Annotated in this window: 113 protein-coding genes and 1 riboswitch (1 of these 114 running past the window's edge); of the genes, 21 read left to right on the top strand and 92 right to left on the bottom strand. The window is 71.7% G+C overall.

The window, feature by feature from the left end; all coding sequences use genetic code 11:
• Positions 1 to 442: 442 nt before the first annotated feature.
• The 10 genes from ABEA34_RS17825 to argC are packed head-to-tail and all read right to left on the bottom strand — an operon-like array spanning position 443 to position 10,098.
• Positions 443 to 1,036, bottom strand: coding sequence for a DNA-3-methyladenine glycosylase (locus ABEA34_RS17825; protein ID WP_345522819.1), 594 nt, complete (start codon positions 1,034 to 1,036; stop codon positions 443 to 445).
• Positions 1,029 to 2,444, bottom strand: coding sequence for an argininosuccinate lyase (argH, locus tag ABEA34_RS17830; protein WP_345522820.1), 1,416 nt, complete (start codon positions 2,442 to 2,444; stop codon positions 1,029 to 1,031). The genes ABEA34_RS17825 and argH overlap by 8 nt, the downstream gene beginning before the upstream one ends.
• Complete coding sequence (locus ABEA34_RS17835) at positions 2,441 to 2,905, bottom strand: NUDIX hydrolase (protein WP_345522821.1); 465 nt, start codon at positions 2,903 to 2,905, stop codon at positions 2,441 to 2,443. The genes argH and ABEA34_RS17835 overlap by 4 nt, the downstream gene beginning before the upstream one ends.
• The gene (argG, locus tag ABEA34_RS17840; RefSeq protein ID WP_345522822.1) at positions 2,905 to 4,341 is read right to left on the bottom strand and encodes an argininosuccinate synthase; all 1,437 of its coding nucleotides are present in this window, start codon (positions 4,339 to 4,341) and stop codon (positions 2,905 to 2,907) included. Before argG ends, ABEA34_RS17835 begins: the two co-directional genes overlap by 1 nt.
• Positions 4,338 to 4,868, bottom strand: coding sequence for an arginine repressor (locus ABEA34_RS17845; protein ID WP_345522823.1), 531 nt, complete (start codon positions 4,866 to 4,868; stop codon positions 4,338 to 4,340). The genes argG and ABEA34_RS17845 overlap by 4 nt, the downstream gene beginning before the upstream one ends.
• Positions 4,865 to 5,803, bottom strand: coding sequence for an ornithine carbamoyltransferase (gene argF / locus ABEA34_RS17850; protein ID WP_345522824.1), 939 nt, complete (start codon positions 5,801 to 5,803; stop codon positions 4,865 to 4,867). The genes ABEA34_RS17845 and argF overlap by 4 nt, the downstream gene beginning before the upstream one ends.
• Positions 5,800 to 6,981, bottom strand: a complete 1,182-nt coding sequence (locus tag ABEA34_RS17855; RefSeq protein ID WP_345522826.1) for an acetylornithine transaminase — start codon at positions 6,979 to 6,981, stop codon at positions 5,800 to 5,802. The genes argF and ABEA34_RS17855 overlap by 4 nt, the downstream gene beginning before the upstream one ends.
• Positions 6,978 to 7,916: an acetylglutamate kinase gene (argB, locus tag ABEA34_RS17860; protein WP_345522827.1), complete on the bottom strand. Its 939-nt coding sequence runs from the start codon at positions 7,914 to 7,916 to the stop codon at positions 6,978 to 6,980. Before argB ends, ABEA34_RS17855 begins: the two co-directional genes overlap by 4 nt.
• Positions 7,913 to 9,064: a bifunctional glutamate N-acetyltransferase/amino-acid acetyltransferase ArgJ gene (argJ, locus tag ABEA34_RS17865; protein WP_345522828.1), complete on the bottom strand. Its 1,152-nt coding sequence runs from the start codon at positions 9,062 to 9,064 to the stop codon at positions 7,913 to 7,915. Before argJ ends, argB begins: the two co-directional genes overlap by 4 nt.
• A complete protein-coding gene (gene argC / locus ABEA34_RS17870) occupies positions 9,061 to 10,098 on the bottom strand; it encodes an N-acetyl-gamma-glutamyl-phosphate reductase (protein ID WP_425576889.1) in 1,038 nt (345 codons plus the stop codon). Before argC ends, argJ begins: the two co-directional genes overlap by 4 nt.
• A gap of 85 nt (positions 10,099 to 10,183) precedes the next feature.
• Here argC and ABEA34_RS17875 point away from each other — a divergent pair, with 85 nt between their 5' ends.
• From ABEA34_RS17875 to ABEA34_RS17890, 4 genes are all read left to right on the top strand, one after another.
• Positions 10,184 to 10,975, top strand: a complete 792-nt coding sequence (locus ABEA34_RS17875) for a maleylpyruvate isomerase family mycothiol-dependent enzyme (protein WP_345522830.1) — start codon at positions 10,184 to 10,186, stop codon at positions 10,973 to 10,975.
• A 94-nt stretch (positions 10,976 to 11,069) separates the two neighbouring features.
• Positions 11,070 to 12,413 (top strand): exonuclease/endonuclease/phosphatase family protein, encoded by a 1,344-nt coding sequence (locus ABEA34_RS17880; RefSeq protein WP_345522831.1) that lies wholly within the window; start codon positions 11,070 to 11,072, stop codon positions 12,411 to 12,413.
• Between the two features lie 56 nt (positions 12,414 to 12,469).
• Positions 12,470 to 13,462, top strand: a complete 993-nt coding sequence (locus ABEA34_RS17885; RefSeq protein ID WP_345522832.1) for an ATP-binding cassette domain-containing protein — start codon at positions 12,470 to 12,472, stop codon at positions 13,460 to 13,462.
• Entirely contained in the window at positions 13,459 to 14,289 is an 831-nt protein-coding gene (locus ABEA34_RS17890) for an ABC transporter permease (RefSeq protein ID WP_345522833.1), read from the top strand. The genes ABEA34_RS17885 and ABEA34_RS17890 overlap by 4 nt, the downstream gene beginning before the upstream one ends.
• 25 nt (positions 14,290 to 14,314) lie before the next feature.
• Here the strand turns inward: ABEA34_RS17890 and ABEA34_RS17895 are convergent, their stop codons facing one another.
• The 4 genes from ABEA34_RS17895 to ABEA34_RS17910 form a co-directional block, all read right to left on the bottom strand.
• Positions 14,315 to 17,299 carry an ATP-binding protein gene (locus ABEA34_RS17895; RefSeq protein WP_345522834.1) on the bottom strand — a complete coding sequence of 995 codons (2,985 nt, stop codon included), beginning with the start codon at positions 17,297 to 17,299 and terminating at the stop codon, positions 14,315 to 14,317.
• Positions 17,283 to 19,763, bottom strand: coding sequence for a phenylalanine--tRNA ligase subunit beta (gene pheT, locus ABEA34_RS17900; protein ID WP_345522835.1), 2,481 nt, complete (start codon positions 19,761 to 19,763; stop codon positions 17,283 to 17,285). The genes ABEA34_RS17895 and pheT overlap by 17 nt, the downstream gene beginning before the upstream one ends.
• Positions 19,763 to 20,869, bottom strand: a complete 1,107-nt coding sequence (gene pheS / locus ABEA34_RS17905; RefSeq protein WP_345522836.1) for a phenylalanine--tRNA ligase subunit alpha — start codon at positions 20,867 to 20,869, stop codon at positions 19,763 to 19,765. The genes pheT and pheS overlap by 1 nt, the downstream gene beginning before the upstream one ends.
• Positions 20,870 to 20,989: 120 nt before the next feature.
• The gene (locus ABEA34_RS17910; protein ID WP_345522837.1) at positions 20,990 to 22,024 is read right to left on the bottom strand and encodes a sensor histidine kinase; all 1,035 of its coding nucleotides are present in this window, start codon (positions 22,022 to 22,024) and stop codon (positions 20,990 to 20,992) included.
• 67 nt (positions 22,025 to 22,091) lie between these two features.
• Here ABEA34_RS17910 and ABEA34_RS17915 point away from each other — a divergent pair, with 67 nt between their 5' ends.
• Positions 22,092 to 23,711, top strand: a complete 1,620-nt coding sequence (locus tag ABEA34_RS17915) for a hypothetical protein (protein WP_345522838.1) — start codon at positions 22,092 to 22,094, stop codon at positions 23,709 to 23,711.
• Here ABEA34_RS17915 and ABEA34_RS17920 read toward each other — a convergent pair.
• From ABEA34_RS17920 to ABEA34_RS17940, 5 genes are all read right to left on the bottom strand, one after another.
• Positions 23,705 to 24,472 carry a TrmH family RNA methyltransferase gene (locus ABEA34_RS17920; protein WP_345522840.1) on the bottom strand — a complete coding sequence of 256 codons (768 nt, stop codon included), beginning with the start codon at positions 24,470 to 24,472 and terminating at the stop codon, positions 23,705 to 23,707. The genes ABEA34_RS17915 and ABEA34_RS17920 overlap by 7 nt on opposite strands.
• 20 nt (positions 24,473 to 24,492) lie before the next feature.
• Complete coding sequence (rplT, locus tag ABEA34_RS17925) at positions 24,493 to 24,879, bottom strand: 50S ribosomal protein L20 (RefSeq protein WP_345522841.1); 387 nt, start codon at positions 24,877 to 24,879, stop codon at positions 24,493 to 24,495.
• Positions 24,880 to 24,956: 77 nt separating this feature from the next.
• Entirely contained in the window at positions 24,957 to 25,151 is a 195-nt protein-coding gene (gene rpmI / locus ABEA34_RS17930; RefSeq protein WP_056159641.1) for a 50S ribosomal protein L35, read from the bottom strand.
• A gap of 86 nt (positions 25,152 to 25,237) precedes the next feature.
• A complete protein-coding gene (gene infC / locus ABEA34_RS17935) occupies positions 25,238 to 25,921 on the bottom strand; it encodes a translation initiation factor IF-3 (RefSeq protein WP_345523267.1) in 684 nt (227 codons plus the stop codon).
• A gap of 326 nt (positions 25,922 to 26,247) precedes the next feature.
• Positions 26,248 to 26,784, bottom strand: coding sequence for an SseB family protein (locus ABEA34_RS17940; RefSeq protein WP_345522843.1), 537 nt, complete (start codon positions 26,782 to 26,784; stop codon positions 26,248 to 26,250).
• Positions 26,785 to 26,914: 130 nt separating this feature from the next.
• Between ABEA34_RS17940 and ABEA34_RS17945 the strand changes: the two genes are divergently transcribed.
• The 7 genes from ABEA34_RS17945 to ABEA34_RS17975 are packed head-to-tail and all read left to right on the top strand — an operon-like array spanning position 26,915 to position 32,895.
• On the top strand, positions 26,915 to 27,736 hold the full coding sequence (locus ABEA34_RS17945) for an ABC transporter permease (RefSeq protein WP_345522844.1): 822 nt from the start codon (positions 26,915 to 26,917) through the stop codon (positions 27,734 to 27,736).
• Complete coding sequence (locus tag ABEA34_RS17950) at positions 27,724 to 28,512, top strand: ABC transporter ATP-binding protein (protein WP_345522845.1); 789 nt, start codon at positions 27,724 to 27,726, stop codon at positions 28,510 to 28,512. Before ABEA34_RS17945 ends, ABEA34_RS17950 begins: the two co-directional genes overlap by 13 nt.
• The gene (locus ABEA34_RS17955; RefSeq protein WP_345522846.1) at positions 28,509 to 29,522 is read left to right on the top strand and encodes an ABC transporter substrate-binding protein; all 1,014 of its coding nucleotides are present in this window, start codon (positions 28,509 to 28,511) and stop codon (positions 29,520 to 29,522) included. Before ABEA34_RS17950 ends, ABEA34_RS17955 begins: the two co-directional genes overlap by 4 nt.
• Entirely contained in the window at positions 29,522 to 30,682 is a 1,161-nt protein-coding gene (locus ABEA34_RS17960) for an LLM class flavin-dependent oxidoreductase (protein ID WP_345522848.1), read from the top strand. Before ABEA34_RS17955 ends, ABEA34_RS17960 begins: the two co-directional genes overlap by 1 nt.
• 35 nt (positions 30,683 to 30,717) lie before the next feature.
• Positions 30,718 to 31,143, top strand: a complete 426-nt coding sequence (locus ABEA34_RS17965) for a hypothetical protein (RefSeq protein ID WP_345522849.1) — start codon at positions 30,718 to 30,720, stop codon at positions 31,141 to 31,143.
• Positions 31,143 to 32,360, top strand: coding sequence for an amino acid deaminase/aldolase (locus ABEA34_RS17970; RefSeq protein WP_345522851.1), 1,218 nt, complete (start codon positions 31,143 to 31,145; stop codon positions 32,358 to 32,360). The genes ABEA34_RS17965 and ABEA34_RS17970 overlap by 1 nt, the downstream gene beginning before the upstream one ends.
• The gene (locus ABEA34_RS17975) at positions 32,344 to 32,895 is read left to right on the top strand and encodes a 4-amino-4-deoxy-L-arabinose transferase (RefSeq protein ID WP_345522852.1); all 552 of its coding nucleotides are present in this window, start codon (positions 32,344 to 32,346) and stop codon (positions 32,893 to 32,895) included. Before ABEA34_RS17970 ends, ABEA34_RS17975 begins: the two co-directional genes overlap by 17 nt.
• Here the strand turns inward: ABEA34_RS17975 and ABEA34_RS17980 are convergent.
• From ABEA34_RS17980 to ribD, 8 genes are read right to left on the bottom strand one after another with little or no spacing between them, the layout of a single operon-like run.
• Positions 32,888 to 33,355, bottom strand: a complete 468-nt coding sequence (locus ABEA34_RS17980; RefSeq protein ID WP_345522853.1) for a PH domain-containing protein — start codon at positions 33,353 to 33,355, stop codon at positions 32,888 to 32,890. The genes ABEA34_RS17975 and ABEA34_RS17980 overlap by 8 nt on opposite strands.
• Entirely contained in the window at positions 33,339 to 34,187 is an 849-nt protein-coding gene (gene hisG / locus ABEA34_RS17985) for an ATP phosphoribosyltransferase (protein ID WP_345522855.1), read from the bottom strand. The genes ABEA34_RS17980 and hisG overlap by 17 nt, the downstream gene beginning before the upstream one ends.
• A gap of 11 nt (positions 34,188 to 34,198) precedes the next feature.
• Positions 34,199 to 34,462 carry a phosphoribosyl-ATP diphosphatase gene (locus tag ABEA34_RS17990; RefSeq protein WP_345522857.1) on the bottom strand — a complete coding sequence of 88 codons (264 nt, stop codon included), beginning with the start codon at positions 34,460 to 34,462 and terminating at the stop codon, positions 34,199 to 34,201.
• An 11-nt stretch (positions 34,463 to 34,473) separates the two neighbouring features.
• Complete coding sequence (gene ribH, locus ABEA34_RS17995) at positions 34,474 to 34,959, bottom strand: 6,7-dimethyl-8-ribityllumazine synthase (RefSeq protein ID WP_345522859.1); 486 nt, start codon at positions 34,957 to 34,959, stop codon at positions 34,474 to 34,476.
• 1 nt (position 34,960) lies between these two features.
• Entirely contained in the window at positions 34,961 to 36,226 is a 1,266-nt protein-coding gene (locus ABEA34_RS18000) for a bifunctional 3,4-dihydroxy-2-butanone-4-phosphate synthase/GTP cyclohydrolase II (protein WP_345522860.1), read from the bottom strand.
• Positions 36,223 to 36,924, bottom strand: coding sequence for a nicotinamide mononucleotide transporter family protein (locus ABEA34_RS18005; protein ID WP_345522861.1), 702 nt, complete (start codon positions 36,922 to 36,924; stop codon positions 36,223 to 36,225). The genes ABEA34_RS18000 and ABEA34_RS18005 overlap by 4 nt, the downstream gene beginning before the upstream one ends.
• On the bottom strand, positions 36,921 to 37,526 hold the full coding sequence (locus ABEA34_RS18010) for a riboflavin synthase (RefSeq protein WP_345522863.1): 606 nt from the start codon (positions 37,524 to 37,526) through the stop codon (positions 36,921 to 36,923). The genes ABEA34_RS18005 and ABEA34_RS18010 overlap by 4 nt, the downstream gene beginning before the upstream one ends.
• A 1-nt stretch (position 37,527) precedes the next feature.
• On the bottom strand, positions 37,528 to 38,571 hold the full coding sequence (gene ribD, locus ABEA34_RS18015) for a bifunctional diaminohydroxyphosphoribosylaminopyrimidine deaminase/5-amino-6-(5-phosphoribosylamino)uracil reductase RibD (protein WP_345522864.1): 1,044 nt from the start codon (positions 38,569 to 38,571) through the stop codon (positions 37,528 to 37,530).
• A 71-nt stretch (positions 38,572 to 38,642) separates the two neighbouring features.
• A riboswitch (FMN riboswitch) is annotated at positions 38,643 to 38,784 on the bottom strand.
• Between the two features lie 224 nt (positions 38,785 to 39,008).
• Here ribD and ABEA34_RS18020 point away from each other — a divergent pair.
• A complete protein-coding gene (locus ABEA34_RS18020) occupies positions 39,009 to 39,704 on the top strand; it encodes a haloacid dehalogenase type II (protein WP_345522865.1) in 696 nt (231 codons plus the stop codon).
• On the opposite strand, the gene rpe is transcribed toward ABEA34_RS18020, so the two are convergent.
• From rpe to ligD, 3 genes are read right to left on the bottom strand one after another with little or no spacing between them, the layout of a single operon-like run.
• Complete coding sequence (gene rpe / locus ABEA34_RS18025) at positions 39,694 to 40,350, bottom strand: ribulose-phosphate 3-epimerase (RefSeq protein WP_345522866.1); 657 nt, start codon at positions 40,348 to 40,350, stop codon at positions 39,694 to 39,696. The two genes, ABEA34_RS18020 and rpe, sit on opposite strands and share 11 nt — an antisense overlap.
• 11 nt (positions 40,351 to 40,361) lie before the next feature.
• Entirely contained in the window at positions 40,362 to 40,658 is a 297-nt protein-coding gene (locus ABEA34_RS18030; RefSeq protein WP_345522867.1) for a hypothetical protein, read from the bottom strand.
• Complete coding sequence (ligD, locus tag ABEA34_RS18035) at positions 40,655 to 41,623, bottom strand: non-homologous end-joining DNA ligase (protein WP_345522868.1); 969 nt, start codon at positions 41,621 to 41,623, stop codon at positions 40,655 to 40,657. The genes ABEA34_RS18030 and ligD overlap by 4 nt, the downstream gene beginning before the upstream one ends.
• Before the next feature lie 39 nt (positions 41,624 to 41,662).
• Between ligD and ABEA34_RS18040 the strand changes: the two genes are divergently transcribed.
• Genes ABEA34_RS18040 through ABEA34_RS18050 form a run of 3 tightly spaced genes read left to right on the top strand, consistent with a single transcriptional unit; the run spans position 41,663 to position 43,554 of the window.
• Positions 41,663 to 42,400 (top strand): AAA family ATPase, encoded by a 738-nt coding sequence (locus tag ABEA34_RS18040; RefSeq protein ID WP_345522869.1) that lies wholly within the window; start codon positions 41,663 to 41,665, stop codon positions 42,398 to 42,400.
• 48 nt (positions 42,401 to 42,448) lie between these two features.
• Complete coding sequence (locus ABEA34_RS18045) at positions 42,449 to 42,958, top strand: SigE family RNA polymerase sigma factor (protein WP_345522870.1); 510 nt, start codon at positions 42,449 to 42,451, stop codon at positions 42,956 to 42,958.
• Positions 42,955 to 43,554 carry a hypothetical protein gene (locus ABEA34_RS18050; RefSeq protein ID WP_345522872.1) on the top strand — a complete coding sequence of 200 codons (600 nt, stop codon included), beginning with the start codon at positions 42,955 to 42,957 and terminating at the stop codon, positions 43,552 to 43,554. The genes ABEA34_RS18045 and ABEA34_RS18050 overlap by 4 nt, the downstream gene beginning before the upstream one ends.
• Here the strand turns inward: ABEA34_RS18050 and ABEA34_RS18055 are convergent, their stop codons facing one another.
• The 12 genes from ABEA34_RS18055 to pyrF form a co-directional block, all read right to left on the bottom strand.
• Positions 43,555 to 44,892: an RsmB/NOP family class I SAM-dependent RNA methyltransferase gene (locus tag ABEA34_RS18055; protein WP_345522873.1), complete on the bottom strand. Its 1,338-nt coding sequence runs from the start codon at positions 44,890 to 44,892 to the stop codon at positions 43,555 to 43,557.
• On the bottom strand, positions 44,882 to 45,808 hold the full coding sequence (gene fmt, locus ABEA34_RS18060; protein ID WP_345522874.1) for a methionyl-tRNA formyltransferase: 927 nt from the start codon (positions 45,806 to 45,808) through the stop codon (positions 44,882 to 44,884). Before fmt ends, ABEA34_RS18055 begins: the two co-directional genes overlap by 11 nt.
• Entirely contained in the window at positions 45,808 to 46,353 is a 546-nt protein-coding gene (gene def / locus ABEA34_RS18065) for a peptide deformylase (RefSeq protein ID WP_345522875.1), read from the bottom strand. Before def ends, fmt begins: the two co-directional genes overlap by 1 nt.
• Positions 46,354 to 46,380: 27 nt before the next feature.
• Complete coding sequence (locus tag ABEA34_RS18070) at positions 46,381 to 48,402, bottom strand: primosomal protein N' (protein ID WP_345522876.1); 2,022 nt, start codon at positions 48,400 to 48,402, stop codon at positions 46,381 to 46,383.
• Positions 48,403 to 48,440: 38 nt separating this feature from the next.
• Complete coding sequence (locus tag ABEA34_RS18075; RefSeq protein WP_345522877.1) at positions 48,441 to 49,370, bottom strand: hypothetical protein; 930 nt, start codon at positions 49,368 to 49,370, stop codon at positions 48,441 to 48,443.
• A 109-nt stretch (positions 49,371 to 49,479) separates the two neighbouring features.
• Positions 49,480 to 50,670, bottom strand: coding sequence for a methionine adenosyltransferase (gene metK, locus ABEA34_RS18080; protein ID WP_345522878.1), 1,191 nt, complete (start codon positions 50,668 to 50,670; stop codon positions 49,480 to 49,482).
• Positions 50,671 to 50,746: 76 nt separating this feature from the next.
• A complete protein-coding gene (gene coaBC / locus ABEA34_RS18085) occupies positions 50,747 to 51,994 on the bottom strand; it encodes a bifunctional phosphopantothenoylcysteine decarboxylase/phosphopantothenate--cysteine ligase CoaBC (protein WP_345522880.1) in 1,248 nt (415 codons plus the stop codon).
• Positions 51,995 to 52,006: 12 nt separating this feature from the next.
• Positions 52,007 to 52,336 carry a DNA-directed RNA polymerase subunit omega gene (gene rpoZ / locus ABEA34_RS18090; protein ID WP_345522881.1) on the bottom strand — a complete coding sequence of 110 codons (330 nt, stop codon included), beginning with the start codon at positions 52,334 to 52,336 and terminating at the stop codon, positions 52,007 to 52,009.
• A 9-nt stretch (positions 52,337 to 52,345) separates the two neighbouring features.
• Positions 52,346 to 52,927, bottom strand: a complete 582-nt coding sequence (gene gmk, locus ABEA34_RS18095) for a guanylate kinase (RefSeq protein WP_345522882.1) — start codon at positions 52,925 to 52,927, stop codon at positions 52,346 to 52,348.
• Positions 52,920 to 53,240 carry an integration host factor, actinobacterial type gene (mihF, locus tag ABEA34_RS18100; RefSeq protein WP_345522883.1) on the bottom strand — a complete coding sequence of 107 codons (321 nt, stop codon included), beginning with the start codon at positions 53,238 to 53,240 and terminating at the stop codon, positions 52,920 to 52,922. Before mihF ends, gmk begins: the two co-directional genes overlap by 8 nt.
• 200 nt (positions 53,241 to 53,440) lie before the next feature.
• Positions 53,441 to 53,872 carry a hypothetical protein gene (locus ABEA34_RS18105; RefSeq protein ID WP_345522884.1) on the bottom strand — a complete coding sequence of 144 codons (432 nt, stop codon included), beginning with the start codon at positions 53,870 to 53,872 and terminating at the stop codon, positions 53,441 to 53,443.
• Positions 53,869 to 54,678 carry an orotidine-5'-phosphate decarboxylase gene (gene pyrF, locus ABEA34_RS18110; RefSeq protein ID WP_345522885.1) on the bottom strand — a complete coding sequence of 270 codons (810 nt, stop codon included), beginning with the start codon at positions 54,676 to 54,678 and terminating at the stop codon, positions 53,869 to 53,871. The genes ABEA34_RS18105 and pyrF overlap by 4 nt, the downstream gene beginning before the upstream one ends.
• A 59-nt stretch (positions 54,679 to 54,737) precedes the next feature.
• Between pyrF and ABEA34_RS18115 the strand changes: the two genes are divergently transcribed.
• Positions 54,738 to 55,853, top strand: coding sequence for a M48 family metallopeptidase (locus ABEA34_RS18115; protein ID WP_345522886.1), 1,116 nt, complete (start codon positions 54,738 to 54,740; stop codon positions 55,851 to 55,853).
• Between the two features lie 14 nt (positions 55,854 to 55,867).
• On the opposite strand, the gene ABEA34_RS18120 is transcribed toward ABEA34_RS18115, so the two are convergent.
• The 10 genes from ABEA34_RS18120 to ABEA34_RS18165 form a co-directional block, all read right to left on the bottom strand.
• Entirely contained in the window at positions 55,868 to 56,890 is a 1,023-nt protein-coding gene (locus ABEA34_RS18120) for a quinone-dependent dihydroorotate dehydrogenase (protein WP_345522887.1), read from the bottom strand.
• Positions 56,890 to 60,195 carry a carbamoyl-phosphate synthase large subunit gene (gene carB, locus ABEA34_RS18125; RefSeq protein ID WP_345522888.1) on the bottom strand — a complete coding sequence of 1,102 codons (3,306 nt, stop codon included), beginning with the start codon at positions 60,193 to 60,195 and terminating at the stop codon, positions 56,890 to 56,892. The genes ABEA34_RS18120 and carB overlap by 1 nt, the downstream gene beginning before the upstream one ends.
• A 3-nt stretch (positions 60,196 to 60,198) precedes the next feature.
• Positions 60,199 to 61,317 carry a glutamine-hydrolyzing carbamoyl-phosphate synthase small subunit gene (gene carA / locus ABEA34_RS18130; protein WP_345522889.1) on the bottom strand — a complete coding sequence of 373 codons (1,119 nt, stop codon included), beginning with the start codon at positions 61,315 to 61,317 and terminating at the stop codon, positions 60,199 to 60,201.
• A 205-nt stretch (positions 61,318 to 61,522) separates the two neighbouring features.
• The gene (locus ABEA34_RS18135; protein WP_345522890.1) at positions 61,523 to 62,806 is read right to left on the bottom strand and encodes a dihydroorotase; all 1,284 of its coding nucleotides are present in this window, start codon (positions 62,804 to 62,806) and stop codon (positions 61,523 to 61,525) included.
• On the bottom strand, positions 62,803 to 63,759 hold the full coding sequence (locus tag ABEA34_RS18140) for an aspartate carbamoyltransferase catalytic subunit (RefSeq protein WP_345522891.1): 957 nt from the start codon (positions 63,757 to 63,759) through the stop codon (positions 62,803 to 62,805). Before ABEA34_RS18140 ends, ABEA34_RS18135 begins: the two co-directional genes overlap by 4 nt.
• Entirely contained in the window at positions 63,756 to 64,331 is a 576-nt protein-coding gene (pyrR, locus tag ABEA34_RS18145) for a bifunctional pyr operon transcriptional regulator/uracil phosphoribosyltransferase PyrR (RefSeq protein ID WP_425576890.1), read from the bottom strand. The genes ABEA34_RS18140 and pyrR overlap by 4 nt, the downstream gene beginning before the upstream one ends.
• Before the next feature lie 66 nt (positions 64,332 to 64,397).
• A complete protein-coding gene (locus ABEA34_RS18150) occupies positions 64,398 to 65,021 on the bottom strand; it encodes a cytochrome b/b6 domain-containing protein (protein ID WP_345522892.1) in 624 nt (207 codons plus the stop codon).
• The gene (locus tag ABEA34_RS18155; RefSeq protein ID WP_345522893.1) at positions 65,014 to 65,700 is read right to left on the bottom strand and encodes a molybdopterin-dependent oxidoreductase; all 687 of its coding nucleotides are present in this window, start codon (positions 65,698 to 65,700) and stop codon (positions 65,014 to 65,016) included. The genes ABEA34_RS18150 and ABEA34_RS18155 overlap by 8 nt, the downstream gene beginning before the upstream one ends.
• Positions 65,684 to 65,875 (bottom strand): hypothetical protein, encoded by a 192-nt coding sequence (locus ABEA34_RS18160; protein WP_345522894.1) that lies wholly within the window; start codon positions 65,873 to 65,875, stop codon positions 65,684 to 65,686. Before ABEA34_RS18160 ends, ABEA34_RS18155 begins: the two co-directional genes overlap by 17 nt.
• Before the next feature lie 45 nt (positions 65,876 to 65,920).
• Complete coding sequence (locus ABEA34_RS18165) at positions 65,921 to 66,937, bottom strand: NADPH:quinone reductase (RefSeq protein ID WP_345522895.1); 1,017 nt, start codon at positions 66,935 to 66,937, stop codon at positions 65,921 to 65,923.
• Between the two features lie 64 nt (positions 66,938 to 67,001).
• Here ABEA34_RS18165 and ABEA34_RS18170 point away from each other — a divergent pair, with 64 nt between their 5' ends.
• Positions 67,002 to 67,409 (top strand): PPOX class F420-dependent oxidoreductase, encoded by a 408-nt coding sequence (locus ABEA34_RS18170; RefSeq protein WP_345522896.1) that lies wholly within the window; start codon positions 67,002 to 67,004, stop codon positions 67,407 to 67,409.
• Positions 67,410 to 67,484: 75 nt separating this feature from the next.
• On the opposite strand, the gene ABEA34_RS18175 is transcribed toward ABEA34_RS18170, so the two are convergent.
• From ABEA34_RS18175 to ABEA34_RS18305, 27 genes are all read right to left on the bottom strand, one after another.
• Positions 67,485 to 68,867, bottom strand: a complete 1,383-nt coding sequence (locus ABEA34_RS18175; protein WP_345522897.1) for a MinD/ParA family ATP-binding protein — start codon at positions 68,865 to 68,867, stop codon at positions 67,485 to 67,487.
• A 75-nt stretch (positions 68,868 to 68,942) separates the two neighbouring features.
• Entirely contained in the window at positions 68,943 to 70,247 is a 1,305-nt protein-coding gene (locus ABEA34_RS18180; protein ID WP_345522898.1) for a dihydrolipoyl dehydrogenase family protein, read from the bottom strand.
• A gap of 22 nt (positions 70,248 to 70,269) precedes the next feature.
• Positions 70,270 to 71,100: a DUF1206 domain-containing protein gene (locus ABEA34_RS18185; protein WP_345522899.1), complete on the bottom strand. Its 831-nt coding sequence runs from the start codon at positions 71,098 to 71,100 to the stop codon at positions 70,270 to 70,272.
• Positions 71,045 to 72,421: a dihydrolipoyl dehydrogenase family protein gene (locus tag ABEA34_RS18190; protein ID WP_345522900.1), complete on the bottom strand. Its 1,377-nt coding sequence runs from the start codon at positions 72,419 to 72,421 to the stop codon at positions 71,045 to 71,047. The genes ABEA34_RS18185 and ABEA34_RS18190 overlap by 56 nt, the downstream gene beginning before the upstream one ends.
• Positions 72,422 to 72,550: 129 nt before the next feature.
• Positions 72,551 to 72,958, bottom strand: a complete 408-nt coding sequence (gene nusB, locus ABEA34_RS18195) for a transcription antitermination factor NusB (RefSeq protein WP_345522901.1) — start codon at positions 72,956 to 72,958, stop codon at positions 72,551 to 72,553.
• Entirely contained in the window at positions 72,958 to 73,521 is a 564-nt protein-coding gene (efp, locus tag ABEA34_RS18200) for an elongation factor P (protein WP_345522902.1), read from the bottom strand. Before efp ends, nusB begins: the two co-directional genes overlap by 1 nt.
• Positions 73,522 to 73,625: 104 nt before the next feature.
• A complete protein-coding gene (locus ABEA34_RS18205; protein ID WP_345522903.1) occupies positions 73,626 to 74,411 on the bottom strand; it encodes an SIMPL domain-containing protein in 786 nt (261 codons plus the stop codon).
• A gap of 38 nt (positions 74,412 to 74,449) precedes the next feature.
• Positions 74,450 to 74,881 (bottom strand): type II 3-dehydroquinate dehydratase, encoded by a 432-nt coding sequence (locus ABEA34_RS18210; protein WP_345522904.1) that lies wholly within the window; start codon positions 74,879 to 74,881, stop codon positions 74,450 to 74,452.
• Positions 74,878 to 75,981: a 3-dehydroquinate synthase gene (gene aroB, locus ABEA34_RS18215; RefSeq protein WP_345522905.1), complete on the bottom strand. Its 1,104-nt coding sequence runs from the start codon at positions 75,979 to 75,981 to the stop codon at positions 74,878 to 74,880. Before aroB ends, ABEA34_RS18210 begins: the two co-directional genes overlap by 4 nt.
• Positions 75,978 to 76,478, bottom strand: a complete 501-nt coding sequence (locus ABEA34_RS18220) for a shikimate kinase (protein WP_345522906.1) — start codon at positions 76,476 to 76,478, stop codon at positions 75,978 to 75,980. The genes aroB and ABEA34_RS18220 overlap by 4 nt, the downstream gene beginning before the upstream one ends.
• The gene (gene aroC, locus ABEA34_RS18225; protein WP_345522907.1) at positions 76,475 to 77,653 is read right to left on the bottom strand and encodes a chorismate synthase; all 1,179 of its coding nucleotides are present in this window, start codon (positions 77,651 to 77,653) and stop codon (positions 76,475 to 76,477) included. The genes ABEA34_RS18220 and aroC overlap by 4 nt, the downstream gene beginning before the upstream one ends.
• 40 nt (positions 77,654 to 77,693) lie before the next feature.
• Positions 77,694 to 78,377, bottom strand: a complete 684-nt coding sequence (locus ABEA34_RS18230) for a prepilin peptidase (RefSeq protein ID WP_345522908.1) — start codon at positions 78,375 to 78,377, stop codon at positions 77,694 to 77,696.
• Positions 78,374 to 79,195, bottom strand: coding sequence for a shikimate dehydrogenase (locus ABEA34_RS18235; protein WP_345522909.1), 822 nt, complete (start codon positions 79,193 to 79,195; stop codon positions 78,374 to 78,376). The genes ABEA34_RS18230 and ABEA34_RS18235 overlap by 4 nt, the downstream gene beginning before the upstream one ends.
• 28 nt (positions 79,196 to 79,223) lie before the next feature.
• On the bottom strand, positions 79,224 to 80,426 hold the full coding sequence (mltG, locus tag ABEA34_RS18240) for an endolytic transglycosylase MltG (RefSeq protein ID WP_345522910.1): 1,203 nt from the start codon (positions 80,424 to 80,426) through the stop codon (positions 79,224 to 79,226).
• Positions 80,423 to 80,893 carry a Holliday junction resolvase RuvX gene (gene ruvX / locus ABEA34_RS18245; RefSeq protein WP_345522911.1) on the bottom strand — a complete coding sequence of 157 codons (471 nt, stop codon included), beginning with the start codon at positions 80,891 to 80,893 and terminating at the stop codon, positions 80,423 to 80,425. The genes mltG and ruvX overlap by 4 nt, the downstream gene beginning before the upstream one ends.
• A 16-nt stretch (positions 80,894 to 80,909) precedes the next feature.
• A complete protein-coding gene (alaS, locus tag ABEA34_RS18250) occupies positions 80,910 to 83,585 on the bottom strand; it encodes an alanine--tRNA ligase (RefSeq protein WP_345522912.1) in 2,676 nt (891 codons plus the stop codon).
• Entirely contained in the window at positions 83,585 to 83,890 is a 306-nt protein-coding gene (locus ABEA34_RS18255) for a DUF6167 family protein (RefSeq protein ID WP_345522913.1), read from the bottom strand. Before ABEA34_RS18255 ends, alaS begins: the two co-directional genes overlap by 1 nt.
• Positions 83,887 to 84,387: a hypothetical protein gene (locus tag ABEA34_RS18260; protein WP_345522914.1), complete on the bottom strand. Its 501-nt coding sequence runs from the start codon at positions 84,385 to 84,387 to the stop codon at positions 83,887 to 83,889. The genes ABEA34_RS18255 and ABEA34_RS18260 overlap by 4 nt, the downstream gene beginning before the upstream one ends.
• Positions 84,388 to 84,398: 11 nt before the next feature.
• The gene (locus tag ABEA34_RS18265; protein ID WP_345522915.1) at positions 84,399 to 85,763 is read right to left on the bottom strand and encodes a replication-associated recombination protein A; all 1,365 of its coding nucleotides are present in this window, start codon (positions 85,761 to 85,763) and stop codon (positions 84,399 to 84,401) included.
• Positions 85,764 to 85,787: 24 nt separating this feature from the next.
• A complete protein-coding gene (locus tag ABEA34_RS18270) occupies positions 85,788 to 87,092 on the bottom strand; it encodes an ABC transporter ATP-binding protein (RefSeq protein ID WP_345522916.1) in 1,305 nt (434 codons plus the stop codon).
• Complete coding sequence (locus ABEA34_RS18275) at positions 87,089 to 88,138, bottom strand: ABC transporter ATP-binding protein (RefSeq protein WP_345522917.1); 1,050 nt, start codon at positions 88,136 to 88,138, stop codon at positions 87,089 to 87,091. Before ABEA34_RS18275 ends, ABEA34_RS18270 begins: the two co-directional genes overlap by 4 nt.
• Before the next feature lie 11 nt (positions 88,139 to 88,149).
• Entirely contained in the window at positions 88,150 to 89,166 is a 1,017-nt protein-coding gene (locus ABEA34_RS18280; RefSeq protein WP_345522918.1) for an ABC transporter permease, read from the bottom strand.
• A 185-nt stretch (positions 89,167 to 89,351) separates the two neighbouring features.
• Positions 89,352 to 91,094: an ABC transporter substrate-binding protein gene (locus ABEA34_RS18285; protein WP_345522920.1), complete on the bottom strand. Its 1,743-nt coding sequence runs from the start codon at positions 91,092 to 91,094 to the stop codon at positions 89,352 to 89,354.
• Positions 91,095 to 91,182: 88 nt separating this feature from the next.
• Positions 91,183 to 92,199, bottom strand: a complete 1,017-nt coding sequence (locus ABEA34_RS18290; RefSeq protein ID WP_345522922.1) for an ABC transporter permease — start codon at positions 92,197 to 92,199, stop codon at positions 91,183 to 91,185.
• 315 nt (positions 92,200 to 92,514) lie between these two features.
• Positions 92,515 to 94,290, bottom strand: coding sequence for an aspartate--tRNA ligase (aspS, locus tag ABEA34_RS18295; RefSeq protein WP_345522923.1), 1,776 nt, complete (start codon positions 94,288 to 94,290; stop codon positions 92,515 to 92,517).
• Entirely contained in the window at positions 94,287 to 95,630 is a 1,344-nt protein-coding gene (gene hisS / locus ABEA34_RS18300) for a histidine--tRNA ligase (protein ID WP_345522924.1), read from the bottom strand. Before hisS ends, aspS begins: the two co-directional genes overlap by 4 nt.
• Position 95,631: 1 nt before the next feature.
• A complete protein-coding gene (locus ABEA34_RS18305) occupies positions 95,632 to 96,303 on the bottom strand; it encodes an MBL fold metallo-hydrolase (RefSeq protein WP_345522925.1) in 672 nt (223 codons plus the stop codon).
• 160 nt (positions 96,304 to 96,463) lie between these two features.
• Between ABEA34_RS18305 and ABEA34_RS18310 the strand changes: the two genes are divergently transcribed.
• Entirely contained in the window at positions 96,464 to 97,693 is a 1,230-nt protein-coding gene (locus tag ABEA34_RS18310; protein WP_425576891.1) for a DUF349 domain-containing protein, read from the top strand.
• 12 nt (positions 97,694 to 97,705) lie between these two features.
• On the opposite strand, the gene ABEA34_RS18315 is transcribed toward ABEA34_RS18310, so the two are convergent.
• From ABEA34_RS18315 to ruvC, 8 genes are all read right to left on the bottom strand, one after another.
• On the bottom strand, positions 97,706 to 100,015 hold the full coding sequence (locus tag ABEA34_RS18315; RefSeq protein ID WP_425576892.1) for a RelA/SpoT family protein: 2,310 nt from the start codon (positions 100,013 to 100,015) through the stop codon (positions 97,706 to 97,708).
• Between the two features lie 30 nt (positions 100,016 to 100,045).
• Positions 100,046 to 100,588 carry an adenine phosphoribosyltransferase gene (locus ABEA34_RS18320; protein WP_345522927.1) on the bottom strand — a complete coding sequence of 181 codons (543 nt, stop codon included), beginning with the start codon at positions 100,586 to 100,588 and terminating at the stop codon, positions 100,046 to 100,048.
• 12 nt (positions 100,589 to 100,600) lie between these two features.
• On the bottom strand, positions 100,601 to 101,851 hold the full coding sequence (secF, locus tag ABEA34_RS18325; protein ID WP_345522928.1) for a protein translocase subunit SecF: 1,251 nt from the start codon (positions 101,849 to 101,851) through the stop codon (positions 100,601 to 100,603).
• A complete protein-coding gene (secD, locus tag ABEA34_RS18330) occupies positions 101,851 to 103,641 on the bottom strand; it encodes a protein translocase subunit SecD (protein WP_345522929.1) in 1,791 nt (596 codons plus the stop codon). The genes secF and secD overlap by 1 nt, the downstream gene beginning before the upstream one ends.
• 2 nt (positions 103,642 to 103,643) lie before the next feature.
• Positions 103,644 to 103,958 (bottom strand): preprotein translocase subunit YajC, encoded by a 315-nt coding sequence (yajC, locus tag ABEA34_RS18335; protein ID WP_345522930.1) that lies wholly within the window; start codon positions 103,956 to 103,958, stop codon positions 103,644 to 103,646.
• A gap of 126 nt (positions 103,959 to 104,084) precedes the next feature.
• Positions 104,085 to 105,167 carry a Holliday junction branch migration DNA helicase RuvB gene (gene ruvB / locus ABEA34_RS18340; RefSeq protein ID WP_345522931.1) on the bottom strand — a complete coding sequence of 361 codons (1,083 nt, stop codon included), beginning with the start codon at positions 105,165 to 105,167 and terminating at the stop codon, positions 104,085 to 104,087.
• Between the two features lie 4 nt (positions 105,168 to 105,171).
• The gene (gene ruvA, locus ABEA34_RS18345) at positions 105,172 to 105,768 is read right to left on the bottom strand and encodes a Holliday junction branch migration protein RuvA (protein WP_345522932.1); all 597 of its coding nucleotides are present in this window, start codon (positions 105,766 to 105,768) and stop codon (positions 105,172 to 105,174) included.
• On the bottom strand, positions 105,765 to 106,280 hold the full coding sequence (ruvC, locus tag ABEA34_RS18350) for a crossover junction endodeoxyribonuclease RuvC (RefSeq protein WP_345522933.1): 516 nt from the start codon (positions 106,278 to 106,280) through the stop codon (positions 105,765 to 105,767). Before ruvC ends, ruvA begins: the two co-directional genes overlap by 4 nt.
• Positions 106,281 to 106,636: 356 nt before the next feature.
• Between ruvC and ABEA34_RS18355 the strand changes: the two genes are divergently transcribed.
• Positions 106,637 to 107,626: a type IV toxin-antitoxin system AbiEi family antitoxin domain-containing protein gene (locus ABEA34_RS18355; RefSeq protein ID WP_345523272.1), complete on the top strand. Its 990-nt coding sequence runs from the start codon at positions 106,637 to 106,639 to the stop codon at positions 107,624 to 107,626.
• A 156-nt stretch (positions 107,627 to 107,782) separates the two neighbouring features.
• Here the strand turns inward: ABEA34_RS18355 and ABEA34_RS18360 are convergent, their stop codons facing one another.
• Positions 107,783 to 108,556 carry a YebC/PmpR family DNA-binding transcriptional regulator gene (locus ABEA34_RS18360; RefSeq protein WP_345522934.1) on the bottom strand — a complete coding sequence of 258 codons (774 nt, stop codon included), beginning with the start codon at positions 108,554 to 108,556 and terminating at the stop codon, positions 107,783 to 107,785.
• Positions 108,557 to 108,567: 11 nt separating this feature from the next.
• Positions 108,568 to 109,212, bottom strand: a complete 645-nt coding sequence (gene pdxT, locus ABEA34_RS18365; RefSeq protein WP_425576893.1) for a pyridoxal 5'-phosphate synthase glutaminase subunit PdxT — start codon at positions 109,210 to 109,212, stop codon at positions 108,568 to 108,570.
• Here pdxT and ABEA34_RS18370 point away from each other — a divergent pair.
• Complete coding sequence (locus tag ABEA34_RS18370; RefSeq protein WP_345522936.1) at positions 109,211 to 110,344, top strand: serine hydrolase domain-containing protein; 1,134 nt, start codon at positions 109,211 to 109,213, stop codon at positions 110,342 to 110,344. The genes pdxT and ABEA34_RS18370 overlap by 2 nt on opposite strands.
• Positions 110,345 to 110,353: 9 nt before the next feature.
• Here ABEA34_RS18370 and pdxS read toward each other — a convergent pair whose 3' ends face one another.
• The 3 genes in view from pdxS to ABEA34_RS18385 are tightly spaced (at most 41 nt apart) and all read right to left on the bottom strand, a layout consistent with a single transcriptional unit that may run on beyond the window.
• Positions 110,354 to 111,241, bottom strand: coding sequence for a pyridoxal 5'-phosphate synthase lyase subunit PdxS (pdxS, locus tag ABEA34_RS18375; protein WP_345522938.1), 888 nt, complete (start codon positions 111,239 to 111,241; stop codon positions 110,354 to 110,356).
• A complete protein-coding gene (gene pgsA / locus ABEA34_RS18380) occupies positions 111,234 to 111,863 on the bottom strand; it encodes a phosphatidylinositol phosphate synthase (RefSeq protein WP_345522939.1) in 630 nt (209 codons plus the stop codon). Before pgsA ends, pdxS begins: the two co-directional genes overlap by 8 nt.
• Positions 111,864 to 111,904: 41 nt before the next feature.
• Positions 111,905 to 112,082, bottom strand: the 3' end of a protein-coding gene (locus tag ABEA34_RS18385; RefSeq protein WP_345522940.1) for an ROK family transcriptional regulator. Its footprint extends 1,010 nt past the window's final position; the window shows 178 of its 1,188 coding nt (coding positions 1,011-1,188); its start codon lies off the right edge, out of view — the gene reads right to left on this strand; the stop codon is at positions 111,905 to 111,907.

A 112,082-nucleotide genomic window follows, 5' to 3' on the forward strand; every position in this document is an offset into this window, starting at 1 on the left:
TAAGCACGCCGCCAGCGTTCGTCCTGAGCCAGGATCAAACTCTCCGTTGAAAACAACACCCCCAACCAACCCAAAAGTCAGCTGAGGAAAAAGAGATGCCTGACAGACGACACTGACAAAAATTGTCAGAATCATTGTCAAAGAAACCATCAACCATGACCTCAACCCCGAAAGGCATCAGACACAGAAGACGGGGCATAACAAACTAATTCGTCGACTATGACACACTGTTGAGTTCTCAAACATCAGACGCACACCGAAGCAGACCCTTGTGAGGGCCGCCGCCGGGGCAACCTGCAAAAACTTACCGGTTCCGATCCACCCCGTCAACTCGGGGGCCGATCCTCACCGCGGCCGGGCGTGCAAGAACTCCGTCCAGTTGGCCTTGCGGCCCGAGGGGGAGTCGCTCACCGCGACGAACAGAACGTTAACAGGGTGGTGCTCAGGACCCCAAATCGGCTCGTCGGTCGCGCTTGAGGGGCGCCGCCGGGCGGTAGGCGGAGACGCTCCGCTCCCCCGTGATCCAGAACCTCCAGGGCCGGTCCGGGGCCCCGCGTAGCCCCACGCGAGGGCCGGTCGAGACGTCGTCGACCCGGTCCCCGAGCGTCAGCGTGAGCGGCCCGGACCGTAGATCGGTCCCGTTGTCGGAGAGCTGGACGTCGAGCGCCCGGCACAGGCGCGCGGGTCCGCGCGCCAGGTCGCGGTCGCTGGCCCCGGCACGGCGGGAGCGGGCCAGGTCGAGCCCGTCGACCACCTCTCCGGCACGGATCAGCACGGCGCTGGGCGTGCCGACGGGTCCGCACACGACGTTGCAGCACACGTGCATGCCGTAGGTGAAGTAGCAGTAGAGGTGACCGGCGGGGCCGAACATCACCGCGTTGCGCTTGGTGCGACCGCGGTAGGAGTGCGAGCCCGGGTCGTTGGCGCCGTCGTACGCCTCGACCTCGGTGATGCGGACGGCTACATCGCCATGGCGCAGCACGGCACCGAGGAGACGTGGTGCCTCCTCGAGCACCGGGCCCGAGAGGTCAAGCAAGTCGGGCCCGGTGGGCGTCGACGACGGCGGTGAGCTCGCCGAGCTGCTCGCGGACCCGGACCGGGGCGGTGCCGCCACGGCCGACGCGGGACGACACGGAGCCCTCCACGGTGAGCACGTCGCGCACCGCTGGCGTGAGCGCCGGCGAGATCTCGGCGAACTGCTCGTCGGTCAGCTGGTCGAGCTCGATGCCGAGCTCCTCGCACCGGCGTACGCAGGCACCAGCGACCTCGTGGGCGACCCGGAACGGGACGCCCTCGCGCACCAGCCACTCGGCGACGTCGGTGGCGAGCGAGAAGCCCTGCGGGGCGAGCTCGGCCAGCCGCGCGGTGTCGAAGGTGAGCGTGGCGACCATCCCGGTGAACGCCGGCAGCAGGACCTCGAGGGTGTCGACGGAGTCGAAGACCGGCTCCTTGTCCTCCTGGAGGTCGCGGTTGTAGGCGAGCGGGAGCGCCTTGAACGTGGCCAGGAGGCCCGAGAGGTTGCCGATCAGTCGGCCGGACTTGCCGCGGGCCAGCTCGGCGATGTCGGGGTTCTTCTTCTGCGGCATGATGCTCGAGCCCGTCGACCAGGAGTCGTGCAGCGTCACGAAGCCGAACTCGCGGGTCGACCAGAGGATGACCTCCTCCGCGATCCGGCTGACGTCGACGCCGATCTGCGCGGTGACGTAGGCGAACTCGGCGACGAAGTCGCGGGCGGCGGTGCCGTCGATCGAGTTCGCCGTCGAGCCGGCGAACCCGAGCTCCGCGGCGACGCCCTCGGGGTCGAGGCCGAGGCTGGAGCCGGCGAGGGCGCCGGAGCCGTACGGCGAGTCCGCGGCCACCCGGGCGTCCCAGTCGCGCAGCCGGTCGACGTCGCGCAGGAGCGGCCAGGCGTGGGCCAGCAGGTGGTGTGAGAGCAGCACCGGCTGGGCGTGCTGGAGGTGGGTGCGCCCGGGCATCACCACGTCGAGGTGGTCGCGCGCCTGCGTGCTGAGCGCGTCGACGAGGTCGAGGACCTGCTCGGCGATCTCGGCGGCGTGGTCGCGGAGGAACACCTTGAACAGCGTGGCGATCTGGTCGTTGCGGCTGCGGCCGGCCCGGATCCGGCCGCCCACGTCGGCGCCGACCTCGTCGACCAGCAGCCGCTCCAGGGCGCCGTGGACGTCCTCGTCGGACGGGTCGGGCAGGAGCTCGCCGGCGGCGTACCGCTCCCCCAGGACGTCGAGCCCGCGCAGCAGCTCGGCGTGGTCCTCGTCGGTCAGCAGACCGGCGTGGTGCAGCGCGTTGGCGTGCGCGCGCGAGCCCGCCAGGTCGTACGGCGTGAGCCGCCAGTCGAAGTGGGTCGAGCGCGAGAGCGCGTCGAGCTCGGGCGACGGTCCGCCCGCGAAGCGGCCGCCCCAGAGCTTGCCGGTGTTGGTGGTGCTCATGCTGTTCCTCTCACCGCGGCGACCGCGCGCCGCATCACGTCAGGCAGGTCGTCCTGGGCAGCGGTCCCGTCCACCTCCAGGTCCTCAGGGAACCACCACGACGCGGCCAGCACGTTGCCGACCTCCTCGGGCTCGAGGTGCTCGAAGCTGACCTCGACATCGCGCTCCAGCGCCATGGCGAAGAAGTTGGTCTGGCTCACGTAGTCGACACCCGCGAAGGAGAACTCGTGGATGCCGGTCCCGATCGGTCCGATCAGGCGCTCGGTCGTCACGACGAGACCGATCTCCTCGCGCATCTCGCGCACCGCCGCCTCGGGGAGCGTCTCGCCCGGGTCGACGGCGCCGCCGACGGTGCCCCACCAGGTCACGCCCGGGCGTGCCGGGTCCTGCTCCTGGAGCAGGAGGACGGCGCCGTCCGCGCTGACCGGGAGCACCCGTGCGGTGGTCCGTGGGATGCGCATCAGTCGGTGCCGAACTCCATCGCGGCGTAGTCGAGCGCCTCGTCCTCGCCGGCCTCCTGCTCCGCCTTCGGGTTGCGGGCGATGCGGTCGGCTCCCCCGGCCTCGATCTCGCCGAAGAGCGTGCCGTTCTCGACGAGCACCTGGCCCTGGTCGAGCGGCTGCGCGGCGTACAGCTCGAGCTTGGCGCGCGAGTCGGCGATGTCGAGGTTGCGCATGGTGAGCTGGCCGATCCGGTCGTTGGGACCGAAGGCGGCGTTGTCGGTGCGCTCCATCGACAGCTTGTCGGGGTGGTAGGAGAAGTTGGCGCCGTCGGTGCGCAGGACCGTGTAGTCCTCGCCCCTGCGCAGCCGCAGCGTCACCTCGCCGGTGACGAGCGAGGCGATCCAGCGCTGAATGGACTCGCGGATCATCAGCGCCTGCGGGTCGAGCCAGCGACCCTCGTAGAGCAGCCGGCCGAGCTGGCGGCCCTGCGCGTGGTAGTTGGCGATGGTGTCCTCGTTGTGGATCGCGTTGAGGAGCCGCTCGTACGACGTCCAGAGCAGCGCCATCGCCGGCGCCTCGTAGATGCCGCGGGACTTGGCCTCGATGATCCGGTTCTCGATCTGGTCGGACATGCCGAGGCCGTGCCGGCCGCCGATCACGTTGGCCTCGTGGACCAGAGCGACCGGGTCGTCGTACCGGATGCCGTTGATCGCGACCGGACGACCGGCCTCGAAGCGGATCGTGACGTCCTCGGTGTCGATGACGACGCTCGGGTCCCAGAACTTCACGCCCATGATCGGCTCGACGGTCTCGAGCGAGACATCGAGGTGCTCGAGGGTCTTGGCCTCGTGGGTGGCACCCCAGATGTTGGCGTCGGTCGAGTACGCCTTCTCCTGGCTGTCGCGGTAGGGCAGGTCGTGGTCGACGAGCCACTGGCTCATCTCGTGGCGGCCGCCGAGCTCGGTCACGAAGTCGGCGTCGAGCCAGGGCTTGTAGATGCGCAGGTCGGGGTTGGCCAGCAGGCCGTAGCGGTAGAAGCGCTCGATGTCGTTGCCCTTGAACGTCGAGCCGTCGCCCCAGATGTCGACGCCGTCCTCGTGCATGGCGCGGACCAGCATGGTGCCGGTGACCGCGCGCCCGAGCGGCGTGGTGTTGAAGTAGATCCGCGCGCCGGAGCGGATGTGGAAGGCGCCGCACGCGATCGCGGCCAGGCCCTCCTCGACCAGCGGGAGGCGGCAGTCGACCGCGCGGGCGATCTCCGCGCCGTACTGGACGGCCCGGTCGGGTACGCCGCTGATGTCGGGCTCGTCGTACTGCCCGATGTCGGCGGTGTAGGTGCACGGGATGGCGCCCTTGGCGCGCATCCAGGCCACGGCGACCGAGGTGTCGAGCCCTCCCGAGAACGCGATGCCGACGCGTTCGCCGACGGGGAGGGAGGTCAGGACCTTGCTCACGGAGTGTCTTCCTTCTGGTGGTGGGTGTCGGCGAGGGCCAGGAACCGGCGGGCGAGGTCGTCGCCTCCGCTGGGGTCGCGGCCGATCACGAGCACGGTGTCGTCGCCGGCGATGGTGCCGAGGATGTCGGGGAACTCTGCCTTGTCGAAGGCGGAGGCCAGGAACTGGGCGGCGCCGGGAGGGGTGCGCAGCACGACCAGGTTGGCGCTGGCGTCGGCGCTGACGAGCAGCTCGCCGCACAGCCGGGCCAGCCGGGCCGCCGCGGCGGCGGTCTCCCCCGGCGCCGCGGGTCGTCGGTCGCCACCCTCGGCGGGCACGGCGTAGACGAGCGCGCCGGTCGCCGTACGCACCTTGACGGCGTCGAGCTCGACCAGGTCGCGCGAGAGCGTGGCCTGGGTGACCCGCAGCCCGCTCTCGGCGAGCAGGTCGGCGAGGTCGCTCTGGGAGCGGACCTCGTGCTGGGTGACGATCTCGACGATGCGCTGGTGCCGGGCGTTCTTGGTGGTCGGGCGGAGGGCGGTGTTCATCGGACCTCCTCGGCCAGGAAGCTGATGATCGCCTTCTGGGCGTGACGGCGGTTCTCCGCCTCGTCCCAGACGACGCTCTGCGGCCCGTCGAGCACCTCGGCGTCGATCTCCTTGCCGCGGTAGGCCGGCAGGCAGTGCATCGCGATGGCGTCGGGCTTCGCACGCTCGAACAGGCTCACGGTCAGCGAGTACGGCGCGAAGACCTCCGCGCGGGCCGCCGCCTCGTCCTCCTTGCCCATCGAGATCCAGGTGTCGGTGACGACGACGTCCGCTCCGGTGACGGCGGCGACGGGGTCGGCCTCGAGCACCGCGGAGCCGCCTGTGGTCGCGGCGATGGCCGCCGCCCGCTCGACCATGGCTGCCTCGGGGGCGTAGCCGTCGGGCGAGCTCACCCGGATGTGCATGCCGGCGGTGGCACCGGCGAGCAGCCAGGAGTTGCCCATGTTGCAGGCGCCGTCGCCGACGAAGGCCACGGTCAGCCCGGCGAGCTGCTGCTTGTGCTCCTGGATCGTGAGCAGGTCGGCGAGCAGCTGGCACGGGTGGAAGTCGTCGGTGAGCGCGTTGACCACCGGGACCCCGGAGTGCTCGGCCATCTCCTCGAGGTTGCCCTGCGCGTAGGTCCGCCAGACGATCATCGAGGCCTGACGGCCCAGGACGCGGGCGACGTCGTGCACCGACTCGCGGACCCCGATGCCGGCGAGCGCGCCGTCGACGAGCATCGGGAAACCGCCGAGCTCGGCGATGCCCGCGGCGAACGACGACTGCGTGCGCAGCGTCTGCTTGTCGAAGATCATGGCCACCGTGCGCGGGCCGGCGAGCGGCTTGGCGTCGTACGGCGCGTGCTTGAGCTCAGCTGCGAGCGCGAGCACCTGGGCCTGCTCGGCAGGGGTGAGGTCGTCGTCGGCGAGGAAGTGCCTGATCCGGGGGGCACTCATGACTCCGCTCCCATCGCCTCGTCGAGGATGCCCGGCCAGGCCGCGAGGAACGCGTTGACGTCGTCCTCGGCGAGCACGAGCGGTGGCGCGAGCCGGATCCGCCTCGGGGTCGGGTTGTTGACGATGAAGCCGGCCCGCTGGGCGGCCGCGGCGACGTCGGCGGACGCGTCGGCGGACAGGTCGAGCCCGACGAACAGCCCAGCGCCGCGGACCTCGGTGACCCGCGGGTCGGCGGCCAGGCCGTCGCGGAGCTTGTGCCCGAGGACGGTCACGTGCTCGAGCAGGTCCTCGTCCTCGATGGTCCGGATGACGGCGAGCGCCGCCGCGCAGGCGACGGGGTTGCCGCCGAAGGTGGTGCCGTGGTTGCCCGGCTCGAGGAGGGTGCCGGCGTCGCCGAGGCCGATGCAGGCGCCGATCGGGAAGCCGCCGCCGAGTCCCTTGGCGACCGTGACGATGTCGGGGCGTACGGCGGGGTCGTGCGCGAACCACTCGCCGGTGCGGCCCATGCCCGACTGGATCTCGTCGAGCCACAGGAGCGCGCCGTGCTCGTCGGCGACCGCACGGGCGGCGGCGAGGTAGCCGTCGGGGGGCACGACGACGCCCGCCTCGCCCTGGATCGGCTCGAGCAGGATCGCGGCGGTCGCGCCGGAGACGGCGGCGGCGAGCGCGGCTGCATCGCCGTACGGGACGAACGTGACGTCGCCCGGAAGCGGCTCGAACGGGGCGCGGTAGGCCTCCTTGGAGGTCAGCGCCAGCGCGCCCATCGTGCGGCCGTGGAAGCTGCCCTCCGCGACCACGACCTGGGTGCGGCCGGTGCGGCGGGTCAGCTTGAACGCCGCCTCGTTGGCCTCGGTGCCGGAGTTGGTGAAGAAGACCTTGCCCTCCCCCGGCGCCTTGCCCAGCAGCGCCAGCAGCTTCTCGGCCAGCTCGACCTGGGGGCCGCTCGTGAAGAAGTTGGAGATGTGCCCGAGCGTGCCGAGCTGGCCGGTGACCGCCTCGATGAGCGCAGGGTGGGCATGGCCGAGCGCGTTGACCGCGATGCCGCCGAGGAGGTCGACGTACTCGTTGCCGCCGACGTCCCAGACGTGGGCGCCCTCGCCGCGGGCGAGGACCAGCTTGGGGGGCCCGAAGGTGTTCATCAGGCTCGCGGTGTACCGCTCTGCGTAGGAATCAGTCACTGGGAGTCCCTCGCCTTCCTGGTCTTGGTCTCGACGCCGGGCAGCACCTGGGTGCCGACGCCCTCGTTGGTGAACAGCTCGAGGAGCACGGCGTGCGGCTCGCGGCCGTCCACGACGGTGGCGCGCGGTACGCCGTTCTGCACGGCCAGCAGGCAGGCGCCCATCTTCGGCACCATGCCGCTGGCGAGCGCCGGGATGATCTCGGCGAGTGCCTCGGGGCTGATCTCGCCGATGACGTCGTCGGAGTTGGGCCAGTCGAGGTAGAGACCCTCGACGTCGGTGAGCACGAGCAGCTTCTCGGCCCTCAGCGCGACCGCGAGCGAGGCGGCCGCCGAGTCGGCGTTGACGTTGTGGATCACGCCGTTGACGTCGGGCGCGACGCTGGAGACGACCGGGATGCGACCGGCCTCGATCAGGTCGAGCACCGACTCCGGGCGGACCCGGGCGACCTCGCCGACGAGGCCGAGGTCGACCTCCTCGCCGTCGACGATGGTGCTCGCCGGCTCAGCAGTGAAGAGGCCGGCGTCCTCGCCGGAGCAGCCGACGGCGAGCGGGCCGTGCTCGTTGATGAGCCCGACCAGCTCGCGCTGGACCTGCCCGACGAGGACCATGCGGACGACGTCCATCGCCTCGGGCGTGGTCACGCGGAGACCGCCGCGGAACTCGGACTCGATGCCGAGCCGGTCGAGCATGGTCGAGATCTGGGGGCCGCCGCCGTGGACGACCACGGGCTTGAAGCCGGCGAACCGCAGGAAGGCGATGTCCTCGGCGAACGCGCGCTTCAGGGTGTCGTCGGTCATGGCGTTGCCGCCGTACTTCACCACCACGATCTTGCCGTGGTAGCGCTTCAGCCACGGCAGCGCGGCCGCGAGCGTGCGGGCCTTGGCCTGGTCGGGCTTGCTGATGTCGAACTGGCCGGAGGTGGAGTCGTTCATGACGAGTACGCGCTGTTCTCGTGGACGTAGGCGTGGGTGAGGTCGTTGGTCCAGACGGTCGCCCGCTCGGACCCGGCCTTCAGGTCGATGGTCACGCTCACCTCGCGGGGCTTCAGGTCGACGGTCTCCGGGTCGGCGTGCGGCGTCGACTGCTTGCACACCCACACGCCGTTCATGGCGACGTCGAGGTCGGCGGGGTCGAACGCGGCCCGCGTCGTGCCGATGCTGGCGAGCACGCGGCCCCAGTTGGGGTCGTTGCCGAACACCGCGGCCTTGAAGAGGTTGGACCGCGCGACGCTGCGCCCGACCTCCACCGCCTCGTCCTCGGTCGCGGCGTTGAGCACGGTGATCGCGATCTCGTGGTCGGCGCCCTCCGCGTCGCGGAGCAGCTGCATCGCGAGGTCGGTGCAGGCCTGGGTGAGGGCGTCGGTGAAGTCGGGCAGTGCCGGGGTGATGCCGCTGGCGCCGCTGGCGAGCACGGTGACGGTGTCGTTGGTGGACATGCACCCGTCGGAGTCGAGCCGGTCGAAGCTGACGCGGGTGGCGGCACGTAGCGCGGTGTCGAGGTCGGCGGCGGGGACCACGGCGTCGGTGGTCAGCACGACCAGCATCGTGGCCAGCTGGGGCGCGAGCATGCCGGCACCCTTGGCCATGCCGCCGATCGACCAGCCGGCGCCCTCGACGACGACCTGCTTGCTCACCGAGTCGGTCGTCATGATCGCCTCGGCCGCCTGCTGGCCGCCGTCGCTCGCGAGGGCGTCGTACGCCGCGGACGCGCCGGCGAGCACCTGCTCGCGGTCGTTGGTGAGGCCGATCAGGCCGGTCGAGCAGACCACCACGTCGAGCGCACCGATGCCGAGCCTGTCGGCGACCGTCTCCGCGACGGCGTGGGTGGTCTGGAAGCCCTCGGGGCCGGTGTAGCAGTTGGCGCCGCCGGAGTTGAGGAAGACCGCCCGGACGACGCCGTCCTTGACGACCTCCTGGCTCCAGAGGACAGGGTTGGCCTTGCAGCGGTTGGCGGTGAAGACGCTGGCGGAGTCGAAGGTCGGGCCGTCGTTGACAACGAGCGCGATGTCCTTGGCTCCGGTGGACTTGAGGCCGGCGGCGACGCCGGCGGCCCGGAAGCCTGCGGGATGGGTGATCGTCACGGTGCGATTCCTACGGTGGTGAGGCCCAGGCCTTCGTCGAGGCCGAGCGCGAGGTTCATGCATTGCACGGCAGCGCCGGCGGTGCCCTTGGCCAGGTTGTCCACGGCACCGACGGCGACGAGTCGTCGCGCGTCCTCGTCGACGGTGACCTGCAGGTGCACCGCGTTGGACCCGGTCACCGACTTGGTCTGCGGCCACTGACCCTGCGGGAGCAGGTGGACGAACGGCTCGTCGGCGTACGCCTTGGCGTAGACGTCGTAGGCCTCGTCGGCGCTGACGTCGGACGTCAACCGGGCCGAGCAGGTCGCGAGGATGCCGCGCGCCATCGGCACGAGGAGCGGGGTGAAGCTGACGGCGACGGTGCCGTCGGTCAGCTTCGACAGGTTCTGGGTGATCTCGGGCGTGTGGCGGTGGACCCCGCCGACGCCGTACGCACTGGCGTTGCCCATGGTCTCGCTGCCGAGCAGGTGCGGCTTGGCGGCCTTGCCGGCGCCGCTGGTGCCGGAGGCGGCGACCACGGTGACGTCGGGCTCGACGATGCCGGCGGCGACCGCCGGCGCGAGCGTCAGGCTGGAGATCGTCGGGTAGCAGCCGGGCACGGCGACCCGGGTCGCGCCCCGGAGCAGGTCGCGCTGGCCGGGGAGCTCGGGCAGGCCGTAGGGCCAGGTGCCGGCGTGCTGGCCGCCGTAGAACTTCTCCCACGCGGCGGCGTCGGCGAGCCGGAAGTCGGCGCCGCAGTCGATGACCACGGTCCCCTCGCCGAGCTGGGCGGCGACCCCACCGGACTGGCCGTGCGGCAGGGCCAGGAACACCACGTCGTGCCCGGATAGCGTCTCGATCGTGGTCTCCTCGAGCACCCGGTCGGCCAGCGGCACCAGGTGCGGCTGCAGGGCACCGAGCGGCTGGCCGGCGTTGGATGCGCCGGTGAGCGCGCCGATCTCCACGTCCGGGTGACCGAGCAGGAGGCGGAGCAGCTCACCCCCGGCGTACCCGCTGGCTCCGGCGACGGCGACGGTCTTCCTGGTCATGTGCATGACTATACACATGACTGCATCTTCATTTGCGACGGGGTGGTAACTCGGATGCGCCCCCTCGGTGCACGTCGCTACGTTGCCCATCATGGCGAGACTTGAGTTCCCTGACTACCTGCGGCACATCGAGGACGAGTCCGCGCGGTTGCGCGCGGTGCTGGCCGACTGCGACCCCGAGGCGCGGGTGCCCGGCTGTCCGAACTGGACGGCGGCGGACCTGCTCGCTCACCACGGCGGCGTCCTCGACTTCTGGGCGACGATCATCGAGCGGAGACCGGTGGGACCGGACGACCTCGAGGAGCCGAGCCCACCGGCGTCGTACGCCGAGCGGCTCGCCCTCCACGAGGCCAACGCGGCTCGGCTGGTCGCGGCGCTCGGGGCGGCCGATCCTGCGGAGCCCGCCTGGACCTGGTCCACCGAGCAGACGGTCGGCTTCACCTTCCGGCGCCAGGCGCACGAGGCGCTGATCCACCGCCTGGACGCGGAGCAGACCGCCGGTCAGGTGACGCCCCTCGACCCGGCGCTGGCGGCGGACGGAGTCGACGAGTGCCTCGATGTCATGTTCGGGGGCGCGCCGTCGTGGGGCGAGTTCGCGCCGCTCCCCCACTTCGTCCGGGTCGACGTCACCGACCGCGACGAGTCGTCGTGGGTGCAGATCGGGCGGTTCACCGGCACGGACCCCGACGGCGAGCACCACGACCTCGAGGACATCCGCGTGGTCGCGGCGCCCGGCACCGAGGCCGATGCCGTGGTCAGCGGGCCGGGTCCGGCACTCGATGCCTGGCTGTGGCGCCGAGGGGACGACAGCGACGTGCAGGTGAGCGGCGACCGGGGCGTCTACGACCGCTTCCGACTGGCCGTCAACCACCCGATCAACTGACACCGGGTTTCCCCAGGAGGGGTTCGGGTTACGGTCACACGTAGTGCGATCGTCCGAAGCAGACCCCTCACTCTCGGCTTGGAAGTGCTCCCCGATGTCCGCACCCTCTCGATTCCGGTCCCCGGTCGCCCTCGCAGCCCTGGTGGTCGGCGTGCTCGTCACGACTCTCCTCACGGCTCCCGACGGACCCGCCAACGCCTCCTCCCGGGCGACGCAGAGCAACCCCACCGGACGTGCGGCCGGCAGCCCGAGCAACGGGAGCGGCTACCTCGAGGTCGGCCTGTCGACCACCACCGACGGACAGATCCTGATCACCTGGAAGCGCCCCGGGCCGCTGTCACGGCTAAGGAGCTACGACGTCCAGGTGGGGGTGAACTACCGGCTGACGACCAAGGTGCGGCACTACAAGGTGTCCCGCAAGCGGCAGTCGATCGTCGTCCCGCCGGCGTTCAGCGCCACGCGCTACTCCGGCAACTTCTCCTTCGTGCGGCTCGTCGTGCACCGCAGCAACGGCACCCGCGGCACCAGACCTGCCAAGTGGATCCAGACCCCGCTGGGCGCGGGGTGCCCGAGCGGGAGCGACCGCGCGACCATCGGCACCTTCAACGTGGAGACCTGGGGCGCGGACGTGCGCCACGGCAGCAGGACGCGGTTCAACTGGAGCAAGCGCGGCCCGCGGGTGGTGCGCACCATCCTGCGCAGCGGCGCTCATGCCGTCGCGATCCAGGAGGCGACCGGAAGGGCCGGCGGCGGCCACGGCAAGCGGCGGCAGAGCCCCTGGATCCTCGCCCACCTCAACGCCGACGACCCCGACCCTGCCGCCCACTGGGTGGATGCGCTGCCCGAGGACGCCTACCGGGGCGAGGGGCACATCGGCACCCGGGTCTTCTTCGACGCGAACAAGTACGACAAGCTCGCGTCCGGCTTCGACCGGATCCGCGACCCGCACGCGCCGACGGCGTACGCGCCCTGGGTGCGCCTGATGGGCGCCGGCGGGTCCACGTCGCCGTTCATCCTGGTCAGCACCCACCTCGCGAACACCGACACCCGGCGGGCGTTCAACGCCCGCAACCGCGAGATCAAGCAGGTCATCGCCCTCACGCAGAGGCTGCGGGACACGTACGGCGGCCAGGTCGTCCTGGCGGGCGACTTCAACTCGACCGTCGACATCAAGCCCTACAACGGGGTGCAGACGGCGCTCCTGCGAGCCGGCTTCTACGACGCGTTCGCCTCGGCCAAGATCGTCCACTCGGACTTCGCGACGACCAACAGCCTGAAGTTCCCGGTCCGTCGCTCGCCGCACCGGCGCGACTACATCATGACCGTCGGCGGGACGCCGGGCTCGTGCCGCTACGTCAACTACGCGTACCGGAAGGCGTCGCAGGTGGCGTCCGACCACTTCATGCAGGCGGCGACGGTCCCGGTGTCCGCGGGCTGAAACCCGTGAAACCGCGGTGAAGGCAGCACGAAACCGGCACCGCGCATGCTCAGGGCATGACACACGTTCCTGACACCGACCTGGCCGTCGCGGCCTCCGGGCTCGTCAAGACCTTCGACGACTTCCGAGCGGTCGACGGCATCGACCTCGAGGTCCGTCGCGGCGAGGTCTTCGGCGTGCTCGGCCCCAACGGCGCGGGCAAGACCACCACCCTCAAGATGCTCGCCACCCTGCTGCCGCTGGACGGCGGCGAGGCCAGCATCTTCGGCGTCGACGTACGCCGCAACCCCCACATGATCCGGCAGCTCGTCGGCGTCACCGGGCAGTACGCCTCGGTCGACGAGAACCTCACCGGCTCGGAGAACCTCTGGCTCTTCGGCCGGCTGCAGGGCCTGTCCTCCGCCAGGTCGAAGGCCGTCGCCCACGACCTGCTCGAGCGCTTCGGCCTGACCGAGGCCCGCAACAAGCAGATCAAGACCTTCTCCGGCGGCATGCGCCGCCGGCTCGACCTGGCGGCGAGCCTGATCTCCCAGCCCCCGCTGATCTTCCTGGACGAGCCGACCACCGGCCTCGACCCGCGCACCCGCGGCCAGATGTGGGAGACCATCCGTGAGCTGATCCGGGAGGGCAGCACCGTGCTGCTGACGACGCAGTACCTCGACGAGGCCGACCAGCTCGCCGACCGGATCGCGGTCATCGACCGCGGCATCAAGGTCGCCGAGGGCACGCCGGACGAGCTCAAGACGTCGGTCGGCAGCTCGACGCTCCAGCTGCGGATGTCCGACCCGGCCGAGACCTCAGGCGCTGCCGACGTCGTACGACGCGTCCTCGGCGAGGAGCCGGTGCTCACCCCGGAGGCCGGCGGCATGAACGCCGCGCTCACCGACGCAAACCAGGCTGCCGACGTGCTGATCGCGCTGCGCCAGTCCGGGCTGTCGATCGCGTCCGCCACCGTCCAGAAGCCCACCCTCGACGAGGTGTTCATGGCCATCACCGGCCACAGCGCCGAGGACGAGAGCCACGAACCCCAGATGGAGGCTGCTAGATGAGCACCACCCTCCTCGCCGAGCACGAGACGACCGAGATCCTCGACCGGGTCATCGTCACCCGCCCGTCGCTCCGCGACACCCTCGACCAGAGCCTCGCGATGGCCTGGCGTGCCCTGAAGAAGATGCGCCGCAACCCGGAGCAGTGGTTCGACGTCACGCTCCAGCCGCTGCTCTTCACGGCGATGTTCGCCTACATCTTCGGCGGCGCGATCACGGGCAGCGTGCAGGACTACCTGCCGCTCCTCATCACCGGCATCCTGGCCCAGACGGCCCTCACGGCCAGCATGGCCACCGGCATCCAGCTCCGGGAGGACATGGACAAGGGGGTCTTCGACCGGTTCAAGTCGCTGCCGATCGCCCGGATCGCCCCGCTCGTCGGGCCGGCGCTCGCCGACCTGGTCCGCTACGGCACGGCCGCGACCCTCACCATCCTGACCGGGCTGCTCATGGGCTACCGCCCCGGCGGCGGCGTCCTCGGGGTGCTGGGCGGCTGGCTGCTCACGGTGGTCGCCGGCTGGTCGCTCGCCTGGATCTTCACCTACCTCGGCACCCGCGCCCGCAGCGCCCAGGCGGTGCAAGGGATCTCGATGATGATCATGTTCCCGTTGACCTTCCTGTCCAACGCGTTCGTGCCGACCAGCACGCTGCCGGGATGGCTCGAGGCGTTCGTCAAGGTCAACCCGGTGTCGCTGGTCATCTCCGCGGTCCGCGACCTGATGAACGACGGTGCGGTCACCGCCAACGTCGGCTGGGCGCTGCTCGGCTGCGGGATCGTGGTCGCGATCTTCCTGCCGCTCTCCGTCAGGTCCTACTCCCGCAAGATGTGATCAGGCGACGGGCCACCGGAGCCGTCTACCCGAGCTCCGCCAGCAGGTCACCGACCTCCGGGCGGAGCTCGGGGGCGTGCCGGCCCTCGAGCGAGGCCCGGATCCGGGCCTCCTCCCCCGGCAGGACGTCCTCGGCGAGCGCCAGCCCCGGAGCCCAGGCCAGGCTCGGCAGCTGCCGGTTGTAGCCGAACCGGTCGGCGTAGACGAGCAGGCGTACGGCGCGCTCGGCCCGGGTCGGGTCCGGCTGGTCGGCCAGCTCCCAGACGGCGAGCGCGAAGAGGATCGAGCCGAAGACCGGGAAGTCGAGGAAGCCGATCGCGCCGTCGAGGATCCGCGGCGACTTGTCCAGCAGGTCGCGGCGCAGCCCCTCCACCTCGTCCCGCTGGTCGTGCAGCACGTGGGCGGCGACGGCCGCGGCCTCGGCGTACAGGGTCCACGGCTCGAACCCGAGCATGGTCTCCAGGCCCGGGAAGCTGCGCGCGGACAGGGTCTTGGCGGCCTCGCGATAGCCCCGGAGCCCGAGGTCGACGCGGCCTGCGGCCAGATCGAGCTCGGGTCGGCCGCAGAGAAGGATGATGGCGGCACCGAAGATGCCGGTGGCGCCGTCGGAGGCCTCGATCTCGTCGAAGATCCGCTCCGCCTCGTCGATCCGGCCGTCCTCGAGGGCACCCATGGCCAGCACGGCCTTGAGCTGGGCGACGTCCTCGTCGGCGCCGAGGGCGTCCAGCACGGGGATCGCGTCGCGGGCATAGCCCATCGCCTCGGTCATCTCGCCGACCTGCATCGTGAGACCGGCGAGCTGCGCGCGGATCAGCGCCGCGCCCCATGGGCCGTCGGCCTCGTCCGTGAGCGCCAGGGCTCGTAGGCCGTGCTCCTGCGCGAGCCTGATCTCGCCCTGGTTCTCGTGGAACTGGCTCGACCACTGCAGTGCGAGCTGCGCGATCCGCCGGTCGTCGTCCGAGCACATCTCCTCGACCGCGCCGAAATGACCGTCGTCGACCGTTGCGCGCGCGGCGAGCAGCACGGTGGCCGCGATCCCGCTCCGCGTCCCCCGGGCGCCAGGACCCAGCTGCTCCAGGCGGTCGAACGCCCGACCGACCGTCGAGTCGCTGAAGATCATCGAGTTGAAGGCGATGGCGGTCAGGGTCGTGCGGTACGACTCCTCGAGCTCGGGCGAGATCGCCGCGTCCACCACGACCGCCTCGACGTCCGGCGAGATGTTGACGACCTTGAGATGACTCCCCTCGATCGTCCAGAAGTCCGACAGGCAGGCCATCACGACGACCACGGCGTCGGCGTCCTCGGTGCGCAGGCACCGCCGCAGCAGGTCGACGAGGTTGCCCTCCTCGGTGCGGATGGCGGTCATCGTCTCGACCTGGCGCGGACCGAAGAGCCGGCTCTCGCAGCGCAGCGCGAACTCCGTGCCCCAGGTGCGCAGCCGGGCGATCGTCTCGGTGTCGTCGCCGGAGCCGACCAGCTGCATCTGCCCGAACTCACGCACCGTCTCCAGCAGGCGGTAGCGGAGCTCGCCCGCACCCTCGACCACCGTCACCAGCGACTGGTCCGCGAGGTTGGCGAGCGCCCCGAGCGCGTCACTGCCGACGACCGCCTCGGCGCCCCCGAGGGAGAAGCCGTCGCGGAAGATCGAGAGCCGCCGCAGGGCGACGCGCTCGTCGTCGTGGAGCAGGTTCCAGCTCCAGTCGATGACGGCGAGCAGGGTCTGGTGACGCTCGGGCGCGTCGCGGGACCCTCCTCGCAGCAGGGCGAAGCGGTCCTCGATGCGGCGCTCGATCTCGGCGACCGACATGACACGGACCTTGGCGGCCGCGAGCTCGACCGCCAGCGGGAGCCCGTCGAGGCGGGCGACGAGCGAGCGCACCTCGTCCTCGGCCAGGCGTACGCCGGGGCGGGCCGCCGTGGCCCGCTCGCGGAAGAGCTCGACGGCGTCGTCGAGACTCAGCTGCGGGAGCTGGTAGACGCGCTCGGCGGCGATGCCCAGCGGCGCCCGGGTCGTGGTCAGGACGCGCAGCGACGGAGTCCGCTGCACCAGCACCGAGACGAGGTCGGCGACGGCGTCGACGAGGTGCTCGCAGTTGTCGAGGATGAGCAGGGCGGGCGCGGTGCCTACCTGGTCCACGATGCGGCTGACCAGGTCGGTACGACGCGCCGCCGCCGACGTGAGCCGGCCCGTGACCGACTCCCGGACGCCGAGGACATCGCCGACCTCGACCGTGACGCCCTCCGGCGAGGTCACGCCGGCGAGCTCGACGAAGTGCACGACGGGCTGCTCGGCCAGCCGACCCATCAGGTGGGCCAGCCGGGTCTTGCCGAGCCCGCCGGGACCGACGATCGAGGTGACCCGCGAGGTGCGGATCATCGCCTCGAGCGCCGTGACGTCGTCCGCGCGGCCGATCAGGCGCGACGCCTCGTAGAGCAGGCCCTCACGCACCGGCCGGTCCCGAGCCAGCAGCTCGCTGTGCAGCGCCTGGAGGTCGGGGCTGGGATCCACTCCCAACCGGTCGGCGAGATCGCCGCGGTAGGTCTCGTAGCGGTCGAGCGCCGCCGGGGCACCGTGGACCGCCGCCAGCGAGCGCAGGAGGGCGGCGACGACCTCGTCGTCCGGCTCCGCCCGCTCCAGGAGCGGCAGCGCGGCGGCGTACTCCCCCGCGGCCGCGAGGCGCAGGCCCTCGGGCCGCAGCGCCCACGCGTCGACGTCGGTGGATGCGAGCGCGAGCCGGTAGCCGCGAGCGGTGCGCTCGATGGCGGTCGGGCTGGTCGCGGACCGCGCGCGGGACACGACGACCTGGAGCGCCTTGGTGGGGTTGGCCGGGACGTCGTCGCCCCAGACCTCCTCGACCAGCGCCTGTTCGCTCAGGCCGCGGGTCCCGGCCTCGACGAGCACCCGCAGCAGGGCGTGGGTCCGCTCCCCGGGAACGGGCTCGCCGGACCACGTGACGTCGTCGAGGACCCTGAGCCGGGGGCTGATGGGTCCGTCAGCGCTGGACGGCACCGGTCCGCTCGGCAGCGAGCGCGACGGCCGCGTCGCGCGCGGCTGCCGTCTCCTCCTCGGTCAGGGTGCGGTCGGTGGCCCGGAAGCGCAGCGCGAAGGCGAGCGACTTGCGCCCGGCGCCCACCTGGTCGCCGGTGTAGAGGTCGAAGAGCCGGATCGACTCGAGCAGCTCACCGGCCCCCTCGCGGAGCGCGGCCTCGACGTCCGCGGTCGTGACGGCCGCGTCGACGACCAGGGCGACGTCCTCCTTCGCGAGCGGGTACGTCGAGAAGTCCGGCCCCGGCGCCACGTCGCGGGCGCGGCGCATCAGGAAGTCGAGGTCCACCTCGACGGCCGCGCTCCGGGCGGGCAGCCCGAACGCCTGGCAGACCTTCGGGTGCAGCTCGCCGGCGTGCCCGAGCTCGACCCCGTCGACCAGCACCTGGGCGCACCGCCCCGGGTGCCACGGGGCGCGGGAGGCGGAGACCACCTCGACGTCCACCCCGAGCTCGGTGGCGAGGCGGCGCACGATGCCGACCGCGTCGGACCAGCCGGCCTCGCGACCAGCCCCCCACCAGCCGGCGCGCTCGCGCTCGCCGGCCAGCACCACGGCGAGGTGCAGCGGCTGCTCGGGGAGCGCCTCGAACAGCTTGGCCAGCTCGTCGTCGCTGGGCCGCCGGTCGACGCCGTAGATCGGCGCCGGACCACGGTCGACCGGGAACGCGACGGTCCCCGTCTCGAAGAGCGACACCCCGGTCGCGCCGCGACTCAGGTTGCGCGCGGCGGCCTTGAGCAGCCCGGGCAGCAGGGTCGTCGTGTACGACGGCTCCTCGCTCGACAGCGGGTTGGCGAGCCGGACGGTCGTCCGCAGGACGTCGTCAGCGGGCAGGCCCAGCGCGTCGAAGGCGGCGTCGCCCACGAACGGGAAGCTGATCACCTCGACGCAGCCGGCACCGGCGAGCATCCGGCCGACCCGTCGCCGGAGCCGCTGCTCACGGGTCAGCCCACGCCCGGCGGCCTCGCGCGGCAGCACGGACGGGACCTGGTCGTAGCCCACGATCCGGGCGACCTCCTCGACCAGGTCGAACGGGTCGGTGAGGTCGGGCCGCCACGGCGGCGGGGTCGCGATGACGGTCGTGTCCTGCTTGTCCAGCACGCAGCCGACGGCCTCGAGGTTGGCGACGGTGGTCGCCGCGTCGATGGGCATGCCGGTCACCCGCGCCGGCAGGTCGTACGACATCTCGATCGGCGCCTGGGTCGGCGGGATGCCCACGACGGTGACGCCGGCATCGGCGGTGCCGCCGCCGTACGTCGTCAGCAGCTCGACCACCCGGTCGGCCGCGGCCTGCGTGACGACCGGGTCGACGCCGCGCTCGTTGCGCTTGCCGGCCTCGGAGGTGAGCTTGTGGCGCTTGCCCGTGCGGAACATCGAGGTCGCGTCCCAGTGGGCCGCCTCGACCAGCACCGACGTCGTGGTCGCCGACATCTCGGTGGTCTCGCCACCCATGACGCCGCCGAGGCCGATGATCCCGGAGTCGTCGGTGACGACCAGGTCCTCGGTCGACAGCGCGCGGTCGATGCCGTCGAGCGTGGTCAGGCGCTCGCCCTCCGCCGCCCGGCGCACCCGGATCGTCCCGGTGAGCTTGTCGGCGTCGTACCCGTGGATCGGGCGGCCGATCTCGAGCATCACGTAGTTGGTGACGTCGACCGCGAGCGAGATCGGGCGCATGCCGGCCTGGGTCAGCCGTCGCACCATCCAGTCGGGCGACGCCGCGGCGGGGTCGAAGCCGGTGACCTTGCGGGCGACGAAGACCGGGCAGCCGGCGGGGTCGTCGACCTCGACCGGATAGCCGGAGGCGTTGGGCTCGGGGACCGGGCGGTCGGCGGGGTCGCGGTACGGCGCGCCGTACGCGAGTGCCGCCTCGCGGGCGACGCCGCGCAGGGAGAGCGCGTAGGCACGGTCGGGGTTGATCTCGAACTCGATGACCTCGTCGCTCAGGCCGAGCACCGCGAAGGCGTCGTCGCCCGGCGCGCCCGCGTCGGCCGGGAGCACGATGATGCCGTCGTGGTCGTCGCCGAGACCCAGCTCGCGGGCGGAGCAGATCATGCCTGCGGACAGGTGGCCGTAGGTCTTGCGGGCGGAGATCTCGAAGTTCCCCGGGAGGATGCCGCCGGGGAGGATCACCACGACCAGGTCGCCCGGCTTGAAGTTGTGCGCGCCGCAGACGATGCCCTGGGGCTCACCGGTGCCGTTGGCGGCGCCGACGTCGACGGTGCACCAGTTGATGGTCTTGCCGTTCTTCTGCGGCTCGGGCTCCATCGTGAGCACCTTGCCGACGACGAGCGGGCCGGTGATCTGGTCACCGGGCTTCTCGATCGCCTCCAGCTTGAGGCCGAGCGCGGTGAGGCGCGCGGCGAGGTCCTCGGTCGTGACGCCGTCGGGCAGGTCGACGTACTCCCGGATCCAGGAGACAGGGGCCTTCATCAGAGTTCCGTTCCGAATGCCGTGGTGAAGCGGATGTCGCCCTCGAAGAGCTCGCGCAGGTCCTCGATGCCGTGGCGGAACATCAGCGTGCGGTCGATGCCCATGCCGAAGGCGAAGCCGGTGTAGCGCTCGGGGTCGATGCCGCAGGCAACCAGCACCCGCGGGTTCACGACGCCGCAGCCGCCCCACTCGATCCAGCCCTCACCGCGGCAGGTGCGGCAGGTCGCGCCGTCGACGACTCCCGAGCCGCGGCACACGAAGCAGACCAGGTCGACCTCGGCGCTCGGCTCGGTGAAGGGGAAGTACGACGGGCGGAAGCGGGTGTTGATGCCCTCGCCGAACATGGACGCGGCGAAGTGGTCGAGCGTGCCCTTGAGGTTGGCCATGGTGATGCCCTCGTCGATCGCGAGGCCCTCGACCTGGTGGAAGACCGGGCTGTGCGTGGCGTCGTACTCGTCCGTGCGGAACACACGACCGGGGCAGACGACGTAGATCGGGGGCGTGCGGGAGAGCATCGTGCGCGCCTGCACCGGCGAGGTGTGGGTGCGCAGCACGAGGTGGTTCTCCGGCGGGTCGGTCCAGAACGTGTCCTGCATCGTGCGGGCCGGGTGGTCCGGGCCGAGGTTGAGCGCGTCGAAGTTGAGCCACTCGGCCTCGATGACCGGTCCCTCGGCGACCTCCCAGCCCATCGCGACGAAGATGTCGGCGATCAGCTCGGCACCGGTGGTGAGCGGGTGCCGGGCGCCGGTGGGGACGCGGTCGGTCGGCAGCGTGACGTCGACGGTCTCCTCGACGAGCATCCGCTCCTCGTGCTCGGCCTCGAGCACGGCCTGGCGCTGGGCGAGGGCCTGGTTGACGGCACCGCGAGCCTGGCCGATGCGCTGACCGGCCTCCTTGCGGGCCTGCGGTGGCAAGGCCCCGATCTCGCGGTTGGCGAGCGCGAGCGGGGACCGGTCGCCCGTGTGGTCGATCCGCACCTGCTTCAGCTCGGCGAGGTCGGCCGCCGCCGCGATCGCCGCGAGCGCGGCGTCCCGGGATGCCTCGACCTCCTCGGGCTTCAACGGGGTGACCTCCACGGGGTCGTAGTCGGTGTTCGGTCCAGACACGTCGGTTCTCTCGCCGCCTTCGTCGCGAATGTCAACCCCCGGAGTCTATGGAGGTCGGGGGCGTCCCCGCGAACCGGTTCATCCCGGGCGAGCCGACCGGCGGTGGAGGGCCGGCGCTCCTCAGTCGACCGTGGCCGGCAGCTCGACGTCGATCCGGGCACCGCCGCCGGCGGCGTCGCCGATCGCGACGGTGCCGCCGTGCGCCCGGACCAGCCCGTTGACGAGGTAGAGCCCGAGCCCGGAGCCGCGTCCCCCTCCGGTCCAGAACTTGGTGAACACCCGTCGCCGCAGCTCTGGCGAGATCCCCTCGCCCTCGTCCTCGACGCGGACCCGCACGCCGGCGCCGTCGTGCGTCACCGCGACGCGGACGGTGCCCTCGCCGTGGCGTACGGCGTTCTCGACCAGGTTGGTGATGACCTGGGTGAACTTGTCGGGGTCGACCGTGATCTCCGGCAGACCTTCGGCGACGGTCAGCTCGACCGGCCGGCTGGTGCCGGCGGCCACGGACTCGACGACCCGCCGGACCAGGACCGCGGCGTCGGACGGTCGTGGGTACAGCTGCAGCCGTCCGGTGTCGATCCGCGCCACGTCGAGGAGCTCGGCGATCAGCCTGCTGAGCCGGTCGGAGTCGGCGCTGACGGTCGTCAGCATCAGCTTCTTCTGATCGTCGCTGAGCTGGTCCCAGCGGTTGAGCAGCGCCTGGACGAAGCCCTTCACGCCCGTGAGCGGCGACCGCAGCTCGTGCGCCACGGTGGCCACCAGGTCGGACCGCTCCCGGTCCAGCCGGGCCCGCCCGCGGCCCGAGCGCAGGCTGACCGCGACGTGGGACACCGGCTCGCTGAGCGCGGGGCGGTGGATCCGGGCCACGACGAGCACCTCGGTGCCGTCGGGGAGGATCCAGGCCTGCTCGGGGACGGCGGTGCGGGTCGGGAGCCCGTCGTACGGGCAGTTGACCGAGCACCAGTCCTTGCCGTCGTGGTCCTGGAGACCGAGCACCTCGGCCAGCGGCCTCCCGACCGCGCCGGCCGCGTCCACGCCGAGCCATCGCGCGGCCACGAGGTTGACGGCCGTCACCGCTCCCGCCGCGTCGGCGAGCACGACGCCGTCGGACAGGGAGTCGACGACCTGCTGGGCGCTCGCCTCGATCCCGGACACAGGCACAGCGTGCCACGTGCGAGGGTGGTCATCGCACCACCGTCTCGGACCCCTTGGAGGTCACCGCGTGCGCACCCGCCACCTGATCCCGGTCGCAGCCCTGCTGGCGAGCTTCGTCGGCCTCGCGGGCGCCCAGGCGCTGACCACGGCCTCCGCCCCGCAGCGCGGCGGCACCCGACCCGCGTCGTACGACTACCTCGCGACCCAGGTCTTCACCGCGCCCGGATTGGGCTCGATCGCCGTCGGCATGCCCAACAAGTCGGTCGTCAAGATCCAGCACCGACCGGCCGGCGCGACCACGTGGGACGCCCCGTCGGTCCTGTTCGCCGGAAAGGGGCGGCTCACCTGCGGCCAGATCGACGGCGCCGCCTCCCCCGGCGGGATCGCCCTGACCCTCGAGTGCGACCGCAGCTACTACGAGGACCAGGCGCCGGTGCACACGCAGGCCCTGGTCACGCGCGACCTCGCCTCGTGGTCACGCCACGAGCTCCCGGGCGAGGCCTACCAGCCGCCCGCCATCAGCCCGGACGGCCGGACCGCGGCGTGGCCGGCGAGCGGCGGCGACGGGTTCGTCCGCTGGCGTGCGGGCGCGGGCTTCAGCACGCTGGTCAGCACCGGGTTCCGCGGCGACGGCGGCGCCGAGACCATCGTCGCGGAGGACTCGGGCACGGTCAGCCTGATGGGCGCCGAGTCCCGAGCCGGGAAGTGCCGCCTCGGTGTGCACGCCCGACCGCTCAGCGGGCCGGAGCGGGTCCAGCTCGTCTCGGACGTCGACCCCGGGTGCACCGAGGGCTCGCTGACGACCGTGGACGACCTCACGGTCCGCGGCGACGACAACAGCCGCGCGACGACGTACGTCGTCTCGCGTGCCGACACCTCGTCGCCGTGGCAGCTGACCGTCCCGCGACCCGTCGACGGGGCCGGCCTGGTCGTCTACCGCGGCTCCCCCAAGCGGACGATCCACCCGTCCTACCTCGACGTGGCCGGCAAGCCGCTGCTGGTGATCGGCAGCCCGGACCGCCGACGCCTGATGGTGCAGACCTACGACGACTCCACCCGCACCTGGTCGCCCCGGACCACCGTCTACGACCACGGCTTCCCCGGCTGCACCGGCGGTGACTTCGGGGGCGACGCGACCGCGCAGGTCTTCTTCCTCGACCTGCACTGCTACGCCAAGGAGCGCGCCGACGGCCGCTACCCGCCGTACGACCACGACTACGACGCCATGCCCCGCGGCCGGACGCTGCTCCTCAGCGCGGACGGCGTGACCTGGAAGGCGGCGCCGATCGGGCGCCGCCCGTACGCCGTCAACGCCGCCGCCTCGCTGGTCGCGGCGCCCGGCCGGCACGCGACCCGGATCCTGTCCCCCGCCGGAATCGCCTCGGTGCCGGTCACGACCGGCGGCCGGTGCGAGTTCGTGTTCCCGGTCGCCGCCGACCGCCTGCTGCGGCTGCACGGCGGACCCCACGCCCGGTGGCCGCGCCGGGTGCAGCTGTCGACGCCCACCGGCTGGCGCACCGTCGACACGATCGCGATGCCGGCGCGGGGCCGGTGCCAGAGGGCGTTCGACTCGAACTACCTGCGACCCACGCGGTTCGACCTCGTCGGCGGCTCCAAGGGTGTCGGTCTCACGGTCCGGCGCGGCGGGCCGGACGGCTGGCGGGTCGTCCGGACGTCCCGCTACTGACGCTGGACCCGGGCGCTGGCGTAGAGGCAGAGCGCCGCTGCGGTCGAGAGGTTGAGGCTCTCGGCCCGGCCGTGGATCGGGATCCGCACCCGGTGGTCGGCCAGCCCGGCGAGCTCGGCGGGAAGGCCCCAGGCCTCGTTGCCGAAGAGCCAGGCGGTGGGCGCGGCCAGCAGGTCGTCGGCGTGGTCGAGGTCGACCTCACCGGCGCCGTCGGCGGCGAGCACCTGGAGCCCGGCAGCCTGCGCGGCTCGTACGGCGGCAGCCGGGTCGGGCTCGACGGCGATCGGCAGGTGGAACAGGCTGCCGACGCTCGCGCGGACGGTCTTGGGGTTGTAGGCGTCGACGGACCGGCCCGCGAAGACCACGGCGTCGGCACCCGCGGCGTCTGCGCAGCGGATCACGGTGCCGGCGTTGCCCGGGTCGCGCACGTCGGCGCAGATCGCGAGGAGGCGGGTGGCGTCGACGACGTGCCCGAGGGGGCGGTCGAGGAACCGGCAGAGGGCGACCACCCCGGCCGGGGTCACGCTGTCGCTGAGCGACGCGAGCGCCCGGTCGTCGACCAGCGTCCACTGCGGCGCGGCCGCGGCGAGGTCGGCGTACTGCTCGGTGGCGGCGGTGGTGGCGAAGACCTCCACGACGCAGCCCGGCACCTCGAGGGCGCCTTCGACGGCCTTCGGGCCGTCGGCAAGGAAGAGCCGCCGCTCGGAGCGTTCCGAGCGGCGGCTGAGCTTCCGGGTCTCCTTGACGTGGGCGTTGCCCACGACCAAAGGAGCGTCGTGCGTCAGGCCGAGACCTTGGGCGCGTTGACGTCCTCGGGCAGCGCGGCCTTGGCGGCCTCGACGAGGACGTTGAACGCCGCGACGTCGTTGACGGCCAGGTCGGCGAGGATCTTGCGGTCGACCTCGATGCCGGCCAGGTTGAGGCCCTGGATGAAGCGGTTGTAGGTCATCCCCTGGGCGCGGGCCGCAGCGTTGATCCGCTGGATCCACAGCTTGCGGAAGTTGCCCTTGTTCTTGCGCCGGTCGTTGTAGCTGTAGACCAGCGAGTGGGTGACCTGCTCCTTGGCCTTGCGGTACAGGCGCGAGCGCTGGCCGCGGTAGCCGCTGGCCCTCTCGAGGACGACCCGGCGCTTCTTCTGGGCGTTTACCGCCCGCTTGACGCGTGCCACGATTTACTCCTTGTTGCTGAAAGCTCTACTTGGTGCGGGGGTCTCGACGATCTCGACCACCGATGGGACGGGGTCGGTCAGAGACCGAGCATCTTCTTCGCGCGCGGGACGTCGGCCTTGGCGACCTCGACGGTGCCCGTCATGCGCCGGGTGACCTTCGAGGGCTTCTTCTCGAGGTTGTGGCGCTTGCCGGCCTTCTCGCGAAGGATCTTGCCGGTCCCGGTCACCCGGAAGCGCTTGCTCGCACCGGAGTGCGTCTTGTTCTTCGGCATCTCTGCTCTCTCTTCTCGTCCTGCTGGCGTGCCCGCGGTGGCGCGACACCCGCGTGGTTCCGGCGGCCCTGGGGGCCGCCGTGGTCTCAGGCCTCGATCTCGGGATCGAGGTTCTCGGAGCGACCGCGCTCCTTCTTCTGGGCGACCGGTCCGGCGGCGTGAGCGGCTTCGCGCTCAGCCTGCTCGTCGGCCACGGCCGCGGCGCGCTCGGCGGCCTTGGCCTCCTTCTCGGCCTGCTGGTCAACCTTGGCGTCGGCCTTCTTCTTGTGCGGGCCGAGCACCATGATCATGTTGCGGCCGTCCTGCTTGGGCGACGACTCGACGAAGCCCAGCTCCGTCACGTCCTCCGCCAGCTTCTGCAGCAGCCGGAAGCCCAGCTCGGGGCGGTGCTGCTCGCGGCCGCGGAACATGATCGTGATCTTGACCTTGTCCCCGGCGCGCAGGAACCGCACGACGTGACCCTTCTTGGTCTCGTAGTCGTGCGCGTCGATCTTCGGACGAAGCTTCATCTCCTTGATGATCACGTTCGTCTGGTTGCGACGGGCCTCGCGCGCCTTCTGGGCGTTCTCGTACTTGAACTTGCCGTAGTCCATGAGCTTGCAGACTGGCGGCTTGCCCTGCGGGGCGATCTCGACGAGGTCGAGGTCAGCCTCCTGGGCGAGCTTCAGGGCCTGGTCGGTCGGCACGATGCCGACCGTCTCCCCGTTGGGTCCAACGAGTCGGACCTCGGGAACCCGGATCCTGTCGTTGATGCGCAGCTCGGTGCTGATGTGTCCTCCTGGTGGCCATGTGACCGGAAGTCCTTGCCGCCGGGCCCTGGAGGAGGTCCGAAATCAAAGAAGGCTTCCGCTTGTGCAAGCGGAAGCCAGTCGCGGCGCCCCCCACACCAGTGGGAGTGCCATCGAAAGCCGGTGAGGCTCACGCCGGGGAACATGTCCACGCCGCAGGCCAAGCCTTCGGGACCGGACCCGACGACCTGTGGAGCAACCCCTTGCGAGGACGGTCGATGCGGGTGGGAGACGATGCTGCTGACTCCGCTTGTGAGATCTGCTCTGACTCTTCCGCGGACGGTCGGGTCGGAACTGATCGGTCAACGCTAGATGCTAGCCGAAGATTCCCGGTCGGGCCGAATCCAGGCGACACCGCCGGGGACCCGGGCCAGCGTCCACCCCTCGGCCAGGCCCCGCAGGTCCTCGCCCTCGACGACGAACCGCACCGGGCCCGCCAGGTCCACCACCAGCGCCGCCGCGCCGTCCTGGAGCGCCGACCTGGCGGCGACCTGGGCGGCGACCGGGACGGGGCGGGCCTGCGGGTTCCAGCCCGCCAGCTCGGCCGTGCCGGTGAACGCCAGCAGCGCCAGACGCCCGTCGGTGCCCTGCACCAGGACGGTCGCCATGTCGCTGTCCTTCTCGCGGGCCAGCCCGGCGTCGTCCAGCTCGACCTCGCCGAGGACCGCGATGACGGGCACCAGGACGCGCGAGCGCTGGAGCGCCGCCAGCGCCTCGGGGTACGCCGAGGCGTCGTGCTGCCACGTCGCCAGGGCCGCCGCGAGCTCCGGGGCGGCCGTGCCGTCGTCGCCGGCGAACCCCGGGTCGGGGATCACGCGGGACTGGGTGGGGTCGGGCTCGAGCACGGCTCCATTGTCCTCGGAGGTCATCCGGGGGCCGAATCCGCCGCCGGCGGCGCCGTGTGACGCGTCCCATGATCTTAAGTGGAGTGTTTCGCTTGATTTAAGAAGGGAAAGCGGTCTAGACATGAGCCCCATGTCCACGACAGCCCTTGCCGGGCCGCCGACCACCGCTCCCCCACGACCACGATCCTCCGGCTCCCGCCGCTGGTCGCGCCTCGCGTTCCTGCGGCGCTGGGTGTCTCCGATCGCCATCCTGACCGTCTGGCAGCTCCTCTGCACGGGCGGGGTCATCGATCCCCGCACGATGGCCTCCCCTGCGCAGATCGCGTCGACCGCGCTCGACCTGATCCAGGACGGCACCCTCGGGACCGAGACCCTGATCTCGCTCCAGCGCGTGCTCCTCGGGCTGGCGATCGGTGGCTCCATCGGCATCCTGCTGGCGGTCATCGCCGGCCTCAGCCGGATCGGTGACGACGCCATCGACCCACCCATGCAGGCCCTGCGGACCCTGCCGCACCTCGGGCTGATCTCGCTCTTCATCACCTGGTTCGGCCTCGGCGAGCTGCCCAAGGTCACGCTGATCGCGCTGGGCGCGTGCTTCCCGCTCTACCTCAACACCCTCGGCGGCATCCGCGGGATCGACCGCAAGGTGCTCGAGGCCGCCCGCTCGATGCACCTGACGCGGCGCCAGCAGGTCCGCCACGTCGTCCTGCCCGGTGCGCTGCCGCAGACGCTCGTCGGCCTGCGCCAGAGCCTGGGCATCGCCTGGCTGTCCGTGATCGTCGCGGAGACCGTCGGGGCCGACACCGGCATCGGCGCGATGATCAACCAGGCCCGTGACTTCAACCAGACCGACGTCATCGTCGTCGGACTCGCGGTGTACGCCGTGCTCGGCCTGACCACCGACGCCATCGTCCGCTACCTCGAGAGGAAGGCCCTCGCATGGCGAGCCTGACATCTCCCGCCACCACCGACGGACCCGTCGCCCGGGTCCGCGACCACCACCGGTCCTTCGGCGACACCCACGTGCTCCGGGCCATCGACCTCGACATCGCGCCGGGTGAGTTCGTCGCCCTGCTCGGACGCAGCGGCTGCGGCAAGTCCACGCTGCTGCGGAGCCTGGCGCACCTGGACCCGACCCCCGCAGGCGAGGTCGAGGTGTCGGGCCGGACCTCGGTCGCGTTCCAGGAGCCCCGGCTGCTGCCGTGGCGCAGGGTCCGGGAGAACGTGGCCCTGGCCCTCCTCAACGGGTCCGAGCGCAAGCGGCGCTTCGAGCTCGCCGAGCAGACGCTCGCCGAGGTGGGCCTCGGCGACAAGCTGGACGCCTGGCCGTTGCAGCTGTCGGGCGGTCAGGCCCAGCGGGTCTCGCTGGCGCGGGCCCTGGTCAGCAACCCGGCGCTGATGCTGCTCGACGAGCCGTTCAGCGCGCTCGACGCGCTGACCCGGATCGACATGCACCAGCTCGTCATCGACCTGTGGCGTCGCCACTCGATGGCAATCCTGATCGTCACCCACGACGTCGACGAGGCGATCGCGCTCGCCGACCGGGTGCTGGTCATGGACGACGGCCGGATCGCCCGCGAGTGGTCGATCGAGCCGCGCCGCGACGACCGGGCGCCGTCGAAGCCCGAGATCGCCCGGATCCGCGCCGAGATGCTCGTCGCCCTCGGCGTGCACCCCACGACCGCCAACCCGAACCGCACGCCCGTCCACAAGCAGGGAGCAGCATGAACCGCCGCCGTACGAAGAGCGCCGTCCTCGGAGCCGTCCTCGGAGCCGTCCTGGCCCTCGGAGCCTGCGGCGGCGACGCCACCGGCAACGAGGGCGCCGTCGACGACAACGGCAAGGTCGACCTCTCGAAGGTCACCCTGATCGTGGGTGACCAGAAGGGCGGCTCGAAGGCGCTGCTCCAGGCCGCCGGGCAGCTCGACGACGTGGACTACAAGATCGAGTGGAAGGAGTTCACCTCCGGGCCGCCGCTCCTCGAGGCGCTCAACGCCGGTGCCCTCCACGTCGGCGGCGTCGGCAACACCCCGCCGCTCTTCGCGGCCGCCGGCAAGAGCGAGATCAAGGTCGTCCAGGCGGCGACGTACGGCGGGACGGGTGACGCGATCGTCGTGCCGAAGGACTCCTCGATCACGGACGTCTCCCAGCTGAAGGGCAAGACGGTGGGCGTCGCCGAAGGCAGCTCGGCCAACTACAACCTGCTCGCGCAGCTGCAGGCCGCCGGAGTGAAGTACTCCGACATCACGGTCAAGAACCTCCAGCCGGGCGATGCGCTCGCCGCGTTCTCGGCCGGGCACCTGGACGCCTGGGCGATCTGGGAGCCGTTCACGTCCCAGGCCGAGCAGGAGGCCGGCGCGAAGGTGATCGCCGACGGCCGTGAGCTGGCCAACGGCTACAACTTCCAGGTCGCGTCCGACGCCGGTCTCGACGACAAGGCGACCAAGACCGCGCTCCAGGACTACCTGTCGCGGATCGCGCGGGCCCAGGTGTGGTCGCAGACCCACCAGGAGGACTGGGCGAAGGTGTGGGCCGAGGAGACCGGGCTCTCCGACAAGATCACCCTCGCCGCGGTGAAGAAGCGACAGGTGAAGCCGGTGCCGGTCGACCAGGCCGTCATCGACTCGGAGCAGAAGATGGCGGACTCGTTCGCGGCCAACGAGCTGCTGCCCGGCAAGTTCGACGTCTCGCCCTACTTCATCGGCGACTTCAACGAGTACACGACCGGGGAGAAGTGATGGGGCTCAAGCTGCACTGGTTCCTGCCCACGTCGGGCGACAGCCGCTCCCTGGTGGGCGCCGGCCAGGGCGTGCCCGGCGGGCTCACCGGCCTCGGAGAGACGGTGGAGAGCGACTTCCGGCCGCCGACGATCGACTACCTCGCCCAGGTGGCGCGCACGGCGGAGCAGGCCGGCTTCGAGGGCGTGCTGACGCCCACGGGCACGTTCTGCGAGGACGCCTGGCTGACCACGGCCGCACTGCTGCGGGAGACGACGCGGCTGAAGTTCCTGGTCGCCTTCCGGCCCGGGACGGTCAACCCGGTGCTGGCGGCGCAGATGGCCGCGGCGTACCAGCGCCTCTCCGGTGGCCGGCTGATGCTGAACGTCGTCACCGGCGGCGAGCCGCGCGAGCAGGCCCGGTTCGGCGACACCGCCTCGAAGGAGGAGCGGTACGCCCGCACCGACGAATTCCTGAGCGTGATCCGCGGGACGTGGAGCGAGGCGCCGTACGACTTCCACGGCCGCTACTTCGACGCCGAGGGCGCGCAGGTCAGTGGCGGCATCGACCCGGTGCCCCCGATCTACTTCGGCGGGTCCTCGGGTCCGGCCGGCCCGGTCGCGGCCCGGCACGCGGACGTCTACCTGACCTGGGGCGAGCCGCTCGAGCAGGTGGCGGAGAAGCTGGACTGGATGCGCGGGCTCGCGGCCGAGCAGGGGCGCACTCTCCGCTTCGGGCTCCGGATCCACACCCTGTCGCGGGACACGTCCGAGGAGGCCTGGGCGCACGCCCAGTGGCTGCTCGACGGGCTCGACCCGGCGACGGTCGCCAAGGCGCAGGAGGCGATGCAGCAGAGCGAGTCGACCGGCCAGCGCCGGATGCTCGGCCTGCGGTCGCGGACGTCGTACTCCTCGGCGCGCGAGCTCGAGGTCAGCCCCAACCTCTGGACCGGCGTCGGCCTGGTCCGCGGGGGCGCCGGGACGGCGCTGGTCGGCAGCCACGAGGAGGTCGCGGACCGGCTCGAGGACTACCACCGGCTCGGCATCGACGAGTTCGTGCTGTCCGGCTACCCGCACGTCGAGGAGGCGTACACGTTCGCGGAGGGCGTCGCTCCGGTGCTGCGCCGCCGCGGCCTGCTCGGCAACGCCGCGGCGCACGCAGAGGTGGCGGCCTACGCCTGAGCCGGCGCTCACCCGGCATGTGGGACGCTGGAACCGTGGACGACGCAGCCTGGGCGGCACTCACCCTCAGCCTGACCGTGGCCGGTGGCATCTGGACCTGGTTCGCCTTCCGCAACCGGGGCCTGGCCTCCGGGCTGCGGGGACTGGGCTTCACGCTGCTGCCGCTGGCGGCGTACCTGACCAAGACCCTGCAGATGTTCACCGGCATCGCCGGTGAGATCGGCGACTGGGCGAGCAACGTCGCCTGGAGCCCGGTCGTGTGGACGGGCATCGTGCTGGCGGGGGTCGCGGTGCTGCTGATCGGCGTCTCCGGCCGGATCCGGGCCCGCGAGGTGGGTCCGACAGCCGAGGCCAAGGGTCTCCCGCCTGCCGGACCCGGTCGCAAGGGCCGGCCCGCCTTGGCCGAAGATGGCGACATGGCCGACATCGAGGCGCTGCTGCGCAAGCGAGGCATCAACTGATGCCCATCAGCTCCGTGGACCGCAACCAGCTGTGGTCACGTCTGGGCGACGCGGTCGCCAAGCAGGGCGTCCCGCTGCCGACGCCGATCTTCGTCGTGGACCTGGACGCCTTCGACGCCAACGCCGACGACCTGGTCCGGCGAGCCGACGGGCTGCCGATCCGGGTGGCGTCCAAGTCGCTGCGCATCCCGGCGCTCGTCGAGCGAGCGCTGGCGCACGACGGGTTCCACGGGGTGCTGGCCTTCACCCTGCGCGAGGCGCTCTGGCTGCACGCGCAGGGCATCTGCGACGACATCGTGGTCGCCTACCCGACCGTCGACCGGGGCGCGCTTGCCGAGCTGGTCGCGTCCCCGTCGGCCGCCGCGGCGATCACGCTGATGGTCGACAGCACCCCGCACCTCGACCTGGTCGACAGCGTCCGGGTCTCCCCCACCATCCCGGTCCGCGTCTGCGTGGACGTCGATGCGGGTCTCCGGCTCGCGGGCAAGCACGTGGGCCCGAAGCGGTCGCCGTTGCAGGACACGACGGGGGTCGTCGCCCTGGCCCGGGAGATCACCGCACGCAACGGGTTCCGGCTCGTCGGCGCGATGACCTACGAGGGGCAGGTCGCCGGGCTGCAGGACACCGTGCCGACTGCCCGGTCCCGCTCCGCGATCATCCGCCGGCTCAAGGCGCTGTCGATGTCGCAGCTCGCCGTACGCCGTCGCGAGATCGACCACCAGCTGCGCCAGCTGACCGACCTCGAGTTCTGGAACGCCGGCGGGTCCGGCTCGGTGCAGGAGACCGCCCAAGACCCCGTGGTCACGGAGATCGCCGCCGGCTCGGGTCTCCTGGTGCCGACGCTCTTCGACCACTACAGGTCCTTCGAGCCGCGTCCCGCGTCGTACATCGGGCTCCCGGTCGTACGGCGTCCCGGGCCCGGCATGGTCACCGTGCACGGTGGCGGCATCGTCGCGTCGGGTCCGGCCGGCGTCGACCGCCTGCCGGTCCCGTGGGCACCTGCCGGGCTGGAGCTGACCAGCCTCGAGGGCGCCGGCGAGGTGCAGACCCCGATCACCGGGCAGCCCGCCGACCTGCTGGAGATCGGCGACCTCGTGTGGTTCCGCCCGGCCAAGTCCGGTGAGCCGTTCGAGCACGCGCTGACGGTGCACCTGCTGTCGGGCAGCGAGCTCGTGGACGCCGTGCCGAGCTACCGCGGGTGTGGCCAGGCCTTCTGAGCCGTCCGCGGCGGCGGTCCTCGACCTCGCCCGCGCCCGGTCGGCCACCCTCGGCGTCGGCCGGCTGATCTGTGTCGACGGGCCGTCGGGTTCCGGCAAGACCACGCTCGCGGAGCAGGTCGCCCTCCTCGCTCCCGAGGTCCGGGTGGTGCACATGGACGACCTCTACGAGGGGTGGTCCGGGCTGCCCACCGTCGACGCGCAGCTCGACGGCCTGCTGCGCCCCCTCGCGGACGGGCGCCCGGGCAGCTACCGCCGCTACGACTGGGTCCTGGGCGCGTACGCCGAGACCGTGGCCGTCGACCCGGGTCCGCTGCTGGTCCTCGAGGGCGTCGGCTCGGGCTCGCTCGCCGTCGCGGACCTGGCCACCGTGCTGGTGTGGGTCGAGGCGGACCGCGACGTCCGGATGCGGCGCGGGATCGAGCGCGACGGCGAGGCGTTCGCGCCGTACTGGGAGGCGTGGGCGGTCGCCGAGCAGGAGCACTTCACCCGGCACCGCACCCGCGAGCGCGCCGACCTGGTCGTGGCTACCTAGAACCGATCTGCTGGTCCGCGATCGCGCGGAGCTGGCGGACCGCCGTACGGGCCCGGTCGCCGTCCGATCCCTGGATGCCCATCACGGCCGCCGTGGTGCCGTCGGCCAGGTCGAGGGTGACCCACGGAGCGCCGGGCGGCAGGTGGACGGCGACCAGCTGCGCCCACGCGTACTCGCGGCGCCGGTAGCCGTTGACGACGACCAGGCGCTCGGCCTCGGCGACCACGCGGGAGCGGACCAACGCGAACCAGAGCGAGAACGCGAACAGCCCGAGCGCGATCACGGTCCCGCGCTGGAAGGTGCTGAACTTCGCCTGGGTCTCGTCGTCGAAGCCGATCCACGCCAGCGCGCAGACCACCAGCAGGCCACCGCCCAGGACGGCGCCGGCCATCCGCACGCCGAAGGGCCGCCAGGTGTGCGGGAGGGTCGGGACCGCCGGGCGGTCAGAGCCGGCAGGCATGGATGTCGGTGAGCAGGATGCCGCGGGCACCGATGTCGAACAGGTCGTCCATCAGCCGCTGGGAGCCCTCGCGCGGGACCATCGCCCGCACCGCCACCCAGCCCTCGCGATGGAGCGGGGCGATCGTCGGACCCTCGATGCCGGGGGTCAGGGCGACCGCGGCGGTGACGTGGGCGGACTCGATGTCGTAGTCCATCATCACGTAGCTGCGGGCGACCAGGACGCCCTCGATGCGGCGCTTGAAGACCTCGAATCCGGGCGGCACCGAGCCGCCGCGGGTCACCAGGACCGCCTCGGACTCGAGGATGGTCTCGCCGAAGACCTCCAGGCCGGCCTGGCGCATGGTGCTGCCGGTCTCGACGACGTCGGCGATCACGTCGGCGACGCCGAGCTGGATGCTGGTCTCGACGGCGCCGTCGAGCCGGACGACGGTCGCCTCGATGCCGCGCTCCTCGAGGAACGCGCGCACGACTCCGACGTACGACGTGGCGATCCGGGTGCCGGCGAGCTGGCTCAGGTCGGTGTAGGAGCCCTGCGGGCCGGCGAAGCGGAAGCGGCTGCGGCCGAAGCCGAGGCCGGTGACCTCCTCGGCCTTCGCGCCGGAGTCACGCAGCAGGTCGCGGCCGGTGATGCCGACGTCGAGCGTGCCCTCGCCGACGTACAGGGCGATGTCGCGCGGGCGCAGGTAGAAGAACTCGACGCCGTTCTCGGTGTCGATGAGGGTCAGCTGCTTGGAGTCCTCGCGCTGCCGGTAGCCGGCCTCGCGCAGGATCTCGGTGGCCGACTGCGAGAGCGACCCCTTGTTGGGGACCGCGATTCTGAGGAGAGACATGGGGGTGGCCTTCAGAGGTGGGCGTAGACGTCGTCGAGCTCGATGCCGGTCGCGAGCATCAGCACCTGGGCGTGGTAGAGCAGCTGGCTGATCTCCTCGGCCGCCCGCTCCTTGCCCTCGTGCTCAGCGGCCATCCAGGACTCGGCGGCCTCCTCGACCAGCTTCTTCCCGATGAAATGCACACCGGCGTCGAGCTCCTGCACGGTGCCGGATCCCTCGGGGCGCGACCGGGCCTTCTCACTCAGCTCGGTCCAGAGCTCGTCGAACGTCTTCACAGTCGGCCAGCCTACGGCGTGGGTGCGGCGATCTCCCCCAGGGTCCGGGCGGTGAGCAGCGCGGCCGACGTGGCCTCGTAGCCCTTGTCCTCCCGCGAGTCCGGCAGCCCGGCCCGGTCGAGCGCCTGCTCGTCGTTGTCGCAGGTGAGCACGCCGAACCCGACGGCGACCGTGTGGTCGAGGCCGACCCGGACCAGGCCGTCGGTCGCGGCGTTGCAGACGTAGTCGAAGTGCGGCGTCCCGCCGCGGATCACGACGCCGAGCGCCACGACCGCGTCGTACCCCTGCGCGGCGAGCGCGCTCGCGACGACGGGCAGCTCGAAGGTGCCGGGCACGCGGACGGTGCGCGCATCGGCGACGCCGTACGCCGCCAGCGCGCGCTCGGCGCCGGCGAGCAGGCCGTCCATCACCTGGGTGTGCCGGCTGGCCGCGACGACGGCGACCCTGAGGCCGCTGGCGTCGAAGATCTCCTGGTCGGGTGCTCCGTGTCCGGACATGTCAGGCTCCGTTCGCGAGCTCGGCTGCCTCGGCAGCGAGGTTGGGGAGGTCGTGGCCCATCCGGTCCCGCTTGGTCAGCAGGTAGGCCAGGTTGTGGTCGTTGGGGTGCGGGGTCAGCGCCACCCGCTCGGCGACGTGGACGCCGAAGTCCTCGAGGTTGTCGACCTTGTCGGGGTTGTTGGTCATCAGCCGGACGTTGGTGACGCCGAGGTCGCGGAGCACCTGGGTCGCCGTGCCGTAGTGGCGTGCGTCGGCAGGCAGCCCCAGGTCGAGGTTGGCGTCGACGGTGTCGCGGCCGCCGTCCTGGAGCTGGTAGGCCTGCAGCTTGGCGACCAGGCCGATCCCCCGGCCCTCGTGGCCGCGCAGGTAGACGACCACGCCGCGCCCCTCCTCGACGATGCGCTCCAGCGCCTCGTCGAGCTGCGGCCCGCAATCGCAGCGACTGCTGCCGAAGACGTCGCCGGTCAGGCACTCGGAGTGCACCCGGGTCAGCACCGGCTCGGGGCCGGAGACGTCGCCGTACACCAGGGCGATGTGCTCGGAGTCGTCGACCGTGATCCGGTAGCCGTAGGCCGTGAAGTCGCCGTGCCGCGTCGGCAGGCGGGTCTCGGCGACCCGCTCGACGAGGTTCTCGTGGCGACGGCGGTAGCGAACCAGGTCGTCGATCGAGATCATGGCGAGGCCGTGCTCGTCGGCGAACGCCCGCAGCTCGGGCGCGCGCTTCATGGTGCCGTCGTCGTTGACGACCTCGACCAGGACGCCGGCCGGGGTGAGCCCGGCGAGCGTGGCCAGGTCGACGGCCGCCTCGGTGTGGCCGCGGCGGACGAGCACGCCGCCCTCGCGGTAGCGCAGCGGGAAGACGTGGCCCGGGCGGGTGATCTCCCACGGCTCGGTCGCCGAGTCGGCGAGCACCCGGGCGGTGTGGGCGCGGTCCGCCGCGGAGATGCCGGTGCTGACGCCGTCACGCGCGTCGACCGAGATCGTGTACGCCGTGCGCAGCTTGTCCTTGTTGTGCGGGGTCATCAGCGGGATCTCGAGGCGGTCGAGCATGTCGGCGGGCATCGGCACGCAGATCACGCCGCTGCTGTGCCGGATCGTGAACGCCATCAGCTCCGGGGTCGCCTTGCTGGCGGCGAAGATGATGTCGCCCTCGTTCTCGCGGGTCTGGTCGTCGACGACGATGACGGCCTTGCCGTCGGCGATGTCGGCGATCGCGCGCTCGATGCTGTCGAGGCGCACACCGTCGTGCTGGGGCTCGTGGGTCATGCTGCGACCTTCTCTCGATGATGCTGCTCGGGGGCGGCCTTCGTGGCGCGCCACCAGGTGATGAAGCCGGCGATGCAGAGCACGCCGTAGAAGACGTAGAGGACCGCCGAGGGGTAGTAGCCGGAGTGCCACAGCAGCGGCACGCCGACGAGGTCGACGGCGATCCAGGCGAGCCAGAAGTCGTTCCAGCCGCGGGCCATGGCGTACGTCGCGAGCATCGAGCCGACGAAGATCCAGGCGTCGCACCAGTAGTACCAACGCGGCGCGGGCCAGCCGGCGCCGATGACGGAGAAGACCCACTGGCAGACGAGGACGCCGGCCGCGGCGGCGACCAGGTAGGCCATCCGCTCGCGTGCGGTGGCCCACCGGGGGTCGACGGCCGGGACGTCGCCACCGCCGTGGGCGCGCTTGGCCTGCTGCCACCGCTGCCAGCCGTAGATGCTCGTGATGATGAAGAAGACCTGGCGGCCGGCCTGGCCGAAGAGCGGCTGCTGGGCCTGCGCGTCGAAGGTCGCCGCGATGAAGACTGTGAAGAGCAGGACGTTGCCGACGATGCCGACCGGCCACGCCCAGACCCGGCGGCGCAGGCCGCCGACCGCGGAGGCGAAGCCGAACGCGTTGCCGAGGATCTCGCGCCAGGTGATCGGGTGGCCGGCGATCGTCAGGTGGGCGTCGTACAGGCTCGAGAGCGCGCTCATGGTCGCGGCTCCCCGGAGTAGGGCAGCAGGCGCTCGACGTACTTGGCGATGATGTCGACCTCGAGGTTGACCCGGTCGCCCGGCTGCCGGCCGCCGAGGGTGGTGCGGGCCAGGGTCTCGGGGATCAGGCTGACCGTGAACCGGTCGTCCCCGGCCTCGACGACGGTGAGGCTGACCCCGTCGACGGTGATCGAGCCCTTGTCGACGAGGTAGCGGCTGAGCTCGGTGGGCAGCGCGATCTCGACGACCTCCCAGTGCTCGCTCGGGGTCCGGCCCAGCACGGTGCCGACGCCGTCGACGTGGCCCTGCACGATGTGGCCGCCGAGGCGCTTGTCGGCGGTGACCGCGCGCTCCAGGTTGACCCGGTCGCCGGGGCGTACGCCGTAGAGGCTGGTCTTGTCGAGGGTCTCCTGCATGACGTCGGCGGTCCAGGTGCCGGCGTCGAAGGTGGTGACCGTCAGGCAGCAGCCGTTGACCGAGATCGAGTCGCCGAGGTGGGCGTCCTCGAGCACGGTGGTGGCGTGGATGCTGAGGCGGATCGCGTCGCCCTGGTCCTCGATCGCGGCGACGGTGCCGAGCTCTTCGACGATGCCGGTGAACATGTCAGTGCCTCTCGGGGGTGAGGGTCAGGCGAACGTTGGCTTCCTCGCCGTCGCTCTGCCCATCGAGCACGGTGATGTCCGTGACCCGGGGGCGGAACGCATGGGCGATGGTGGTGATTCCGAGGTCGGCGACGGCGGAGCGGCCTGCCCCCAGGAGCATCGGCGCGACGTACACGACGATCTCGTCGACGAGCCCGGCCCGCAGGAAGGCGGCGGCGAGGGTGGGTCCGCCCTCGAGGAAGACGTGCTGGCGGTCGCGGGCGTAGAGCTCGGCGAGGGCGGCGTGCGGGTCGCGGGTGCGCAGGTGGACCGACTCGGCGTCGCCGTTGAAGATCCGGCGGCCGGGGTCGAGGTCGCGCTCCCCCATGACCGCACGCAGGGGCTGGTGGGCGAGCGGCTGGTCATGCGCGTCGCGGACGGTCAGCAGCGGGTCGTCGACCGCCACGGTGTTGGCGCCGACCAGCATCACGTCGCAGAGCGCGCGCAGCCGGTGGGTGTCGAGGCGGGACGCGCGGGAGCTGACCCAGCGGCTGGTGCCGTCGGCGGCCGCGCTGCGGCCGTCGAGGGTGGTGGCGAACTTCCAGGTGACGAACGGGCGACCGTGCTCGACGGCGAACGTCCAGACACGATTGAGCGCGCGCGCCTCGTCGACCAGCAGGCCGCCCTCGACCTCGACACCGGCGGCGCGCAGGGTGTCGCCGCCGCCGGCCGCCGCCGGGTTGGGGTCGGCCTGGGCGAACACCACCCGTCGTACGCCGGCGTCCACGAGAGCCTGGGCGCACGGGCCCGTGCGGCCGGTGTGGTTGCACGGCTCGAGGGTGACGACGGCGGTGGTCCCGACGGCCCGGCTCCCGGCCTGCGCCAGCGCGTCGGCCTCGGCATGGGGCGTGCCGGCGCCGCGGTGGTAACCCTCCGCGACGGTGGCGCCGTCGTCGTCGACCAGGACGCAGCCGACGCGAGGGTTGGGCCCGAGCGGGACGCCCGGGGTCGCCGCCAGCACGAGGGCGCGCCGCATGGCTGCCTGCTCGGCGGCGGTGCTGGTCATCACGGGCCCCTCGTGTCCGATCGCGGACTCCGGGGCAGACGGGTCGTCACGTACGACGTACGTGACGACACCTGCGTGCGCTTCCCATCCGGACTTTAACCGTCGGTCCAGGATTCTCACCTGGTCAACCGCTCACTGGCTGTGAGCGGGTCGCGGACTTCTGATCTCTCAGTCACCGCCGGCTCGGAATTACACCGACCCCAGAGCACGCGAGTTGAAAACTCGTCAAGAAGAGTCTGCCACAACGCCCCGAAACGGGCTCCGTGGGACGGATCACATCTGGGCACAGACCTGGGACGGCCACGTCAGCGTGTCCGCGACGGCTCGACGTACGACGAGATCCCGGTCCGCTGACTCCGAGGCGCGGATCGACGGGCTCGAGGGCGAACACAGCTGTGGTGGACTGGGGCCGGCTGGTCCACCGACGAGGAGGTCCCATGGAGCTCGCCAAGATCCGTGCCGTGGTGTTCGACGTGCTCGGGACCGTCGTCGACGAGGACGCGACGGTGGAACGCGCGGCCCGCGAGCTGTTCTCGGCCGCCGCCCTCCCCGCCGGGGAGCTCTCGTCGTTCCTCGAGGAGTGGGACCGCGAGATGCGCGCCCGCATGGACGCCGTCCGCTCCGAGGGCGCCGACTGGACCGACAGCGACACGATCCGGGGTGCCGCCCTCAGGGACCTGCTCCGGTCGCGAGGTTGGGACGTGCCGGAGTCCGCCGTCGAGGCCCTGGCCACCGTGGGGCACCGGCTCGACCCGTGGCCGGACTCGGTCGCCGCTCTCGCGAGGCTGGCGGAGCGCTACGCCGTCGTGGCCCTCACCAACGGCAGCGTCCCGCAGATGACGGACACCTTCGTGCACGCGGGGCTCCGCTGGACCCTCGTCCTGAGCGCGGACCTGGCGCGGACGTTCAAGCCCGCGGCCGCGATGTACCAGCTCCCGCCCACCCAGCTGCGGATCCCCACCGAGCAGATGCTCTTCGTCGCCGCCCACCCGTGGGACCTGGACGCGGCTGCGAGCCACGGCTACCGGACGGCGCTGATCCGACGACCGGGCACGAGCGCCGAGGACGACGACCGGTTCGATCTCAGCGTGGCGACCATCGGCGAGCTCGCGGAGCTGGTCGTCATCCCGTGACGCGGGCGCGCAGCTCGCCGATCATCCGGTCGGGGTCGTCGGCGGAGTAGACGGCCGACCCCGCGACGAAGACGTCGGCACCGGCCTCGGCGCAGCGCTCGATGGTCTCGAGCGAGACACCGCCGTCGACCTGGAGCCAGGTCTCGACGCCGTGCTTGTCCATCAGCTCGCGGGCGCGGCGGATCTTGGGCAGGCACAGGTCGAGGAACTTCTGGCCGCCGAAGCCGGGCTCGACCGTCATGATCAGCACCATGTCGAGCTCGGCGAGCAGGTCCTCGTAGGGGTCGATCGGCGTCGCGGGCTTGAGCGCCATGCTCGCCCGGGCGCCGTGGGCGCGGATCTCGCGGGCGAGCCGGACGGGCGCCTTGGTGGCCTCGACGTGGAAGGTGACCGAGCCGCACCCGGCGTCGACGTACGCCAGGGCGTTGTCGTCGGCGTCCTCGATCATGAGGTGGGCGTCGAGCGGGACGTCGGTGGACCGGGCCAGCGCCTCGACCATGGCAGGGCCGAAGGTCAGGTTGGGCACGAAGTGGTTGTCCATGACGTCGACATGGACCCAGTCGGCGCTGCCGATCCGCGCGACCTCCTCGCCCAGGCGGGCGAAGTCGGCGTTGAGGATGCTCGGCGTGATCTGGATGTGGCCCACGGGCGACGAGTCTAGTGAGCGGTCGCCGTGGGCGATGCCGAGCCCTGCTCGGGTGATCGCCAGGTGACCTGGTCGCTGAGGAACTCGTGGACGAAGCCGCACTCGAGGCAGACCGCGCCGACCGCGGTCTTGTTCAGCCAGTCGAGGCCCGCATAGGTCATCCCCGGGGTGTTGAGGAGCACCGGGCGGTAGGTGAACAAGCCTTCCCCGCAGACCAGGCACGCCAGGCGCCGCGTGCCGATCCAGACCTCGGGCCTGCTGCCGTTCGCGTCGCCCACCGGCTCCGCCGGCGTACCCAACCCGCTCATGCTTCCTCCTCGGTGTCGACCGGTGGCTCCGCGCCCTGGCTCTCGTCGCGCTCCGCCCACTCCAGCAGGGGCGTGATGTCGAAGGCGTGGTCGTCGATGTCGGCGTGCAGGTCACCGAGCTCGGCGAACCGGTCCGGCACCGTGAAGATCGTGAAGTCGTGCGGGTCGGCGTCGTCGACCTCGTCCCAGCGGATCGGCGTCGACACGCGGGCGTCGGGCAGGCCGCGGACCGAGTACGCCGCGGCGATGGTGTGGTCGCGCGCGTTCTGGTTGTAGTCGACGAAGAGGTGGTGCGGGTCGCGGTCCTTCTTCCACCACGTGGTCGTGACGTCGTCGGGGGCTCGGCGCTCGACCTCGCGGGCGAACGCGAGCGCGGCGCGGCGTACCTGCTTGAACCCGTGCTCGGGACGGATCCGCACGTAGACGTGCATGCCCTTGCTGCCGCTGGTCTTGGGGAAGCCGACGGCGCCGAGCTCGTCGAGGACCTCGTGGGCCACGTGCGCGACCCGGCGGACCTGGTCGTAGTCGCTGAGCGGCCCCGGGTCGAGGTCGATGCGCCATTCGTCCGGCACCTCGGTGTCCTCGCGGCGGCTGTTCCACGGGTGGAACTCGACGGTCGACATCTGCACGGCCCAGATCACCGCGGCGAGCTCGGTGACGCAGAGCTCGTCGGCGGTCCGGTTCCAGCGCGGGAAGTGCAGCTGCACGGTCTCGAGCCAGGGCGGGGCGCCCTGCGGCACCCGCTTCTGGTGCACCTTGTCGCCGGCCAGACCCTTCGGGAACCGGTGCAGCATGCACGGCCGCTCGAAGAGGGCGTTGACGATGCCGGGACCGACGGCCAAGTAGTACTCGACGAGGTCGAGCTTGGTCGCGCCGCTCTCCGGGAAGTAGACGCGGTCGGGATTGCTGATGCGCACCACCCGGTCGTCGACCTCGATCTCGACCGACGGCGACTTCGTGGGCATGCGCCCAATCTAGGGGGTGGCCCGTCGTACGGTTCGGACGTGGACTTCGACCAGCCGCCCGTCGTGCGCGTCGACGTCGATGCCGAACGACGGATGCCGCCGGGACAGTGGCCGATGACCGTCCCGGCCGTCGCGCAGCTCGCCGCAGCCGGCCTGGAGCTCTCGCCGTTCGTGACGTTCCTGGTCGGTGAGAACGGCTCGGGCAAGTCGACGATCGTCGAGGCCGTGGCCGAGGCCTTCGGTCTCGGCACCGAGGGCGGCTCCACCGGCAGCCAGCACGCGACCCGTCGTTCCGAGTCCCCGCTGGGCTCGACCCTCCGCCTGCAGCGCGGGCTCGCCGCCAGCCGGCGGGGCTTCTTCCTGCGCGCGGAGACCATGCACGGCTTCTACAGCTACCTCGAGGACAACCCGGCACCGCCGCGACCCGGGCCGCCGGAGCCGCTCTTCCACGAGATGAGCCACGGCGAGTCGTTCCTCGAGGTGCTCCGCACCCGTTTCGACTCCCCCGGCTTCTACTGCCTGGACGAGCCGGAGGCCGCGCTGTCCTTCTCGTCGACCCTCGCGCTGATCGGCGCGCTCGGCCGGCTCGTCGAGAGCGGGGGCCAGGTGCTGTGCGCCACCCACTCGCCGGTGCTGGCGGCGATGCCGGGCGCCACGATCCTCGAGGTCGGCGACTGGGGGCTACGCCGTACGACGTGGGAGGAGCTCGAGCTGGTCACGCACTGGAAGGCCTACCTGGAGGCGCCGGGCCGCTACCTGCGCCACGTGCTCGACTGATGCGGCCTGCGGTGTAACGCGGGACGGGTCTCGAGGAGTCTCATGGGTGTGACGAGGAACGACGCCGAGGAGTTCACCGAGTTCGTGCGGGCGACCGCGCCCCGGCTGCACCGCGCCGCGCTGCTGCTCACCGGCGACCACCACCTGACCGACGACCTGACCCAGGCGACGTACGCCCGGGTCTACGCCTCCTGGCGACGGGTCTCCCGAGCCGACGACCCGCTCGCCTATGCCCGGAGGACGCTGCTCAACACGTACTTCTCCCACCGGCGGCTCCGTCGCAACAGCGAGCTCCCGGCCGATCCCACCCTCGGACCGGAGCCCTCCGTCCCCGAGGACGACCCCACGACGCGGCTGGACCTCCTGGACGCGCTCGCCACCCTGCCGCCGGCCGACCGGGCGGTGCTGGTGCTGCGCTACTGGGAGGACCGCAGCGTCGCCGAGACGGCGCACGACCTCGGGATCAGCGAGGGCGCCGTACGCACCCGATCCCTGCGTGCGCTCCAGCGGCTGCGGCCCCTGCTCGGCGCCGACTTCATCGAGAGGACCCCTTCATGACCCACGACGACCTCACCACCGCGCTGCGAGACCGCGTCCGCGACGAGCACCCCGACGTCGACCACCTCATCCGCGTCTCCACGCGCACCGGCGCCCGCCTGCGGCGCCGCCGCACCGTCGCCGTCTCGCTCGCCGGTACGGCGGCCGCGGCCGTCGCGGTCGGGGTCGTCGCGGCCTCGCTCGGCGGCTCCGGGAGCACGGCCGGCACCGGACCGAGCGTCGCCACCCAGCCCACACCCTCCGCCTCGGCGACCACCCCGGCGGACGTCGTGCCCCCGACCCGGTCGCACGAGGACCAGCTGCGCGACCAGCGTCTCCCCGTTCACGTCGCGCCGACGCTGCGCGGATGGGGCATCGGCACGGCTGCCGACGACAAGTTCCCGGCGACCAAGGGCGGCTACGCGCTCAGTGTGAACGTCCGCCCCAAGGCCGAGCTGGACGCCTGGTCAGGCGGCGACCCGGACCGTCCCGCGAGCCAGGTCGTGCACGTCGGGGACAACTACTTCGTCACCGTGCAGGCCTCGCCTGGCACTCCGCAGGCGGTGATCGACGAGCTCGTCGACGCCCTGCGCTACCAGTCGCGGTGGCGGCAGTAGCTACTGCCGCCGCAGCAGCGCCAGGAACATCGCGTCGGTGCCGTGGCGGTGCGGCCACAGCTGCATCGTGCCGGGCAGCGGACCCGCGGCGTCAGGCACGTCGGGAAGCACCCGGCCGACGTCCTCGAGGACGACGTCGTCGCGGCCCTCCAGGACGGCGGTGACCACCCCGCTCGTCTCGCCCAGCACCGGCGAGCAGGTCGCGTAGAGCACGATCCCGCCGGGCCGGACGAGGTCCAGGGCGGCGTCGACCAGCTTGCGCTGCAGGGTGGTGAGCTCGACCAGGTCGGCGGGTCGCCGGCGCCAGCGCGCCTCGGGCCGTCGCCGCAGGGCGCCCAGGCCGGTGCAGGGCGCGTCGACGAGGACCCGGTCGAAGGTGCCGGGACGGTACGGCGGGGTCGTGCCGTCGGCGGTCACGATCCCGGTGACGCCGGCCGCCCGGCGCAGCGCCCGCTGCACGAGCAGCGCGCGGTGCTGCTGCCGCTCGGAGGCGACCAGCCCGGCACCGCGTTCGGCCGCCAGCGCGGCCAGCAGCGCGGCCTTGCCGCCCGGGCCGGCGCAGAGGTCGAGCCACCGCGCGTCGACGCCGTCGACCGGCGCCCCGGCAGCGGCGATCGCCACCAGCTGGGAGCCCTCGTCCTGCACGCCTGCCCGCCCCTGGACGACCGCCGGCAGCTGCCCGGGGTCGCCACCCGCCAGCACGACGCCGTACGGCGAGAAGGCGGTCGGCTCCCCCGGCAGCTCGTCGCGCGTCGAGCGCCCCGGCCGGGCCACGAGCGTGACCTTGGGCGGCTCGTTGTCCGCGGCCAGCAGGGCGTCGAGCTCGTCGTCGCGGCCGAGCGCCGCACGCAGCTCGTCGACGACCCACGCCGGGTGGCTGAAGGCGGTGGCCCGGTCGGTCCCGACCTGGGCGACCCACGCGGCCAGGTCCTGCGCCGAGACCTTGCGCAGCACGGCGTTGGCGAAGCCGGCGGCGCCCGAGCTGACCCGGAAGCGCACCAGGTCGACGGTCGTGCTGATCGCCGCGTGCGTCGGCACCCGCATCGCCAGCAGCTGGTGGGTGCCGAGCCGCAGGGCGTCGAGCACCTTGGACTCGACCTTCCGCAGCGGGCGGTCGATGCACGCGGCGAGGATCGCGTCGTACGTGCCCTGCCACCGGATCGTCCCGGACGCGAGCTCGGTCGCGAACGCGGCGTCCCGGCCGGACAGCCGGTGCTCGCGGAGCAGGGCCGGCAGCACGAGGTTGGTGTAGGCGTCGTCGACGCGAACCGCCTTGAGCACCTCGAAGGCGACCTTCCGGGCCGGGTCGACCGCGCCCCGCTGCTGGCTACGGGGCATCGAAGCCGGCGCCGCTCTCGATGCGCTGGCCGCGAGCCCAGTCGGCGGCGGGCATCTGCTTCTTGCCGAACGGCTTGACGTCACCCAGGCGTACGGCGTGGGTGCCGGTGCCGACGAGGACCTCGGACTTGCCGACCTCCAGCTGACCGACGGGCAGCGGCCGGTCGGTGATCGTGACCGGGCCGACCTTGACCCGCTCGCCGGCGTACGTCGTCCACGCGCCGGGCGCCGGGTCGCAGGCACGGACCTGGCAGTCGATCGCGATGGCGACCCGGGACCAGTCGATGCGGGCATCCTCGACCAGGACCTTCGGGGCGAAGGACACCCCGTCGTCCTGCTGGGGCCGCGCGACCAGCTCGCCGTCCTCGATGCCGTCGAGGGTGGCGACGAGCAGTCCGGACCCGCCCTCGGCGAGCCGCTCCAGGAGCGAGCCCGACGTGTCGTCGGGGCGGATCCGCTCGGTCATCACGCCGTACGTCGGGCCGGCGTCGAGCTCCTTGACGATCAGGAAGGTCGTCGCGCCGGTGACCTCGTCGTTGTTCCAGATGGCGTGCTGCACGGGTGCGGCACCACGCCAGTGCGGCAGCACCGAGAAGTGCAGGTTGACCCACCCGTGGGCCGGGATGTCGAGGGCCGACTGGGGCAGCAGGGCGCCGTACGCGACCACCGGGCAGCAGTCCGGCTCGAGGGCGCGCAGCGCGGCCTGGAAGTCCGGGTCGCGCGGGTGCTCGGGCTTGAGCACGGGGATGCCGAGCTCCTCGGCGCGCAGCGCGACCGGGCTGGGGGTCAGCTTGCGCCCGCGTCCCGACGGGGCGTCGGGCCGGGTGACGACGCCGACCAGCTCGTGGCGGGAGGCAGCCAGCGCGTCCAGGCTGGGGACGGCGACCTCGGGGGTGCCGGCGAAGACCAGGCGCATCAGAAACCGAAGCCGTTGGTGGCGTGCGGCGAGACCTTGACCTGGGGCCGGTCGAGGCCGAACCACTCGGCCTCGCGGATCGCCTTCATCGCAGCCTTGCGGCCGTCGGTGTCGAGCCGGTCGACGAAGAGGATGCCGTCGAGGTGGTCGGTCTCGTGCTGGATCGCGCGGGCGAGCAGCTCGGAGCCCTCGACCAGCAGCGGCTCGCCGTGCATGTCGAAGCCGTGGGCGACCACGGAGAGTGCACGGGTGCAGTCGAAGCTCAGGTCCGGGATGGACAGGCAGCCCTCGGGGCCGTGCTGGGTGTCCTCGGAGAGCACCAGCCGTGGGTTGACCAGGTGGCCGAGCTCGCCGTCGACGTTCCAGGTGAAGACGCGCAGGCCCACGCCGATCTGCGGGGCGGCCAGGCCGGCCCCGGGCGCCTCCAGCATGGTGTCGGTGAGGTCCTCGACGAGGCGGCGCAGCTCCTTGTCGAAGTCGACCACCTCGATCGCGGGCTTGCGGAGGACCGGGTCGCCGAAGAGGCGGATCGGTTGGATGGGCACGCACCGAGTCTAGTGAGCGGCCCTCGCCTACAACGTCGGCGGATCCACCTGGATGCGTACGGCGTCGAGCTTGCGCGCCGAGCGGAGCCGCTGGAGCTCGCCGAGCGCACGGGAGAGGTCGGCGCCCTCGGCCCGGGGCACCCGGACGACCACCCGGCTCTCCCCCTCCGGGAGGTCCACCGGCCCCAGGACCTCGGCGGAGGCCGGAGCGGCGAGCAGGGTGACCGCGTCGTCGACGGCACCGGGCTCGCCGGTGATGGTCGCGAGCCGACTCGCGGGCGGCAGGTGGGCGGCGAGCCGCTCGTCGGTCTCGCGCTCCGCATGGCCGGCGGGGTCCCAGCGCACCAGGGCCTGCAGCGCCGGGTGGGCGGGGTCGCCGACCGCGACGACCCGACCCCCGGGCCGGACGAGCGCGGCGGCGTCGGCCCATCGGCGCAAGGCCTCCTCCTCGGCCCGCAGGTCGATCCGGGAGAGCAGCAGCCAGGTGTCCAGCAGCACGACGGCGGCGTACCCGCCCTCGGCGACCGGCTCGGCGCCGGGCGTGGCGACGACGACCTGGTGGGCGCCGGACACCAGGGCGAGCACGGTGTCGCCGGAGCTGGTGCGGATCCGGACGTTGGGCAGCGCCCGGCCCAGCTCCTCGGCCGTCCGGGCGTCCCCGAGCACCGGCGCCCGCAGCCCGCGGTGACCGCACTCGCGGCACGCCCACGCCTCGTCGACGGTGCCGCACCACCGGCACGAGGGCGGGACCGCCGGGCCGCTCAGGGCCAGCGGCCCCTGGCACACCTCGCAGCGGGCGGGTGTGCGGCAGCGCTCGCAGGCGAGCACGTTGACGTAGCCGACCCGCGGGGTCTGGACGAGCACCGGACCCGACTCCAGGGCCTCGCGGACGGCCAGGTGGACCTCGCGGGGGATGCGCGCCCCGCCGCGCGTGCGGTCGCTCTCCTCGCCGGCGATCTGCACGGTCACGCGGCGGCGTACTTCTGCCCGGTCGGCGGCGATCTGGTTGGCCCAGCCGGTCCGGAGGAGGTACGCCGCCTCGACCGTCCGCACGAACCCACCGACCAGGGCGCCGGCGCCCTCCTGCTCCGCGCGCAGGAGGAGCGTCTCGCGCGTGTGCGGGTACGGCGCCCGCGGCTCGGCGTGCAGGTCGTCGCCGTCGTCCCAGATGACGACCAGCCCGAGGTCCCGGGCAGGCGCGAAGCTGGCGGCCCGCGTGCCGACGACGACCCGCCGGGCGCCCCGGCTGACGGCCAGGAAGTCGCGGTAGCGCCGGGCCGGGCCGGCGTCCGCGGTCAGCGTGACGTGCTGGCCCTCGCCCAGGACGGCGATCAGCGCCCGGTCGACCCGCGCCACGTCCTTGCCGTCGGGCACGCAGATCACCACCCCGCGGCCGGAGGCGTGGGTGGCGGCCGCCGCGTGCGCGACCAGGAGCGGCCAGTCCGTGGCGGGCGCGGCCGACCAGACGGCGCGCGGGCTCCCGCCGGTGGTGAGGTGGCGCAGGAACGCGGGCCCGGGCTGGTGGTCGACCCAGGCCGTCTCCCCCGCGGCGGGGTCGTGCTGCCACGGCCCGGCGGGCGGGGACGGCTCCTTCTCGGTGGTGGCGTGCCGCTGGGGTACGGCGAGCCGCAGCAGGTCGGAGCGGGTGCCGGCGTACCTCTCCGCGAGCTCGCCGGCCAGCGCGGCGATGGCCGGGTGCAGGACCGGCTCGGGGCTGACCACCCGGCGCAGCGGGGTGAGCCTGCCCGTGTGGTCGCTCTCGGCGCCGCGGGCCAGCACGTAGCCGTCGACGTCCTGGCCGGCGAACCGCACCTTGACCCGGGCGCCGGGCACCGCCGTGTCGGCCATCGCGACGGGGACCAGGTAGTCGAAGGTCCGGTCGAGGTGCGCCAGCGGCACGTCGACGAGCACCCGGGCGACCGGGTCGACCGCCGTCGGCTCCGCCTCCGCGGCCTTGCGCGCCCTCGTCGCCCGCGCCTTGGCCTGGGACGCCTTGACCGACGCCCGCGCCATGCCCGGCAGCAGCTCGGGGTCGTCGGCGGGGGTCATGGGCGCAGTTCTACCAGCGCCCGCGGACGGCCTCCGGGCTAGCGACGTTTCTGGGGCTTCGCCTTCACCTTCGCCGTGGCCTTCGAGGTCGCCGTCGCCGTCGTGTAGCCGGTCTTGCGGCCCGTGACCCGCACCGAGATCCGCTTGCCCTGGTCGGCCCTGACGAGGTGGTACGCGGCCCGCGTCGCCCGGGGCACCGGCGCTCCGTTGCGCAGCCAGCGGAACCGCAGGGTCACGCCGGCGGGACGCCACCTCCCCGCCGCTCTCAAGGTCGAGCCCACCCGCACCCTCCCCCTGATGGCAGGCGTGGGAGGCAGCAGATCGCCAGGAGCAACCAGCGCCGTTGCGGCGCTCGAGACCTCGGTCGTCTCGTAGCCGCGACTGGTCCCTGTCACTCGCACCCCGAGGTCGGCGCCCACGTCGGCAGGCGCCACGTGGTACGTCGGGGACGTCGCTGCGTCGATCGCGACCCCGTGGCGCATCCACTGGTAGGTCACGGCGGTGCCGGCCGGCTTCCAGGCGCCGACCGTGACCGTCAACGTCTGGCCGAGCGCGGCGGTTCCGGCGATCTCCGGCGTCGCTGGTGTCATCAGACCCGGCTGGACCGGCCCCACCGACGCGCCACCCATGCCCACCGGGGGGTCACTCGGTGTAGGGGTGATGATGACCGTGACCGAGATCTGGTGACCGAGGTCGTCGGGTGTGAGTCGGTAGCTCGAGCCTCCTCCCACGACGGGGCCGTCGCTCTGCCAGAAGGCTTCGAGGGCCCACGGCGAGTGCCCCTCCCCGAACGTGGTGACCAAGGTCAGCAGCTCCCCCACCCGGGGCGTTCCCTCGATGGTCACCGAGCTCGCGAGCGCGCGGTCGCCTCGATCGGCCGACGCCGCCGTCCCGCTCAGTGCGAGGAGTCCCGTGCTGACGAGCGCCGCAGCGGTCGCGGAGCGGCCGAGCAGTCGTGTCCGTGCCATCGGAGCCCCTGGGCGGTATGAGACAGGTCACCCGCAAGCACAGTAGCGCCACCACGACCAACGGACCTGCCCCGACCGGGGCAGGTCCGTTGGCCGGATGCGGTGACTCTCAGGCGCCGGCGGCGGCCTTCAGCGCGTCGGCGCGGTCGGTGCGCTCCCAGGTGAACTCGGGGAGCTCGCGGCCGAAGTGGCCGTACGCCGCGGTCTTCGCGTAGATCGGGCGCAGCAGGTCCAGGTCGCGGATGATCGCGGCCGGGCGCAGGTCGAAGACCTCCAGCACGGCCTCCTGGATCTTCTCGTCGGAGACGGTGCCGGTGCCGAACGTCTCGATGAAGACGCCGACGGGCTGCGCCTTGCCGATGGCGTAGGCGACCTGGGCCTCGCAGCGGCGGGCCAGGCCCGCGGCGACGACGTTCTTGGCGACCCAGCGCATGGCGTACGCGGCGGAGCGGTCGACCTTCGACGGGTCCTTGCCCGAGAACGCGCCACCGCCGTGACGGGCCATGCCGCCGTACGTGTCGACGATGATCTTGCGGCCGGTCAGGCCGGCGTCACCCATCGGGCCACCGACGACGAAGCGTCCGGTCGGGTTGACCAGCAGTCGGTAGCCGTCGGACGGGATCTTGAAGGTGTCGAGGACCGGGTCGATGACGTGCTTCTTGATGTCGGCCTCGAGGGCGTCGAGCTCGACGTCCTCGGCGTGCTGCGTCGAGAGGACGACCGTGTCGACGCGCACCGGACGGTTGTCGGCGTCGTACTCGATGGTGACCTGGGTCTTGCCGTCGGGGCGCAGGTAGGGCAGCGAGCCGTCCTTGCGGACGGCGCTCAGCTGCTCGGCGAGACGCTGCGCGATCACGATCGGCAGCGGCATCAGCACGTCGGTGTCGTCGCAGGCGTAGCCGAACATCAGGCCCTGGTCGCCCGCGCCCTGCTTGTCCATCGCGTCCACGGAGCCGGTGCGGCTCTCGTGCCCGGTGTCGACGCCCTGGGCGATGTCGCCGGACTGGCCGCCGATGGCGACCATGACGCCACAGGAGGCGCCGTCGAAGCCCTTCTCCGACGAGTCGTAGCCGATCTCGAGGATCCGGTCGCGGACCTTCTGCTTGATGTCGACGTAGCCGGTCGTGGTGACCTCGCCGGCGACGACCACGAGGCCCGTCGTCAGCAGCGTCTCGACAGCGACCCGGCTGTGCGGGTCCTGCTCGAGCAATGCGTCGAGGACGGAGTCGCTGATCTGGTCGGCGATCTTGTCCGGGTGGCCCTCGGTCACCGATTCCGACGTGAAAAGACGTCCGGTCACTACTGCTCCTTGATGCGTGATGGTGTTGCGGGACACCCTAACTGGCGTCCCGCAGGGCGGTACGGCGGTCTCAGGCTCAGCCGAGCCGGCCGAGGACCTCGTCCCAGATGACATGGGCGAGCGCGGCCTTGGAGCCCCGGGGGACGTCGACGACCGCGCCGTCGGCGGCCAGGATCACGGCCTCGTTGTCGGGGCTGCCGAAGACGGCTCCCCCGCTGACGTCGTTGACGACCAGCAGGTCGCAGCCCTTGCGGGCCAGCTTGGTGCGGGCGAGCTCGAGCACCGATCCGGTCGCGTCGCCGGTCTCGGCGGCGAACCCCACGATCACCTGCCCCGGGCGGACCCGGTCGGTGCCGATCTGGTGGAGGATGTCGGGGTTCTGGGTCAGCTCGATCGTCGGCGCGGAGCCGTCGGCGGCCTTCTTGATCTTCGCCTCGCTGACCCCGGTCGGGCGGAAGTCCGCGGGAGCGGCGGCCATCACGACGGCGTCGGCCGAGGCAGCCGCGGAGACGACCTCGTCCCGCAGCTGGGCGGTGGTCTCGACCCGCACGACCTTGACGCCCGCCGGGTCGGGCAGGGCCACGTTGGCAGCGACGAGCGTGACCTCAGCCCCCCGTGCCGCGGCGGCCCGGGCCAGGGCGTAGCCCTGGAGGCCCGAGGAGCGGTTGCCGAGGAACCGCACCGGGTCGAGGTACTCGCGGGTGCCGCCCGCCGAGACGACCACGTGGCGTCCGGCCAGGTCGGGGCTCGTCGTCCCTCGGGCCAGCACCTCGCGGCAGGTCTGGAAGATCTCGTCGGGCTCGGGCAGCCGCCCCTTGCCGGTGTCCTTGCCGGTCAGGCGGCCCTCGGCCGGCTCGATCACGAGCACCCCGCGCGAGCGCAGGGTCGCGACATTGGCGCGGGTCGCGGCGTGCTCCCACATCTCGGTGTGCATCGCCGGCGCGAACACCACCGGGCAGCGGGCCGTCAGCAACGTGCTGGTCAGCAGGTCGTCGGCCAGCCCGTGGGTCGCCTTGGCGAGCAGGTCGGCGGTCGCCGGCGCCACCACGACCAGGTCGGCCTGCTGGCCGATCCGCACGTGCGGCACCTCGTGCACTGACGACCACACGTCGGTGGCGACCGGCTTGCCGGACAGCGCCGCCCAGGTCGGGGCGCCGACGAACTCCAGGGCCGCGGCGGTGGGGACGACGGTGACGTCGTGGCCGGACTCGGTGAACCGGCGGAGCAGCTCACACGCCTTGTAGGCCGCGATGCCACCGGACACCCCGAGAACGACGCGAGGCCGCCTCCCGGAGGAAACGGCCACGTCGTCGATCTCGGTCATCGACCGGTCAGGTCACTTGCCCGCAGCGAACCCGGCTTCGGCGGCAGCCTGGGCGGCGGCCTCCTCGGCAGCGAGCTCGGCGGGGTCGATGTCCTCGCAGACCAGCAGGTCGTCGTTGATCTCGCGGAGCGCGATCGAGAGCGGCTTCTCCTGCACGTGGGTGTCCACGAGCGGGCCGACGTACTCGAGCAGGCCCTCACCGAGCTGCGAGTAGTAGGCGTTGATCTGCCGGGCGCGCTTGGCGCTGAAGAGGACGAGCTTGTACTTGCTGTCGGTCTTGGACAGCAGGTCGTCGATCGAGGGGTTCGTGACGCCCTCGGCGGCGATGTTCGGGGCAGACACTCGGTAGCCTCACAGATCTGTTGGGGATTGCAGCATGAAGGCTACCAACTCCTCGGCTGCAGCGTGAACTTCGTGGTTGACGATGCTCACGTCGAACTCTGCCTCGGCGGCCAGTTCCTCCCGCGCTGTGACCAGTCGGCGCTCCCGTTCCTCCTCGGTCTCGGTGCCTCGACCGACCAGTCGGCGGACCAGCTCGTCCCACGACGGCGGGCCCAGGAAGACGAACAGCGCGTCCGGCATCGTCTCGCGGACCTGGCGGGCGCCCTGCAGGTCGATCTCGAGCATCGCCGGGCGGCCCTCGGCGAGCACGGCCTCGACCGGCTGGCGCGGGGTGCCGTAGCGAGCGGCCTTGTGGACCACGGCCCACTCGAGCAGGTCGCCCCGCTCCACCATCGCGTCGAACTGCTCGTCGTCGACGAACCAGTAGTGGACACCGTCCTGCTCGCCCGGGCGGGGCGGGCGCGTGGTCGCGGAGACCGAGATCCAGACCTCGGGGTGGTGCCGGCGTACGTCGGCGGCCACGGTGCCCTTCCCGACGGCCGTCGGTCCCGCGAGAACGACGAGACGGGACCGGCGACGGGCGTCAGTCACGCGCCGCGAACTCCTTCTCGAGCGCGGCGACCTGCTTGGTGCCCAGGCCCCGGACCCGACGGCTCTCGGCGATCCCGAGGCGCTCCATCAGCTGGCGCGCCCGGACCTTGCCCAGGCCCGGCATCGCCTGCAGCAGGTCGACGACCCGCATCTTGCCGATCACCTCGTTGTGCTGGCCCTGCTGGAGGACGTCCGCGATCGAGGCACCGGAGTTCTTCAGTCGGTTCTTGACCTCGGCCCGCTCTCTCCGGGAGGCGGCGGCCTTGTCGAGGGCCGCCTGACGCTGTTCAGGGGTGAGCGGGGGCAGAGCCACGAGCACGGGTCCTTCGGGGTCGGAGACGAGGAGCGGAGACGCAGGTGGTCAATCTAGTCAGAACCGCGGAGGTGCAGCAATCGGCGTCCATGGGATCGCGGGTTTCACCGGGTGCCCGGTGAAACCCGCACGACACACCGAGGGAGACCGGCGTGTCGAGCGGGTTTCGGCGGGCAGGCAGGGCGGTCCGGCAACTGCGGCTACAGGGTCAGCGGGGTGTGACAGACGTCGCGTGCCTGCTGGTCGAGGTCCTTGAGCGCCTCGAGCGTCTCGGCTCCACCTAGCCGGGCCGCGGCGGCGTCGATCGCCTTCTTCTGGTCGGCGGTCAGGCCGGCCGGCGGCTTGTCGCGGTCGTACGTCGAGGGGTCGACCCCGGCGTCGTCCAGCGCCTGCTGCAGCTTCTCGATGCTGCTGTTGACCTGCTGCCACTCGTCGGTGATGTCGGACGGCGCCTGGTCCGCGAGGTCCTGGAAGGTGTCGAGCGCCTGGAGCATCGCGTCCGGCTTCCCGCTCCCCAGCACCTCGCTGAGGTGCTTCTGGTGCTCGGACACGGCGTCGCAGTAGTCGTCCTTGGAGTCGCCGCACGCGACCAGCAGGGGTACGACGAGGGCGAGCAGGACGACCCGCCTCACGAGCGCAGCTCGTCGTTGGTCCGGCGTACGGCGTCGCGCATCGCCTCGACGTCCGGGCCGAGCCGGAGCACCTCGCGCGACGAGCTGGCCAGCACCGCCGGGTTGCCGCCGAAGATCCGCCGGAGGTCGGCGGTCGTGCCGCCCTGGGCGCCGTACCCCGGCGCCAGCACCGGCCCGTTGAACGCGAGGTCCTCCTCGGTGGCGCCGATGGTCGCGCCGACGACGGCGCCGAACGAGCCGAGCGGCTCCGCGCCGGCGTTGAGGTGGCGCAGGTGGTCGAGCATCCGGCCCGCGACGGTGCCCTCGTCGACGCGGGCGTGCTGCACCTCCGGGCCCTCCTTGTTGGAGGTCAGCGCGAGCACGAAGACACCGGCGTCGTGGCGCCGGGCGGTGTCGATGATCGGGTCGAGGGAGCCGAAGCCGAGGAACGGGCTCACCGTGATCGCGTCGGAGGCCAGCGGCGAGGCGGGGTCGAGGTAGGCGTCGGCGTACGCCTGGCTCGTCGAGCCGATGTCGCCGCGCTTCACGTCGAGGAGCACCAGCGCGCCGGCGGCCCTCGACTCGGCGATGACCCGCTCGAGGACCGCGATCCCGCGGCTGCCGAAGCGCTCGTAGAACGCCGACTGCGGTTTGACGACCGAGACGTACGGCGCCACCGCCTCCACGACCGTCAGCGCGAACGTCTCGAGGCCGGCGACGTCGTCGGTCAGCCCCCAGTCGAGCAGCAGCGCCGAGTGCGGGTCGATGCCCACGCAGAACGAGCCGCGGTCGGCGATCGCCGCGTACAGGCGGGCTCCGAAGGTCATTGCTCACAGTTCCTTTCTTCGGCGCCGCGACGGACGCTGGTCAACCTACGATGCCGGGCGTGGAACCCACGTCCCTGCGAGCGCGCGTCGATGCGCGAATCGCCGCCGAGCTCGACCGCCGGCTCGTCGACCGGCTGGTCGCGGCGGGAGGACGGGCCCGACCGGCCGCCCGCGTCACGTCGATCATGATGGCGACACTCGTCTACCTGGTCGTGGCGGCCCTGGTCGCCGGCGGCGCCGTGCTGATCGTGCTGGGAGACAACTGGGTCCAGCGGGCGATCGGATTCATCCCGCTCGCCCCCGTCGTGCTCCTCGTACGCCGTCGCCCTCAGGACGACATCGAGCGCGTGGACCCTGCCGCTGCGCCAGAGTTCAGCGCGCTGGTCGACGAGGTCGCCGCCGTGCTCGGCACCCCAGCACCGACCTTCATCGGCATCAACCACGACAACAACGCGTACGCCGCACGCACCGGTGTGCGATCGCGGAGCCTCGTCATCGGCGCACCGATGTGGGCCGCGTACACACCGGCCGCCCGCATAGCCCTCCTCGGGCATGAGCTCGGACACTTCTCCCATCGCGACGTGGTCCACGGTCGCTACGTCGGCCACGCGGTCCAGGTGCTGTGGGCGTGGGTCTACTTCCTGACGCCTGACGGCCTGGTCAGCACCGAGGGCCGCAGTCCTGTGTTCGCCACCATCGTCACGGCGCCGTTCCGACTTCCGCTCCTCGGCTACCTCGCGCTCATGAGCAAGGTCAACGCCGCCGCGTCGCGTCACAGCGAGCTCCGCGCCGACATCGCGAGCGCTCAGGTCGCCGGGACTGCGGCGGCCGTGGAGTCGCTCGAGATCGACCTGCTCGGCGACCTCGTCGACGTGGCTGCCAACCGCGCCGCTGTCGACCCTGCCCGCCCGCACCTGGGCGTCGAGATCCGGAAGCGGATCGCGGCCTTGAGCTCGGACACCAGGCGTGCGGCCCGCGTCGACAAGGAGACCAGTCGCGTCGATCGGACGCACCCGCCGACAGTGGATCGGCTGCGGCTGGTGGAGAGCCTGCTGCCGGTGCAGCCTGCGATCGAGATGGACGACCGACGCATGGCGGCGATCGACGCAGAGCTGCAGCCCCTGCTCGACAGGGGCTTCAAGCGGATGGCCGACGGGTACCGATACGTCTGGTAGGCCGGCCGCCGCGCTCACCCAGCCACGCCCCGGACGATGCGACGCGGCCACAGCGGGCCCTCGTAGATGAAGGCCGTGTAGCCCTGCAGCAGGGTGGCGCCGGCATCGAGGCGGGCGCGGGCGTCCTCCCCGGTGGTGATGCCGCCGACGCCGACCAGGGCGAGGTCCGGGCCGACGCGCCCGCGCAGCAGCCTGAGGACGTCGAGCGAGCGGTCGGTGAGTGGGCGCCCGGACAGGCCGCCGGCGCCGATCTCCTCGACCTTCGCGTCGGGGGTGCGCAGGCCGGCGCGGGAGATGGTCGTGTTGGTGGCGATGATGCCGTCGAGGCCGATCGCCAGGGCCATTTCCGCGACGCCGAGGACGTCGTCGTCGGCCAGGTCGGGGGCGATCTTCACCAGCAGCGGCACCCGGCGGTCGGGCGACGCGGCGTCCGCGGTACGTCGTACGTGCTCGAGCAGCGGCTGGAGCTTCTCGACGGCCTGCAGGTTGCGCAGGCCGGGGGTGTTGGGCGAGCTCACGTTGACCACGAGGTAGTCGGCGTACGGCGTGAGCAGGCGGGCGCTCTTCTCGTAGTCCGCCTCGACCGCGGCCTGGTCGTCGTCGGGCACGACCTTGGTCTTGCCGATGTTGACGCCGAGCACGACACCGGGCCGGCGGCCACGGGCCCTGAGCCGCTCGGCCACGACCTCGGCCCCGTCGTTGTTGAAGCCCATCCGGTTGACGACGGCCCGGTCGTCGGGCAGCCGGAAGAGGCGCGGCGTGGGGTTGCCCGGCTGCCCCTCCCCCGTGACCGTGCCGATCTCGACGTGCCCGAAGCCGAGGGCCGCGAGCGCGTCGATGCCGACGGCGTTCTTGTCGAAGCCCGCGGCCAGGCCGAGCACGTTGGGGAAGGTCAGCCCCAGGGCCGACACGGGCGTGCCCGGCGTACGCCGGAGCCGGGTGACCGGTCGCCCCGCCCGGATCGCCCGGAAGGCCGTGTGGTGGGCCTTCTCCGGGTCGGAGCGGGCGAGGACGTGGTCGAAGAGCGCGCGGTACATCAACGGCGGGCCCAGTCCTGCAGCGAGCGCACGCCGATCTCGCCGCGCTCCAGCGCCTCGATGCCCTGCACCGCGGCGCCGAGCCCCTGCACCGTCGTGATGCACGGGATGTTGGCCATGATCGCCGCGGTCCGGATCTCGTAGCCGTCGAGGCGGGCGGAGGACCCGCTGGTGGACCCATTGGGCGTGTTGATCACCAGCTGGATGTCACCGTCGAGGATGAGCTGCACGGTGGTCTTCTCGCCGTTGGGCCCCTCGCCCTCGTAGTGCTTGCGCACCACGGTCGCGCGCACCCCGTTGCGGCGCAGCACCTCGGCGGTGCCCTGCGTCGCGAGGATCTCGAAGCCGTGGTCGGCGAGCACCTTGATCGGGAAGATCATGTGCCGCTTGTCGCGGTTGGCCATGCTGACGAACACCTTGCCGCCGGTCGGCAGCGGCCCGAACGCGCCGGCCTGGGCCTTGGCGAACGCCGTGCCGAAGTCGGCGTCGAGGCCCATCACCTCACCGGTCGACTTCATCTCCGGCCCGAGCACCGTGTCGACCTGCTTGCCGTCGGGGCTGCGGAACCGGTTGAACGGCATCACCGCCTCCTTGACCGCGATCGGCTGGTCGGCCGGCAGCGTGCCGCCGTCACCGGTGGCGGGCAGCACGCCGGCCTCCCGCAGCGCCGCGATCGACTCGCCGAGCATCACCCGGGCCGCGGCCTTGGCGAGCGGCGTCGCGGTCGCCTTCGACACGAACGGCACCGTCCGGCTGGCGCGCGGGTTGGCCTCGAGCACGTAGAGCACGTCGGAGCCGAGCGCGAACTGGATGTTGAGCAGCCCGAGCACCCCGACGCCGCGGGCGATCGCCTCGGTCGCCGTCCGGATCCGGTCGATCTCGGCCTTGCCGAGGGTGATCGGCGGCAGCGCGCAGGAGGAGTCGCCGGAGTGGATGCCGGCCTCCTCGATGTGCTCCATCACGCCGCCGAGGAAGAGCTCCTCGCCGTCGAAGAGCGCGTCCACGTCGATCTCGACCGCGTCGTCGATGAACCGGTCCACGAGCACCGGGTGCGCCGGGCCGATCTCGGTCGACCGCGCGATGTAGCTCTCGAGCCCGGCGTCGTCGTACACGATCTCCATGCCGCGGCCGCCGAGGACGTACGACGGCCGCACCATCACCGGGTAGCCGATCTCGGCCGCGATCCGGTGCGCGTCGGGGAAGCTGGTCGCCATGCCGTACTTCGGCGCCGGCAGCCCGGCGTCGGCGAGCACCCGCCCGAAGGCGCCGCGCTCCTCGGCCAGGTGGATCGCCTCGGGTGAGGTGCCGAGGATGGTCACACCGTTGTCCTTGAGGCCCTGCGCGAGCCCGAGCGGGGTCTGGCCGCCGAGCTGGCAGATCACGCCGGCGACCGGCCCGGCCTGCTCCTCCGCGTGCACGATCTCGAGGACGTCCTCGAGCGTGAGCGGCTCGAAGTAGAGCCGGTCGGACGTGTCGTAGTCGGTCGAGACGGTCTCCGGGTTGCAGTTGACCATGATCGTCTCGTAGCCGGCCTCGCTCAGGGTGAGCGCCGCGTGCACGCACGAGTAGTCGAACTCGATGCCCTGCCCGATGCGGTTGGGCCCGGAGCCGAGGATGATCACCGCCTGCTTCTCGCGCGGGGCGACCTCGGTCTCCTCGTCGTACGACGAGTAGTGGTACGGCGTGGCCGCGGCGAACTCGGCGGCGCAGGTGTCCACGGTCTTATAGACCGGGCGGATGCCAAGCGCGTGCCGGACGCCGCGGACGACGTCGGCGGTCATGCCGCGGATCTTGCCGATCTGCACGTCGGAGAAGCCGTGGCGCTTGGCCTTGCGCAGCAGCGCGGGGGTGAGCTCGGGAGCCGCCGTGACCTCCTCGGCGATCTCGTTGATCAGCAGGAGCTGGTCGACGAACCACGGGTCGATCTTGGTGTGGTCGAAGATCTCGTCGGCGGTGGCGCCCGCGCGCAGCGCGTCCATGACCTTCTTGAGGCGGCCGTCGTGCGGGACCTCGATCTCGGCGAGGAGGGCGTCCTTGTCGAGCTCGACCCACTCCTGGTGCCAGTCGAAGACGGCGTCCTTGGACTCCAGCGAGCGCAGCGCCTTCTGCAGGGCCTCGGTGAAGTTGCGGCCGATCGCCATCGCCTCGCCGACCGACTTCATGTGCGTGGTCAGCGTGGGGTCGGCGCCGGGGAACTTCTCGAACGCGAACCGGGGCACCTTCACCACGACGTAGTCGAGGGTCGGCTCGAAGGCGGCGGGCGTGCTGCTCCCGTCGGCGCGCATGGTGATGTCGTTGGGGATCTCGTCGAGCGTGTAGCCGATCGCGACCTTGGCCGCGATCTTGGCGATCGGGAAGCCGGTGGCCTTGGAGGCCAGCGCGCTGGACCGGGAGACCCGGGGGTTCATCTCGATCACGATGAGGCGGCCGTCGGCCGGGTTGACGGCGTACTGGATGTTGCAGCCGCCGGTGTCGACGCCGACCGAGCGGATGATGCCGATCGCGAGGTCGCGCATCGCCTGGTACTCGCGGTCGGTCAGGGTCAGCGCCGGGGCCACCGTGATCGAGTCGCCGGTGTGGACGCCCATCGGGTCGAGGTTCTCGATCGAGCAGATGATCACCACGTTGTCGGCCGTGTCGCGCATGACCTCGAGCTCGTACTCCTTCCAGCCGATGATCGACTCCTCGAGGAGCACCTCGGTGGTCGGGCTGGCGGCCAGGCCGGCGCCGGCGATGCGGCGCAGGTCGGCCTCGTCGTACGCCATCCCGGAGCCGGTGCCGCCCATGGTGAAGGACGGGCGCACCACCATCGGGTAGCCGAGCTCGTCGGCCGCGCCGAGGCAGTCCTCGATCGTGTGGCAGATGACCGACTTGGAGCACTCGCCGCCGAGGTCCTCGACGATCTTCTTGAAGATCTGCCGGTTCTCGCCGCGGTCGATCGCCTCGATCGAGGCGCCGATCAGCTCCACGCCGTACTTCTCCAGGACGCCGGCCTTGTCGAGCGCCATCGCCGTGTTGAGCGCGGTCTGACCGCCGAGGGTCGCGAGCAGGGCGTCGGGGCGCTCCTTGGCGATCACCTTCTCGACGAAGTCGGGCGTGATCGGCTCGACGTACGTCGCGTCCGCGAACTCCGGGTCGGTCATGATCGTGGCCGGGTTGGAGTTGACCAGGATCACCCGGATGCCCTCGTCCTTCAGGACGCGGCAGGCCTGGGTGCCGGAGTAGTCGAACTCGCAGGCCTGGCCGATGATGATCGGCCCTGAGCCGATCACCATGACCGACCTGATGTCCTCGCGCTTGGGCATCGTTCAGGCTTCCTTCGCCATCAGCTGGATGAACCGGTCGAAGAGGTACGCCGCGTCGTGCGGGCCGGCGGCCGCCTCGGGGTGGTACTGGACCGAGAAGCTCTTCAGGCTCCCCGCCTCGTCCCGCAGCTCGAGCCCCTCCACCACGTCGTCGTTGAGGCAGACGTGGCTGACCGTCGCGACGCCGTACGGCGTGGTGGTGGGTGCGTCGAGGGGCGCGTCGACGGCGAAGCCGTGGTTGTGCGCGGTGACCTCGACCTTGTTGGTGGTGCGGTCCAGGACCGGCTGGTTGATGCCGCGGTGGCCGTACTTCAGCTTGTAGGTGCCGAAGCCCAGCGCGCGGCCGAAGAGCTGGTTGCCGAAGCAGATCCCGAAGTAGGGCAGGTCCCGCTCCAGCGCGCCCTGCAGCAGCGCGATCTGGTCCGTCGTGGCCGCCGGGTCACCCGGGCCGTTGGAGAAGAACAGGCCGTCGGGCTCGATCGCGAGCACCTCGTCGAGGCTCGCGGTCGCCGGCACGACGTGCACCTCGATGCCGCGCTCGGCCATCCGGTGGGGCGTCATCGTCTTGATGCCGAGGTCGAGCGCGACCACGGTGAACCGCTTGTCGCCGTGCGCGGGGACGACGTACGTCTCCCCCGTCGACACCTCGCTCGAGAGCTCGGCACCGGCCATCTCCGACGACGCGCGCACCCGCTCGAGCAGGGCGGCGGGGTCGGTCTCGGTCGAGGAGATCCCGACCCGCATCGCGCCGCGCTCGCGCAGGTGCCGGGTCAGCGCGCGGGTGTCGATGCCGGAGATGCCGACGACGCCCTGCGCGCGCAGCTCGTCGTCGAGGCTGCGCTGCGAGCGCCAGTTGGAGGAGCGGCGGGCGGGGTCGCGCACGACGTACCCGGCCACCCAGATCCGCGACGACTCCGGGTCCTCGTCGTTGACCCCGGTGTTGCCGATGTGCGGGGCCGTCATCACGACGACCTGGCGGTGGTACGACGGGTCCGTGAGCGTCTCCTGGTAGCCGGTCATGCCGGTGTTGAAGACCGCCTCGCCGAAGGTCTCGCCCTCGGCGCCGTACGCGTCACCGGTGAAGGTGCGCCCGTCCTCGAGGACCAGGATCGCGCCGCTCATGCCAGCTTCCTCTCGGTGGTGTGGGTCGCCCCCGGCAGCGGTGAGTCAGCAACCATTTCTCGACGCCGTGCGCTCCAAACGGTTGCCTGCTCACCGCTCCCCGGCGCCGACCGCGAGCGGCGGTGAGTCAGCAACCCTTTGCTGGCGCCATGCGCTCCAAAAGGTTGCCTGCTCACCGCTCCCCGGCGCCCGCTCGTCCCCGCGCTCATGCCAGCTTCCCGTCCAGGACGGTGGCCTTGCCGCGCAGGAACGTCGCGACCACGCGGCCGGGCAGCTCCATCCCGCGGTAGGGCGTGTTGCGGCTCAGGCTGGCCGACTCCGACGGATCGATGGTGCGGGTGGCCGCCGGGTCGTAGAGCACGACGTTGGCGGGCTCCCCCACCTCGATCGGGCGACCGTGGTCGGTGACCCGGCCGATCCGGGCGGGGGCGTAGGACATCCGCTCGGCGACGCCGGCCCAGTCGAGCAGCCCGGCGTCGACCATCGTGTGCTGGACGATCGACAGCGCGGTCTCGAGACCGAGCATGCCGAAGGCGGCCGCCGACCACTCGCAGTCCTTGTCCTCGTGCGGGTGCGGGGCGTGGTCGGTGGCGACGATGTCGATGGTGCCGTCCGCGAGGCCCGCGCGCAGCGCCTCGACGTCGGTGGCCGAGCGCAGCGGCGGGTTGACCTTGTAGATCGGGTCGTACGTCGCCGCGAGCTCGTCGGTGAGCAGCAGGTGGTGCGGGCAGGCCTCGGCGGTGACGGCCCAGCCCTTGCGCTTCGCGTCCCGCACGATGTCGACCGAGCCGGCCGTCGACACGTGGCAGACGTGCAGGCGCGACCCGACGTGGGCGGCGAGCAGGCAGTCGCGGGCGATGATCGCCTCCTCGGCGACCGCCGGCCAGCCGGCCAGGCCGAGCCGGCCGGAGAGCTCGCCCTCGTTCATCTGGGCGCCCTCGGTGAGCCGCGGCTCCTGGGCGTGCTGGGCGATGACGCCGTCGAACGCCTTGACGTACTCCAGCGCCCGGCGCATCAGCACCGCGTCGCTCACGCACCTGCCGTCGTCGGAGAAGACCCGGACCCGCGCCGCCGAGTCGGCCATCGCGCCGAGCTCGGCGAGGCGCTCGCCGCCCAGCCCCACCGTCACGGCGCCGACCGGGTAGACGTCGCAGTGGCCGGCCTCGCGGCCGAGGCGCCAGACCTGCTCGACGACGCCTGCGGTGTCGGCGACCGGCTCGGTGTTGGCCATCGCGAAGACGGCGGTGAAGCCGCCCAGCGCGGCCGCCTGGGTCCCGGTCTCGACCGTCTCGGCGTCCTCGCGGCCCGGCTCGCGCAGGTGGGTGTGCAGGTCGACCAGGCCCGGCAGCGCGACCAGCCCGGTCGCGTCGATCACCTCGGCGTCGGCCGGCGCGTCGGCCGCGTCGCGGACCACGCCGTCCTGCAGCAGCAGGTCGCTCGGCGTACCGCCCAGGACCGCGACGTTCTTGATCAGGTAGCTCGTGCTCACTCTTCTCCTCCGACGGCGGGCTCGCTGCCGCCCAGCAGCAGGTACAGGACGGCCATCCGGACGGCGACGCCGTTGGTGACCTGCTCGACGATCACCGAGCGGTCGGAGTCGGCCACGTCGGCCGTGATCTCCATGCCGCGGACCATCGGGCCGGGGTGCATCACGATCGTGTGGTCCTGGAGCATCGCCATCCGCTTGCCGTCGAGGCCGTAGCGGCGCGAGTACTCCCGCGCGGTCGGGAAGAACCCGCCGTGCATCCGCTCGCGCTGGACCCGCAGCATCATCACGGCGTCCGCCTTGGGCAGCACCGAGTCCAGGTCGTACGACGTCTCGACCGGCCAGCCCTCGATGCCGACCGGCAGCAGGGTCGGCGGCGCGACCAGCGTGACCTCGGCGCCGAGGGTGCGCAGCAGCAGCGCGTTGGAGCGCGCCACCCGGCTGTGCAGGACGTCGCCGACGATCGCGATCTTGCGGCCCTCCAGCCCACCGGGCCTGGACTCGCCGAGGTGCTTCCACATCGTGAAGGCGTCGAGCAGCGCCTGGGTGGGGTGCTCGTGGGTGCCGTCGCCGGCGTTGACGACGCTGGACCGCACCCAGCCCGAGTGCGCGAGCAGGTGCGGCGCGCCGCTCGACCCGTGGCGCACGACGACCGCGTCGGCGCCCATCGCCTCCAGGGTCAGCGCGGTGTCCTTGAGGCTCTCGCCCTTGGACAGGCTCGAGCCCTTGGCCGAGAAGTTGATGACGTCCGCGCTCAGCCGCTTGGCGGCGGCCTCGAACGAGATCCTCGTGCGGGTCGAGTCCTCGAAGAAGAGGTTGACCACGGTGCGGCCGCGCAGCGCGGGCAGCTTCTTGATCGGGCGATCCGCCAGCGAGCGCATCTCGTCGGCGGTCGTGAGGACCAGCTCGGCGTCGTCGCGGCTCAGGTCGGCCGCGCTCAGCAGGTGCCGCTTCATGACTCCCCCACCACCCCTTGGATCGTCACGGCGTCGACGTCGTCGATGCCGGCGAGCGTGACCCGGACCCGCTCGACCAGCGAGGTCGGGAGGTTCTTGCCGACGAAGTCGGCACGGATCGGCAGCTCGCGGTGGCCGCGGTCGACCAGCACCGCGAGGCGCACCGCCTTCGGGCGCCCGATGTCGTTGAGGGCGTCGAGCGCGGCCCGGATGGTGCGGCCGGAGAAGAGCACGTCGTCGACCAGCACCACCACCTTGCCGTCGATGCCGCCGGGCGGGATCTCGGTCGGGAGCAGTGCCCGGGCCGGCTTCATCCGCAGGTCGTCGCGGTACATCGTCACGTCGAGCGAGCCGACGGGGACGTCGTACCCCTCGACGGCGGCCATCCGCTCGGCGATGCGACGGGCGAGCGGTACGCCGCGGCTGGGGATGCCCAGCAGGACGAGGCCGCCCGCTCCGCGGTTGCGCTCGAGGATCTCGTGGGAGATCCGAGTCAGGGCCCGGGTGATGTCACGGGCATCGAGAACCACACGGCCATCGGATGGTTCGGGGGTGGCAGGCTGAGCACACACCAGTGCTGAGACCTCCTTCTCCGCCTCACGGGACGGCTCGTTAAAGGATGTCGATCGAGGGCGACCTTACACGTCGTCTCCGACGCCCTGCACGTCGTCCACCCAGGCGCCGTGCTCGCGGCGCGCCCACCGGGACGAGACCCGTCCGGTGCGCATCCCGCGGCGCGCCTCGGGGTCGCGGACCGCATACGCGATGTGCCCGATCACGAGCAGCCCGAGAGCGAGCGCGAACCAGTCGTGCACGAAGGTCGCGCCCGAGCGCCAGGAGAGCCGGACCAGGCCGGTCCAGTACATGAGCGCTCCCGTGCCGAGCAGCACCGCGGTCGAGCCGGTGACCAGCCAGGCGTTGACCTTCTGCCCGGCGTTGAACTTGCCGACCGGGATGGTGCCGTCGCGGCGGTTGCGGCTGCGCAGCCACCGCCAGTCGGCGGGCGTGAACCGGTTGAGGCGGCGTACGTCGGAGCGGTACGCCGCCGACAGGGCACCGGCCAGCATCGGGACCGGCAGGGCGAGTCCGGCCCACACGTGGACGGTCTCCACGAGGTGCCGGTGCCCGACCGCCAGCATCAGCGAGCCGTTGTAGAGGACCAGCGCCGTCACCAGGCAGGTCCCCATCAGGATCCCGAACGTGCGGTGCACCAGCCGCTCGGCCCGATCGAACCGGGGCAGGGACACCGGCGGCTCACTCACCGATGAATCCGTCGAGCGGGTAGCCGCGGTCTTCCCAGTAGCCCGGGTCGTTGTGGCGCACGACCTCGATCCCGGAGAGCCACTTGGTGCTCTTGTAGCCGTACATCGAGCCCGAGTAGACCCGCACCGGCCCGCCGTGGTCGTGCGTCACCGGCTTGCCGTACATCGACAGCGCGACGATCACGTCGTCGGCCCGGGCCTGCTCGAGGGTCATGTTGACCGAGTAGGTGCCGTCGAAGGAGTGGAAGCGGACGCCGACCGCGTCGGCCGTCGGGGCGGCCTGGTCGAGCAGGTCGGCGACCCGGACCCCCGACCACGGCACGTCCGGCACGTGCCAGCCGGTGACGCAGTGGAAGTCGTCGGTGAACGCCGTCTGGTGCAGCGCCTGCAGGTCGGGCAGCCGGTAGGTCGCCGGCTTGTCGACGAGCCCCGAGACCTTGAGCCGGTACGACGTGGCGTCGCGCGGTCGCACGGACCCGGTGACGGAGTAGTAGCGCCAGGTGTTGCCGAGCGGGACCAGCGACGTGAACCCGGTCGGGTCCCGCAGCTGGACCGGTGCCAGCAGCCGGCTCAGCCCACCCTGGACCGAGCTGCCCGTGACGACGCCGACCGCCCCGAGCCCGAGCAGACCTAGGACCACCCGACGCCCGACCGGGGCGCCGTCAGCGCTTGCGCCCACGGATCCCGACCACCGTCACGAGGGCGCCGACCAGCAGCACGACGGGCCCGATGACCGACCACGTCGTCGTCCCGCTCATCGAGCTGCCCTCGAGGACGTCGAACCCCTGCAGGGTCCACAGCAGCCCGAGGAGGACGAGGACCACCCCTGCGACGACCCACAACGGTTTGGCCATGCGACCACTGAACCACGCAGACCCTGAGACCGAGGTTGGTCGTTCTTACGGGGTGGTGACGTCGATGAGCACCTTGCCGATCGCCCCGCCCTCGACCGCGTCCTGGGCGGCCGCCGTCTGCTCCAACGGGTAGTGGTGCAGCGGGACGCCGGCGTCCGCGCCGACCCGGAGCGCGCCCGCCGCCACCGCGGCGTTGACGTCGTCGACCGCCGCCCGCACCAGGTGCTCGTGGAGCGTGTAGAGGATGAGGAACTGGAAGCGCAGGTTCTTCCCGAACGCCGCCCGCAGCGGCATGGTCAGCTCGTCGCCGCCGTTGTTGGCGTAGATGGACACCAGCCCGTGCACCTTGACGACGTCGAGGTCGATGCCGATGTTCTGCGCCGGGGCGACCTCCACCGCGATGTCGACGCCGTCGGGCGCGATCGCCCGGATCTCACTGGTCGCGTCGCCCTCGCGGTAGTTGACGACGTGCTGGGCTCCCGCGGCCCGCGCCAGGTCGGCCTTCTCGTCGCTGCTGACGGTGGTGATCACCGTGGCGCCGGCCCAGCGGGCGAGCTGGATCGCGGCGTTGCCGACCGCGCCTGCTCCCCCGGCGACCAGCACCACCTTCCCGGCGAGCGCGCCGGGCTCGAGACGGGCGGGCCCGTCCTCGCCCGCGGTCAGCGCCCGGTGGGCGGTCACGGCCGGGACGCCCAGGCTGGCGCCGAGGTCGTACGACGCGACGGCGGGCAGCGGCGCGACCCGCCCGACGGGCTGGACCGTGAACTCGGCCGCGGTGCCGTAGGGGCGGCCGTGCTGCGCCAGCACCAGCCAGACGCGGTCGCCCACGGCGTACGACGTGACGTCGGGCCCGACCGCGTCGACGACCCCGGCGCCGTCCTGACCGGGGACGACCTCGTCGTGCCCGGCCATCATCCCGGCGCGGAACTTCCAGTCCGTCGGGTTCACGCCCGACCGGACCAGCCGGACGCGGACCTCACCGGGTCCGGGCTCCGGGAGGTCGCGCTCGACGACCTCCAGCACGGATGACGGACCGGTCTCGCTGTAGACGACGGCGCGCATGCTCTTCCTCTCGGCCGGTTCTGGGTAGTCCTAGGTTGGAAGTAACCCACGACCAGGAGGATCCATGCCCGAGCTGCCATTCCCCGACGACGTCCGCGCACTGCTGACCAGGCCCAACCCCGCAGTGGTGACCACGCTGCGCTCCGACGGCCAGCCGATCTCGGTCGCGACCTGGTACCTCCTCGAGGACGACGACCGGGTGCTCCTCAACATGGACGACAGCCGGGTCCGCCTGAAGCACCTGCGCCGCGACCCCCGGGTGACCCTGACCATCCTGGACGAGAACAGCTGGTACACCCACGTGTCGCTGATCGGCCGTGTCGAGGGGCTCACGCCCGACGACGGCCTGGCCGACATCGACCGGCTGAGCACGCAGTACACCGGCAAGGAGTACCCCGACCGGGAGAGCCCGCGCAGCAGCGCCTGGCTGGTCGTCGAGAAGTGGCACGGCTGGGGCGCCGCCAAGAGCTGAGGCGCGGCTGGGCGGAAATGACGCCGACCCGCCCTCCCGGCCGGGTCGAGCGGCCGGAAGGTGCGGGTCGACGGGTCAGAGGGCGGCGGCCATCCCGGCGCAGGCCTTGAGCCACTGCATCCGGGTGTGCTCCGAGAGCTGGGCGTAGGGCACGACGGAGCCGGCGACCAGGGCGGGGTCGTACGGCACCCGGTAGACCGCGCGGGTGCGCTGCTCGTAGACGCTGACCAGGTCCGCGGCCAGCTTGGCGTCGACGTTGGCGGACGGGTCCGAGAGGACCGTCACGGTCTTGTGCTTCAGGTCCTGGTAGCCGGCGTCCTGCAGCGCGTCGAGCATCCACAGGCCGCTGTAGCCGGTGTCCTCACGGACGGTGGAAGTGACGACCAGCAGGTCGGCGGCACCGGCGGCGGCGAGCCAGTTCTCGGCGCGCATGTTGTTGCCGGTGTCGATCAGGATGATCCGGTAGAAGCGCTCCAGGAGCTTGTGCACCGAGTCGAAGTCCGAGGCCCGGATCGTGCCGGTCACGTCGGGGCGCTCGTCGGAGGCGAGCACGTCGAAGTGGGCGTCGCCCTGCGACCGGACGAACGCACCCAGGTCGCCGATCCTCGACTGGTACACGTCGGTGAAGCGCTCGAGGTCCTCCAGCAGCTCGCGGGTCGTGTTGCGGTGTGCGCTTCGGGTGCCCCGGATGCCGAGCGTGCCCCGGGTCTCGTTGTTGTCCCAGGCGACCACGCCGCCACCGCGCACGGTGCCGAACGTGAAGCCGGCCGCGAGGACGCCGGTGGTCTTGGCGGCGCCGCCCTTCGGGTTGATGAACGCGATCGTGCGCGGGCCGTCGAAGTCGCGCTGGATGACGGAGCGGTCGAGCTCGTAGGCGAGCTCGTCGGCGCCCATCTTCGGCGTGATCAGGCCGCCGCTCCAGCGACGCACCCGGCCGCGCCAGCCCCAGGTCGCCGGCCCGTGCTCCTGCTCGGCGTCGCGGCGGTCGAGGAAGTCGGTCGCCGACATGAAGCGCCGTGGGTCTGCGGCCTGGTCGTCGGTGACCGGCTCGGCCACGGGGGCCGCGTGCTGGGCGACGGGGGCGGTCGGCGGCGCGGGCGGCGGCGGGACGGCCGCGGCTGCCGGCGGAGTGGCTGCGACGGGCGGAGCGGCGGCGGGGGGCGGGGTGGCCGCGGCGGGAGGTGGGGTCGCCGGCGGCGGCGTGGCGGGACGGTACGCCGGCGGCGGGCCCGTCGGCGCCGCGACGGTCGGGGCGACCTCGACGGCGGGCGGCTCGGCGCTCGGGATGGGATCGGTCAGGGGGTCGCCGTACGTGATCGACTCGCGACCACCGGCGCCGCCGTCCTGGGTCTCCCGCCGGGAGGCGTACGCGGCGAAGTCCTCGGGTGTGTAGAGCCGGTCACTGGTGTCGTCGGCGTCGTGTCGCGAGCCCCCGGCGCTCCATGCTTCTTGCGACATCGTTCCTCCCTCAGAGACAGGACCTTCCTGGCTCACGCAGGTACTTCCCCGAAATCCCTGGAGTCACACGCACGATCACAGGTCGGCCAGCGCGGCCGCGATCGCGCGGTGGAAGGTCGGGTAGGCGAAGTGCATCCCGCGCAGCGTCTCGACGGGGATCTCGGCGTGCACGGCGGCGCTGAGCAGGCCCAGCACCTCGCCGCCGTACGGCGCCACGACGGTGCCGCCGACGAGCACGCCCCGGTCGGTGTCGGCCACGACCTTCACGATGCCGTCGGCCTCGTTGATCCAGCCCCGGGCGGACCTCGGGATGTCCGCGTGACCGACGCCGACCGCGACCCCGGCCGCCCGCGCCTGCGCCTCGGTCAGCCCGACCGCGCCGACCTCCGGGTCCGTGAACGTCACCCTGCTGACCGCGTGGTAGTCCGCCACCGGGCCGTCGGCGCCGAGGAGGTCGGCGACGGCGACCTTGGCCTGGTAGAGCGACACATGGGTGAAGGCGCCGCGGCCGGTGATGTCGCCGACCGCCCAGAGCCGGTCGCCGGCCCGCAGGTGTTCGTCGGTCTCGACCTGGTCCTGGGCGGGATCGAGGCCGACGGTCTCCAGCCCGATGTCGTCGAGGTGGGGCTTGCGGCCGACCGCGACCAGCAGGTGCTCGGCGCTCAGCAGCTCACCGCCCACCTCCAGGACGAACCCGCCGTCGTGCTCGACCCGGGTCAGCTCCGCGCCGACGCGCACGTCGACGCCGTCGGCCCGCAGCACGCGCGTCACGACCTCGGCCGCCTCGGGCTCCTCCGGCCCGAGCAGGCGGTCCTCGGCCTCGACCAGGGTCACCCGGCTCCCGAACCGCGCGAACGCCTGCGCCAGCTCGCACCCGATCGGCCCGCCGCCGAGCACCACCAGCGATGCCGGGACCTCACGCACCCGCATCACGTCGCGGTTGGTCCAGTACGGCGTGCCGGCGAGGCCGTCGATCGGCGGCACCGCCGGGGCCGTCCCGCTGTTGAGCACGACGCCCAGCCGCGCGTCGTACGTCGTGCCGTCGACCTCGACCCGGCCGGGGCCGGCCAGCCGACCGTGCCCGCGCACGACCCGGACCCCGGCCTCCTCGAGCGGGCCGGCGTGCTGGTCGTCGTGCCAGTCGTGGTTGGCCTCGCGGATCCGCGCAGCCGCGCGGGCGAGGTCGTCACCCTGCTGCGCCGAGTGGATCAGCAGCTTGGACGGGGTGCAGCCCCAGAACGGGCACTCCCCGCCGACCAGCTCCTGCTCGACCCCGACCACCGTCAGGCCGGCCTCGGCGAGCTTGCGGGCGGCGTACTCTCCCCCGGCGCCGAGGCCGAGCACGACGACGTCGACGTGGTCTTCACTGCTGTCGGGCATGCCGCAACCCTGCCACCGGGTCCTAGCGTGAGAGGTGGCGGGCGCGGGCGAGCGTGAAGAGGCCGTAGCAGAGCAGCCCGACCGCGATCAGGCAGAGCAGGACGGGACCGAAGGGCTGGTCGAGCACCTCGAACAGCGCCTGGTCGAGGCCACCGGACTTCTTCGCGTCGTGGGTGACGGCGGCATAGCCGAAGAGCCCGCCGACGACCACGAACGCGACCCCGCGGGCGGCGTACCCGGCCTTGCCGAAGGCGATGTACGCCGTGCCGGACGTGCCGCTGCGGCCCTCGGAGTCGAGCTTCTCGGCGAACTTCTCGGTCCATGCCTGGACGACCTGGTAGAGGCCGTAGCCGATGATAGCGAGCCCGACGATCGCGACGAGGACCTGCCCCGCCGGCGCGTTCATCAGCCGGGCGGTCATGGTCTCCTGGCCCTTGCTGCCGGAGGTCCCGGCACCGATGGCGACCTTGACGCCGCTGACCCCGATGACGGCGTACACGATGGCCTTGCCGGCCGACGACAGCCTCTTGGCGACCCGCTTGCCGCCGTCCTCGTCGCGATGGCCGAACGCCGCCTCGAGGCCCTGCCAGATCACGAGCAGGAACATGCCGACCGAGACCATCCAGATGAGCACGCTGCCGAACGGCTGCTGCGCGAGCTCCTTCATCGCCCCGCTGCTCGACGGTGCGCCCTCGCGGTCGCCGAGCGCCAGCTGGATCGCGAGCCAGCCGATCATCAGGTAGACGACGCCGTACGCGACCAGCCCGGCGCGGGCCACCCAGTCGACCCAGTCGTGGTCAGGAGAGATCTGCGAGCGCGGACTCGATGGCGCGGTGGAAGGTCGGGTAGGCATAGATCATCGTCCTGAGCGTGTCGACCGGGACCTCCGCGTGGACCGCGACGGCCAGGAAGCCGAGGATCTCGCCCCCGGCCGGTCCCATGGCCGTTGCACCGACCAGGACGCCGCGGTCGGCGTCCTCGACGACCTTGATCACCCCGTGCCCGCCCGGCCCGTGGGTGAAACCGCGCGACGACTCCTCCAGCTTGGTGCTCCCCGTGCGGACCGTCAGGCCGGCGTCGCGAGCCTGCTGCTCGCTCATCCCGACCCCGCCGATCTCGGGATCGGTGAACGTCGCGTGCGGGACGGCGTGGTAGCGGGCGGGCGCCCCGCCCTGGTCGAGCACGTCACGCAGGGCGACCGCCGACTGGTACATCGAGACGTGGGTGAACGCGCCCTTGCCGGTCACGTCGCCGATCGCCCAGATCCCGTCCTGGACGCGCAGGCGCTCGTCGACGTCGAGGGTCCGGGCGTGCGGGTCGAGCCCGACCGTCTCGAGGCCGAGGTCGTCGAGGTTGGGCGTGCGTCCCGCCGCCACCAGCACCTTGTCGGCCCTCAGCTCCTCGCCGGAGTCGAGCGCCAGGGTGAACCCGCCGTCGGCGTACGACGCCCGCTGGAGCTCGACCCCCGTCAGCACCCGGATGCCCTCCTGGACGAACACCTGCTCCAGGAGCTCGGCCGCCTCGGGCTCGTCGGCCGGGACCAGCCGCGGACCGTGCTGGACGATCGTGACGCGGACGCCGAAGCGGCTGAAGACCTGGGCCAGCTCGCAGCCGATCGGGCCGCCGCCGACGACGACCAGCGAGCCCGGCACCTCGGCGACCTGGACGGCGTCGCGGTTGGTCCAGTACGGCGTGTCCGCGAGCCCCTCGACCGGCGGGACCGCGGGCCGGGTGCCGGGGTTGAGGACGACGCCGCGCGCCGTCGCGTACGTGATCACCTCGCCGTCGGCGGTGGTGACCTCGACCCGGCCGGGTCCCGCGAGGCGTCCGACGCCGTGGTGCACGGTGGCGCCGGCGTCCTTCAGCCGGTCGACGGCGATGGTGTCGTCCCAGTGCGTCGTGGCCTGCTCGTCGATGCGCCGGTGCACCACGGACCACGCGGGCGCGATCGTGGCCTCGCCCGCGACCTCCGCGGCCCGGCGTACCTCGGCGACGACGTCGCTGCCCCGCACCATCATCTTGGTCGGGATGCACCCGTAGTAGGGGCACTCGCCGCCCACCAGGTGCTTGTCGACGGCGACGACCCGCAGGCCCGCCTTCGCGGCACCGGTGGCCAGCGCCTCCCCTCCCGGTCCGGTGCCGATGACGACCAGGTCAACCTCGTGCTCGCTCATGCCCCCATCGTTGCGGGTGCGTCAAGCGGCTGCGGGTTTCACCGGTCAGCAGCCGAATCCCGCACGACACGCCGCGGGCGATCGGCGTGTCGTGAGGGTTTCGGCGGCCAGCCGGTGAAACCCGCAGGCTCAGACCAGGGACGCCTTGTTGCGCTGCACGGCGCCGAGGACGCCGTTGACGAAGTGCGGCGACTCGTCGGTCGACAGGTCGGTGACCAGGGCCATCGCCTCGCTGATCGCCACGCTGTCGGGGACGTCGGCGGCGTAGAGCAGCTCCCAGACGCCGAGGCGCAGGACGTTGCGGTCGACGGCCGGCATCCGCTGGAGGGTCCAGCCCTCGGCGTACTGCGACAGCACCTCGTCGATGTGGTCGCGGTGCTCCTCGACCCCCCGCACCAGGACGGCGGTGTAGTCGTTGGTCGGCCCCTCGCCGTCGGCGATCGCGGTCTCCAGCGCCGTGGTCGCGGACTCGCCGCGGACGTCGGAGGCGAAGAGCACGTCGAGCGCGCGCTTGCGGGCCTTGGAGCGAGCCGACATCAGCCCTTCACGCGCCCCATGTACGACGAGTCGCGGGTGTCGACCTTGATCTTCTCGCCCTGGTTGATGAAGAGCGGGACCTGGATCTCGTGACCGGTCTCGAGGGTCGCCGGCTTGGTGCGGCCGGTGGCGGAGTCGCCGGCGAGGCCGGGCTCCGTGAAGGTCACGACCAGCTCGACCGAGGCCGGGAGCTCGATGAAGAGCACGCGGCCCTCGTTGGTGGCCACGACGGCCTCCTGGTTCTCCAGGAGGAAGTTGGCGTTGCCGCCGACGATCTCGGGCGTGATCTCGATCTGCTCGTAGTCGGAGACGTCCATGAAGACGAACGACGAGCCGTCGTTGTAGAGGTACTGCATGGTGCGGCGGTCGACCGTGGCGGTCTCGACCTTGGTGCCGGCGTTGAAGGTCTTGTCGACGGTCTTGTTGGACTCGACGTTCTTCAGCTTGGTGCGCACGAACGCGGGGCCCTTGCCCGGCTTCACGTGCTGGAACTCGATGACGGCCCAGAGCTGGCCTTCGATGTTGAGAACCATGCCGTTCTTGAGGTCGTTCGTCGTTGCCATGCGCGCGTGCCAGCCTTCGTACGTCGGGTGGGTTCGTGGGGTCGCCCAGCGAATGGGCACCAGCGGAGGAGTCTATCGGCTGGCGCGTCGCCCGACAGAATCCCCTACCCCAGGTGCCACACGATCTTGACGGTCACCGACGCCTCGTCGCGCCCGGCACGGATCGGCACCGAGGACGCGTTGAAGGCCCGGCCCGGCATGTCCGCCGACTGCGGCTCCGGGGTCGGCAGGGGCTCCGCTCCGACCTCGCTGATCGTCACGACGTCCCCGAGGTCCTCACCGGACGCGGCGGCGTACTGCTCCGCCTTCGCCCGGGCCTCTTCGACGGCCGCGTCGCGCGCCCGCTTCATGACGGCGTCCGTGTCGCCGACGAGCAGACGGAGGTCGTCGACGCGTACGTCGTTGCCGCCCGCGGCCACGGCTGCCGTGACGGCGCCACCGGCCCTCTTCAGGTCGTCGACCAGGACCCGGGCGCGCTCGGAGACGCGGTAGCCGCGCAGCACGGGGTCGCCGTACCTCGGGTAGTCGTAGACCGGGTCCATCGACAGACCCGTGGTCTGCACGTCGGCCTTCTCGACGCCGTACTTCTTCAGCGACGCCAGCACCCGCGACATCGACTGGTTGGCCGCGGCCAGGGCGTCATCCAGGTCGGGCCGGGTCAGGTGGACCCCGAGGGCGAACGAGAGCTGGTCCGGCACGGCACCGGCCTCACCGGTGCCGGTCATCGTCAGCTGGCGCGGCGTCGGTTGCTCGGCCTGCGGGCTCGTGTCGGCGGCGACGGCCGGCGTGGTGCCGCCCGAGCTCCCGAGCAGGTACGCCACGACGAGCGCGACGAGGACCAGCAGGCCGATGACGAAGGAGCGGACGCTGAGGGTGATGTCGCCGTTCATGGTGGGTCGGACGGCGCCGGGACGCGTCCGGTTCCCGGTCAGGAGCGGGCGATGACCTCGAGCGCCATCCGGTAGCCGTCGATGCCGTGGCCCGCGACCACCTCGACGGCGTACGGCGTGACCACGGAGGTGTGCCGGAACTCCTCGGGACGCTGGTGCGGGTCGGAGATGTGCACCTCAACCAAGGGGGCGACCAGCTGGGCGCAGGCGTCGAAGATCGCGTACGAGTAGTGCGTCCACGCGGCCGCGTTGAGGACGACCGGGTGGGCGTCGTCGGCGGCGGCGTTGAGCCAGTCGAGCATCTCGCCCTCGTGGTTGGTCTGCCGCACCTCGACCTCGAGCCCGAGGTCGCGCCCCCAGCCGACGCAGAGGTCGGCGAGCTCGGCATGGGTGGTGCTGCCGTAGATCTCGGGCTGCCGGCGACCGAGCCGGCCGAGGTTGGGTCCGTTGAGGACCAGCACCTTCGTCATGACGCGCCCCCGATCGCGGCGTACGCCGCCCGCAGGTCGTCCTCGGCCGGGCCGGCGAGCACGGTCGGCCGGGCCAGGTCGGACAGCACGACGAGGCGCAGCAGGTTGCCGCGCGACTTCTTGTCGACCTTCATCGCGGCGTGCAGCGTCTCGAAGGTCGCGCCGTCGTACGTCGTGGGCAGGCCGACCCGCGCGAACGCGATGTGGTGCCGGGCGACGACGTCGGGCGCCAGGAGGCCGGCTCGACCGGCGACCTCGGCGACGAAGACGCACCCGATGGCGACGGCCTCCCCGTGGCGGACGGCGTAGTCCTCGGTGCGCTCGATCGCGTGCGCGAGGGTGTGCCCGTAGTTGAGCGCCTCGCGACCGGGATGACCGTCGGTGCCGCCGGTCTCCTTCAGGTCGGCGGCGACGACGTCGGCCTTGACCTGGATCGCCCGCTCGACGAGCTCGCGCAGCACCGGGGAGTCGGCGGTCAGGTCGGCCGGGTCCGTGGTCTCGACCAGGTCCAGGATCGCCGGGTCGGCGATGAAGCCGCACTTGATCACCTCGCCCAGCCCCGCGACCAGCTCGGCGCGCGGGAGGGTGGTCAGGGTGGCCAGGTCGCAGAGCACCCCGGTGGGCTCGTGGAAGGAGCCGACGAGGTTCTTGCCGGCACCGGTGTTGATGCCGGTCTTGCCGCCGACCGCCGCGTCGACCATCGCCAGCAGCGTCGTCGGGACGTGCACGACCTTGACGCCCCGCAACCAGGTGGCCGCGACGAACCCGCCGAGGTCGGTCGTCGCGCCACCACCGAAGGTGACCACGGCGTCGGAGCGGGTGAACCCGGCCTCGCCGAGGACCTCCCAGCAGCCGGCCGCGACGGTCGCCGTCTTGGCGCTCTCGCCGTTCGGGATCTCGATGCCGATGACGTCGTAGTGCTGCTCGAGCGCGGCGATGAGCGCGTCCGCGGCCAGGCCCTCCGGGTGCACCACGGCCACCCGGGTGACGCCGTCGCCGAGCAGCGCCGGCAGCCTGTCGGCCACGCCGTGACCGACCACGACGTCGTACGGCGCCGGGCCGCTGACCCGGATGACGGTCTCGGTCGTCGGCTCGCTCATGCCCGCGCTCCCAGCGCGGCGACGATCTCGTCGGCGACGTCGTCGGGCTCGCGCCCGTCGGTCTCGACCGCCAGCGTGGCGACGGACTCGTAGATCGGGGTGCGCTCGTCCAGCAGGGCCTTGATCCGGCCGCGGACGTTGCCGAGCAGCAGGGGCCGCGACGTGCCGAGGCCGACCCGCTTGACGGCGTCGGAGAGACCCACACGGAGGAAGACGACGTCGTGGCCCGCGAGCAGCGCTCGCGTGTCCGGGTCGAGCACCGCTCCCCCGCCCAGCGCGAGCACGCCGTCGTGGGTCGCCAGCGCCTCCGCGACGGCGGCGCGCTCGAGCGCGCGGAAGACCTCCTCGCCCTCGTCGACGAAGATCTCGGAGATCGCGCGCCCGGCGGTCGCCTCGACGTCGTGGTCGGTGTCACGCACGGACGTGCCGAGGCGCGCCGCGAGCAGGCCACCGACCGTGGTCTTGCCGGAGCCCATCGGCCCGATCAGCACGATCATCGGTAGCGCAGGTGGTCGAGGTAGGACTCGGCGTTGCGCCGCGTCTCCTGGACCGAGTCGCCGCCGAACTTCTCCAGCACCGCCTCGGCGATCACCAGCGCCACCATGGCCTCCGCGACGATGCCGGCCGCCGGGACGGCGCAGACGTCGGACCGCTGGTGGTGCGCGACGCCGGCCTCGCCGGTGGCGAGGTCGACGGTGCGCAGCGCCCGCGGCACGGTGGCGATGGGCTTCATCGCGGCCCGGACCCGCAGGATCTCGCCCGTGGTCATGCCGCCCTCGGTGCCGCCGGACCGGCCGCTCACCCGGCGGATGCCCTCGGGGGTCGGCACGATCTCGTCGTGCGCGAGCGAGCCCGGGGTGGCGGCGATCTCGAAGCCGTCACCGACCTCGACGCCCTTGATCGCCTGGATGCCCATCAGCGCGCCGGCGAGGCGCGAGTCGAGGCGGCGGTCCCAGTGCACGTGCGAGCCGAGGCCCGGCGGGAGCCCGTGCACCACGACCTCCACGACGCCGCCGAGGGTGTCGCCGTCCTTGTGCGCCTGGTCGATGCGCTCGACCATCAGCTTGCTGGTGTCGGGGTCGAGGCAGCGCACCTCGTCGTCGTCGAGCCGGGCCACGTCGTCGGGCTCCGGCCAGGAGCCGGCAGGCGCGCGGATGCCGCCGAGCTCGATCACGTGGGAGACGATCCGCGCGCCGACGGCCTGCTCCACGAAGTTGCTCGCGACCCGGCCCAGCGCCACCCGGGCTGCGGTCTCACGAGCGGAGGCACGCTCGAGGATCGGCCGGGCGTCGTCGAAGTCGTACTTCTGCATACCGGCCAGGTCGGCGTGGCCGGGACGCGGGCGGGTCAACGGGACGTTGCGGGCCATCGACGCGAGCTCGTCGAGGTCGACCGGGTCGGCCGACATCACCTTCTCCCACTTGGGCCACTCGGTGTTGCCGACCTGGATCGCGACCGGGCCGCCCTGGGTCCGGCCGTGCCGGACGCCGCCGACCAGGGTCACCTGGTCCTGCTCGAACTTCATCCGGGCGCCGCGGCCGTAGCCGAGGCGGCGCCGGGCGAGGGCGTCGGCGATGTCGTCGGACGTCACCTGGACATGGGCAGGGAGCCCCTCGAGGATCGCGACCAGGGAGGGGCCGTGGGACTCGCCCGCGGTGAGCCAGCGCAGCATGGGAGCAGTGTTTCACGGCCCGTACGTCAGTCCTGCGGGGTCACCCCCCGACGAGATGGCTCCAGGTGGAGGGACCGAGCGCGACCCCCGCCAGGACCCCGCCCAGCAGGAACGGCCCGAAGGGCAGCGGGGTGCGCAGCACGGACCGGTCGCGACGGGCGCCGGCGCGGAGCACCCCGATCACCGCGAAGACCAGGAAGCCGCCGTACACGCCCACGACCAGGGCCCCCCAGCCGACGTACCCGAGCACGAGACCGACCACGGCGGAGAGCCGCACGTCGCCGTACCCCATCCCGGACGGGTAGATCCACCAGAGCACGTGGAAGAACGCGAAGACCGCGACCCCGCCGACCACGGCGTGCAGGAAGGCCCGAGGTTCGCCGTCCGCCAGGGCGGCGACGGCCGCGAGCACCGCCGTGACGGCCAGGGTCGGCCAGATCAGCCGGGTCGGCAGCAGGTGCGTGCGCAGGTCGATGAAGGCGAGCGCGACCCCGACCGGCACCAGGGGCAGCAGGAAGAGCAGCGGCCAGTCCAGCCCGACGGCGCCACCGAGCACGGCGCCGGACAGGGCGGCGACGACGGCCGCCCGCCACGCCAGTCCGGGCAGCGCGGCGACCGAGGCGTAGCGCGGGTCGCGCATCCGCGCGATCAGCGCCGGCACCCCGGCCCCGGCGGCGCCACACACCGCCGCTCCGAGGAGGGCGCCGACGGGATCGACGGTCATGGGGCTGCGTGCCTGGCCACGAGCGCAGCCTCGCCGGCGGCCCTCATCGCGGCCAGCGGGCCGGGTACGTCGGTGAACAGCTCGAACTGCAGCACCGCCTGGTGGACCAGCAGGTCGAGGCCGGAGACCAGGACCCGGTCCCCCGCGGCGGCGGCGATCGGGGTGGGCCACGGGTCGTAGATGACCTCGAAGAGCACCGGGACGCCCGCGCACCGGGCGACCAGTGCGTCGTCCTGGGCACCGGCCGGGATCGTCGACACCACGACGTCGCCCAGCACCTCACCATCCGCGAGCGAGCCGACCTCCACGTCCGGCCCTGCCGGGTGCGCCGCGATCGCGGCCGCCGCCTCGCCGGCCCGGTCGGGCGTGCGCACCAGCAGCCGCACGGACGTCGCGCCCAGGTCGACCATCGCCAGGCCGGTCGACGCCGCCGTCGCTCCCCCGCCCAGCACCGTGGCGGCGCGCACCGGGCCGTCGTACCGCTCCCGCACGGCCGCGGCGGCGCCGGGCAGGTCGGTGTTGTCGGCCAGCACGACGTCGCCGTCGCGGAGGACGAGCGTGTTCGCCGCTCCGGCGAGCGCCGCGCGGGCGGTGACCGAGCGGGCCAGTCCCAGCGCCTTCCGCTTCAGCGGCATCGTCAGGGACAGCCCGCGCCATCCGGCGTCGAGGCCCCGGACGAAGTCCGTGAAGCCGTCCTCGGGCACCCGCACCGCGTCGTACTCCCAGTCGAGACCGACCGCGGCGTAGCCGGCGCGGTGCAGCACCGGGGACAACGAGTGCGCGATCGGGTCACCGAGCACGGCGCAGCGGGCGAGCATCAGGTCGTCCTCGTCCGTGGCTGGTCCGTCAGCACCGGTCCGAGGTCTCGCAGTAGTCCTTGTACATCGCCTGGCCCTCGAGGAAGCCGTCGTAGTCCTCGTAGAAGCGGGTCTCGCCCGTCGCCAGGTTGACCGTGACGTAGTAGTACCAAGGTCCCTCGGCCGGCTTGAGCGCCGCGGCGATGGCGTCGTCGCCCGGCGACTCGATGGGACCGGGCGGCAGGCCGATGACGTTGAGCCGGGTGTTGTACGGCGTGGGCGTGTCCAGCTGCTCCTGGGTCAGCTCGGTCGACCCGGGCGAGAGGCCCAGCCCGAACGCGACCGTGGCGTCGATCTGCAGCTTGCCGTTGGTGCCGCCCTTGTCGCCGGGGCCCTCGAGCCGGTTGTAGATGACGCGCGCGATCTTGGGCATGTCCTTGCCGCGCCCCTCGGCCTGCACCAGGCTCGCGATGGTCATGATCTCCTGCGGCGTGTAGCCGAGCGCCTCGCTCTGGGCCTCGAGGTCGGCGTCGTCCGCCGCCTGACGCCAGCGGGTGACCATCGCCTTGAGCATCGACGCCGGCGTCGCGTCCGGGCCGAAGTCGTAGGTCGCCGGGAAGAGGTAGCCCTCCGGGTCGCCCTTGGCGTAGTCGGGGAGGCCGAGCTTGCCGGGGTTGTCGAGCACCTTGGTGAAGGCGGCCTTCGAGAACTTCGTCTTCTTGGCCAGGATCGCGACCGTGTCGGAGACCCGCAGGCCCTCGGGGATGGTGACCGTGTCCTTCACCATGTTGCCCGGGTCGACGAGGACCTCGATGACGTCCGCGGCCGCCATCTCCTTCTTGAGCGGGAAGTAGCCGGCCTGGATCTTGTTGGACTCCGGGTTGCCGTTGGCGGCGTCGATGAAGGCCTGCACCGAGGCCACCACGCCCTTGGCCTTGAGGTTGCGGCCCATCGCCGCCACCGTGTCGCCCTTCTTGACCTGGAAGGTGACGTCGCCGCTGCCGGGGCCGGGGAAGTCGTCCGCGGACGAGAACTGGTCGCCGATCTTGTCGACGCCCCAGGTGATGACGAAGTAGGCGCCACCCGCGACGATGGCGAGCGCCACCAGGACGGCGATGCAGCCCGGCAGGCTGCGGCGGCGGCTGCCGCGCCGGCGTCCGCCCCCGTCGTACGGCGTGGCGTCGTACCCGTCCTCGGACTCGTCGTCCAGGATCCCCGGGGCCTCGTGGTCCGCGTCGTACTCGTCCGTCATCGCATCTCCTCGAGGGTCTCCCCGGGCGCGGTCCCCGTCGCGCGCTCGGTGTCCAGTGCATGTTGCAGGATCAGGACGGCGGCGGCCTGGTCGACCACGGCGCGCCGCTTGCTCCCCCTCCGACCCTGGTCGCGCAGCATAGCCTCCGCCGACACCGTGGTCATGCGCTCGTCGACGAGTCGCACCGGCACCGGCGCCACCCGGCGCGCGAGGGCGTCTGCGAACTCGCGGACCTTGACCGCCGCCGGACCCTCGCGACCAGAGAGGGACCGCGGCAGGCCGACGACGACCTCGACCACCGTCGACTCCTCCTGCTCCGCCGCCAGGATCTTGGCGATCCGGGCCAGGTCGCCCTTGCCCCGGCGCACCGTCTCCACCGGGCTCGCGAGGAAGCCCGACGGGTCGCTGCGCGCGACCCCGATCCGGGCGTCACCGGGGTCGATCCCGATCCGTACGCCGTGGCGCATGTCGTGTCGGTCCTGCTCAGCCGGCCGCGACGCGGCCGACCTCGGCGGCCACCACCGCCAGCGCCTCGTCGATGCGGGAGACGTCGGTGCCGCCGCCCTGGGCGACGTCGTCCTTGCCGCCACCCTTGCCACCCACCAGCGGCCCGACAGCGCGGACCAGGTCGTTGGCGCTCAGCCCGCGAGCCCGCGCGTCGTCGTTGACCGCGGCGACCACCGAGACCTTGCCGTCGGCGGCGCCGATGATGACGACCACGCCCGGCTCCCCCTGCGGCAGCCGACCGCGGACGTCGAGCGCGAGGGTGCGCACGTCGCCGCCGCCCGCGCCGTCGACGCGGTGCGCGACCAGGTTGACCGGTCCGACCTTGGCCGCGCCGCTCGCCAGCTGGCCGCCACCGGAGAGCAGCTGACCGACGCGGGCCTTCTCGATCTCCTTCTCGGCGGTGCGCAGCCGCTCGACCAGGTCGCCGACGCGGCCGACCAGGTCGTCGGGCTGGGTCTTGAGCAGACCGGTGAGCTGCGCGACGACGTCGCGCTCGCGGGCGAGGTACCGGAAGCCCTCCACGCCGGTGAACGCCTCGATGCGCCGGTTGCCCGATCCGACCGAGGCCTCGCCGGTGACGACGATCGTGCCGATCTGCGAGGAGTGGTCCACGTGCGTGCCGCCGCAGAGCTCGCGCGACCAGGGGCCCCCGATCTCGACGACGCGCACCTTGGTGTTGTCGTAGGTCTCGCCGAAGAGCGCGATCGCGCCCCACTCCTTGGCCTCGGGGAGCGTCATGTACTGCCAGCCGACCGGGAGGTCGGCACGCAGGGCCTCGTTGGCGACCTGCTCGATGTCGCGGACCTGCTCCGGCGACAGGCCCGTGGTCCAGCCGAAGTCGAGGCGCAGGTAGCCGGGCCGGTTGTAGGAGCCGGACTGCAGCGCCGAGGGGCCTAGCACCTCGCGCAGCGAGGCGTGCACCACGTGGGTGCCGGAGTGCGCCTGCCGCGCGCCGGTGCGCCACTCGGGGTCGACCTGCGCGTGCAGGAGGTGGTCGCCGGGCGTGAACTCGCCGTCGACGACGCGCACCTGGTGCACGACGAGGCCCTTGATCGGGCGCTGGACGTCGAGGACCTCGAGCCGGCCGCCGTCGAACTCGATCGTGCCCGCGTCGGCCGCCTGGCCGCCGGACTCGGCGTAGAACGGCGTGCGGTCGAGCACCAGCTCGCCGACGTCGCCCGCGACGAGCGACCTCGCCGGCGTACCCCCGACGAGCAGCGCGAGCGCGTTGGACTCGGTCTCGAGGGTCTCGTACGCGAGCCACTCCGTCGGTCCGTGCTCGTCGAGCACGGTGCGGTAGACGCCGGTGTCGGCGTGCTGGCCGCGCTTGGAGCGGGCGTCGGCCTTGGCCCGCTCGCGCTGCTCGGCCATGAGCGAGCGGAAGCCCGCCTCGTCGACCGCGAGCCCCGCCTCGGAAGCCATCTCCAGCGTCAGGTCGATCGGGAAGCCGTACGTGTCGTGCAGCGCGAACGCCTGGTCGCCCGACAGCGTCGTCCTCCCGGACTTCTTCACGTCCAGCGCGGCGAGGTCGAAGATCTGGGTGCCGGCCTGGAGCGTCTTGCGGAACGTCTCCTCCTCGGCGTACGCGACCCGCGAGATCCGCTCCCAGTCGGTGTGCAGGTCGGTGTAGGTCTCGCCCATCTTGTCGCGGCTGACCGGGAACAGCTCGGGCAGCGCCGGGTCCTCGTAGCCGAGCAGGCGGATCGAGCGGACCGCGCGGCGCAGCAGGCGGCGCAGCACGTAGCCGCGCGCCTCGTTGCCGGGCGTGACGCCGTCGCCGATCAGCATCATCGAGCTGCGCACGTGGTCGGCGATGACGCGGAAGCGCACGTCGTCCTCGTGGTCGGCGCCGTACCGGCGGCCGGTGAGCTGCTCGGCCATCTGGATGACCGGGAACATCACGTCGATCTCGTACATGTTCTCGACGCCCTGCGTCATGAACGCGACCCGCTCGAGACCCATGCCGGTGTCGATGTTCTTCTTCGGGAGCGACCCCGAGATGTCGAAGTCCTCCTTGCTGCGGACGGCGCTGAGCTCGTCCTGCATGAAGACCAGGTTCCAGAACTCCAGGTAGCGGTCCTCGGCGGAGAAGTCACCGTCCGCGCCGTACGCCGGGCCGCGGTCGATCAGGATCTCCGAGCACGGGCCTCCGGGGCCGGGCACGCCCATCGACCAGTAGTTCTCGGACTTGCCGAGCCGCGCGATCCGGTCGTCGGGCAGCCCGGTGATCTTGCGCCAGAGCGCGACCGCCTCCGGGTCGTCGACGTACACGCTGGGGTAGAGCTTGGCCTCGTCGAAGCCCCAGCCGCCCTCGGACTGCGGCTTGGTGACGAGGTCCCACGCGAGCTCGATCGCGTGCTCCTTGAAGTAGTCGCCGAAGGAGAAGTTGCCGCACATCTCGAAGAACGTGCCGTGCCGGGTCGTCTTGCCGACGTCCTCGATGTCGGGCGTGCGCACGCACTTCTGCACGCTGGTGGCGCGGTCGTACGGCGGGGTCTCCTGGCCGAGGAAGTAGGGCTTGAACGGCACCATGCCGGCGTTGACGAAGAGCAGGTTCGGGTCGTCGAGCAGCAGCGAGGCCGAGGGCACCGGGGTGTGGCCGTCGCGCTCGAAGTGAGCCACGAACCTCCGGCGGATCTCCGCGGTGTCCATCAGTTGCTGCCTTCCTGGTGCTGTTCGGTCGATTCGGTGGTCGAGCCTGTCGAGACCGCCTTGTGGCGACCCCCGCTGAGCTCTGGTGTCCCATGAGGCACGAGCCCGAGGCGCTCGCGCAACTCGGATTCCTTGGCCGCCTGGCCCTGCGCGACCTCGTCGCGGAAGAGCCGGGCACCCACCTCGAGCGCGCCGAGCCGGTCCTTGAGCCCGTCGACGGTGAAGACCTCGGCCGCACGCCGGCCCCGCACCATCACGTAGGCGGCGGTGCCGGCTCCGGCGACGAACCAGAGCCCTCGTCTCATGCGGCGTCGTCCTCTTCCGGCCGGCTGGCCCGTTGCCGGTCCTGCCACTGGCGGACGGCCTCGCGGGTGTCGACCTTGCGCTGCTTGCGCGCCCGCTTCACCTCGCGCCTCATCTCGAAGCGGATCCGGTTGCGGGTCTCCGGGTCGAGGGCCCGGCGTACGCCGTGGGCGAGCGAGGCGGCCTTCACCACCGTCTCGCGCAGCACGAGGTCCGCGAAGAGCGCGGTGCCGATCGCCGACGCCGGCTCGACCTCCGCCGGCTGCGGGCCGTGCTCCCGACCCAGGTCGGTGATCACGAACGACGCCTCGGGCGCCGGCTTGGGCTTGTCGAGACGGCGCTCGAGCGCCGTGAGCTGGTCGCGCAGCAGGGCGGTCTCCGCCTGGGACTCCGCCGCCACCCGTTCGACCCGCGAGCGGGTGCGCAGGAGCGCGACGGCGAGGGCCAGCGCCACGAGCGCCATCACCCCGGCCACCACGGGCGCGATCCAGTCCTGCATGGTGACCGACCCTATCGCGCGCCCCCGCCTCGGATGATCCGGCGTACACGTTCCCAGCGCTCCTTGATCGACGCCTCCGCGCCGAGGGAGGTGGGCTGGTAGTAGTCACGGTCGAGCACGACGTCGGGGGCGTACTGCTGCTCGGCGATGCCGAAGGGCTCGTCGTGGCTGTACTTGTACGCCGAGCCGTGGCCGAGCTTCTTGGCGCCGGCGTAGTGCGCGTCGCGCAGCGCCGGCGGGACGTGGCCGATCTTGCCGGCCCGGACGTCCGCGATCGCGGCACCGATCGCGGTGGTCACGGCGTTGGACTTCGGGGCGACCGCCAGCGCGATGGTCGCGTGCGCCAGCGTGAGCTGGGCCTCCGGCATCCCGATCAGCTGCACGGTCTGCGCCGCGGCGACGGCGATCGGCAACGCCGTCGGGTCGGCGAGCCCGATGTCCTCGGAGGCCAGGATCATCAGCCGCCGCGTGATGAAGCGCGGGTCCTCCCCCGCCTCGATCATCCGGGCCAGGTAGTGGAGGGCCGCATCGACGTCGGAGCCTCGGATGGACTTGATGAAGGCGCTGACGACGTCGTAGTGCTGGTCGCCCTGGCGGTCGTAGCGCACCGCCGCCCGGTCGACGGCGGTCTCGGCCGTCGCCAGGTCGACGGTGTCCAGGCCCTGCGACGTCGCCGCGCCGGCCGAGGCCTCGAGGTAGGTCAGGGACCGTCGCGCGTCTCCCCCGGCGAGCCGGACCAGGTGCTCGAGAGCCTCCTCCTCGACCTTGACCTTCCCGCCGAGGCCGCGCTCGTCGACCAGGGCCTGGTCCAGGACCGCGCGTACGTCGTCGTCGGTCAGCGACTCCAGCCGCAGCAGCAGGCTGCGTGACAGCAGCGGCGCGATCACGCTGAAGAAGGGGTTCTCGGTCGTCGCAGCGATCAGCGTGACCCAGCGGTTCTCGACGCCCGGCAGGAGCCCGTCCTGCTGGGCCTTGCTGAACCGGTGCACCTCGTCGACGAAGAGCACCGTCTCGCGGCCGGTGGCCACGAGCTCGGCCCGCGCGCTGTCGATCGCGGCCCGGACCTCCTTGACGCCCGCGGACACGGCGGACACCTCGACGAAGCGACGGTCGGTCTGCTGGCTGACGATCGAGGCGATCGTGGTCTTCCCGGTCCCCGGAGGTCCCCAGAGCAGCAGGGACATCGACTGGTCGCCCTCGACCAGGCGCCGCAGCGGCGATCCGGGGGCGCGCAGCTGCGCCTGGCCGACCAGCTCCTCGAGCGTCCGCGGTCGCATCCGGACCGCGAGCGGCGCCGACGCGTGTGTGTTCGCGTTCAGCGAGCCGCCCCCGGCGCGAGGCGCCGCACCGGGGGTCTCGAACAGTCCGTCTTCCACGCAGTCAGGCTAGAGGTACGACGGCTACGCGCTGGCCATGGTCTTGCGCTCGAGGTCGTACCAGGTGTCCGCGTAGCCGGGCTCGTTGGCCGCCAGCGGCGACGGCGTCGCACCCGGGTCGGGAGCACCGCTGTCGTCGACGCCCAGCAGCGGCGCCGTGACCGGGCGGTCCGGGTGTTGACCCAGCTCGCCGGCGAAGTGACAGGCGACCTTGTGGCGCTGGCCGATCTGGAGCAACGGCGGCTCCACCCGCGCGCAGATCTCCTGCGCGATCGGGCAGCGGGTGCGGAACCGGCAGCCGGACGGCGGGTTGATCGGGCTGGGCACGTCGCCCTCGAGCCGGATCCGCTCGCGGCGGCCACCGATCGCGGCCTGCTTCACGTCGGGCACCGCCGAGAGCAGCGCCTGGGTGTAGGGGTGGTTGGGCCGGTTGTAGAGCGTCTCGCGGTCGGCGATCTCGACGATCTTGCCGAGGTACATGACCGCGATCTCCGGGCAGAAGTGCCGCACCACCGCGAGGTCGTGGGCCACGAACAGGAACGCGATGTTGAACTCGCGCTGCACGTCCTGGAGCAGGTTGATCACCTGGGCCTGGATCGACACGTCGAGGGCCGAGACCGGCTCGTCCGCGACGAGCACCTTCGGCTGCAGGGTCAGGGCGCGGGCGATGCCGATCCGCTGACGCTGGCCGCCGGAGAACTCGTGGGGGTAGCGGTTGTAGTGCTCGGGGTTGAGACCCACGATCTCCAGCAGCTCCTGCACCCGCGGGAGGATCTTGTTCTTGGGGACGATCTTGTGGATCGCCAAGGGGGCGCCGACGATCGCGCCGACCGAGTGCCGCGGGTTCAGCGACGTGTACGGGTCCTGGAAGATCATCTGGATCTCGCGGCGCAGCGGCTTGAGCTGGCGCGAGCTGATGTTGGTGATGTCGCGGCCGTCGAAGGTGACCGATCCGCCGGTCGGCTCGTAGAGCCGCGTGATCAGCCGGCCCGTCGTGGACTTGCCGCAGCCGGACTCACCGACGAGGCCGAGCGAGCCGCCCTCGGGCACCTGGAACGAGATGCCGTCGACGGCCTGCACGTGGCCGATGGTCCGCCGGATGACGCTCGAGGACTTCACGGGGAAGTACATCTTGAGGTCGCGGACCTCGATGATCGGCTTGGCGTTCGGGTCCGCCACCGAGGCGGCGTGACCCTCGACCGGGCTGATGTAGTCGATCTCGTCCTGGTCGACCGGGTCCTCGGTGCGCGAGGTCGGGTCGTCCTGCGGCAGGAAGCCGGGCGAGGACGGGACCGGGGACAGCTTGTCGTCGCCGTACTTGTCGTTCATCGAGCGTCCTCCACCAGGTCCGGCGCGATCTCCGGCAGGACCTCTTGTTCGAACACGACGTCAGGGTTGGTGAGGTGGCACCGCTTGAGGTGCGTCTCGGTGCGAGTGCCCGGAGCCAGCTCCGGCAGGGTCGTCGTGCACAGGTTCCCCGGCACCTTGTCGCGGTGCGGGCAGCGCGGGTGGAAGGCGCAGCCCGAGGGCGGGGTGAGCAGCGACGGCGGGTTGCCCGGGATCGGGATCAGCCGCGCGTTGGTGTCGCCCCGGACGTCCGGCACGCTCGAGAGCAGGCCCCACGTGTAGGGCATCTCGGGGTGCGTGAGGATCTCGTTGCAGCTCCCCACCTCGACCGCGCGGCCGGCGTACATGACCAGCACCTCGTCGGCCACCTCGGCGATGACGCCGAGGTCGTGGGTGATAATGATGACCGCCGACTCGAACTCCTTCTGCAGGTCCTGCAGGAGGTCGAGGATCTGGGCCTGGACCGTCACGTCGAGCGCGGTGGTCGGCTCGTCGGCGATGAGCAGGCTGGGGTTGTTGATCAGCCCCATCGCGATCATCGCGCGCTGCCGCATGCCGCCCGAGAACTGGTGCGGGTAGTCGTCCACGCGGCGGTCCGGCTGCGGGATGCCGACCCGGTCGAGCATCTCGATCGCCCGGGCGCGGGCGGCCCGCTTGCTGACGTCATGGTGGACCCGGTAGGCCTCACCGATCTGGTTGCCGACCGTGTAGTAGGGGTGCATGGCCGAGAGCGGGTCCTGGAAGATCATCGCGACCTCCTTGCCCCGGCGGCGACGCATCTGCTCGTCGGAGAGCTTCAGCAGGTCGGTGCCGTCGAGCAGGATCTCGCCGCTGACGATGGCGCTGGTCTTGCGGTGCAGGCCGAGGATCGCCGAGCTCGAGACCGACTTGCCGGAGCCGGACTCGCCGACGATGCCGAGAGTCCTCCCCTTCTCGAGGTCGAAGGACAGGCCGTCGGTCGCCTTGACGATGCCGTCGACCGTCGGGAAGTGGACCTTGAGGTCACGAACCGAAAGAAAGCTGGACACAGGGATCTCCCTCAGCCGACGCGGACGCGCGGGTCGATGACCGCGTAGAGGACGTCGACGATGATGTTGGCCACGATGACGAAGCTGCCGAGCAGCAGCACCAGGCCGATGATCGTGGGCAGGTCGTTGGTGTTGTTGGCGTCGATGGCGAGCTTGCCGAGGCCGTTGTAGTTGAACACCGTCTCGGTGATGATCGCGCCGCCCATCAGCCCGGCGAAGTCGAGTCCGACCAGGGTGACGAGGGGGGTCAGCGCGGCTCGCATGCTGTGCTTGACCAGCACGCGGCGCGGCTTGAGTCCCTTGGCCCGGGCGGTGCGGACGTAGTCCTCACTCATCGACTCCAGGACGAAGGCCCGGGTCATCCGGACGTAGCCGGCCATGTAGAGCACGGCCAGGGTGATGCCGGGCAGCAGCAGGCAGGTCAGCCAGGCGCCCAGTCCCCCCTCGGCGATCGGGGTGTAGACCGGGACGTCCACCAGCTCCCACTTGATCGCCACGAACTTCAGCAGGAACAGACCGATGAAGAACGCGGGGAACGCATAGAGGACCAGCGAGACCGCCACGATCCCCCGGTCTATCAGCGACCCTCGGGTGACCGCGGCTATCACGCCGAACAGGACACCGAAGAACAACCACAGCACGAGTGCCGCGATGGAGATCGAGAGCGAGACCGGGAAGGCCTCTTTCATGAGCTGGTTCACGGTCTTGGTGTTGACCACCGAGTAGCCGAAGCACGGTGCCGCGCAGTGCGTCACCAGCTGCGGCGCCGCGGCGCGCAGCTCGGGGTCGTCCGGGTAGTCACGACCCTTGACGACGCCCTGCAGGAAGTCGGTCCACTGCACGATGGTGGGTTTGTCGTAGCCGAGCGACTTGTTGGTCTGCTTGATCTGCGCGACCGAGCAGTTCTTGCCGCACGCGAAGCGGCCCGGGTCGATCGGTGAGGCGAAGAACAGGAAGAACGTCACCAGGCTCATCACGATCAGCATGATCACGCCGACGAACAGGCGCCGGATGACATAGGCCAGCATCGGGGGAACCACCTCGTACGGTCTGGAACTGCGGTGGGTGCATCGGGTCAGCACGATGGTGCTGGGTCCAGCATGCACCCTGGACGGAGGTGAGGGTGAGGACCCCTCGACGAGGTCCCCACCCCCGGTTGTCGGGCGGCCGCTGGTGAGCGGCCGCCCGACAGGGTGTAGCGGGTACTACTGAACTACTGCTTCACGCCGATCGCGCCCAGGTCCGGGTAGCTGGAGCTGGCCGGGGTGGTGGTGAAGTTGACGACCTTCGAGCCGTGGAGGAAGTAGAACTGCGCGATCTCCAGCGGGATGTAGGCCACGTCCTGACCGAGGACGATGTCAGCCTGCTGCAGGGCAGCAGTCTGGTCCTCGAGGGACGCCGCGTTCTGGGCCTGGTCGACCAGGCCGTTGAACTCGTCGCTCTTGTAGGCGCCGTAGTCCTGGCCGTCCGAGTTCTCGGTCAGGTTCGGGCGGCTGTCGAAGAGCGGGGCCGTGACGGTGATGGCGGAGGGCCAGTCAGAGCCCCAGCCGCCCCACATGACGTCGCTGTCCTTGTCCGGCTTCTGGATGACGTCGTAGTACGTGTCACCGAGACCGTCGAGGGTCACGTCGAAGCCAGCAGCGTCCCACGTCTCCTTGAGGGCAGCCGCCTGCTTGTCAGCGGTGTCCGTCTTCGGGTACGTGAAGGTGATCGGGTAGGGCAGCGTGACGCCGGCCTCCTCGAGCAGCTTCTTGGCAGCAGCCGGGTCACCCTCCTGGGGGCCCGAGAACGCCGGGTTGGCCTTGTAGCCGACCACGGCCGGGTTCACGATGGACTCGGCAGGCGCGAACGCCTTGTCGCCACCACCAGCGTCGATCCACGCCTTGGCGTTCGTCGCGACCTTGAGGGCCTCGCGGACCTTCGGGTCCTTCATCTTGCGGAAGTTCGGCACCAGGTAGTCGACGTACGGCGACGCCTCCAGCGTGGCGCGGTCGGCGACCGGGCCCTCGATCTGGTTGTAGTACGGCGCCGGGATGCGCTGACCCGTGACGGCGGTCTGAGCGTCACCGCTGTCGGCGATCAGCTGGTCGTAGATCGTCTCGGTGGTCTGACCGATGTTGAAGACGATCGACTCCGGCAGCGCCTTGCGGACGTCGGTGGAGTCCGTCTTCGGGTCGTAGTTGTCGTTGCGGACCAGCGTCGCGCCCTTGTTCTTGCTCCAGGCACCGTCGAGCTTGTACGGGCCGTTGGAGAAGATCTGGAAGTTGGACTTGTCGCCCTGGTCCTTGTCCTTGCGGTACGGGTCCATCATGTGCAGCGCAGCAATCGCGAGCGGGAAGTCCGGCCACGGCTTGTTGAACTTGTACGTGATCGTGGAGCCGTCGCAGGTGACAGCCTTGTCGAACAGGTCCTGACCGTCGCCCTTGTAGGGGCCGTCGTAGGCCGGCAGACCGGTCTTCTCGTCGGTCGGGATGTCCAGGTAGCTCAGCAGGTAGTTCGGACCACCGGTGATGACGTCGGTGGCGAACACGCGGGACGCGCCGTACTTGAAGTCGTCACACGTGATCGGCTGGCCGTCCTCCCAGTTGACGCCGTCCTTGACCGTGAAGGACCACTCCTTGCCGCCGTCCTTGGACGTACCGGTGTCGGTGGCCAGGTCGGGGACCGGCGTGTTGGAGACCTTGGGGTCGGTCGAGATCGGGAACGTCACCAGCTGGCGGTAGACCGTCCGGCTGAAGTTGGTGATGTCGCGACCCACGTAGATCCGCTGGGGGTCGACGTGCTCGATCGGAGCGAAGATGAGGTAGTTGAGCGTGCCGCCAGCCGCAGCATCTGCGTCGGTCGATCCGCCAGCCGAGGGGCCACCAGCGCTGTCGCTACCACCACAGGCCGCGAGACCTGCGGTGAGTGCGACCACCGCGGTAGCGGCGAACACCCGCTTTCGATACTTGAACATTACTTCTCCTTGAGTGTGTGTCGCGCCTGGAGCGGCGGCACCTTCGGCGACTCCGTATCACCGAAATCTGGGGACTGCAGGGGGTGGGTCAACGCGCCGTCTTCGGATCGAGCGCGTCGCGGATCCCATCGCCGAGCAGGTTGAAGCTGACCACGATGATCATGATCAGGAAGGCCGGCAGGAAGAAGAACATGAAGTCGGCCGACGAGTAGTTGATCGAGCCCTTCAGGATGTTGCCGAGCGTCGGCGTCGGCGGGACGATGCCGACACCGAGGTAGCTCAGCGCGGCCTCGGCGGAGATGTAGGCCGGCATGGTCAGCGTGAAGGTGACCAGCAGCGGCGCCCACAGGTTCGGCAGGATCTCCTTGAAGTAGATCCGGCGGCGCGAGGCGCCGAGCAGGACGGATGCGTCGACGAACTCACGCTCGCGCACCGACAGGACCTGGCCGCGGATGATGCGCGCGATGCCGGGCCAGCCGAAGAGCGCCAGCACGAAGACGACGTAGGCGCCGTTGGGCAACGGATCGGACCGGTCGCCGGGGAGGATGTCGGCCATCAGCTGGATGCCCATCGCGGAGAGCGCCAGCAGCATCAGCGTGGAGGGGAACGACAGCGTGAGGTCGATGGACCGACCGATGAGCGCGTCGACCCAGCCGCCGCTGAAGCCGGCGATGATGCCGAGCACCGCGCCGACGATGATGGCGATCAGGGTGGCCGACAGGGCGATCGCCAGCGAGAAGGTCAGGCCGTACCAGACCCGCGACAGCACGTCGCGACCCGTCTGCGGCTCGACGCCGAGCGGGTGCGACCAGCTGATCCCGCCGAGCTTTCCGATCGGCAGGCCACCGGTGTTGGGGTCGGTCAGGTCCTGGTGGAACGACGTCGGGTCCAGCACGCCGAACTTGACCAGGAACGGCGCGGCGACCGCCGCGAGCACGTACAGGACCACCACGACGAAGGAGACCATCGACAGCTTGTCGCGGCGGAACCGCCCGACGGCGAGTCGGGTCGGGGACTGACCCTTGAGCTTGGAGAGATCACCCTGCGGCGCACCGGTGGGGTCCGGCAGCTGCTCGCTCTCCAGGTTGGAGGCAGTCGTGGTCATGGCACCTCTGTCTTCTCGGTTTGCCTGGGCGCCGGTCGGCCATCCGGATCACGGATGGCCGGGGGTCGGCGACCGAAGCGACTGTATGTGACGCCGACGCATCATCGGGTCATCTGCGTGTAACGATCTGATCTCGGCAAGGTGCAGGTGGCGTTCGCCAGAACGGGCTATGGACGCAACACCCTGCGTCCGCTGACGGCATCCGCCGCGCACCTTGCGTCGAACCCTCCTGTTCACCCCAGGACGTACGGCGTCGCGCCGGGTCGCGACGCCTCCCGGGGGGCGTAGATCACATTTCCGGACGTTACTGATCCGTTATGCGGGTTCGGCGGCCTTCGCCGGTGGCCCGTCCACGCCGGCCTCCTTGCGCTGCTCGGGGGTGATCGGCGCCGGCGCGGCGGTGAGCGGGTCGAAGCCACCCCCCGACTTCGGGAACGCGATGACGTCGCGGATCGAGTCGGTGCCCGCCAGGAGCGCGCAGATCCGGTCCATGCCGACCGCGATGCCGCCGTGGGGCGGGGCGCCGAAGGTGAAGGCGTCGAGGAGGAACCCGAACTTCTCGTGGGCCTCCTCCTCGGTGAGGCCCATGACGGCGAAGACCCGCTTCTGCACGTCCTCGCGGTGGATCCGGATCGACCCGCCACCGAGCTCGTTGCCGTTGCAGACGATGTCGTAGGCGTACGCCAGCGCCGAGCCCGGGTCGGTGTCGAAGGTGTCCAGGAACTCCGGCTTCGGGCCGGTGAAGGCGTGGTGGACCGCGGTCCACGCGCCCGCGCCCACCGCGACGTCGCCGCTCGCGACCGCGTCGGACGCCGGCTCGAACATGGGGGCGTCGACCACCCAGGTGAAGGCGAACGCGCTCTCGTCGATCAGCCCACCGCGACGGCCGATCTCCAGCCGCGCGGCGCCCAGCAGCGCCCGGCTCGGCTTGGTCGCACCAGCAGCGAAGAAGACGCAGTCACCGGGCGCGGCGCCCACGTGGGCGGCCAGGCCGGCCTTCTCCTCCTCGGAGAGGTTCTTGGCCACGGGACCACCGAGCTCGCCGTCCTCCTGGACCAGCACGTAGGCCAGCCCGCGCGCGCCGCGCTGCTTGGCCCACTCCTGCCAGGCGTCCAGCTTCTTGCGCGGCTGGCTCGCGCCGCCCGGCATCACCACGGCGCCGACGTACTCCGCCTGGAAGACGCGGAACGGCGTGTCCTTGAAGTAGTCGGTGCACTCGACGAGCTCGAGACCCATCCGGAGGTCGGGCTTGTCGGAGCCGAACCGCGCCATCGCGTCGGCGTACGTCATCCGCGGGATCGGTCGCGGGATCTCGACGTCGATCAGCCGCCACATCGCGGCGAGGACGTCCTCCATCAGCGCGATGACGTCGTCCTGGTCGACGAAGCTCATCTCGATGTCGAGCTGGGTGAACTCCGGCTGGCGGTCGGCGCGGAAGTCCTCGTCGCGGTAGCAGCGCGCGATCTGGAAGTAGCGCTCCATGCCGGCGACCATCAGCAGCTGCTTGAAGAGCTGCGGGCTCTGCGGAAGGGCGTACCAGCTGCCGGGCTGCAGGCGGGCCGGCACCAGGAAGTCGCGCGCGCCTTCGGGCGTGCTGCGCGTGAGGGTCGGCGTCTCGATCTCGACGAAGGCGTGGGCGTCGAGGACGTCGCGGGCGGCCTTGTTGATCTTGCTGCGCAGCCGGAGCGCGTGGTTGGGCCCGGAGCGGCGCAGGTCCAGGTAGCGGTGCTTGAGCCGGGCCTCCTCCCCCACGTCGACGTGGTCGCTGATCGGGAACGGCAGCGGGGCCGCGGCGCTGAGCACCTCGACGTCGCTCGCGACGACCTCGATGGCGCCGGTCGCGAGGTTGGGGTTCTCGTTGCCGTCCTTGCGGGCCGTCACCTCGCCGGTGATCTTGAGGCAGTACTCCGCGCGGAGCTGGTGCGCGACCTCCTCGTCCCGGATGACGACCTGGACCACGCCGCTCGCCTCGCGGAGGTCGATGAACGCCACTCCGCCGTGATCGCGTCGGTTGGCCACCCACCCGGCGAGGGTCACGGTCTGGCCGACGTCCTCGGCGCGCAGGGCGCCGGCGTCATGGGTGCGGATCACGGTGTTGTCTCCTCGTTGCTGATCACCTGCGGTCGCAGGTCTTCTTCGGGTGGGGCCCAGGTCGCCGGGTCTGCGGCGACCTGCTCCCCCGATCGGATGTCCTTGACCTCGTGGCCCCCGTCGGCGTTGCTGAACCAGACGTAGGGGATGCCGCGGCGCTCGGCGTCGCGGATCTGCTTGCCGAACTTCTGCGCGGCGGGCGCGACCTCGCAGGGGATGTCGCGGGCGCGCAGGGCGGTGGCGATGACGTCGCTCTGCGTGCGGGACTCCTCGTTGGTGACGGCGACGAGGACGGCGCTCGGCACCGGGCGGCTGCCCGCCAGGACACCGTCGGCCAGCAGGGGGATCAGGGTGCGCGAGACGCCGAACGAGACCCCGACCCCGGGGTACGTCGTACGCCCGTCGGTCGCGAGCGCGTCGTAGCGCCCGCCGCCCCCCACGGACTTGAGCCGCTCGTAGCCGGCCATGAAGATCTCGACGACCGTGCCCGTGTAGTAGTCGAGACCGCGGGCGATCCGCAGGTTGGCCTCGACCGTCACGTGGCGGTGCTCGCCGGCGGCGCAGCCCTCGACGACGGCGGCGAGCTCGGCCAGTCCCTCGTCGAGGAGCTCGTCCTCGACGCCCAGGGCGCGGACCCGCTCCACGAACGACGTGTCAGGGACCCGGATGGTCGCCAGCTCCAGGCAGCGCTGCGCCTGCTCGGGCGTGGCACCGGCGTCGCTGACCAGCAGCTCGGCGACCCGCTCGGCGGGCAGCTTGTCGAGCTTGTCGATCGTGCGGATCGCCGCGGTCACGTCGGGCAGGCCGAGCCCGCGGTAGAAGCCCTGGATCAGCTTGCGGTTGTTGAACTGGAAGCTCACGGGCGGGATCGGCAGCGCGTCGAGCGCGTCCACCATCACCCGCATCACCTCGATGTCGTGGTGGAACGAGAGCCGGTCGCGGCCCACGATGTCCACGTCGGCCTGGGTGAACTGCCGGTAGCGACCCTCCTGCGGACGCTCGCCGCGCCACGCCGGCTGGATCTGGAAGCGCCGGAACGGGAACTCGAGGTGGCCGGCGTGCTCGAGCACGTAGCGGGCGAACGGCACCGTGAGGTCGAAGTGCAGGCCGACCCCGGCGTCCTCGTCGGCGGCGGCGTGCAGCCGGCGCAGGACGTAGATCTCCTTGTCGACCTCACCGCCCTTGGCCAGCCGGTCGAGCGGCTCGACGACCCGGGTCTCGATGTTGGCGAACCCGTGCAGCTCGAAGGTGTGGGCCAGCGACGCGATCACCTCACGCTCGACGACGCGGGCGGCGGGCAGCAGCTCGGGGAACCCGCTCAGCGGGGCAATCTTGGCCATGTCAGAGGTCCTGGAGGTACGGGTTGGTGGCGCGCTCGCGGCCGATCGAGGTCTGCTCCCCGTGACCGGGGAGGACGACGACGTCGTCGGCCAGCGGCAGCACCTTGGCGGCGAGGCTGCGCAGCATCGTCGGATGGTCCCCGCCGGGCAGGTCGGTGCGCCCGATCGACCCCGCGAAGAGCAGGTCGCCGGAGAACATGACCTCGGAGATGTCGTCGCCGTCGTACGGCGTCCGGAAGGTCACCGAGCCGGCGGTGTGGCCGGGCGTGTGGTCGGTGACGAAGCGCAGCCCCGCCAGCTCGAGCTCCTGCAGGTCCGCGAGCTCGCGGACGTCGTCCGGCTCGGCGAACTCGTAGTTGCCGCCCAGCAGCATCTGCGCGGTCTCGGGCGACAACCCGGCCACGGGGTTCGCGAGAAGGTGCCGGTCGGCAGGGTGGATCCACGCGGTCGCGTCGTACGTCCCGGCGACGGGCGCGACGCACCACATGTGGTCGACGTGACCGTGGGTGACGAGCACCGCGACGGGCTTCAGGCGGTGCTCGCGGACCACCTCGGCGACACCCTCCGCGGCGTCCTTGCCGGGGTCGATGATGACGCACTCCGTCCCGGGTCCGGTCGCGGCGACGTAGCAGTTGGTGCCCCATGGACCCGCGGGGAAGCCGGCGATCAACACCCCGGCACACTATCGAGCCGACGGGGCCCGCGTCGCACCGGTGGTGGCCCATGAGGTGGCTGGGCACGCCGACGCACCCGCGCTGATGACTAGCATGGTGCCGGGCGTCCCCGACGGGACAGCGCCGTGGCAGCCGATACGCATCGAGTGGAGTGCACCTGTGACGAGTCATCAGTGGGGTCGAGTCGACGACGACGGAACCGTCTACGTGAAGACCGCCGACGGCGAGCGCTCCGTGGGTCAGTACCCCGAGGGGTCCCCCGAGGAGGCGCTGAAGTTCTTCACCGAGAGGTACGCCGCGCTCGCGTTCGAGGTCGAGCTGCTCGAGAAGCGGGTCACCAGCGGTCTGATGTCGCCCGAGGAGGCGACGTCCTCGGTGCGGACCGTGACCGAGCAGGTCACGTCCGCCAACGCCGTCGGCGACCTGGCCTCGCTGGCCGGGCGGCTCCAGGCCCTGGAGCCTGTGCTCGAGCAGCAGCGCGAGGCCCGCAAGGTCGAGCGCGCGCAGCGCGCGTCGGAGGCCAAGGACGGCAAGGAGAAGATCGTCGCCGAGGCCGAGAAGCTCGCCGAGGGCTCCGACTGGCGCAACGGCGCCAACCGGATGCGGGAGCTGCTCGACGAGTGGAAGGCGCTGCCCCGCATCGACCGGTCGTCCGACGACGCACTGTGGCGCCGCTTCTCGACCGCGCGCACGGCGTACACCCGGCGCCGCAAGGCGCACTTCTCCGAGCAGCACGAGAAGCGCGACGCGGCACGTGCGGTGAAGGAGAGGCTGGCCACCGAGGCCGAGAGCCTCGCGACGTCCACCGACTGGGGCGGCACCGCTGGCCGCTACCGCGACCTGATGCGCGAGTGGAAGGCCGCCGGCCCGGCCCCGCGGGACGTCGACGAGGCGCTCTGGAAGCGCTTCCGGGGCGCCCAGGACACCTTCTTCGGCGCCCGCGACGCGGCCGCCGCCGAGCAGGACGTCGAGTTCGCCGCCAACGCCGAGGTCAAGGAGGCCCTGCTCGTCGAGGCCGAGAAGCTGGTGCCCGTCACCGACCTCGACGCCGCCAAGCGCGCCTTCCGCGACATCGCCGACCGGTGGGACGCCGCCGGCAAGGTGCCGCGGGATCGGATGAAGGACCTCGAGGCGCGGATCCGCAGGATCGAGACCGAGATCCGCGGCGTCGAGGACGAGCAGTGGAAGCGCTCGGACCCCGAGAAGTCCGCTCGCGCCGACGACATGGTGAGCAAGCTCGAGGCCGCCATCGCCAAGGTCGAGGCCGACCTCGAGAAGGCCCGGGCCGCGGGCAACGAGAAGAAGATCAAGGACCTCGAGGACAACCTCGCCTCCCGCCAGCTCTTCCTCGAGACCGCCAAGCGCGCCAGCGCCGACTACTCGGGCTGACGCTCCGTAGCGCTACTGCGTGACGCGGTAGGCGTCGAAGACGCCGGGCACGGATCGCACGGCCTTGAGGACCGTGTCGAGGTGCTTGGCCTCGGCCATCTCGAAGGTGAACCGGCTCTTCGCGACCCGGTCCCGCGAGGTGGAGAGGTTGGCGCTGAGGATGTCGACGTGCGCGTCGGAGAGCGCCATCGTGATGTCGGAGAGCAGCCGGGCCCGGTCGAGGGCCTCGACCTGGATGTTGACCAGGAAGCTGGACTGCCCGGTCGGCGCCCACTCGACGTCGAGCAGACGCTCGGGCTGGGACTGCAGGCTGGCGGCGTTGGTGCAGCTCTGCCGGTGCACCGAGACTCCCCCGCCCTTCGTGACGAAGCCGAGGATGGGGTCCGGCGGCACCGGCGTACAACACTTCGCGAGCTTGACCCAGACGTCGGGCGCACCCTTGACGATGACCCCGGAGTCACCGCCCGGCTGGACCTTGGCCCGCCCGCGCCGACCCGTGATCGTGACGCCTTCGGCGAGGTCCTCGGCCGCGCCGCCGTCACCGCCGTGCAGGTCGATGACCCGGCGTACGACAGCCTGGGCACTGAGGTTGCCCTCCCCGACCGACGCGTAGAGCGCCGACACGTCGGCGAGCTTGAAGTGCACGGCCGCGAGCATCAGCGACTCGTGGGACATCAGCCGCTTGAGCGGCAGCCCCTCCTTGCGCATCAGCTTGGCGATCTGCTCCTTGCCCTGGTCGATCGCCTCCTCGCGCCGCTCCTTGGTGAACCACTGGCGGATCTTGGAGCGGGCGCGCGGGGACTTCACGAACCCGAGCCAGTCGCGCGACGGGCCGGCGGTCGGTGACTTGGAGGTGAAGACCTCGACGACGTCGCCGTTCTCGAGGGCGGACTCGAGCGGCACCAGCCGGCCGTTGACCCGGGCCCCGATGGTGTGGTGGCCGACCTCGGTGTGGACGGCGTACGCGAAGTCGACCGGGGTCGCCGCGGTGGGCAGCGCGATCACGTCCCCGCGCGGGGTGAACACGTAGACCTCGGCGCGGTTGATCTCGAAGCGCAGCGACTCCAGGAACTCGCCCGGGTCCTCGACCTCGTTCTGCCAGTCGAGGAGCTGACGCACCCAGGTCATGTCGTCGACGTCGCCCGGCCGGTCGGTGTCGACGCCGTTGCGGCCGTCCTCCTTGTACTTCCAGTGCGCCGCGACGCCGTACTCCGCCCGGCGGTGCATCGCGAAGGTCCGGATCTGCAGCTCGACCGGCTTGCCCTGCGGGCCGATGACGGTCGTGTGCAGCGACTGGTACATGTTGAACTTCGGCATCGCGACGTAGTCCTTGAACCGCCCGAGCACCGGGTTCCAGCGCGAGTGGAGCACGCCGAGCACCGTGTAGCAGTCGCGGTCGTCCTCGACGAGGACGCGGATGCCGACCAGGTCGTAGATGTCGGAGAACTCCCGGCCGCCGACGATCATCTTCTGGTAGATCGAGTAGTAGTGCTTGGGTCGCCCGGTGACGGTGCACTTGACCTTGGCCTCACGCAGGTCGGCGTCGACCTGGTTGATCACCTCGGCGAGGAACTGGTCGCGCGACGGCGCCCGCTCGGCGACCATCCGCACGATCTCGTCGTAGATCTTGGGGTGCAGGGTCGCGAACGCGAGGTCCTCGAGCTCCCACTTGATGGTGTTCATGCCGAGCCGGTGGGCCAGCGGGGCATAGATGTCGAGGGTCTCGCGGGCGACCCGCTCCTGGGTCTCCTGCCGGACGTAGCGCAGCGTGCGCATGTTGTGCAGGCGGTCGGCGAGCTTGATGACGAGGACCCGGATGTCGCGCGACATCGCGACGATCATCTTGCGGATGGTCTCGGCCTGCGCGGAGTCGCCGTACTTGACCTTGTCGAGCTTGGTCACGCCGTCGACCAGCCGCGCGACCTCGTCGCCGAAGTCCTGCCGCACCTGCTCGAGCGTGTACGGCGTGTCCTCGACCGTGTCGTGGAGCAGCGCGGCGGCGAGCGTCGACTCGGTCATCCCGATGTCGGCGAGGATCGTCGTCACCGCGAGCGGGTGCGTGATGTAGGGGTCACCGGACTTGCGGGTCTGGGTGCCGTGCATCTTCTCGGCGGTCAGGTAGGCCCGCTCCAGCAGGGCCAGGTCGGCCTTCGGGTGGTTGGCGCGCACCGAGCGGAAGAGCGGCTCCAGCACCGGGTTGGCCGACTGGCCGCGGGTGCCCATCCGGGCGAGCCGCGCGCGCATGCTGCGGGTGGAGGGACCGGGTTCGGACGCGCGGCGCGGACCGGCCTGGACCGGCGGGGCCGTGCTTTCCTCCGTCACTCCTGCAGTCTAGGGCGTGACGCCAGCGCGTCAGACGGTCAGGAGAGTCGTGAGCGGGACGTCGCCCAGCGCGTCGCGTCCCGACAGGAAGCCGAGCTCCATCAGCATCGCGATCCCGTGCACCGTCGCGCCGCACTGGCCGACCAGGTCGACGGTGGCCCGGGCGGTGCCGCCGGTGGCCAGCACGTCGTCGACGAGCAGCACCCGGTCCCCCGGCTGCAGGGCGTCCTGGTGCACCTCGAGGGTGGCCTCGCCGTACTCCAGCGAGTAGGAGACGGCGTACGTCGCGCGCGGCAGCTTGCCCGCCTTGCGGACCGGCACGAAGCCGACGCCCAGGGCCAGCGCCACCGGGGCGCCGAGGATGAAGCCCCGCGACTCCATGCCGAGCACCTTGTCGACGACCGGGCGGCCGTCGGCGTCGCGTCCCGGCGCCGCCAGCGCGCCGATGACCGCGGTCAGCGCGGAGTGGTCGGCGAGCAGCGGGGTGATGTCCTTGAAGAGGATCCCGGGCTCGGGGAAGTCGGGGACGTCCGCGATCAGCGCGAGCGCCGCGTCCAGCCCCGGCTCAGTCATCTCCGGGACCCGTCACTTCTTGTCGCGCTTGGACTTCGGCTGCCGGCTGGGCTGCACCCGGCCGGCCGCCGGGCTCTTGCGCACCGGGCCGCGCGCCTCGGGGGCGATCCGGCCACGGCCGGCCACCTGCGGTGCGCGGTCCGTCGTCGTCGGGGCGACCGGACGCGAGACCGGAGAACCCTCCTCCAGGTCGCCCTCGGCCTCGTCGAGGGAGCCGGGCTCGGCCCCGACCGGGAGGTCGTCGGTGAAGACCGGGACGTTGGCGTAGGGGTCGATGTCGCGGGCGGCCCGCGCCTTTGCCCGCTTGTCGGCCAGCTTGACCTCGGACTCGGTCGACTTCATCTGCACGAGCACGCGCGGTGCGATGAAGACGGAGGAGAAGACACCGGCGGCCATGCCGACGAACTGCGCGAGCGCGAGGTCCTTCAGCGAGCTGGCGCCCAGCTGGACCGCGCTGACGTAGAGGATCGCGCCGATCGGGATGAGCGCGACGATCGAGGTGTTGACCGAGCGGACCAGCGTCTGGTTGACGGCCAGGTTGGCCGCCTGCGCGTAGCTCTGGCGGCCGGTGCGGAGGTTGGCGGTGTTCTCCCTGACCTTGTCGAAGACGACGACCGTGTCGTACATCGAGAAGCCGAGGATCGCGAGCAGACCCGTGACAGCCGCCGGTGTCACCGGGAAGCCGGACAGCGCGTAGACGCCGATCGTCAGCGCGATGTCGTGGAACAGCGCGATCAGCGCGGCCACCGACATCTTCCACTCGCGGAAGTAGCCCCAGATGAAGAGCACCACGAGGGTCAGGAAGATCCCCACGCCGAGCAGGGCGCGCTTCGCCACCTCCTGGCCCCAGCTCGCTCCCACGGCCGTGACAGAGATGTCCGTGGCGCCGGTGACGTCCGTGATGATGCCGCGGACCTCCTTGTCCCCGGCCGCGCTCAGGTTGGCGGTCTGGATGATCAGCCCGTCCTCGCCCGCTGTCGTGACCTGGGGCGAGGCCGTGTCGCCGACCGACGAGTCGCCGATCTGCTGGCTCAGCTCGTCTGCGGTCGCCTGGTTGGCGACGTCCGAGGACAGGTTCGTGACCTGGAACTGGGTGCCGCCGGTGAACTCGATGCCGAAGTTGAGCCCCTTGACGACGATGACCAGGATCGCGAGACCGACCAGCGTGCCGGAGATGGCGTACCAGAGGGCGCGGTGGCCGACGAAGTCGTACGACTTCCGGCCCTGGTAGAGGTCGTTGCCGAGCCGTGAGAACTTGCCCATCAGGCCTTACCTCCCGAGGCGACGCGGTCGATGCCGAGCGTGTTGGCGCTCAGACCGGACAGCTCGCCGCCACCGTTGAAGAACTTCCTACGTGCCAGGACCGTCACCAGGGGCTTGGTGAACCAGAACAGGATCGCGAGGTCGATGAAGGTCGAGAGCCCCAGCGCGAAGCCGAAGCCCTTCACGACACCGGTCGCGAACAGGTAGAGCACCGCGGCCGAGAGCAGCGAGACGACGTTGGCGGCCAGACGCGTCTTCTTGGCGCGCACCCAGCCCGTCTCCACGGCGACGCGCATCGACTTGCCCTCACGCATCTCGTCTCGGATGCGTTCGAAGAAGATTATGAAGGAGTCGGCGGTGACACCGACGCCGATGATCAGACCGGCGATGCCGGGCAGGGTGAGCGTGAAGCCGGCCGTCTTGCCCAGGAGCAGGACCATGCCGTAGGTGATGGCTGCGGCCGTCACCAGCGACGCGAGCACGACCAGGCCGAGACCCCGGTAGTAGAGGAGGCAGTAGATCAGCACGAGCGCCAGGCCGAGGGCGCCCGCGGTGAGGCCGGCGGAGAGCTGGTCACCGGCGAGCGAGGGGCCGATCTGCTCGGTCTGGGTCCCGTCCTTCTCGAACGCGATCGGCAGGGCGCCGAACTTGAGGCTGGTCGCGAGGCTGGTGGCCGTCTCCTTGTTGAAGTTGCCGGTGATCTGCGCGTTGCCGTCCGGGATGCGGCCGTCGAACTGGGGCGCGGAGATGACCTGGCCGTCGAGCACGACGGCGAACTGCTGCTCGCTGCCCGCCATCGCCTCGGAGAGGTCGGCGAAGACCTTCTTGCCGTCGCCCTTGAGCTCCAGGTTGACCTGCCACTGCGGGTTCTGCTGGCCCGGCGCCAGGGCGTCGGCGCTCTTGAGGTCCGTGCCCTCGATGGCGGCGGGCGAGAGGAGGTACTTGGTGGCCGCGTCGTCGTCGGTCCCGCAGGTGACCAGCCAGGTCGTCGGGTCGTCGACCGGGGGCGTCGTGGCGGGGCAGGTGTAGGCGGCGAAGGCGTCGATCGCCTCCTGCGGCGGGGCGGTGATGAAGGCCAGGGCCTCCTTGGCGGTCGCGCCCTTGGCGTCCGCGGGAGCGGTCGGGGTGGCCGAGGGCGACCCGCTCGGCGTGGCGGTGGCGGAGCCACTGGCGGACTCGCTGGCCGTCGCGGTCGGGCTGGCGGACTTGGACGGCGCCGCTGCGTTCTTCTTCTTGCCGTCTGCCGTGAACGCCGGGCGGTTCTTGGGCGAGGCGGTCGACGAGCTCTTCGGCTTGGCCTTGTCGGTGGCCTTGGCGGACGGCGACGGCGAGGCCGGCAGCGTCACCCCGACACCGGGCTCCGTGGTCGCGCTCGGGTCGGCGCTCGGGTCGGTCGGCGCGGTCGCCGTCGCGCACGGGCCGGGTGCCGCGCTGGTGCAGGCGACCGTGCGGAACCGGAGCTGCGCCTGACGCCGCACCGTGTCGAGCAGCGAGTTGTCCGTGTCCCCGGGGACCTCGACCACGATGTACTTGTTGCCCTGGGTGGTGACCTCGGCCTCGGTGAAGCCGCGCGCGTTGACGCGGGCGTCGATGATGTTCGCCGCTTCCTCGAGGTTCTCCTTGGTCGGGTTGTCCTTCGCCGTCAGGGTGACGCGCGTGCCGCCCTGGAGGTCCAGGCCGAGCGCGGGCTTCCAGACGCCGCCGATGGCGACGAGCCCGTAGAGCACACCGACGCCGATCAGGAAGACGGTCAACGTGCGGCCCGCGTGGGCAGCGGCGTTGCGTGCCATAGTCAGTTCTCCTCAGGGCCGTCGGCGACAGCGCCCGGCGTCTCGTTCTCGGCTTCGGCCTCGTCCACGTGCTGCTCGATCCTGGAGCCGACCGCGGCCCGCGCCACCTTGATGACGACGCCCTCCGCGATCTCGACCTTGACGTGGTCGTCCTCGATCTCCCGCACGGTGGCGAAGATCCCGGAGGACAACATCACCTCGTCCCCTACGGACAACGAGGACTGCATGCTCCTGAGTTCCTTCTGGCGACGAGATTGCGGCCGGATGATGAAGAGCCAGAAGAGCAGCACGATGCCGACGAGCGGCAAGAACTCCACGACGAAAAGACCTCTCGAGCAGAAAGCAGGGGCGTCGGAGCCATAGGTGGGCCGACCGACGGGCAAGTGTAACCAGCGACGTGCTCCGGATCACGAACCCGGGTCACCCCTCTGGGTGCGCACCGTTCACTCCCCGAAGAGGGTCCCCTCTGCCGCCAGCGGCGCGGGCGCCGGTGGGACAGTCAGGCCGAGGTGCTCCCAGGCGGCCGGCGTGGCCACCCGCCCGCGCGGCGTACGGGCCAGGAAGCCGTTGCGGACGAGGAAGGGCTCGGCCACCTCCTCGACCGTCTCGCGCTCCTCCCCCACGGCGACGGCCAGGGTCGAGATGCCCACGGGCCCGCCGCCGAAGCGCCGGCAGAGGGCATCGAGCACGGCGCGGTCGAGACGGTCGAGGCCGAGCTGGTCGACCTCGTACATCTCGAGCGCCGCGTGCGCGACCGCGAGCGTGACGACACCGTCGGCGCGCACCTGTGCGTAGTCGCGCACCCGGCGCAGCAGCCGGTTGGCGATCCGGGGGGTGCCGCGTGAGCGGGAGGCGATCTCGGCGGTGCCGTCGTCGACCACGTCGACGCCGAGCAGCGCCGCGGAGCGGTGCACGATCAGGTCGAGCTCGTGCGGCTCGTAGTACTCGAGGTGGGCGGTGAAGCCGAAGCGGTCACGGAGCGGTCCGGGCAGCAGGCCCGCCCGGGTGGTCGCGCCGACGAGCGTGAACGGCGGGATCTCCAGCGGGATCGCGGTCGCGCCCGGTCCCTTGCCGATGACGACGTCGACCCGGAAGTCCTCCATCGCCATGTAGAGCATCTCCTCGGCGGGTCGCGACATCCGGTGGATCTCGTCGACGAAGAGGACGTCGCCCTCGTTCATGCCGGACAGGATCGCGGCGAGGTCGCCGGCGTGGGTGATGGCCGGGCCGCTGGTCAGGCGCAGCGGCGTGCTCATCTCGGTCGCGATGATCATCGCGAGCGTGGTCTTGCCGAGTCCGGGCGGACCGGACAGCAGCACGTGGTCGGGCGCCCGGCCACGGCGCCGGGCAGCCTCGAGCACCAGCCCGAGCTGGTCGCGCACCCGGACCTGGCCGACCACCTCGTCGAGGGTCCGCGGCCGCAGGGCCGCCTCGACCGCACGCTCGTCGCCCTCGGCCTCGGCCGCGGTCAGCGAGCGGAAGTACGTCGTCTCGGCCTCGTCGAGGTCCTCCTCGTGGAAGGGCATCGCGTCAGGCCTTGCTCAGGGTCCGGAGAGCCGCGCGCAGCAGCGCCGCCACGTCGGGCACGTCGCCCGCCTCGGGCGCGACCGCGTCCACGGCCTTCTCGGCGTCACGGACCGGCCACCCGAGACCGACCAGGCCCTGGTGCACCTGGTCGCGCCAGGGCGCACCGCCGGTCGGCGCCGCGGCGTACCGGGCGCCGGTCGGTGCGCCGATCCGGTCCTTGAGCTCGAGGATGATCCGCTGGGCGCCCTTCTGGCCGATGCCGGGCACCCGGGTCAGCGTCTTGACGTCGTCGGAGGCGATCGCCCGGCGCAGGTCGTCGGGACTGAGCACCGCGGTGATCGCCTGGGCCACCTTGGGGCCGACCCCGGAGGCGGTCTGCACGAGCTCGAAGATCTGCTTCTCGTCGTCGTCGACGAAGCCGAACAGCGTCAGGGAGTCCTCCCGGACGACCATGCTCGTCGGGAGCGTCGCCGAGTCGCCGGTGCGCAGGGTGGCGAGCGTGCCCGGCGTACACATCAGCTCGAGACCGACGCCGCCGACCTCCAGGACGGCGCTGGACAGGGTGAGGGCGGCGACCCGCCCCCGGACGAACGCGATCATGCTCTGCTCCTTGCGACGGCTGCGTCGATGCGGGCCTGGGCACCGCCGCGCCAGATGTGGGTGATGGCGAGCGCGAGGGCGTCGGCGGCGTCGGCCGGCTTGGGCATCGCGTCCAGGCGCAGGATGCGGGTCACCATCGCCCCGACCTGGGCCTTGTCGGCCCGCCCGTTGCCCGACACCGCCGCCTTGACCTCGCTCGGCGTGTGCAGCGCGACCGGCAGGCCCCGCCGGGCGGCGCAGACCATGGCGATCCCGCTCGCCTGGGCGGTGCCCATCACCGTGCTGACGTCCGAGCGTGCGAAGACCCGCTCGATCGCGACCGCGTCGGGCTGGTACTCGTCCAGCCAGGCGTCGACGCCGCGCTCGATGGTGACCAGCCGCTGCGGCACCGGCAGGTCGGACGACGTGCGCAGCACGTTGACGTCGACCAGGGTGAGCGATCGACCGACCGTGCCCTCGACCACGCCCATGCCGCAGCGGGTCAGCCCGGGGTCGATGCCGAGCACTCGCATACCGTCAGCGCCTCTCGTCCGAACACCTGTTCGGAGGCAACGCTAACCGCGCGCCCCCTCCGTTGCCCGGACGACACGCCCGAGTCGGGCGGGCCGTCGTGCGGGTTGTCACGCCGGGTTACCGGAGGGGCGCGGGCCGTCGTGCGGGTTGTAACGCCGGGTTACTGGCTGTTCCCGGGGTGCTGCAACCCCCTGGGCAGAGCCAGTAACACGGCGTTACAGCCGAGAGTGGCACGCCCGGCGCCCCGCCCGAGCCCTCGAAGCGTCCACAGCAACGGCAGCGACCGCACTCTCCACAGCACTCGGCACCGGGACCGGCCACCGTAGGCCGGAAGGCCGACCGTGGCGGGATGCTGATGAGACTCCTCCCTCGAGTGACACCCGACGGCCTGATCACGCGGGCGGCAGCCCTCGCGGCCGGCATGGATGACAGGGACCTTCGGCGCCTGGTACGCCGGGAGGAGCTGGTGCGCCTGCGACGCGGGGTCTACGTGGACGCCGGGAGCTGGGCCGCGATGGAACCCTTCCGCGAGCGGCCGATGCTGCGCATGCGCGCGGCGGAGCTGGTCCTCCTCAGCCGCGACTACGTCTTCAGTCACGACTCGGCGGCGATCGTGCACGGCATCGGCGCACCCGATCCGAGGCGGGCCCTGGTGCACGTCACCCGCACCAAGGTGCACGGTGATGCCGATCGCGCGGGGACCAAGCACCACCTCGCGCCGTACGTCGAGCGCCAGGTGACGATCGTCGATGGCTTCCGCGTGCTCGACCTCGCCCGCACCGCCCTCGACATGGCGCGCGAGCACGGCCTCGTGGCCGGCGTCGCCTGCAGCGACGCTGCCCTGCGCCGCGGTGTCACTGCGGCACAGCTCAGGACGGCTCGCGAGCGGATGTGGTGCTGGCCCGGCAGCCGCGTCATGGATGCCGCGATCGACGTGGCGGACCCCGGAGCCGAATCGTGGCTCGAGTCGGAGGGACGCTTGATGGTCGTCGGGTTGGACATCGGGCGCCCGGAGACCCAGTTCGGCCTGACCGACGGCCACCGGACCGTCTGGTGCGACCTGCGCGTGGGACGTCACGTCTTCGAGATCGACGGGGGCGGCAAGTACACACCTGAACAAACCGCGGGCCAGGACCCTCGCGCGGTCCTGTGGAAGGAGAAGGAGCGGCAGGACTTCATCGGAGGTTTCAAGCTCGGCATCTCTCGGATCACCGCGTACGACTGCCACCAGGGCCGAGCTCAGGCCGAGCGTCGGCTGCGGCGCGACTTCGCCGACACCTGCTCGCGGTTCGGGACCGACATCACCGACCTGGCGCCGTTCGTCGTACGCCGGCGCTTGCCGTAGCCGCCAGCCCGACCTGAGCCGGCCCGGTCGGGTTCTGCGCCGCCATCGCCCGCTGTAACGCCCGGTTACTGTCTGTTGCCCCATGCTGCAACCCCTGGGGTAGAGCCAGTAACACGGCGTTACAGCCACGCCCGATCAGGGAGACCGGTCCGCAGATCAGGCGTCGGCCTCCTCGAGCTCCGCCATGATCTCGTCGGAGACGTCGAAGTTCGCGTAGATGTTCTGCACGTCGTCGAGGTCCTCGAGCACGTCGACGAGGTGCAGCACCTTGACGGCGCCCTCCTTGTCGAGGGCGACCTCCATGTCGGGGCGGAACTCGGCCTCGGCGGAGTCGTAGTCGACACCGGCCGCCTGCAGCGCCGTACGGACCCCGACGAGGTCGCTGGCGTCCGAGATGACCTCGAAGCTCTCGTCGAGGTCGTTGACGTCCTCGGCACCGTGCTCGAGGGTCGCCTCGAGCACGTCGTCCTCGGACACCTGCCGGCCCTCCTGCGTCTTGGGCACCACGACGACGCCCTTGCGGTTGAAGAGGAAGGACACCGAGCCCGGGTCCGCGAGCGAGCCGCCGTTGCGGGTCATGGCGGTGCGGACCTCCATGGCGGCGCGGTTCTTGTTGTCGGTGAGGCACTCGATCAGCAGCGCGACGCCGCCGGGGCCGTAGCCCTCGTACATGATCGTCTGGTAGTCGGCGCCGCCGGTCTCCGCACCGGAGCCGCGCTTGACGGCGCGGTCGATGTTGTCCTTGGTGACCGAGGACTTCTTCGCCTTCTGGATCGCGTCGAAGAGGGTCGGGTTGCCGGCGGGGTCACCGCCGCCCATCCGCGCGGCGACCTCGATGTTCTTGATCAGCTTGGTGAACATCTTGCCGCGCTTGGCGTCGACGACGGCCTTCTTGTGCTTGGTGGTCGCCCACTTGGAGTGGCCAGACATACGTCCCTCTTCTACTTAGCCTCGGACACCAGGTCCACGAACAGTCGGTGCACCCGGGAGTCGCCACCCACCTCGGGGTGGAACGACGTCGCCATCAGCGACCCCTGACGAACCGCAACGATCCTACCCGCGGCCTCGCCCCGCTCGACACGAGCAAGCGCCTCGACACCCGGCCCGATCGCCTCGACCCAGGGCGCCCGGATGAAGATCGCGTGCACCGGGTCGTCGAAGCCCGCGAAGACCAGGTCGCCCTCGAAGGAGTCGACCTGGCGGCCGAAGGCGTTGCGCCGGACCGTGATGTCCAGCCCGCCGAGCGTCTCCTGGTCGGCGGTCCCGTCCTCGATCCGGTCGGCCAGCATGATCATCCCGGCGCAGGTGCCGAAGGCCGGCATCCCCTCCTTGAGCCGGTGCCGGATCGGCTCGAAGAGGTCGAAGGTGCGGGCCAGCTTGGCCATCGTGGTCGACTCCCCGCCGGGGATGACGAGCCCGTCGCAGGCGTCGAGCTCCGCCGTACGCCGGACCGTGGTCGCCCGGACGCCGAGCCCGTCGAGCATCCGGACGTGCTCGCGCACGTCACCCTGGACGGCGAGGACGCCGATGGTCGAGTTCACGACAACGGAGCCTAGAGCGGTACGCCGACCTACGATCGACCGCATGCGACCAGTCCGCCCGACCCTGCTCGTCGCCGTGGCGCTCGTAGGGGCTCTGCTGGCCGGCTGCGCCGACGACTCGGCGCCTGCGGCACGGGCGACGACGGTCTCCGAGCGGACCGTCGACGGCTGGCCGACCACCACGCCGGCCGCAGCGGGGTTCGACACCACGCGGCTGAAGAAGCTCGCCCGCGAGGCGAAGCGCCTCGACAGCACCTGCTACGCGGTCGTCCGCAAGGGCCGCCTGGTCGGCGACTGGAACTGGGGTACGACGCGGCTGACCCCCCGCGAGGTCTTCTCGGTGACGAAGTCGGTCACCAGCGCGCTGGTCGGGATCGCCGTGCGCGACGGCTCGCTCTCCCTGGACGACAAGGTCGCCCGCTACGTCCCGCAGTGGCGCGGCACGGCGTCGCGGGCGGTCACCGTGCGCCACCTGCTCTCCAACGACAGCGGCCGCTTCTGGTCCGTCGAGTCGGACTACGTGACGATGTCCCGGGCCGCCGACCGCACGAAGTACGCGATCGGCCTCGACCAGCAGTACCCGCCCGGCACGGCGTGGGCCTACAACAACGCCGCCATCCAGGTCCTCGACCGGGTGATCAGCAAGGCGACCGGCATGCGGACCGCGGACTTCGCCGCCAAGCGCCTCTTCGGACCGCTCCGGATGAGGCATTCGCACCTGACGGCGGACACGAGCGGGCGGTCGACCAACACCTACTACGGCCTGCAGACCACGTGCCTCGACCTGGCCCGCTTCGCCCGGCTGTACCTCGACCAGGGCAAGGCCGACGGCAAGCGGGTCCTCCCCGCGTCGTACGTCCGCGCCTCCGTGGGCCGCTCGTCCACCGACCTCAACGCCGCCTACGGCTACCTCTGGTGGCTCAACCGGTACGGCGAGCTCCGCGGCTCCACCGACCAGGTGGATGCCGACGGCCAGCCCGTCACCCCGCACGAGGGCCGGCTGGTCCCCGGCGCCGCAGCGAACCTGTTCTCCGCGATCGGCCTCGGCGGCCAGATCGCGATGGTCGACCCGGCCACGCGCACGATCGTCGTCCGCATCGGACCCGGCCAGGCCGGGCCCGAGGGCGCCTACGGCCTGCGCAACGCCGCCCGGGCCGTCACCTGGGCGCTCGACTGACGGTGCGGACTACCAGCCGCGCTCGGCGAGCCGGTGCGGCTGCGGGATGTCCTCGACGTTGATGCCGACCATCGCCTCGCCCAGACCCCGCGAGACCTTGGCGACCATGTCGGGGTCGTCGTGGAAGGTCGTGGCCTTGACGATGGCCTCGGCCCGCTGGGCCGGGTTGCCGGCCTTGAAGATGCCGGAGCCGACGAAGACTCCCTCGGCGCCGAGCTGCATCATCATCGCCGCGTCGGCCGGGGTGGCGATGCCGCCCGCGGTGAAGAGCACCACGGGGAGCTTGCCGGCCGTCGCGACCTCCTTGACCAGGTCGTACGGCGCCTGCAGCTCCTTGGCCGCGACGTAGAGCTCGTCGTCCTCGAGCGCACCGAGACGACGGATCTGCTTGCGGATCGTGCGCATGTGGGTGACGGCGTTGGACACGTCGCCGGTGCCGGCCTCGCCCTTGGAGCGGATCATGGCCGCACCCTCGGTGATGCGCCGCAGCGCCTCGCCCAGGTTGGTCGCACCGCACACGAACGGGACCGTGTAGGCCCACTTGTCGATGTGGTTCTCGTAGTCGGCCGGGGTCAGCACCTCGGACTCGTCGATGTAGTCGACACCCAGCGACTGCAGCACCTGCGCCTCGGCGAAGTGACCGATCCGCGCCTTGGCCATCACCGGGATCGAGACGGCCTCGATGATGCCGTCGATCATGTCCGGGTCGCTCATCCGCGAGACGCCGCCCTGGGCGCGGATGTCGGCCGGGACCCGCTCGAGCGCCATCACGGCGACCGCGCCGGCGTCCTCGGCGATCTTGGCCTGCTCGGCGTTGACGACGTCCATGATCACGCCACCCTTGAGCATCTCGGCCATGCCGCGCTTGACCCGGGTGGTGCCAGTGCTTTCACTCATGTGACGAGGGTAGTGCTGCCTCCGCCAGGGCCTGCTTCCGGACCACCCACACCCGCTGGCAGACGGTCACGGTCGACGCGATCGCCAGCGCCCACAGGGCGACGTACATCAGCACGGGCAGGTCGAAGATCGCGCCCAGGCCGGTCAGCACGAGGATCGCGACCAGCCGGTCGGCCCGCTCCGCGATGCCGACCTTGACGTCGAAACCGAGGGTCTCTCCGCGGGATCGGGCGTACGACGTGACGCCGCCCATCAGCAGGCAGACCAGGCTGAGCACCAGGTAGAGACGGCTCGGCTCCTCCCACGCGAAGTAGAGCGCCAGGCCGATGAAGATCGCGCCGTCGCCGACCCGGTCGAGGGTCGAGTCCCAGAACGCCCCGAACTTGCTGACGCGCCCCGTCGTACGGGCCATGTAGCCGTCCAGGAGGTCGCTGAAGACGAAGGCGGTGATCACGAGGACGCCGGTGAGCAGCTTGCCCTGCGGGAAGAAGACCAGGGCGCCGGCGCAGACGCCGAGGGTGCCGACGAGGGTCACGGCATCGGGGCTGACGCCCAGGCGGATCAGCAGGTGGGCTACGGGTGAGATGACCTTCGTGAAGAAGGCGCGGAAACGTTCCATCATGGCGGCAGCAGGCTACCGGGCGAGCCGGGCGTACGGCGCTTTCAGACCGCCTGCGGGACGGCCTGGGGGTGGTCGAGCACCGGGCCGAAGGCCAGCTCGGCGGCCCCGATCAGCGGCGAGTCGTCGCCGAGCGCGGCGGACCGCAGGGCGGCGTCGCCGCGCGGCGACAGCAGCGTGTTGCGCTGCACGGAGTCGACGACCCGCGCCTCGGCGGCCCGC

It is taken from the genome of Nocardioides conyzicola (assembly GCF_039543825.1).
In the GTDB taxonomy this organism is placed as follows: Bacteria; Actinomycetota; Actinomycetes; order Propionibacteriales; family Nocardioidaceae; genus Nocardioides; species Nocardioides conyzicola.

Coding starts and splice junctions, on each gene's coding strand:
- argH (WP_345522820.1), bottom strand. CDS start 2,444: ATGAGCACCACCAACACCGGCAAGCTCTGGGGCGGCCGCTTCGCGGGC.
- ABEA34_RS17835 (WP_345522821.1), bottom strand. CDS start 2,905: ATGCGCATCCCACGGACCACCGCACGGGTGCTCCCGGTCAGCGCGGAC.
- ABEA34_RS17845 (WP_345522823.1), bottom strand. CDS start 4,868: ATGAACACCGCCCTCCGCCCGACCACCAAGAACGCCCGGCACCAGCGC.
- argF (WP_345522824.1), bottom strand. CDS start 5,803: ATGAGTGCCCCCCGGATCAGGCACTTCCTCGCCGACGACGACCTCACC.
- argB (WP_345522827.1), bottom strand. CDS start 7,916: ATGAACGACTCCACCTCCGGCCAGTTCGACATCAGCAAGCCCGACCAG.
- argC (WP_425576889.1), bottom strand. CDS start 10,098: ATGCACATGACCAGGAAGACCGTCGCCGTCGCCGGAGCCAGCGGGTAC.
- ABEA34_RS17875 (WP_345522830.1), top strand. CDS start 10,184: ATGGCGAGACTTGAGTTCCCTGACTACCTGCGGCACATCGAGGACGAG.
- ABEA34_RS17880 (WP_345522831.1), top strand. CDS start 11,070: ATGTCCGCACCCTCTCGATTCCGGTCCCCGGTCGCCCTCGCAGCCCTG.
- ABEA34_RS17885 (WP_345522832.1), top strand. CDS start 12,470: ATGACACACGTTCCTGACACCGACCTGGCCGTCGCGGCCTCCGGGCTC.
- ABEA34_RS17890 (WP_345522833.1), top strand. CDS start 13,459: ATGAGCACCACCCTCCTCGCCGAGCACGAGACGACCGAGATCCTCGAC.
- pheT (WP_345522835.1), bottom strand. CDS start 19,763: ATGAAGGCCCCTGTCTCCTGGATCCGGGAGTACGTCGACCTGCCCGAC.
- rpmI (WP_056159641.1), bottom strand. CDS start 25,151: ATGCCGAAGAACAAGACGCACTCCGGTGCGAGCAAGCGCTTCCGGGTG.
- ABEA34_RS17945 (WP_345522844.1), top strand. CDS start 26,915: ATGTCCACGACAGCCCTTGCCGGGCCGCCGACCACCGCTCCCCCACGA.
- ABEA34_RS17950 (WP_345522845.1), top strand. CDS start 27,724: ATGGCGAGCCTGACATCTCCCGCCACCACCGACGGACCCGTCGCCCGG.
- ABEA34_RS17955 (WP_345522846.1), top strand. CDS start 28,509: ATGAACCGCCGCCGTACGAAGAGCGCCGTCCTCGGAGCCGTCCTCGGA.
- ABEA34_RS17960 (WP_345522848.1), top strand. CDS start 29,522: ATGGGGCTCAAGCTGCACTGGTTCCTGCCCACGTCGGGCGACAGCCGC.
- ABEA34_RS17970 (WP_345522851.1), top strand. CDS start 31,143: ATGCCCATCAGCTCCGTGGACCGCAACCAGCTGTGGTCACGTCTGGGC.
- ABEA34_RS17980 (WP_345522853.1), bottom strand. CDS start 33,355: ATGCCTGCCGGCTCTGACCGCCCGGCGGTCCCGACCCTCCCGCACACC.
- hisG (WP_345522855.1), bottom strand. CDS start 34,187: ATGTCTCTCCTCAGAATCGCGGTCCCCAACAAGGGGTCGCTCTCGCAG.
- ribH (WP_345522859.1), bottom strand. CDS start 34,959: ATGTCCGGACACGGAGCACCCGACCAGGAGATCTTCGACGCCAGCGGC.
- ABEA34_RS18000 (WP_345522860.1), bottom strand. CDS start 36,226: ATGACCCACGAGCCCCAGCACGACGGTGTGCGCCTCGACAGCATCGAG.
- ABEA34_RS18005 (WP_345522861.1), bottom strand. CDS start 36,924: ATGAGCGCGCTCTCGAGCCTGTACGACGCCCACCTGACGATCGCCGGC.
- ABEA34_RS18010 (WP_345522863.1), bottom strand. CDS start 37,526: ATGTTCACCGGCATCGTCGAAGAGCTCGGCACCGTCGCCGCGATCGAG.
- ribD (WP_345522864.1), bottom strand. CDS start 38,571: ATGACCAGCACCGCCGCCGAGCAGGCAGCCATGCGGCGCGCCCTCGTG.
- ABEA34_RS18020 (WP_345522865.1), top strand. CDS start 39,009: ATGGAGCTCGCCAAGATCCGTGCCGTGGTGTTCGACGTGCTCGGGACC.
- ABEA34_RS18030 (WP_345522867.1), bottom strand. CDS start 40,658: ATGAGCGGGTTGGGTACGCCGGCGGAGCCGGTGGGCGACGCGAACGGC.
- ligD (WP_345522868.1), bottom strand. CDS start 41,623: ATGCCCACGAAGTCGCCGTCGGTCGAGATCGAGGTCGACGACCGGGTG.
- ABEA34_RS18050 (WP_345522872.1), top strand. CDS start 42,955: ATGACCCACGACGACCTCACCACCGCGCTGCGAGACCGCGTCCGCGAC.
- ABEA34_RS18055 (WP_345522873.1), bottom strand. CDS start 44,892: ATGCCCCGTAGCCAGCAGCGGGGCGCGGTCGACCCGGCCCGGAAGGTC.
- fmt (WP_345522874.1), bottom strand. CDS start 45,808: ATGCGCCTGGTCTTCGCCGGCACCCCCGAGGTCGCCGTCCCCAGCCTG.
- ABEA34_RS18070 (WP_345522876.1), bottom strand. CDS start 48,402: ATGACCCCCGCCGACGACCCCGAGCTGCTGCCGGGCATGGCGCGGGCG.
- ABEA34_RS18075 (WP_345522877.1), bottom strand. CDS start 49,370: ATGGCACGGACACGACTGCTCGGCCGCTCCGCGACCGCTGCGGCGCTC.
- coaBC (WP_345522880.1), bottom strand. CDS start 51,994: ATGACCGAGATCGACGACGTGGCCGTTTCCTCCGGGAGGCGGCCTCGC.
- pyrF (WP_345522885.1), bottom strand. CDS start 54,678: ATGACCTTCGGAGCCCGCCTGTACGCGGCGATCGCCGACCGCGGCTCG.
- ABEA34_RS18120 (WP_345522887.1), bottom strand. CDS start 56,890: ATGTACCGCGCGCTCTTCGACCACGTCCTCGCCCGCTCCGACCCGGAG.
- carB (WP_345522888.1), bottom strand. CDS start 60,195: ATGCCCAAGCGCGAGGACATCAGGTCGGTCATGGTGATCGGCTCAGGG.
- carA (WP_345522889.1), bottom strand. CDS start 61,317: ATGAGCGGCGCGATCCTGGTCCTCGAGGACGGGCGCACCTTCACCGGT.
- ABEA34_RS18140 (WP_345522891.1), bottom strand. CDS start 63,759: ATGAAGCGGCACCTGCTGAGCGCGGCCGACCTGAGCCGCGACGACGCC.
- ABEA34_RS18160 (WP_345522894.1), bottom strand. CDS start 65,875: ATGGCCAAACCGTTGTGGGTCGTCGCAGGGGTGGTCCTCGTCCTCCTC.
- ABEA34_RS18165 (WP_345522895.1), bottom strand. CDS start 66,937: ATGCGCGCCGTCGTCTACAGCGAGACCGGTCCGTCATCCGTGCTGGAG.
- ABEA34_RS18170 (WP_345522896.1), top strand. CDS start 67,002: ATGCCCGAGCTGCCATTCCCCGACGACGTCCGCGCACTGCTGACCAGG.
- ABEA34_RS18175 (WP_345522897.1), bottom strand. CDS start 68,867: ATGTCGCAAGAAGCATGGAGCGCCGGGGGCTCGCGACACGACGCCGAC.
- ABEA34_RS18180 (WP_345522898.1), bottom strand. CDS start 70,247: ATGCCCGACAGCAGTGAAGACCACGTCGACGTCGTCGTGCTCGGCCTC.
- ABEA34_RS18185 (WP_345522899.1), bottom strand. CDS start 71,100: ATGCCTACCCGACCTTCCACCGCGCCATCGAGTCCGCGCTCGCAGATC.
- ABEA34_RS18190 (WP_345522900.1), bottom strand. CDS start 72,421: ATGAGCGAGCACGAGGTTGACCTGGTCGTCATCGGCACCGGACCGGGA.
- nusB (WP_345522901.1), bottom strand. CDS start 72,958: ATGTCGGCTCGCTCCAAGGCCCGCAAGCGCGCGCTCGACGTGCTCTTC.
- efp (WP_345522902.1), bottom strand. CDS start 73,521: ATGGCAACGACGAACGACCTCAAGAACGGCATGGTTCTCAACATCGAA.
- ABEA34_RS18205 (WP_345522903.1), bottom strand. CDS start 74,411: ATGAACGGCGACATCACCCTCAGCGTCCGCTCCTTCGTCATCGGCCTG.
- ABEA34_RS18210 (WP_345522904.1), bottom strand. CDS start 74,881: ATGACGAAGGTGCTGGTCCTCAACGGACCCAACCTCGGCCGGCTCGGT.
- aroB (WP_345522905.1), bottom strand. CDS start 75,981: ATGAGCGAGCCGACGACCGAGACCGTCATCCGGGTCAGCGGCCCGGCG.
- ABEA34_RS18220 (WP_345522906.1), bottom strand. CDS start 76,478: ATGATCGTGCTGATCGGGCCGATGGGCTCCGGCAAGACCACGGTCGGT.
- aroC (WP_345522907.1), bottom strand. CDS start 77,653: ATGCTGCGCTGGCTCACCGCGGGCGAGTCCCACGGCCCCTCCCTGGTC.
- ABEA34_RS18230 (WP_345522908.1), bottom strand. CDS start 78,377: ATGACCGTCGATCCCGTCGGCGCCCTCCTCGGAGCGGCGGTGTGTGGC.
- ABEA34_RS18235 (WP_345522909.1), bottom strand. CDS start 79,195: ATGCTCGCCCGCTGCGCCGTGCTCGGTGACCCGATCGCGCACTCGTTG.
- mltG (WP_345522910.1), bottom strand. CDS start 80,426: ATGACGGACGAGTACGACGCGGACCACGAGGCCCCGGGGATCCTGGAC.
- ruvX (WP_345522911.1), bottom strand. CDS start 80,893: ATGCGCCACGGCGTACGGATCGGGATCGACCCCGGTGACGCCCGGATC.
- alaS (WP_345522912.1), bottom strand. CDS start 83,585: ATGGACACCGCGGAGATCCGCCGGAGGTTCGTGGCTCACTTCGAGCGC.
- ABEA34_RS18255 (WP_345522913.1), bottom strand. CDS start 83,890: ATGAGACGAGGGCTCTGGTTCGTCGCCGGAGCCGGCACCGCCGCCTAC.
- ABEA34_RS18260 (WP_345522914.1), bottom strand. CDS start 84,387: ATGCAGGACTGGATCGCGCCCGTGGTGGCCGGGGTGATGGCGCTCGTG.
- ABEA34_RS18270 (WP_345522916.1), bottom strand. CDS start 87,092: ATGAACGACAAGTACGGCGACGACAAGCTGTCCCCGGTCCCGTCCTCG.
- ABEA34_RS18280 (WP_345522918.1), bottom strand. CDS start 89,166: ATGCTGGCCTATGTCATCCGGCGCCTGTTCGTCGGCGTGATCATGCTG.
- ABEA34_RS18285 (WP_345522920.1), bottom strand. CDS start 91,094: ATGTTCAAGTATCGAAAGCGGGTGTTCGCCGCTACCGCGGTGGTCGCA.
- ABEA34_RS18290 (WP_345522922.1), bottom strand. CDS start 92,199: ATGACCACGACTGCCTCCAACCTGGAGAGCGAGCAGCTGCCGGACCCC.
- hisS (WP_345522924.1), bottom strand. CDS start 95,630: ATGGCCAAGATTGCCCCGCTGAGCGGGTTCCCCGAGCTGCTGCCCGCC.
- ABEA34_RS18320 (WP_345522927.1), bottom strand. CDS start 100,588: ATGACTGAGCCGGGGCTGGACGCGGCGCTCGCGCTGATCGCGGACGTC.
- secF (WP_345522928.1), bottom strand. CDS start 101,851: ATGGGCAAGTTCTCACGGCTCGGCAACGACCTCTACCAGGGCCGGAAG.
- secD (WP_345522929.1), bottom strand. CDS start 103,641: ATGGCACGCAACGCCGCTGCCCACGCGGGCCGCACGTTGACCGTCTTC.
- ruvB (WP_345522931.1), bottom strand. CDS start 105,167: ATGCCCTTCCACGAGGAGGACCTCGACGAGGCCGAGACGACGTACTTC.
- ruvA (WP_345522932.1), bottom strand. CDS start 105,768: ATGATCGCGTTCGTCCGGGGGCGGGTCGCCGCCCTCACCCTGTCCAGC.
- ruvC (WP_345522933.1), bottom strand. CDS start 106,280: ATGCGAGTGCTCGGCATCGACCCCGGGCTGACCCGCTGCGGCATGGGC.
- ABEA34_RS18355 (WP_345523272.1), top strand. CDS start 106,637: ATGAGACTCCTCCCTCGAGTGACACCCGACGGCCTGATCACGCGGGCG.
- ABEA34_RS18360 (WP_345522934.1), bottom strand. CDS start 108,556: ATGTCTGGCCACTCCAAGTGGGCGACCACCAAGCACAAGAAGGCCGTC.
- ABEA34_RS18370 (WP_345522936.1), top strand. CDS start 109,211: ATGCGACCAGTCCGCCCGACCCTGCTCGTCGCCGTGGCGCTCGTAGGG.
- pdxT (WP_425576893.1), bottom strand. CDS start 109,212: ATGCGGTCGATCGTAGGTCGGCGTACCGCTCTAGGCTCCGTTGTCGTG.
- pdxS (WP_345522938.1), bottom strand. CDS start 111,241: ATGAGTGAAAGCACTGGCACCACCCGGGTCAAGCGCGGCATGGCCGAG.
- pgsA (WP_345522939.1), bottom strand. CDS start 111,863: ATGATGGAACGTTTCCGCGCCTTCTTCACGAAGGTCATCTCACCCGTA.